Genomic DNA, 113,149 nt, shown 5'->3' with positions numbered 1-113,149 from the left:
CCTGGCCTTCGGCAGGATCCACTCACCGCTGGGCGGCGCGGACGCGGTCGACCACTGGCGCCTGGACCTGTCCGGGGTGGCCAAGGCCGACTGGGTGGGGCTGCCGTCCTTCCACGCGCCGGCCTTCGAGTGGTCGGCGATCCTGGTGGCCCTGCCGGTGGTCATCGCGCTGGTCGCGGAGAACGCCGGGCATGTGAAGGCCGTCGGGGAGATGACCGGCGACTCGCTGGACGACAAGCTGGGCACCGCCATCGCCGCCGACGGCGCCGCGTCGGTGCTGTCGACCGCCGTGGGCGGGCCGCCCAACACCACGTACTCGGAGAACATCGGCGTGATGGCGGCGACGCGGGTGTACTCGACGGCCGCGTACTGGGCCGCCGCGGGCTTCGCGCTGCTGTTCGGCCTGTGCCCCAAGTTCGGCGCGGTGGTCGCGGCCATCCCGGGCGGGGTGCTGGGCGGCATCACGGTGATCCTGTACGGGATGATCGGCCTGCTGGGCGCGCAGATCTGGATCAACGCCAAGGTCGACCTGCGCAATCCGCTCAACCTGGTGCCCGCCGCGGCGGGCATCATCATCGGTGTCGGCGGGGTGAGCCTGAAGATCACCGACAACTTCGAGCTGGGCGGCATCGCCCTGGGCACGATCGTGGTCATCACCGGCTACCACGTGCTGCGGGCCTTCGCGCCGGCGCACCTCAAGGAGCAGGAGCCGCTGCTGGACTCCGGCACCAGCTCCTACGAGGGCACCAGCTCCTACGAGGGCGGCGACGACGGTCAGCCGGTCGCCAAGTCGTAGGCGTAGTCGGCGGAGAACTCCCCCGCCGCGCCGGAGCAGCCGTCCGACTCGCCGGGCAGCTTGATCCAGAGGTAGGCGTCGATCCGGGCGTCCCCGGTCCGGGTGGTGGGCGTGCGGCCCAGGGCGCGGCCCGCCGGGTCGCACCACGCGCCGGGCGCGGGGGCGCCGTTGCCGTTGCGGCTGGTGTCGATGACGGCGCCCAGGTGGGAGGGGCCGCCGAGCGCGCCGAGCACCCGCCGGGCGTAGGCGGCCTCGTCGCCGGTGGCGTGGAAGTTGGACACGTTGGTGAAGATGCCGTCGCTGCTGCCGGCGGCGTCCGCCTCGCGCAGGGCGCCGGCCATCTTGGTGGCCGAGTGCCAGCCGGAGTGCCCGGCGTCGAAGTAGACCTTGGCGCGCGGGTTGGCCGCCCGGAGGGCCTTGCCGGCCCGGGCGAGCGAGGCGTACCGGGCGGACCGCTCACCGGAGGAGAGGCAGTCGGCGAGCGCGATGGAGTCGGGCTCCAGGACGACGATGACCGGCCCGCTGCCGAGGCCCTCGGCGAAGTTCCGTATCCATCCGTCGTAGGCGGCCAGGTCGGGGGCTCCGCCCTGCGAGGCGCCGCCGCAGTCCCGGTCGGGTATGGCGTACGGCACGAGGACGGGCACCCGGCCCGCGGCGGCTGCCCCGGAGGTCACCGCGCGGACCCGGCCGGTGATGGCGCCCGGGTCGTACGCGGCGAACCAGACGGCGGCCGGCTGGTCGGCGATCCGGGAGGAGATGACGTCCCGGCGGGGGTCGCCCGGGTTGTCCCGCACCCAGTCGAGGACCTGGGACTGCGGGTGGCGGTAGAGGTCGGCGGACACGGTCCTGGCCACCGGCGCGGCCTTCTTCGCGCGCGTGGGCGACGGTTTCGGCGCGGGCGGGGCGGACGTCCGGGCCGGGGTGCGGGAGGCCGTCGGCGACGGTGACGGGGTAGGCGAGGCCGGGGCGGACGCCGTGGGCGTGGGCCGGGCGGGCAGCGGGACGTGCAGCGCGCTGCCGCTGACCTCGGGCGCCGGCCGCGCCGTTTCGTTCTCGTCGCCGCCCGTCGCGGCGAGCAGCCCGCTGACCGTGCCGGCGGCGACGACCGCCGCCGCGGTGAGCGCCATGGCGTGGCGGCCGGCCGCCCGCCGCCGTTCGCGGCGCTCCGCGCGCCGCGTTCTCCGGTCCGGTTCGGCGCGCCTCGGTGCGCGCGGCTCTGACACCGTTCGTTCCCCTCCCCCGGTGGTCGCCCGGGCGGATCGTTCCCCCGTTTCGGGGAAGCCCGGCGCGATGACACCACCGAGAGCCTACCTACTGGGACGCTGCCCCCATGGCGCAGATCGAACAGTTCCCGGCGGCACCGGCGGAGGTCGGCCCGGTCGTGGAGCGGATGCGCGCGCTGCGCGCGTCGTGGCCGGAGGCGGACGGCGTGGCCGTCTTCAACCGGGTCTACCTGACGGTCACGGAGGACATCGAGCGGCGGGTGGCGGCCGGTGAGTTCACCCGGGCCGCCGCCACGCTGGACGTCCGCTTCGCGGAGCGCTATCTCGCGGCCGTCGACGCGGCCGCCGCGGGCGGGCGTCCGCCGGCGTGCTGGCGGCCGCTGTTCCAGTACCGGGGCCATCCCGGCGTACGTCCGCTGCAGTTCGCGCTGGCCGGTGTCAATGCGCACATCGGGCACGACCTGGCGCTGGCCGTGGTGGACACCTGTCGGAGCCTGGGCTGCGAACCGGCGGACCTGGAGGGGGAGTTCGAGCGGGTGGGCGATGTCCTCGTCCTGCTGGAGGAGCGCGTCCGCGAAGAGCTGATGCCGGGGCCCGACCTGCTGGAGGTGGGCGACCCGCTGACGCATCTGCTGGGGTGCTGGAGCCTGGAGCGGGCCCGGGACGGGGCGTGGCTGGCGGCCCGTTCGCTGTGGCGGCTGCGCCGCCTGGAGCACGGCCTGGGCCTGCTCCCGGAGCCGGCCGAGGAGTTCACCGAACGCCTCGACCGGTCCGTGGGGCTGGTGGGCCGGATGATGCTGACCCCGCTGGGGGCTCAGTCCTCCGGGAGCTCCACCGGGGCGATCTCGTCGTAGACGTCGCCGGGGCCGGGGTTGGTGGCGTCGGTGGCCCCGCCGAAGTGGTGCATCACGCCCCACACGGCGTTGAGCGCGGTCTGCACGGCGCCCTCGGCCCAGCCGGCGGTCCAGGAGATGTCGTCGCCCGCGAGGAAGATGCCCCGCTTGTCCTCGGGCAGCCGGTCCTGCATGAAGTGGGTGAACAGCCGCCGCTGGTAGCGGTAGTGGCCGGGCAGGTTGGCCTTGAACGCGCCCATGAAGTAGGGCTCGTTCTCCCAGGACACGGTCACCGGGTTGCCGATGATGTGCTTGCGGATGTCGACCTTCGGGTAGATCTCGCCGAGCGACTTGAGCATGACCTCCATGCGCTCGTTGGCGGACAGCGGGAGCCACTTCAGGCTGTCGTCGCACCAGGTGTACGAGAGGCAGATCACGGCCGGCTTGTCGGGGCCGTCGTCCAGCAGGTAGGTGCCGCGGGTCATCCGGTCGGTGAGGGTCATCGACATGACGTCCCGGCCGGTGTCCTCGTCCTTGTCGAGCCAGAACGGCCGGTCGACGGGCACGAACAGCTTGGAGCTCTCCATGTAGTGGGTGCGCTCCATCGCCGTCCAGTGGTCGATGGGGAAGAGCGAGTCGTCGCAGGCGATCTTGGAGAGCAGCATCCAGGACTGGGCGGTGAAGATCGCGGCCTGGTAGGTGCGGATGTCGCCGTGGGCGTCGGTGACGGTGATGCGGTTGCCGGCGGTGCGGTGCAGGCGCGTGACGGCGGGCTTGGGGTCGCCCTCGTGCAGCGACTTCAGCGAGGTGCCGAGCGGCCAGTGGACGATCTTCTCGGGCTCGCGCTCCCAGAGGCGCAGCGGGAGCTGCTGGGAGCCGCCGACGATGCCGCGGTGGTGGTCGTCGGCCTCGGTGTAGACGACGCGGAGGATCTCCAGGATGGAGTTGGGGAAGTCGGTGTCCCAGCCGCCGGTGCCGAAGCCGACCTGGCCGAAGATCTCGCGGTGGCGGAAGGACTTGAAGGCGGAGGAGTCGCAGAGGAAGCCGTAGAAGGTCTGGTTGTCGAGCTTCTCCACGAGCTGCGCCCAGATCTCGCGGATGCGCGGGACGTCGCGCTCGCGCATGGCGCGGTTCATGTCGGTGAAGTCCGCGCCCTCCTCCAGGCAGTCGGCCCAGGCCTTGGCCACGTCGCGGTAGACCTGCGGGAGGTCGGCGATGGTCTCGGCGTAGTGCGACTCGCCCTTGAGGTCGACGACGGTCGAGGGGGTGGACTCGGCGAGCGGGTTGGGGAAGGGCCGGGTGTGGAGGCCGACGAGGTCGATGTAGTGCTGGAGCGCGGTCGAGGAGGGCGGGAAGCGCATGGCGCCCATCTCGGCGGTCAGGCCCTCGGTGCCGGTGCCCTCGAAGCCGACGGTGCGCAGCCGGCCGCCGATCTGGTCGGCCTCGTAGACGACGGGCTTGAGGCCCATCTTCATCAGCTCGTACGCGGCCACGATGCCGGAGAGCCCGCCGCCGATGACGGCGACCTCGGTGCCGTGCTCGGTCGCCGGTATCTGGCCGAGGCCGGCCGGGTGGGCGAGGTAGTCGTCGTACGCGTACGGGAAGTCCGGACCGAACATGGTGATCGGCGGCTGCGCGTCGGTGTGCTGGACGGCGGTGGGCACCGTGGACGTCATGGGGTACGGACTCCTTGCGGGGGTGGAGAGAGGGGCGAGCGGGGGGCTCAGATCAGGGAGGTGTACAGGCCGGGGCGGCGGTCACCGAGGTAGGGGTTGGCCTCGCGCGAGGCGGTGAGGAACTCGGGGTCGACGTCGCCGGTGACCAGTTCCTCGCCGCGTCCGGCCCGGGCGCGGGCGGTGCCGTCGGGGCCGGCGAGCGCGGACAGGCCGACGAACTCGAAGTCGCCCTCGGGGCCGGTGCGGTTGGCGTACGCCACGTACATCTGGTTCTCGAAGGCGCGGACCGGGACGACCGACTCGGCGACGATCTCGGCCGGGTGCATCAGGGCGGTGGGCACCAGCAGGAGGTCGGTGCCGGCCAGCGCGTGGGCCCGGACGTTCTCGGGGAACTCCACGTCGTAGCAGATGATCAGGCCGATGCGCAGCCCGTCCAGCTCGGTCTGGACGACGGTCCGGTCGCCGGGGGTGAAGGCGCCGGCCTCGAAGCCGCCGTAGAGGTGGGTCTTGCGGTAGTTCAGCAGCCGGGTGCCGTCGGGCCCGATGAGCCGGGCCGCGTTGTACACCGCCGTGCCGTCGCGCTCGGGGTAGCCGTAGGCGACGGCCAGCCCGTGGCGTACGGCGATGGCGGCGACGGCCTCGGCGGACTCCCCGTCGGCGGGCTCGGCCAGCCGGGCGAGGTCGTCGCCGATGGCGTACCCGGTCAGGAACAGCTCGGGGGCGACCAGCAGGCGGGCGCCGGTCGCGGCGGCCCGGGCGGCGGCCTCGTCGAGGACCTTGAGGTTGGCGGCGACGTCACCGGGCTGTCCGGAGCTCTGGAGCAGGGCGGTGCGCAGCGGCGGCATGGGCAGACCTCGGTCGGGTGCGTGACGGGGAGGGGAAGGCGTCAGGAAGACGTTCAAAACGGTACGGTCCGGTGTTCTTCTCGGACAAGGCGTGACCGTTGCGGACCGCTGAGCGATCTGTTGCGTCGATGTGCCGTTGGGCGGTGATTCATTGCGGCGCGACGGGGCGCCGGGGCCATGGGCGCGCGGTTCCGGCCACGGGGGCGTACGGCGGCGGCCCGCACGCGCGGGGCGGGCGGGCCGGACGGGTCAGGCGGGCGAGCCGGAGGAGAAGCGCCGCAGCAGGGGCGAGAGCACCAGGACGGACTTGGTGCGCTCCACGAACGGCTCGCCCGCGATCCGCTCCAGGACGCGCTCGAAGTGGCGCATGTCGGAAGCGAAGACCTGGACGATCGCGTCCGCGTCACCGGTGACGGTGGACGCGGCCGCGACCTCCGGGTACCGCTCGAGACCGCGCTGGATGGTCTCGGGCGAGGTGTTGCCCCGTGCGTAGATCTCGATGAAACCCTCGGTCTCCCAGCCGAGCGCCGCCGGGTCCACCCGGACGGTGAATCCGGTGATGGCCCCGTCGGCCCGCAGCCGGTCCACGCGCCGCTTGACGGCGGGCGCGGACAGGCCGACGAGCGAGCCGATGTCGGCGTAGGAACGGCGGGCGTCCTCGGCGAGGGCGTGGACGATGCGTTCGTCGAGATCGTTCAGTCGCACGGGGGGTGGATCACTTCTCTGCTGTGGCCAATCGGGAGCGGCGCATGCCGTACACGAAGTAGACCACGAGACCCACGGCCATCCAGATTCCGAAGTACGCCCAGGTGATCATGTCGAGGCTGTACATGCTGTAGCCGCAGAACAGGAAGCCGAGCACCGGGAAGAGCGGGCCGAACGGGACCTTGAAGCTGCGGTCCAGGCCGGGCTTGGTGTAGCGGAGCACCACGACCGCGATGTTGACCAGGGCGAAGGCGAACAGGGTGCCGATGCTGGTGGCGTTGACCAGCTCGCCGAGCGGGACGGCGGCGGCGAGGACGCCGCAGAACAGCGAGACGATGATGGTGTTGACGCGCGGCGTGCCGGTCTTGGGGTTGACCTTGCCGAAGACCTTGGGCACCAGGCCGTCGCGGGACATCGCGAACAGGATGCGGGTCTGGCCGTAGAGCACGGTGAGGACGACGCTGGCGATGGAGATGACCGCGCCGGCGGCGAGCAGGGTGCCCCAGAAGCTCTGGCCGGTGACGTCGTGCATGATCGCGGCGAGGGACGCCTCGGAGCCCTCGAACTTCTTCCAGTCCCAGGCGCCGACGGCGACCGCCGCGACCAGGACGTACAGCGCGGTGACGATGACCAGCGAGAGCATGATCGCCCGCGGCAGGTCGCGCTTGGGGTTCTTGGCCTCCTCGCCCGCGGTGGAGGCGGCGTCGAAGCCGATGTAGGAGAAGAACAGGATGGCTCCGGCCGCGCCGATGCTGCTGACGCCGAGCGGCATGAAGTCGGAGTAGTTGCCGGACGAGAAGCCCATGAAGCCGATGGCGCAGAACAGCACCAGCGCGGCGATCTTGACGATCACCATGATCGTGTTGGCGCGGGCCGACTCCTTGGCCCCGCCGAGCAGGAAGACCATGGCGAGCATCACGACGATCAGCGCGGGCAGGTTGAAGATCCCGCCGTCACCGGGCGGCGCGGAGAGCGCGGTGGGCAGGGTCACCCCGAGGGTGCCGTCGAGCAGCTCGTTGAGGTAGTCGCCCCAGCCGACCGCCACGGCGGCCACCGACACGCCGTACTCCAGGAGGAGGCACCAGCCGCAGACCCAGGCGACGAGTTCGCCCATCGTTGCGTAAGCGTACGAATACGAAGAGCCCGCGACGGGGATGGTGCCGGCCAGCTCGGCGTAGGACAGGGCCGAGAAGAGCGCCGTGAGTCCCGCGAAGACGAAGGCGACCGTGACCGCCGGGCCGGCGAGCGGAACGGCCTCGCCGAGGACGACGAAGATGCCGGTGCCCAGAGTGGCACCGATGCTGATCATGGTCAGCTGCCACATGGAGAGCGAGCGGCGGAGGGAACCGCCCTCACCCTGCCCACCCTCCGCGACCAGCAGGTCCACCGGCTTGCGCCGGGTGAGGGCGGAGAGGCCGAACGCCTTGGGCGTGGGCTTCTCGGTGGCGGGAGGGGCTGTGCCTTGGTCCAGCACTGCGGGGGCTCCTTCATCGCTGCGGGTCGAAACGGAGGGCGACCCGCGGCGGTCACGGGCATGTCGATACAGCCCGTGGGAAGGGAGACCGCCGAGCGGGCGGTCACCGCCACTCCTGGTACGGGGCACGAGCCTAAGGGGCGCGCTTCGCGCTCGTAACGAGGGGTTGTTGCGCATCCGCGAATGATCATTGCGCGGTTGGGGCACAGACGGGGAAACATTGCGCCCCGCCGCACGAATCGACACATTGGGGGTCGGGAGCACGCGTTCCGGCCGGACGAGGAGACCCGTATGACCTGGCAGGATCCGGTGCCCTTCCTGCGCGGCACGGCGTGGCTGGACGAGCACGGCCGGCCGGTGCGCGCCGAACCGGCGGGCATGGGCCGGCTGCCGTGGGAGACGGCGCAGCGGGCCCTCCTGCCGATCGGGGTGCGGCTGGAGTTCACGGTGTCACCGGGCACGCGCGCGGTACGGCTCCGCTACCGGGCGGCCGTGCCGGACAGGACGCAGGCACTGCGGGAGCTGGCGCACTGCTTCGCGCTGTGGCAGGGCGACCGGTGCCTCACCGAGGTGGTCGCCGACCCGGCCGAGGAGACGGAGGTCACCGTGCCGCTCCCGCCGGACGGGGACCCCGGCCCGTACACGGTCCATCCGCCCGAGAGCCAGGCGCCCGAGATCCTCGGGGTGCGCGGGGTGGGCGGCACCCTCGCCCCCGCTCCCCCGGCGCCCCGCTGGCTGGTGCACGGCGACTCGATCACCGAGGGCTGGTGGTCCACCCGTCCCGCCCACGCCTGGCCGTCCGTCGCCGGGCGGGCGCTCGGGCTGGACACGGTCAACCTCGGCTATGCGGGCTCGGCGCGCGGCGACCTGCCGATCGCCCAGCAACTGGCGGCGCTCCCCGCCGACCTGCTCACCCTCGCCTTCGGCACCAACTGCTGGTCCGGCGTCCCGCACTCCGCGCCGCTGCTGTACGAGACGACCCGGGCGTTCGTCACCCTGGTGCGGCGCGGGCACCCGGACACCCCGCTGCTACTGCTCTCGCCGCTGTACCGGCCGGAGGCCGAGACCACCGCGAACGCCCTGGGCGCGACGCTCGCCGCGCTGCGCGGCGCCATGGAGGAGGCCGTACGCGACCTGGTCGCGGCCGGCGACGAGCGGCTGGTGCTGCTGCCGGGCCGCGACCTGGTCGGGCCCGGGCACCTCGCGGACGGGCTGCACCCGGACGACACGGGGCACGCGCGGATCGCGGCGGCCGTCGCGGCGGCGGTACGGGAGGCGGCGCCGCTGCTTCTCGGGGCGCCCTCCGGCCGGTGACGGTCCGGAGGGTGCCCGGGCAGCGGTGACGGCCCCGGGCGCCCTCCAGCCGGGTCACCGGCCCGGGCAGCGGTCACCGGCCCGGGCACCCCGCACCGGGAACCGCAGGGGCATGAGCCGGCGAAGGCGGGGTAGGGGCGCCTTCGGCCGGTGAGGACGACGCACCGGCCGCCGAGCCCGGCGACCCGGGCTCCCGTACGTCTCGTCGTGCCCGTCCTGAAGGAGGTCTGTCGTGCTGATGGCGCACCCGTCGATGCTGCGCACCCTGGTGGCCCGGTATGAGGAACTGGCCGCACTCGGTGCGGACTCGGTGGACCCGAAGGTCGTGCGTCAACGGGAGGACACCGCCTACACCCTGTGTGTGTCCACCGGCACACGTGATGTGCGCGACGCCCTGCGCGTGGCCCGGCAGGCCGTGGCGGCGGCCGGGGACCCGGCGGCGGCCCCGGCCGCGGCGGTGAGCGGACCGGTGCCGGCCCCGGCGAAGGCGGCGGCGCGCTGAGCGGACGGCGAGGGCGGCGGCCGGTGTGCTCCGGCCGCCGCCCTCGGCGTGCGCCCGTGCCGGGGGCGTACGCCCCGGCACGGTGGGAGCGGTGGGAAAGGCATACGATCCCACCGCCGTTGACCATGCGAGACAGGCCGGGCGGCCGGATCGCCGGCGTCTCCGGCACCGTGCCGCGGAGACCCGCCCGTGCCGTCTCCGATTGCGAGAGGTGCTTGTGAACACCAGCGAGTCGACCGTGCGCGACCGGCTGTGCGAGGCCCTGCGGGAGCGCGAGGAGGAGATCGCGGACCAGTGGGTCCGGCTCCAGCTGGAACAGGCCGTGCTCAGCACCGACATGAGCGAGCACGAGGTGCGCGAGGAGGCGGACCTGCTCATCTCCGCCCTGGCCGCGGGCCTGGCGAGCGACGTGCCGGTGGAGCGGCTGGTGACGTCCCGCAACGAGCTGCGCCAGACGGTCATAGAGCTGTCCCTGCGCCGCGCGCGGGCCGGTGCCACCCCGACCGCCACCTCGCTGGCCGTGCTGTCGCTGAAGGAGGCGCTGCTCTCGGCCGTGCAGCACACCACCCGGGACTCGGCGGAGCTGTTCTCCGCCGCCATCCTGGTCAACCGGCTGCTGGACGCGGCCGGCGCGCTCTCCTTCGAGACGTACGTCGAGGGCCGCGAGGAGATCATCCAGCGCCAGAGCCGCCAGCTGCTGGAGCTCTCCACGCCCGTGGTCCGGCTGTGGCGCCACGTCCTGGCCGTCCCGCTGATCGGAACGCTGGACACCGCCCGTACCCAGGTGGTGATGGAGAGCCTGCTCCAGGCGATCCAGGACAACGAGGCGCAGGTCGCCATCATCGACATCACCGGGGTGCCCGCCGTGGACACCGCCGTCGCCCAGCACCTGATGCACACGGTCAACGCGGTACGGCTGATGGGCGCCGACTGCGTGATCAGCGGCATCCGGCCGCCCATCGCCCAGACCATCGCGCAGCTCGGCATCGACCTGTCGACGATCCTCACCCGCGCGACCCTCGCCGACGCGCTGGCCGCCGCCGTCCGGCTCACCGACCAGCCCGGGCTGGGGCGGGCGGACGGCTCGTCCGGGCCGGTGAGCGCGTGACGGCCCCGCGCCTCACCGGGGTGCCGATCCTCCGGCTCGGCGACGTGCTGATCACCGGGCTGCTGAACGAGCTGGACGACCAGTCGGCGGTGGCGTTCATGGACGAACTCACCGAGCGGATCACCGGCGACGGCGCCCGGGGCGTGCTCATCGACATCTCCCGGCTGGAGATCATCGACTCCTTCGTCGCCCGTACGCTGATGGAGCTGACCACCATGTCCCGGCTCCTCGGCGCCCGGGTGATCGTCGCCGGGATGCGGCCCGCGGTCGCCATCACCCTGGTCGAACTGGGCCTGAGGCTCACCGGGGTGGAGACCGCGCTCAACGCGGAGCAGGGCCTGACCGCGCTCGGCTGGCACCGCATGACCCAACCCCCGGGGGGAGGCCCGACGTGACGCTCCGAGGTGAAGGGGTGGCGACGGCCGGCGCGGAACTGATCGCCCAGCGCTCCCCGGCGTCCGGTCCGCCGCTCGCCGCCGCCCGGTCCGGCAGGTCCGGCGGCGCGTCCGCGGAGCCGGAGCCCGCCGACGGTGAACGAGGCGGCGGGTCACGGTTCAACGTGGCGTCCGAGGAAGATCTGCTGACGGTACGTCATGCCGTGCGGGCCGCCACCGTGGAGGCCGGGTTCGGTCTGGTCGACCAGACCAGGATCGTCACGGCCGCCAGCGAGCTGGCCCGCAACGCGTATGTGCACGGCGGAGGCGGGGTGCTGGAGATCGAGACACTGACCCGGTCCGGGCGCCGGGGCCTGCGGCTGACCGTGCGGGACCAGGGGCCCGGCATCGCCGACCTGGACCAGGCGCTCACCGACGGGTTCACCACCGGCGGCGGGCTCGGCCACGGCCTGGGCGGCGCCCAGCGGCTGATGCACGACTTCGAGGTCCGCTCCACCCCCGGCGAGGGCACCGCCGTGGTCGTCACACGCTGGAACGACCGCTGATGGACACACCATCCAGGCCGTCCGCACCGCCCGCTCCGGCCGCACCCTCGACGGTGACCGCGCACGTGCCGGTGGACCACTACAGCGCCGTCCAGCGCGCGGCGACCACCGCGCGCCGGGCGGCCCTGGACCAGGGGCTCACCGGGGCCCTGCCCGACCGGGCGGCCGTCCTCGCGAGCGAGCTGGCGGGCAACGTCGCCCGGCACGCGGTCGGCGGCGCCCTGTACATCCAGGCGCTGCCGCTGCGCACCGGTGTGGAGATCCTCGCCGTCGACCGGGGCCCGGGCATGGCCGACCTGGAGCGGTGCCTGACCGACGGGTACACCACCGGCGGCACGCTGGGCTCCGGCCTCGGCGCGGTGCGCCGGATCGCGGACGAGTTCGCGGTCCGTACGAGGAGGGGCACCGGCACCGTCGTCTCCGCCCGCCTGGGCGAGCCGGGCGCGGGCCCCGCCCCGGGAGCGCCCGGCGTGGGCGCCGTACGGGTGCCGGCCGACGGCGAGAGCGCGTGCGGCGACTCCTGGGGGCTCGACGTCCGCGGGGGCGTCCGCACCGCCCTGGTGGTGGACGGGCTCGGGCACGGCGCGCCCGCCGCCGAGGCCGCCGAGCTGGCCGTGCGGGTCTTCCACCGCGACCCGGGCCTCCCGCTGCCCGGCCTGCTGCACGCCATGAACCGGGCGCTGCGGCGCAGCCGGGGCGCGGCCGTCGGGCTGCTGCGCCTGTCGGAGGGCGGCGTCGAGCACTGCTCGGTCGGCAATGTGCGCGCCCTGCTGCTGGACCGCGACGGGGCCCGGCAGCGCTTCGGCGGGCAGCCCGGGGTGGTCGGCTGGAACATGCCCGAGCCCCGTGTCCAGCGCGTCCCCGCCGCGCCCGGTACCGTCGCCGTACTGCACAGCGACGGCGTCGACGCGTCCTGGACCGGCACCCCCACCCCGTTTCTGACCATGCTGCCGGCGCCGCTGCTTGCCGCCGCCCTGGTCCACACCCACCGGCGCAGCCGGGACGACGCGACCGTCCTCGCCCTGGGCCCGCCCCGGAGAGAAGCATGAAACCGCAGATCACCACCCTGCACTCGCTCGCGGGTCTGCGCAGCGCCCTGCGCCGCGTCGCCCACCGGGCCGGCCTGCCCGTCGAGCTGCGCTACCGGCTCGCCCTGTCGGCGACGCGGGTGGCGGGCGCCGAACTGGCGGCCGGCCGGCCCGTCCTCCTGGAGACCGTGCCGCCGGCGCGCAACGGCGGGCCCGCGCCCGAGGACCGGCCCGCCGTGGACGGCCCCGCCACGGACGGCCCCGCCATGGACAGCCCTGAGGGGGACGCGGAGGGCCGGCTGGTGGTCCGGCTGCACCTGCCGCACGCGCCGCGCCGGCCGTCGCTGGACGGGCTCCCGCTGCCGGCGGAGCGGCTGCCGGGCACGGCCGCCGTGTGGCGGGTGCCCGCGCCCTCCGCGCCGGAGCCGTGCAGGGACGATCCTCCCGGCCTGGTGGAGCTGCTGGAAGAGGAGCTGAGCGCGGCGGTCGACCGGGCGGACGCGCTGGCCGAGGACCACCAGCGGCTCAAGCACGAGCTGGCCGAGACCAACAGCGGCGTCCTGGCCCTCTACGTACAGCTGGAGGAGCGCGACGAGCAGCTGCGGCAGGCCCACGGCCGGATACTGCGCCAGCTGGAGGACGCGCTGCGCCCGCCGCCGGTGCGGGTGCCCGGCCTGGAGATGGCCGTCCACTACGAGCCGGCGGAGAAGCACGCCCCGACGGGCGGCGACCTCTACGACTGGTTCGTGCTGCCCGACGGGACCGTGCACATCACGGTGGTGGACGCCCTCGGGCACGGCCTGACCAGTACGCGCAGCGCGCTGAACGTCACCCACGCCGTGCGCACGCTGGCCCTGGAGGGCCATCCGCTGGAGTCCATCGTGGCCCGGACGGACGAGGTGCTGGCGACGTTCGACCACGAGCTGATGGCCACGGTGCAGCTCGCCCGGCTCGACCCGAGGAGCGGGGAGCTGGTGCTGGCGAACGGCAGCCACCCGCCGGCCCTGCTCGTACGGGAGGCGGGCGACGCGTCCCTGCTGGAGGTGCGCGGCCGGGGCATCGGTTTCCCGCTGCCGGGCAGCGAGCGGCTGCTGCGCGACCGGCTCGGCCCGGGCGACCTGCTGGTCCTGTACACGGACGGGCTGACCGAGAGCCGCCGGGACCCCCGCGAGGGCGAGCAGCGGCTGGCGACGGCCGCCCGGCGCCACCGGCACCGGCCGATAGAGGAGATCCCGGCCGCGATCGCCGACGACATGCACACGGTGATCCTGCACCCGGACGACACCGTCGCCCTGACCGTGCGCCGGGTGGAGGGCTGAACCTCGCCGGGCCCGTGAGTAAGGCCGGGTCTCGGGGTATGCGAGCGGTGATGGACGAAGGAGCCGCTCGTGGTAGTCAAGATTTCGCCGTACACCGACTGCGCCTCGGCCCGTGAGACGGCCGCGCGGTTCGTGACCGAGCACTGCCCGTGGGCAGATCTGGACGCGGTGCAGCTGGTCGTCACCGAGCTGACGACCAATGCCCTGCGCCACACCGGGGGCTGGTGGCGGCTGCGGATGCGCGCGGACCGCGACGAGCTGTGCGTGGAGCTGGACGACTCCAGCCCCGACCTCCCCCGGGCCCGTACCCCGGACTTCAGCGGGGGTGGCGGCTTCGGCTGGCCCATGGTGCTGCGCCTCGCGGGCCGGGTGGAGGTCCGCCCGACCCCGGCGGGCAAGACGGTGCGGGCGACCTGGACCCACCTGCCGGAAGCGGCCTGAGCACCGGGCCCGCCGTCCCCCGGCGGGCCGGGCGATGGCGGGCCCTAGGACGGACGACGAGGCCGGTGCGGGGGCGGGAACCCCGGCACCGGCCTCATACATGCCTGGTCTGACAAGGCAGAAAAGTGGGCGGTCAGTCGACCGCCAGCAGTCCTTCCCTGAGCCGGGCGGTGATCCGGGACAGCAGCCGTGAGACGTGCATCTGGGAGACGCCCAGCTCGGCGCCGATCTCCGACTGGGTCATCTCGTCCACGTACCGCATCTTCAGGATGCGCCGGTCGCGCTCGTCGAACTGCTCGATGAGCGGCTTGAGTGCCTGGATGTTCTCCACCAGGTCCAGCTCGCGGTCGGGGGCGCCGAGCCGGTCACCGAGGGTCTCGGAGGAGTTGTCGGCGCTGTCGTCGAGCGGCAGGTCGATGGAGCCGGCGGTGTAGCCGTTGGCGGCGACGAGCCCTTCGAGGATCTCGTCCTCCTCCATCCCGAGGTGCTCGGCCAGTTCGGCCGGGGTCGGGGAGCGGTCGAAGCGCTGGAACAGCTCGTCGGTGGCGCGGGCGATGTCGATGCGCAGCTCCTGGAGGCGCCGCGGGACGTGCACGGACCAGCTGGTGTCCCGGAAGAACCGCTTGATCTCACCGATGACGCACGGCATGGCGAAGGTGGTGAACTCGACCTCGCGGCTGAGGTCGAAGCGGTCGATCGCCTTGATCAGCCCGATGGTGCCGACCTGGATGATGTCTTCCATCTGGTCGGCCCGGTTGCGGAAGCGGGTCGCCGCGTACTTCACCAGGGAGAGGTTGAGCTCGATCAGCGTGTTGCGGACGTACTGGTACTCCGCGGTGCCTTCCTCCAGGACGGCGAGGCGGTCGAAGAACTGCTTCGAGAGCTCCTTCGCGTCCTTCGGAGCCACCTCACCGGGGTTGCGGACCTCCGGCAGCTCGTTCGCGGTCTGCGGGGTCGTACCGGCCGAGATCGTGGTCGCCATGGACACTGCACCCTCCCTGTCGTCTCCGTGCGTTCGCACAGCGCGTGTACCCGCCCCAAACGCACCCACGCGTAGGAATTCGGCCCCTCGCGAAAAAAGCGGAGTGGCCGCCTCTACGGGGTAGAAGAGACGGCCACTTCCGTCCGCCGGTACGGCGGTTGACGATGCGTCAGCTCCAGCTGGCGTGCAGCGGCTTGCCCTCGGCGTAGCCGGCGGCGCTCTGGACGCCGACGATGGCCTTCTCGGCGAACTCCTCCAGGGAGCCCGCGCCCGCGTAGGTGCAGGACGAGCGGACGCCCGCGATGATCGAGTCGATCAGGTCCTCGACGCCGGGGCGGGCGGGGTCGAGGAACATCCGCGAGTGCGAGATGCCCTCCTCGAAGATCGCCTTGCGGGCCCGGTCGTACGCGGACTCCTCGCTGGTGCGGTTGCGCACGGCGCGCTTGGACGCCATGCCGAACGACTCCTTGTAGAGGCGGCCGTTGGCGTCCTGCTGGAGGTCGCCCGGGGACTCGTAGGTGCCGGCGAACCAGGAGCCGATCATCACGTTGGACGCGCCGGCGGCGAGCGCCATGGCGACGTCGCGCGGGTGGCGGACCCCGCCGTCGGCCCAGACGTGCTTGCCGTACTTCTTCGCCTCGGCGGCGCACTCCAGGACCGCGGAGAACTGCGGGCGGCCCACACCGGTCATCATGCGGGTGGTGCACATGGCGCCGGGGCCCACACCGACCTTGATGATGTCCGCGCCGGCCTCGATCAGGTCGCGTACGCCCTCGGCGGCGACGATGTTGCCGGCGACGATCGGGACCTGCGGGTCCAGGCCGCGGACGGCCTTGACCGCGGCGATCATCGACTCCTGGTGGCCGTGCGCGGTGTCCACGACGAGCGTGTCGACGCCCGCGTCGAGCAGGAGCTTGGCCTTGCCGGCGACGTCGCCGTTGATGCCGACGGCCGCGGCGATGCGGAGCTTGCCGTTCGCGTCGACGGCCGGGGTGTAGAGGGTCGCGCGCAGGGCGCCCTTACGGGTGAGGATGCCGGCGAGGCGGCCGTCCTTGTCCACGGCGGGGGCGTAGCGGCGGTTGTGGTGGTCGAGGGTGTTGAACGCCTCGCGCGGGTCGATGTCCGCGTCCAGCAGGAGCAGCTCGTCCTTGGACATGACCTCGGAGAGCTGGGTGAAGCGGTCGACCCCGGTGAGGTCCTCGTCGGTGACGACACCGATCGGGCGCTGGTCGGCGTCGACGACGACACCCGCGTTGTGGGCGCGCTTGGGCAGCAGCGACAGCGCGTCGGCGACCGTCTGGTGGGGGTCGAGGACGATCGGGGTGTCCAGGACGTGGTGACGGCTCTTCACCCAGGAGATGACGTCGGTGACGACCTCGATCGGGATGTCCTGGGGGATGACGACCAGGCCGCCGCGGCGGGCGACGGTCTCGGCCATGCGGCGGCCGGCGATCGCCGTCATGTTGGCGACGACCAGCGGGACGGTGGTTCCGGTGCCGTCGGGGGAGGACAGGTCGACGCCCTGGCGGGAGCCCACGGCCGAGCGGCTAGGCACCATGAATACGTCGTCGTACGTGAGGTCGTACGGCGGCTTCAGGTCATTGAGGAAACGCACGTGCTGAACATCCCAGTCGTTCGGAGTTGGCCCCCGGTCATGTCAGCCGGGGGAAAACGCACGTACTTCATTGTCCCATGACGGCGCGGGCGCACGCCCCGGGCGGAACCCACAGGCCCTGAAGGGGGCACCTGTGGGTTCCTCCAAACCGCCCCCGCGGGGTGCGGGGCCTACTCGTCCGGGTCGGTGCGGTCCAGCGCCGGGCGGGGGCCCGGGGTGAACTCGCTCAGCAGGTAGTCCGCGGCCATGGTGTCGGTGACCAGGCTGGTGACCAGCCCGGACCGCAGCACCGCGCCGATGGCCGCCGCCTTGCGCCGGCCGCCCGCGATGGCCACGACCTCCGGGATGCGCCGCAGCCGGTCGGCCTCGACCGTGATGCACCGCTCCCCCAGGTCGCGCCCGACCCGGCGGCCCGAGGAGTCGAAGAGGTGGGCGGACATCTCGGCCGCCACGCCCAGCGAGGCGTAGTGCGCCCGCTCCTCGTCGGTCAGCATGTCGTGGACGGTGGAGATGCCGGGCTCCCAGGAGCCGATGGACACGGCCGCGACGGTGACCTTGTCGAAGTACTCGAAGGCCCGGGCGATCCCGGTCTGGCTGCGCAGCGCCGCCGCCGTGGCGGGGTCGGGCAGCAGCATCGGGGCGTAGATGGGGTGCGCCTCGCCGCCGGAGACCTGGGCGGCGCGCCGGACCGCCTCCACCGAGCCGCGCTCGGCGGTGCCGGCGTCGTACACCCCGGTGAGCTGGACGACGGTGCAGGGCGGCAGCCGGTCGAGCGCGGCGGCCATGTGGATGGTGGAGCGGCCCCAGGCCAGGCCCAGGACGTCGCCCTCGGCGACCAGCTCGCCCAGCAGGTCGGCGGCGACCTCGCCCAGGTTCTCCGGGTCCGGGGAGGCGTCCTCGCCCTCGGGCGGGGACTCGACGACGACCGCGTGCCGCAGGCCGTAGCGGGCGCGCAGCGCGTCGGAGCGCTCGGCGTCCAGCTCGGCCGGTACGCGGATCTCGATGCGCACGAGGTCGCGTTCCAGGGCGGTCTCCAGGACCCGGGCCACCTTGAAGCGGCTGACGCCGAACTCCTCGGCGATCTGGATCTTGGACTTGCCCTCCAGATAGAAACGGCGGGCCATGGCCGCCGCCTGCACGAGCTCCGCGGGTCCCATCCGCAGGGCTGGCCGTCCCGCCGACATAGCAGACACCGCGCTCTCCTCACTGCTGTTCAACTCCGGATCGCCATCCTTGCAGATCCGGCGGTCCGTGATCGGTCCTGTTGGGCTGCGTTCATCTGCCCGTGGTGCACCCGTGGCTCAGTGGCCGCACGCCCAGGCCGCCGAGGCCGTCGCGGCGGTGGCCTGCTCGCGCAGCGCCCGCACCGCGGCGGCCGGGTCCTCGGCCCCGTACACCGCGGAACCGGCGACGAAGACGTCGGCGCCCGCCTCGGCGCAGCGCTCGATGGTGGAGGCCGAGACGCCCCCGTCGACCTGGAGCCAGAGCTGGAGGCCGTGCTTGGAGATCAGCTCCCGGGTGCGGCGGATCTTGGGCAGCATGATGTCCAGGAACGCCTGGCCGCCGAAGCCGGGCTCCACGGTCATGATCAGCAGCATGTCGAGTTCGGGGAGCAGGTCCTCGAACGGCTCGATGGGGGTGGCGGGCTTCAGCGCCATCGACGCCCGCGCCCCCTTGGCCCTGATCTCCCGCGCCAGCCGTACGGGGGCGGCGGCGGCCTCCACGTGGAAGGTCACCGACCCGGCGCCCGCCTCCACGAACTGCGGGGCCCAGCGGTCCGGGTCCTCGATCATCAGGTGGCAGTCCAGCGGGGTGTCCGTCGCCCGGCTCAGCGACTCCACGACGGGCACGCCCAGGGTGAGGTTGGGCACGAAGTGGTTGTCCATGACATCGACGTGGAGCCAGTCGGCGCCTTCGACGGCCTTCGCCTCCTCGGCGAGGCGGGCGAAGTCGGCGGACAGAATGCTGGGGTTGATCTGGGCCATGTGCCAAGCCTGCCATGCCTGACGGCGTTTCTTTCACCCGATGGCCCGGTGACCTTGGCGGGACGCGGCACACTTACCGCAATCCCGGCGTATCAGCGGGTACGGCCGGGCCCGGCGGGCTCAGCCGGTCCGCCGCAGCAGCGCCAGGTACATGGCGTCCGTGCCGTGCAGGTGCGGCCACAGCTGTACGTCGGGGCCGTCGCCGAGCGCGGGGACGCCGGGCATCAGGGGCCGGGCGTCGATCAGCTCGGCCCCGCCGTGCCGCTTGAGGACGTCGTCGACGACCACGCGGGTCTCGGCGAGGTGCGGGGAGCAGGTCGCGTAGCCGACCACGCCGCCGACCCGGACGGCCTTCAACGCCTCGGTGAGCAGGGCGCGTTGAAGCGGGCCGAAGCTCTCCAGGTCCTCCGGGCGGCGGCGCCAGCGGGCCTCGGGGCGGCGGCGCAGGGCGCCCAGGCCGGAGCAGGGCACGTCGACCAGGGCGCGGTCGAAGGAGCCGGGGAGCCAGGGCGGGCGGGTGCCGTCGGCGGTGATCACCTGGTACGGGCCGGGGTTGCCGGCCAGGGCCCGCTCGACCAGCCGGGCGCGGTGCGGCTGCTTCTCGGAGGCGATCAGCGCGGCGCCGCGGCCGGCGGCCAGCGCGCCGAGCAGCGCCGCCTTGCCGCCGGGGCCGGCGCAGCCGTCGAGCCAGCGCCGGTCGGGTCCGTCCAGCGGGGCGTTGGCCAGGGCGGCGGCCACGAGCTGGCTGCCCTCGTCCTGGACGCCGGCCCGCCCCTCGCGCACGGCGTCGACGGCTCCGGGCTCGCCGCCCTCGGCCAGCCGTACCGCGTAGGGGGACCAGCGGCCGGGCAGGGCCGCCTCCTCCCCCACCGCGGCGAGCAGCTCGGCCGGGGTGGACCGGCCGGGGCGGGCGACCAGGGTGACCTCGGGCCGCTCGTTGTCGGCCTCCAGCAGGTCCTCGATCCCGGCGCGCCCGCCGCCCAGGGCGTCCCACAGCGCGGAGACGATCCAGCGCGGGTGGGAGTGGACGACGGCCAGGTGGTCCTCGGCGTCCTCGTCGTACGGCGGGGCCACCTCGGCCAGCCAGGCGTCGAGGTCCTGCCGCGCGATCTTGCGCAGGACGGCGTTGACGAACTTGGCGCGCCCGTCGCCGAGCACCACCCGCGCCAGCTCCACGCTCGCCGAGACGGCCGCGTGCGAGGGGATGCGGGTCCCGAGCAGCTGATGCGCCCCGAGCGCCAGCACGTCCAGCACCGGCGGGTCCACCTCGCGCAGCGGCCGGTCGATGCAGGCGGCGATGATCGCGTCGTACGTCCCCTGGCGGCGCAGGGTCCCGTACACCAGCTCGGTGGCGAGCGCGGCGTCCCGGCCGTCGAACCCCTCCTTCTCGCGCGCCTTCTTCAGCAGCGGCGGCAGGACGAGGTTGGCGTACGCGTCACGCTCGTCGACCGCGCGCAGCGCCTCGAACGCCAGGATCCGCACCGGGTCCTTCTTGGGGCGGCGGTACGGCTTGGGGGGACGGCGACGGGACTGCTCGCTCAAAAGGTGCTCCGCGTTTCGTGTGGCTCGATCCCTCCCAGCCTACGTCGGCCCGGGGCCGGCGATCGCACCCACGGCGCAAACCGCTGGCCAGGAGCTGCGTCGTCGCGCCAGTACCGCAGAACCGTCTCCTGCACGACTTCGATCCGTTCCGCTGCGATCAGACAGCAGACGGGCTCCAGCCCGCCCGCGTCCGTCTCGAAGGCGACGAGAACAGGCGGTTCCTCACCGATCTGACGGGTGACTCTCGCGAGCTCCTCGCTCGTTGGCGCGCGGAACACCGGATCAAGGAACTTCGCCGGGCAGCTGACGAGGGTCGGATCTCCGAAGACGAGCTCCAAGCCGTGAAGGAAGGTGAGGTCGTACGACGCCGCCAGCCGGAGCTCCGCGGCATCCCAGGCGACGACGTCCCAGTCCCACCAGGACCCCTCAGGGAGTCGCACCGCCTCATGCTGGCGTTCCGCGTCCACCCTCGGCCCCCTCATCCGTTCGAACCAATCGACAGGCTACACACGGACGCAGGGCAACGAACGTGACTTCTTACGCGCCTGAGGTGACTACGTCGGCCCGGGGCCGGTCTTCTCGCCCGGTGCGATGCGTACGCCGCGTGCCCAGTCGGCGCCGCGCATCGGCTTCTTGCCCTGCGGCTGGACCCAGAGCAGCTCCACGGCGTGGGAGCCGGTGCCGACGTACACGTTGTTCTTGGCGGCCGACAGCTCGCCGGGCGCCAGGTCGGTGCGGTCGGGGACGGGGGCGGCCTGCACGATCTTGAGGCGTTCGCCGCGGAAGACGGTCCAGGCGCCGGGGGCGGGGGTGCAGCCGCGGACGACGCGGTCGACGCGCAGGGCGGGGGCCGTCCAGTCGAGGTGCGCGTCCTCGACGGTGATCTTCGGGGCGTGGGTGACGCCCTCGGCGGGCTGGGGGACGGCCTTGAGGGTGCCGTCCTCGATGCCGTCCATCGTCGCGGCGAGGAGGCCCGCCCCGGCGAAGGCGAGCCGGGTGAGGAGGTCGCCGCTGGTGTCGGTGGGCCGCACGTCCTCGGTGACGACGCCGTAGACGGGGCCGGAGTCGAGGCCCTCCTCGATCTGGAAGGTCGAGGCGCCGGTCACCTCGTCGCCGGCCATCAGGGCGTGCTGGACGGGGGCGGCTCCGCGCCAGGCGGGCAGCAGCGAGAAGTGGAGGTTCACCCAGCCGTGCGCGGGCACGTCGAGGGCCACCCGGGGCAGCAGGGCGCCGTAGGCGACGACCGGGCAGCAGTCGGGGGCGATCTCGCGCAGCCGCGCCAGGAAGTCCTCGTCCCTGGGCCTGGCCGGCTTGAGGACCTCGATGCCGGCCTCCTCGGCGCGCTGGGCGACCGGGCTGGCGACGAGCCGGCGGCCGCGTCCGGCGGGGGCGTCGGGCCGGGTGACGACGGCGGCCACCTCGTGCCGGTCCGAGGCGATCAGGGCGTCCAGGGCGGGTACGGCGACCTCGGGGGTGCCGGCGAAGACGAGCTTCATCAGTGGCTGACTGCCTGTCTGTTCGGTGGCGTCGGTGGGCAGCACACCAGTTTAGGCGCCGGCGTGCGGGGGCGTGCGCCGCGTCGCGCGCCCTGGGCATATGCGGATACGCCCCGTCAGCGTGACCCCGACCACGGGTGGCGCGTTGGTCAAGGCAGATTGACCACATCGGGCCGCCGCCACGGAGCGGCCCACCCCTGTCAACGCCGGTTCGAGAGGCTTGTACATGGCCGACCACGCAACCCACGACGCCCAGGCCCGGGCGAGCCTGCACCTGCTGGTGCGGGACATCGAGCGGGTACGCCGGCAGGTGGACGCACTGCGCACGCTCACCGCCCAGCTCGGCAATGTGTACCGCCCGCGGCGATCCGGCCCGTCCACGGGCTTCGTCGTCTACGGCAGGGCGCCGGCCCCCACCGTCCGGCTCGCGCAGGAGCTGCGGGACAGCGTCGAGACCCTGGTGACCGCGGCGGTGGACTTCGACCGTTCGCTGGGCTTCTCGTGGGACGCGGTGGGCTCCGCGCTCGGCGTCACCAAGCAGGCCGTGCACCGCCGGTACGGCTCGCGCCGGCCGGCCGCGCCCCCGGCGGCGCCGGCCGAGGCGGACCCCTCCGCCGAGCCGGGCCCCGCGCGGACGGTGCCGTCGGTCCCGGCGGCCCGATCGATGCCACCCCAGCCCACCTCCGGCTCCCAGACCCTCCGCGAGGAGGTCCGCCCGAGCGCCTTCCCCGGCCCCCGCAACGGCTGACCTCCACCCGGCCGCCCGGTCCCCCTCCCCCCGGGGCCGGGCGGCCGTCGTCGTACCCCGGGGCCCAGCGGACCGCGGTCAGCCGATGTCCGGCGGGTCCACCCGGATGCGCACCGGATCGGTGCCGCCCCGGGCCAGGCGGGCGGCCTGCGCGGACTTGAGCGCGGCGGCCAGCGCCGCCCCGCTGCCGGGCGGCACCCGCAGCAGCGCCCGCTCCCAGGTCTCGCCCGGCGGGGGGTCGCCCGGGCGGCGCGGGGCGCCCGGCGGCGGGGGCGGCAGCGGCACCGGGCCGAGCACCTCCGCCTCGGCGGGCAGCTCGGTGGCGGCCAGGAACGCCGCCACCGCCTCGGCCCGCCCGGTCACCGAGGCCATCCGGGACACCGGGGGGAAGCCCAGCTCCGCGCGCTCGGCCAGCTCCCGCTGGGCGTGGCCGACCGGGTCCCACCGCACCAGTGCCTGCACCGGCCGCAGGGTCGGCTCGGCGACGATCACGACGGTGCCGCCCTCGTCCTGGCCGCGCACCAGCGAGGCGGCGTCCATCCAGCGGCGCAGCGCCTCCTCGCCGGCCCGGAGGTCGGCCCGCCCCAGCATGGCCCAGCCGTCCAGGAGGAGCGCCGCCGCGTAGCCGCCCTCGGCGACCGGTTCGGCGCCCGGGGTGCTCACCACGAGCGCGGGGCGGCCCGGCACGCTGTCGAGGACGTGGTCCCGCCCCGAGGTCCGGACCGGCACGGCCGGGAAGGCCCGGCCCAGCTCCTCCGCGGTGCGGCGGGCGCCCACCACCTGGGCGCGGAGCCGGGCGAAGCCGCACGCGGGGCACGTCCACTCCGGCGCGTCCCGGCCGCACCAGCCGCACCGCAGCTCCCGCTGGTGCGGGGCCTCCAGCGGGCCGGCGCAGTGCCGGCACCGGGCGGGGGTGCGGCACAGCTCGCAGGCGAGCCGGGGGACGTATCCGCGCCTGGGCACCTGGACCAGGACGGGCCCGGTCTTCAGCCCCTCGCGCGCGGCCTGCCAGGCGAGCGAGGGCAGCCGGGCGGCCCGGGCGGCCTCGTCGCGGGCCAGCTCGCCGTCGCCGACGGTCCGGACGAGGGGCGCGGCGGCCCGGACCCGGTCGCGGGGGGCGGCGAGGGGGCGGGCCCAGCCGGTCTCGACGAGCTGGGCGGCCTCGACCGTGCAGCTCGTCCCGCCCAGCAGGAAGCCGCACTTGTCGTGGGCGGCGCGCAGCAGCAGCACCTCGCGCGCGTGGGGCAGCGGCGCGTGCTGCTCGCTGTGGCTGGAGTCCCCGTCGTCCCAGATGGCGACGAGGCCGAGGTCCCGGACGGGGGCGAACATCGCCGCGCGGGTGCCGACGACCGCGCGGACGGAGCCGCGCCGGACGGCGAGCCACTGGGCGTACCGCTTCTCGGGGCCCGCGTCGGCGGTGAGCACCGCGTGCCGGCCCTCGCCCAGCGCCTCGGTGAGGGCCGCGTCCAGCCGGCCGGCGGCCCGCCCGTCGGGCACCACGACGAGGGCGCCGCGCCCGGAGGCGAGGGTGGCGGCGACCGCGGTGGCCAGCTCCCGCGCCCAGTGCGGGCCGGGCAGCGCGTTCCACACGGCGCGGGGCGAGGCGCCGCCCGCGAGTGCGGCGAGGAACTCCTCCCCGCGTGCGTACCGGCTCCAGGTGCCGGGCGGGGGCGCGGCGGGGGGCGGCAGCGGCGCGGGCGAGGGCCGTTTCTCGGCGCGGGCGCTGCGCGGGGGGACGGCGAGCTGGAGGACGTCGGCGAGGCTCCCGGCGTACCGGTCGGCGACGGCGCGGGCCAGTCCGAGCAGCTCGGCGTCGAGCACCGGCTCGGGCGAGACCACACCGGCGAGGGCGGCCAGCGGGCCGGAGTAGTCCGACTCGGCCCGCCGCTCGACGAGGAACCCGTCGATGAGCCGCCCGCCCTCGCGCCGCCCGTCCCTGACCTGGTGGGCACCCGCCCCGAACCGCACCCGGACCCGCACCCCGGGCCGGGCGTCGGCGTCCAGCTCCTCGGGCACGGCGTAGTCGAAGAACTGGTCGAGGTGGAGCACGCCCTTGTTCACCACGACCCGCGCGACGGGCAGCTCCTTCGCCAGGGCGGCCCCCCGCCAGGTGCGCGGCTTCGCCTTCGGCACCTTGGCCCGGCGCACGGTCTCCCGGATGAGCGCGAGCTGCTCGGGCGGCTCGGCCCCCCGGCCCCCGCCTTCCCGCTTCGCGTCGTCGCTGCTCACAGCCTCATTCCTACCAGAGCCCACTGACAGCGCCGGTGGGCGGCGGGACGGCCCTCACGGGTACCGGCCCGTGCCGGGGGCGCCCGCTGAAACGCCGGAGTCCGGCACCCCGCCTGGGGGTGCCGGACTCCGGCGGTACGCGGTGGGGGCTACAGCCCGGCCGCCCTGCGGAGGGCGTCGACGCGGTCGGTGCGCTCCCAGGTGAAGTCGGGCAGCTCCCGGCCGAAGTGGCCGTAGGCGGCGGTCTGGCCGTAGATCGGGCGCAGCAGGTCGAGGTCGCGGATGATGGCGGCCGGGCGGAGGTCGAAGACCTCGCCGATCGCGTTCTCGATCTTCTCCGTGTCGATCTTGGCGGTGCCGAAGGTCTCGACGAACAGGCCGACCGGCTCGGCCTTGCCGATGGCGTAGGCGACCTGGACCTCGCAGCGCGAGGCGAGGCCGGCGGCGACGACGTTCTTGGCGACCCAGCGCATGGCGTAGGCGGCCGAGCGGTCGACCTTGGACGGGTCCTTGCCGGAGAAGGCGCCGCCGCCGTGGCGGGCCATGCCGCCGTAGGTGTCGATGATGATCTTGCGGCCGGTCAGGCCCGCGTCGCCCATCGGGCCGCCGATCTCGAAGCGGCCGGTCGGGTTGACCAGGAGGCGGTAGCCCTCGGTGTCCAGCTTGATGCCGTCGTCCAGGAGCTGCTTGAGCACGTGCTCGACGACGAACTCGCGGATGTCGGGCGCGAGCAGCGACTCCAGGTCGATGTCGGAGGCGTGCTGCGAGGAGACGACGACGGTGTCGAGGCGGACGGCCTTGTCGCCGTCGTACTCGATGGTGACCTGCGTCTTGCCGTCGGGGCGCAGGTAGGGGATCGTGCCGTTCTTGCGGACCTCGGTCAGGCGCTTGGACAGCCGGTGGGCGAGGTGGATGGGCAGCGGCATCAGCTCGGGCGTCTCGTCCGAGGCGTACCCGAACATCAGGCCCTGGTCGCCCGCGCCCTGCTTGTCGAGCTCGTCCTCGTCGCCCTCGACGCGCTTCTCGTACGCCGTGTCGACGCCCTGCGCGATGTCGGGCGACTGGGCGCCGATCGAGACCGAGACGCCGCAGGACGCGCCGTCGAAGCCCTTCTTGGAGGAGTCGTAACCGATCTCCAGGATCTTGTTGCGCACCAGCGTGGGGATGTCGGCGTACGCCTTGGTCGTCACCTCTCCGGCCACGTGCACCAGGCCGGTGGTGATCAACGTCTCCACGGCGACACGGGAGGTGGGGTCCTCCCGCAGCAGCGCATCGAGAATGGTGTCGCTGATCTGGTCAGCGATCTTGTCGGGGTGACCTTCGGTCACGGACTCCGAGGTGAACAGACGACGGGACACAACGCTCCCTGGGTTTGCAGCGGCTGCTGGCTGATCATTTGCGGACCGGCAGGGGGCTGCGCCCCGCGTCGTTCCGAGGACAGTTTATCGGGCGCTCTTGTCCACCGGACCAGGTGTCTCGCACGGTGGAAGCCGGAATGGCCACTTCCGCCATGCTCGTGGCGACAAGATCACCCTTGACCGCGAGCCGGAGCGCCGGTTTTGCCATGCATTGCTCGGACTTATCCCCCAACAGGGGGAAATCCGAAATTCATCCTGAGCCGTCCGAGTCGCCGCCGCCCAGCCGGGGGGCGACGAGGTCCCAGACGGTGTCCGCGAGGTCCTCCTTGGGCCCGTACGGCACGGGGGTCTCCCCGCCGTCCGCGGCCAGGATCACGGCCTCGCTCTCCGCCGAGCCGAAGGTCTTGCGCTCCCCCACCTCGTTCACCACGAGCAGGTCGCAGCCCTTGCGGCGGAGCTTGTCGCGGCCGTGGGCGAGGACGTCGTCGGTCTCGGCGGCGAAGCCGACGACGACCTGGCCCGGACGGGCCCGCTCCGCCGAGATCTCGGCGAGGACGTCCGGGTTGCGGACCAGCGCGACGGGCGCCGGCTCCTCGCCGTCCTTCTTCTTGATCTTGCCTTCGGCGTACGCGGCGGGGCGGAAGTCCGCGACGGCCGCGGCCATCACCACGGCGTCCGCGTCGGCCGCCGCCTTCAGCACCGCCTCGCGCAGCTGGACCGCGGTGCCCACATGGACCACGTCGACACCCGCCGGGTCCGGCAGGCCGGTGTTGGCCTCGACCAGCGTCACCCGGGCGCCCCGGGCGGCGGCGGTCACCGCCAGGGCGTACCCCTGCCTGCCGGAGGAGCGGTTGCCCAGGTAGCGCACCGGGTCCAGCGGCTCCCGCGTCCCTCCGGCGCTGACCACCACGTGCCGGCCGGCGAGGTCGGCCGGGGCGGCGGCGCCCCGGGCGAGCACCCGGCGGCAGAGCGCGAAGATCGCGTCCGGGTCGGGCAGCCGGCCCTTGCCGGTGTCCGCGCCGGTGAGGCGGCCCACGGCCGGCTCGATCACCACGGCGCCGCGCCGCCGCAGGGTGGCGACGTTCTCCTGGGTGGCGGGGTGCTCCCACATCTCGGTGTGCATGGCGGGCGCGAAGACCACCGGGCACCGGGCGGTGAGGAGCGTGTTGGTGAGCAGGTCGTCGGCGAGGCCGTGCGCGGCCTTGGCGAGCATGTCGGCGGTGGCCGGGGCGACGACCACCAGGTCGGCGCCCTGCCCGATGCGGACGTGCGGGACTTCGTGGACGTCGGACCAGACCCCGGTCGCGACCGGGTTGCCGGACAGGGCGGACCAGGTGGCGGCGCCGACGAAGTGCAGCGCCGCGTCGGTCGGGACGACCCGTACGTCATGGCCGGACTCGGTGAGCCGCCGCAGCAGCTCGCACGCCTTGTAGGCGGCGATGCCCCCGCTGACCCCGAGGACGACCTTCGGCTTGTCCACTCAACGCCTCCCGGCTCCGTTGTCCGTACGCCTCGCACCTGCCGTACGGCTCCATGACACACCACAGGCCCGGTGGAGTGTCCACCGGGCCTGCCGTGACGTGCTGTGGGGCACCTACTGGGCCGGGCCCTCGATGGCCTCGGAGGTCAGCAGACCCGCGTTGATCTCGCGCAGGGCGATCGAGAGCGGCTTCTCGTGGACGTGGGTGTCCACCAGCGGACCGACGTACTCCAGCAGGCCCTCACCGAGCTGCGAGTAGTACGCGTTGATCTGACGCGCACGCTTGGCCGCGTAGATCACGAGGCTGTACTTCGAGTCAGTGGCCTCGAGCAGCTCGTCGATCGGCGGGTTGATGATGCCCTCGGGCGCGGTGATGGAAGAGGACACGCTCTACCTTCCGAAAAACTTCTGGAAAATGGGACAAAGATCAAACAACTTGCATCAAGGCTAGCAGCTCACGGGCCACGTCCTCGACGGAGGTGTTGACGAGGGTGGTGTCGAACTCGGACTCCGCCGCGAGCTCGACCTTGGCCGCCTCCAGCCGCCGCTCGATGACCTCGGGCGGCTCGGTGCCCCGGCCGGTGAGCCGGCGGACCAGCTCGTCCCAGCTGGGCGGGGCCAGGAAGACCAGCTGCGCCTCCGGCATCGACTCACGGACCAGCCGCGCGCCCTGGAGGTCGATCTCCAGCAGCACCGGCTCGCCCGCCTCCAGCCGCTCCAGCACGGCCCGGCGCGGCGTGCCGTAGCGGTTGCCGGCGAACTCGGCCCACTCCAGCAGCTCGCCGTTGGCGACCAGCTTGTCGAACTCGTCGTCGCCGACGAAGTAGTACTGCACACCGTCCCGCTCGCCGGGTCGCGGCTTGCGGGTGGTGGCGGAGACCGAGAGCCAGACCTCGGGGTGGACCTTGCGCATATGAGCGACGACCGTGCTCTTGCCGACCCCGGAGGGGCCGGAGAGCACGGTCAGTCGCGGACGTACGTCCGGGGGCTCGGGGGCGGTCCCCCGGGATGTTGCAGCCATGGGGCGATTATTCCAGGTTCACCGCGGTGCCCCGGACGTCAGGCCCCGGTGCTGCCGAACTCGCGCTCCAGGGACGCGATCTGGTTGGAGCCGAGACCCCGCACACGGCGGCTCTCGGAGATGCCGAGCCGCTCCATGATCTGCTTGGCGCGGACCTTGCCCACGCCCGGCAGGGACTCCAGGAGGGCGGAGACCTTCATCTTGCCGATGACCTCGTTCTCCTGGCCCTGCTTGATGACCTCCTGGAGCGAGGCGCCGGAGTGCTTGAGTCGATTCTTGACCTCGGCCCGCTCCCGGCGAGCCGCGGCGGCCTTTTCGAGCGCGGCTGCGCGCTGTTCAGGGGTAAGGGGCGGAAGAGCCACGCCTACGTCACCTCGGATGTCGAACTGTCGGATACGGACCGGTGAGGAACCTAGTCGGCCCACACCAGGGGAGCAACGAGCAACGCAGTGCACGTTGGCTCTGCGACGGAGACTAGCGGCCACGGCCGCCAGAGTCAGCGAGAACGAAGGAAAAGTCCTGGTCAGCATCGATCTACCCAGACATTCGGGAAATATCGTCCCGGTTCTGGGCCGGTTCCCGCCCGGTTGCCGCTCCGTTCTCGCCCCCACGTCAGTCCCTTCCCCCTCCGCGGCGGTCCACCGGCCCCCCGCCGGCGGCTCCGACGTGAGGCACATCACTCGCGTACGGGTCAGGCGCCGGCCGCCGCCCGCACCTCGTCCGCGTACCGCTCCGCCGCCGCGCGCAGCGCCGTGGCGTCCGGGCCGGCGCTGAGCACGGCCCGGCTGACGTTGGGCACGACGTTGCGCACGGCCGCGCCGAAGACCGCCGGGAGGTCGGCCGGGGTCGCGCCCTGCGCGCCGATGCCGGGCGCGAGCAGCGGGCCGTTGATGTCCAGGTCGTACGAGGAGAGGTCGCCGAGCGTGGCGCCGACGACCGCGCCGAAGGAGCCCAGGGGCTCCTGGCCGGCGTTCTCGGCGGCGAGGCGGGCGAGCATGGTGGCGCCGACCGTACGGCCGGCCGGGTCCTCGGTGCGTACCGCGTGCTGGACCTCGGCGCCCTCCGGGTTGGAGGTGAGGGCGAGGACGAACAGCCCGGTGCCGCTCTCGCGCGCCAGGTCGACGGCCGGCTTCAGGGAGCCGTAGCCGAGGTAGGGCGAGACGGTGAGGGCGTCGGAGAACAGGGGCGCGCCCGGGCGCAGGTACGTCTCGGCGTAGGCGGCCATCGTGGAGCCGATGTCGCCGCGCTTGGCGTCCATGACGACCAGGCCGCCGGCCTCCCGCAGATCGGCGACGGCCCGCTCCAGGACGGCGGTGCCGCGCGAGCCGAACCGCTCGAAGAAGGCGCTCTGCGGCTTGAAGACGGCCACCTGCCCGGCGAGGGCCTCGACGACGGTGCGGGTGAAGCGCTCCAGGCCGGCCACGTCGTCGTCCAGGCCCCAGGCGGACAGCAGGGCGGCGTGCGGGTCGATGCCGACGCACAGCGGGCCGCGGGTGTCCATGGCGTGGCGCAGCCGGGCGCCGAAGGGGGCGAGGGGGCTCATGCGGCGGCCTTTCGTCGGGTGGCGGCGCCGGTGGCCTCGGCGAGGGTGGCGTAGGGGGAGGCGTTCAGCCGGGCGGCGAGGCCCTTGTGGATGGCGCGGGCGTAGAAGGGGCCCTCGTAGACGAAGGCGCTGTAGCCCTGGACGAGGGTGGCGCCGGCGAGGATGCGCTGCCAGGCGTCCTCGGCGTTCTCGATGCCGCCCACGCCGACCAGGGTGATGCGGTCGCCCACGCGCGCGTAGAGGCGGCTCAGCACCTCCAGCGAGCGCTCCTTGAGCGGGGCGCCGGACAGGCCGCCGGTCTCGGCGGTGAGGCGGGCCGGGGACCGCAGGCCGTCGCGGGCGATGGTGGTGTTGGTGGCGATGATGCCGTCGAGGCCGAGTTCGACGGCCAGGTCGGCGACCGCGTCGACGTCCTCGTCGGCCAGGTCGGGCGCGATCTTGACGAGGAGGGGCACCCGGCGGGCGGTGACCGTGCGGTCGGCGGCCTCGCGGACGGCGGTGAGCAGCGGGCGCAGCGACTCGGTGGCCTGGAGGTTGCGCAGGCCCGGGGTGTTGGGCGACGAGACGTTGACGACCAGGTAGTCGGCGTGGGGGGCGAGGCGCTCGGTGGACTTCACGTAGTCGGCGGCGGCCTCGGCCTCCGGGACGACCTTGGTCTTGCCGATGTTGACGCCGACGACGGTCCGGAAGACCGGCACGCGCGCGTGGAGGCGGGCGGCGACGGCGGCGGAGCCGTCGTTGTTGAAGCCCATGCGGTTGATCAGGGCCCGGTCGGCGACGAGCCGGAAGAGGCGCTTCTTGGGGTTGCCGGGCTGCGGCTCGCCGGTGACGGTGCCGATCTCGACGTGGTCGAAGCCGAGCATCGCCATGCCGTCGATGGCGACCGCGTTCTTGTCGAACCCGGCGGCCAGGCCGAAGGGGCCGTGCATGCGCAGGCCGAACGCCTCGGTGCGCAGTTCCTTGTGGCGGGGGGCGAGGGCGGCGGCGAGGAAGGTGCGGAGCACGGGCACGCGGGCGGCCAGCCGGATCCAGCGGAACGCCAGGTGGTGGGCGCGCTCCGGGTCCATGCGGGTGAAGAACAGCCGGAAGAAGAGCTTGTACATGGTGTGGTGGTGTCCTCATGAGGAGGGGGACACCGTCTGGACGGTGTCCCCCTCGTGGCTGCTAGTCGCGGGCCGCGGTCAGGTACTGGGCGTGTTCCTGGAGGGAGCGGACGCCCACCCCGCCGTGGTTGAGGGCGTCGATGCCCTGGACGGCGGCGGCGAGGGCCTGCACCGTCGTGAGGCACGGGACGCCGCGGGCCACGGCCGCGGTGCGGATCTCGTAGCCGTCGAGCCGGCCGCCGGTGCCGTACGGCGTGTTGACGATGAGGTCGACCTCGCCGTCGTGGATGAGCCGGACGATGGTCTTCTCGCCGCCGGGGCCCTCGCCCTCGGACTGCTTGCGCACCACGGTGGCGTGGATGCCGTTGCGCTTGAGGACCTCGGCGGTGCCGGAGGTGGCCATCAGCTCGAAGCCGTGGGCGACCAGCTCACGGGCCGGGAAGATCATCGAGCGCTTGTCCCGGTTGGCGACCGAGATGAAGGCGCGGCCCTTGGTGGGCAGCGGGCCGTAGGCGCCGGCCTGCGACTTGGCGTACGCGGTGCCGAAGACCGCGTCGATGCCCATGACCTCGCCGGTGGAGCGCATCTCGGGGCCGAGGACGGTGTCGACGCCGCGGCCGTGCACGTCGCGGAAGCGCGACCACGGCATGACGGCCTCCTTGACGGAGATCGGCGCGTCCAGCGGCAGGCTGCCGCCGTCGCCGTTCCGGGGCAGCAGGCCCTCTTCGCGCAGCTCGGCGATGGTGGCGCCGAGCGAGATGCGGGCGGCGGCCTTGGCGAGCGGTACGGCGGTCGCCTTGGAGGTGAAGGGCACCGTGCGCGAGGCGCGCGGGTTGGCCTCCAGGACGTAGAGGATGTCGCCGGCCATGGCGAACTGGATGTTGATCAGGCCGCGGACGCCGACGCCCTTGGCGATGGCCTCGGTGGAGACGCGCAGCCGCTTGATGTCGAAGCCGCCGAGGGTGATCGGGGGCAGGGCGCAGGCCGAGTCGCCGGAGTGGATGCCGGCCTCCTCGATGTGCTCCATGACGCCGCCGAGGTACAGCTCGTGGCCGTCGTAGAGGGCGTCGACGTCGATCTCGATGGCGTCGTCGAGGAACCGGTCGACCAGCACCGGGCGGGTCGGGGAGATCTCGGTGGACTCGGCGATGTACGCCTCCAGGCGGGCCTCGTCGTAGACGATCTCCATGCCCCGGCCGCCGAGCACGTACGACGGGCGTACGAGGACGGGGTAGCCGATCTCGTCGGCGATGGCCTTGGCCCCGGCGAAGGTGGTGGCGGTGCCGTGCTTGGGGGCGGGCAGCCCGGCGTCGGCGAGGACCTGGCCGAAGGCGCCGCGGTCCTCGGCGGCGTGGATGGCCTCCGGGGAGGTGCCGACGACGGGGACGCCGTTGTCCTTGAGCGCCTGGGCGAGGCCCAGCGGGGTCTGGCCGCCGAGCTGGACGACGACGCCCGCGAGGGGGCCGGCGAGGGACTCGGCGTGGACGATCTCCAGCACGTCCTCGAGCGTCAGCGGCTCGAAGTACAGGCGGTCGGAGGTGTCGTAGTCGGTGGAGACGGTCTCGGGGTTGCAGTTGACCATCACGGTCTCGTAGCCGGCCTCGCCGAGGGCGAAGGAGGCGTGGACGCAGGAGTAGTCGAACTCGATGCCCTGGCCGATGCGGTTGGGGCCGGAGCCCAGGATGATCACCGCGGGCTTCTCGCGCGGGGCGACCTCGGTCTCCTCGTCGTACGAGGAGTAGAAGTACGGCGTCCTGGCGGCGAACTCGGCGGCGCAGGTGTCGACGGTCTTGTAGACGGGGCGTACGCCGAGGGCGTGCCGGACCTCGCGGACGACGTCCTCGCGCAGGCCGCGGATGCCGGCGATCTGGGCGTCGGAGAAGCCGTGGCGCTTGGCCTCGGCGAGCAGCTCCGGCTCCAGCTTCTCGGCGGCGGCCAGCTCGTCGGCGATCTCCTTGATCAGGAAGAGCTGGTCGACGAACCAGGGGTCGATCTTCGTGGCGTCGAAGACCTCCTGGGGGGTGGCGCCGGCGCGGATGGCCCGCATGACGGTGTTGATGCGGCCGTCGGTGGGGCGCACCGCCTCGCGCAGCAGCTCGGCCTTGTCGCCGGGGTCGCCGGTGAAGGCGAACTGGCTGTCCTTCTTCTCCAGCGAGCGGAGCGCCTTCTGGAGCGCCTCGGTGAAGTTGCGGCCGATGGCCATGGCCTCGCCGACCGACTTCATGGTGGTGGTCAGCGTGGAGTCGGCGGACGGGAACTTCTCGAAGGCGAAGCGCGGGGCCTTGACGACGACGTAGTCGAGGGTCGGCTCGAAGGAGGCCGGGGTCTTCTCGGTGATGTCGTTGGGGATCTCGTCGAGGGTGTAGCCGACGGCGAGACGGGCCGCGATCTTCGCGATCGGGAAGCCGGTGGCCTTGGAGGCGAGGGCGGAGGAGCGGGAGACGCGCGGGTTCATCTCGATGACGATGACCCGGCCGTCCTCGGGGTTGACGGCGAACTGGATGTTGCAGCCGCCGGTGTCGACGCCGACCTCGCGGATGATCGCGATGCCGATGTCCCGGAGGATCTGGTACTCGCGGTCGGTGAGGGTCATCGCCGGGGCGACGGTGATGGAGTCGCCGGTGTGGACGCCCATGGGGTCGAAGTTCTCGATGGAGCAGACGACCACGACGTTGTCGTTCTTGTCGCGCATCAGCTCCAGCTCGTACTCCTTCCAGCCGAGGATGGACTCCTCCAGGAGGACCTCGGTGGTGGGAGAGAGCGTGAGGCCCTGGCCGGCGATGCGGCGCAGCTCCTCCTCGTCGTGGGCGAAGCCGGAGCCGGCGCCGCCCATGGTGAAGGAGGGGCGGACGACGACGGGGTAGCCGCCGAGCGTCTCGACGCCGTTGAGGACGTCGTCCATGGAGTGGCAGATCACCGAGCGGGCGGACTCGCCGTGGCCGATCTTGGCGCGGACGGCCTCGACGACGCCCTTGAACAGGTCGCGGTCCTCGCCCTTGTGGATGGCCTCCACATTGGCGCCGATGAGCTCGACGCCGTACTTCTCCAGCACACCCTGCTCGTGCATGGAGATGGCGGTGTTGAGCGCGGTCTGGCCGCCGAGGGTGGGCAGGAGCGCGTCGGGGCGCTCCTTGGCGATGATCTTCTCGACGAACTCGGGGGTGATCGGCTCGACGTAGGTGGCGTCGGCGATCTCCGGGTCGGTCATGATCGTCGCGGGGTTGGAGTTCACCAGGACGACCCGCAGGCCCTCGGCCTTGAGGACACGGCACGCCTGGGTGCCGGAGTAGTCGAACTCGGCGGCCTGGCCGATGACGATCGGGCCGGAGCCGATGACCAGGACGGACTGGATATCGGTGCGCTTAGGCACGCTCGGCCTCCATCAGGGCGGTGTTCATCAAAGACGTGAAGCGGTCGAAGAGGTAGGCGGCGTCGTGCGGGCCGGCCGCCGCCTCGGGGTGGTACTGGACGCTGAAGGCCGGCTGGTCGAGCAGCCGGAGGCCCTCCACCACGTTGTCGTTGAGGCAGACGTGGGAGACCTCGGCGCGGCCGTAGGGCGTGTCGGACACCTTGTCGAGCGGGGCGTCGACGGCGAAGCCGTGGTTGTGCGCGGTGACCTCGACCTTGCCGGTCGTACGGTCCTGCACGGGCTGGTTGATGCCGCGGTGGCCGTACTTCAGCTTGTACGTGCCGAAGCCGAGCGCGCGGCCCAGGATCTGGTTGCCGAAGCAGATGCCGAACAGCGGGGTCCTGCGGGCGAGCACGCCCCGCATCACGGAGACCGCGTGGTCGGCGGTGGCGGGGTCGCCGGGGCCGTTGGAGAAGAACACCCCGTCCGGGGCGACGGCGTAGACGTCCTCGACGGTGGCGGTGGCGGGCAGCACGTGCACCTCGATGCCGCGCTCGGCCATCCGGTGGGGGGTCATGCCCTTGATGCCGAGGTCGATGGCGGCGACGGTGTACTTCTTCTCGCCGATCGCGGGGACGACGTACGCCTCGGTGGTGGCGACCTCGGCGGCGAGGTCGGCGCCCTTCATCTGCGGGGCGGCCTGAACCTTGGCGACCAGCGCCTCGTCGCGTACGCCCGTCCAGGCGTCGCCGGAGAAGATGCCGACGCGCATGGCGCCGCGCTCGCGCAGGTGGCGGGTGAGGGCGCGGGTGTCGATGCCGCTGATGCCGACGACACCCTGGGCGGCCAGCTCCTCGTCGAGGGTGCGGCGGGAGCGCCAGCTCGACGTGACGCGGGCGGGGTCGCGGACCACGTAGCCGGAGACCCAGATCTTGCCGGACTCGGGGTCCTCGTCGTTGACGCCGGTGTTGCCGACGTGCGGCGCGGTCATCACGACGACCTGGCGGTGGTACGACGGGTCGGTCAGGGTCTCCTGGTAGCCGGTCATGCCGGTGGAGAAGACGGCCTCGCCGAAGGTCTCCCCCACGGCCCCGTAGGCGCGGCCGCGGAAGATGCGGCCGTCCTCCAGGACGAGTACGGCGGGAACCCTGGTTCCCCGGGTGGAGGTGGTCATCGTGCGGTGCCTTCCGTCGTAGTGATCATGGAGTTCAGGGTGTCGGCCCAGGTGGTGTGCTCCGCCGCCCGGTCGGAGCGGAAGCCCGAGTCGATCAGCGCGTCGCCGTGGGCCCAGGTGACGATCAGCAGGCCGCCCTCGGCGAGGACCTTGCCCGCGATGCCCTTGTCGAGCCGGGCTCCGCGCAGCCGGCCGGCCGGCACGAAGAAGTCGGCCGCGCCGGGGCGTACGACCACGAGGCCCCGCTCGGTGAGCGTCAGCTCCACACGGCTGCGGGTACCCAGCCCGTGGGCGACGATCCGGTCGAGCCACTGCCCGGCGGTGGTGGAGCCGTGGTAGCGGCCGGTCAGGGTCAGCCGGGCCGCGCCGGGCTCGTCCGGCGCGGTGGGGAGCGGCGGCAGGTCCGACTGGAGGCTGCCGCGCCACTTCCACCCCTGGCGCATCAGCCAGTAGACGAGGGCCACGAAGAGGAGCAGTCCGGCGACCCAGCCGAGCCGGGCGGCCCAGTCGGTCACCTCCGCCGACTTCTGCTCGGCCGCGAGTTCGATCGAAAAGGTCACGCCAGCTTCCCGTCCATGAGCGTCGCCCGGCCCCGCAGGAACGTGTGGGTGACGCGCCCCGGCAGCTCGCGGCCCTCGTAGGGCGTGTTGCGGCTGCGGGAGGCGAAGCCCGCGGGGTCCACGGCTCCACGGTATGCCGGATCGACCAGCGTGAGGTTGGCGGGCTCACCTGCCGAGACGGGGCGGCCGTGGCCGGTGGCGCGGCCGATGCGGGCGGGCGCGAAGGACATCCGGTCGGCGACGCCGGCCCAGTCGAGCAGCCCGGTCTCGACCATGGTGTGCTGGACGACCGAGAGGGCGGTCTCCAGGCCGACCATGCCCATGGCGGCCGCGGCCCACTCGCAGTCCTTGTCCTCGTGCGGGTGCGGGGCGTGGTCGGTGGCGACGATGTCGATGGTGCCGTCGGCCAGGGCCTCGCGCAGCGCCATCACGTCGCGCTCGGTGCGCAGCGGCGGGTTGACCTTGTAGACCGGGTTGTACGAGCGGACCATCTCGTCGGTCAGCAGGAGGTGGTGCGGGGTGACCTCGGCGGTGACGTCGATGCCCCGCGACTTGGCCCAGCGGACGATCTCGACGGACCCGGCGGTCGACAGGTGGCAGATGTGGACGCGGGAGCCGACGTGCTCGGCGAGCAGGACGTCGCGGGCGATGATCGACTCCTCGGCGACGGCCGGCCAGCCGCCCAGGCCCAGCTCGGCGGAGACGACGCCCTCGTTCATCTGCGCGCCCTCGGTGAGCCGGGGCTCCTGGGCGTGCTGGGCCACGACGCCGCCGAACGCCTTCACGTACTCCAGCGCGCGGCGCATGATCACGGCGTCGTCGACGCACTTGCCGTCGTCGGAGAAGACGGTGACGGCGGCGGCCGACTCGTGCATGGCGCCCAGCTCGGCGAGCTTCCGGCCCTCCAGGCCGACGGTGACGGCGCCGATGGGCTGGACGTCGCAGTAGCCGTGCTCCCGGCCGAGCCGGTAGACCTGCTCGACGACGCCGGCGGTGTCGGCGACCGGGAAGGTGTTGGCCATGGCGAAGACGGAGGTGTAGCCACCGCTCGCGGCGGCGCGGGTGCCGGTGAGGACGGTCTCGGAGTCCTCGCGGCCGGGCTCGCGCAGGTGGGTGTGCAGGTCGACCAGGCCGGGGAGCAGAATCCTTCCCTCGGCCTCGACGACGGTGGCGTCGCCGGCCTCGAGGCCGGCGCCGACGGCGGCGACGGTCTCGCCGTCGATCAGGACGTCCTGGACCTCGCCGCCCAGCACCTTCGCACCACGGATCAGGGTCTTGCTCATCGGTTCGGGTTCTCCTCGGTACGGGTGGGGGCGACGGCCGGCTCGGCGCCGCCGAGCAGCAGGTACAGGACGGCCATCCGGATCGAGACCCCGTTGGCGACCTGTTCGACGACGGTGCAGCGGGGCGAGTCGGCGACCTCGGCGGTGATCTCCATGCCGCGCACCATGGGGCCGGGGTGCATCACCACGGCGTGCCCGGGCATCCGCGCCATGCGGTCGCCGTCGAGGCCGTAGCGGCGGGAGTACTCGCGCTCGGTGGGGAAGAAGGCGGCGTTCATCCGCTCGCGCTGGACGCGGAGCATCATCACCGCGTCGGACTTCGGCAGGACGCGGTCGAGGTCGTACGACACCTCGCAGGGCCAGCTCTCGACGCCGACCGGCACCAGCGTGGGCGGGGCGACCAGGGTGACCTCGGCGCCCAGGGTGTGCAGCAGGTCGACGTTGGAGCGGGCGACCCGGCTGTGCAGGACGTCGCCGACGACGGTGATGCGCCGGCCGGCCAGGTCCTGGCCGAGCCCCTCGTCCCGGCCGATCAGCCGGCGGCGCATGGTGAAGGCGTCCAGCAGCGCCTGCGTGGGGTGCTGGTGGGTGCCGTCGCCGGCGTTGATGACGGCGGCGTCGATCCAGCCGGAGGTGGCCAGGCGGTAGGGGGCGCCGGAGGCGCCGTGCCGGATGACGACCGCGTCGACGCCCATGGCCTCCAGGGTCTGCGCGGTGTCCTTGAGGGACTCGCCCTTGGAGACCGAGGAGCCCTTGGCGGTGAAGTTGATGACGTCGGCGGAGAGGCGCTTCTCGGCGGCCTCGAAGGAGATGCGGGTGCGCGTCGAGTCCTCGAAGAAGAGGTTGACGACGGTACGGCCGCGCAGGGTGGGCAGCTTCTTGATCGGCCGGTCGGCGACCCGGGACATCTCCTCGGCGGTGTCGAGGATCAGGACGGCGTCGTCGCGGGTGAGGTCGGCGGCCGAGATGAGGTGACGCATCATCGGGGGGAGTTTCTCCGTCGTGGTGGAGGTGGAGATCCGGGAGAGTGACCTGTTCTCGGACAGGCCCGGCGGGCGTGCGGGCGCGCGGCGGGGCACTCCGTACGAAGGGGTCGTACGGGAGGTGCTAGCGCTCGCCCGCCGGGGCGGTGGGGGCGGTCTCCCGCACACCGAGCAGCACGGTGTCGCGACCGTCCTCCTCGGCGAGCTGGACCTTGACCGTCTCCCGCAGCGACGTGGGCAGGTTCTTGCCGACGTAGTCGGCGCGGATCGGGAGCTCGCGGTGGCCGCGGTCGACGAGGACCGCGAGCTGGACGGCGCGCGGGCGGCCGATGTCGCCGAGGGCGTCGAGGGCGGCGCGGATGGTGCGGCCGGAGAACAGCACGTCGTCGACGAGGACGACCAGACGGCCGTCGATGCCGTCGCCGGGGATCTCGGTGCGGGCCAGCGCGCGGGCGGGCCGCATCCGCAGGTCGTCGCGGTACATGGTGATGTCGAGCGAGCCGACCGGGACCGTGCGGCCGGTGATCTGCTCCAGCTTCTCGGCCAGGCGCCGCGCGAGGAAGACCCCCCGCGTGGGGATGCCGAGGAGGACCACGTCGTCGGCGCCCTTGGCGCGCTCGACGATCTCGTGGGCGATCCGGGTCAGAACCCGGGCGATGTCGGGGCCCTCGAGGACGGGGCGCGCGACACCGGACTGCTGAGTGGCGTCCATACGAAACGGACCTCCTTCTCCGCCTCACGGGACGGACCTTAAAGGACGTCGGAATTGCGCCACCCACGGTACCAGCACCGGGCGGGGGCCCCTCCCCCGGCCCGGCGGGACCGTCGGTACGGACCATTCGGCTTGACGCACCCAAGTAACGCTGCGTAACCTCACAGTGAGTTACCAGCCTTCGTCCCGGGAGCTATATGTCCAGCGAATACGCAAAACAGCTCGGGGCCAAGCTCCGTGCCATCCGCACCCAGCAGGGCCTCTCCCTCCACGGTGTGGAGGAGAAGTCCCAGGGCCGCTGGAAGGCCGTGGTGGTCGGTTCGTACGAGCGCGGTGACCGTGCCGTGACCGTGCAGCGCCTCGCCGAGCTGGCCGACTTCTACGGGGTCCCGGTCCAGGAGCTGCTGCCGGGCACCACGCCGGGCGGGGCCGCCGAGCCGCCGCCGAAGCTCGTCCTGGACCTGGAGCGCCTCGCGCACGTCCCCGCGGAGAAGGCGGGCCCCCTCCAGCGGTACGCGGCGACGATCCAGTCCCAGCGCGGCGACTACAACGGCAAGGTGCTGTCGATCCGCCAGGACGACCTGCGCACCCTGGCCGTGATCTACGACCAGTCGCCCTCGGTCCTCACCGAGCAGCTGATCAGCTGGGGCGTGCTGGACGCCGACGCGCGCCGTGCGGTCGCCCACGAGGACGCCTGACCCCACCGGCCCCACCTTCAGCAGAAACGTTGCCGCCGGGTGCGGACGGAGCCTTTCCGGCCCCGCCGCACCCGGCGGCTCTCTCATGCCGCACCCGCACCGGACCTCGCGCCGTACGCCGAAGGGCCCGCCGCGCACGGAGCGCGGGCGGGCCCTTCGGAAGGCGCGGACCGGGGCCGGTCCTCAGTCCCGGCGGAGCTTGGGCTTGAGGTCCTTGAACCGGGCCAGCAGGCCGTTGACGAACTGCGGGGAGTCGTCGGTGGAGAACTCCTTGGCGAGCTGCACCGCCTCGTCGATCACCACCGCGTCCGGGGTGCCGTCCACCCACACCAGCTCGTAGGCGCCGAGGCGCAGGATGTTCCGGTCGACGACCGGCATCCGGTCGAGCGCCCAGCCCTCCGCGTAGGTGGCGATGAGCTCGTCGATCCGGCCGGCGTACGGCGCGTACCCCTCGACGAGCTCCATCGTGTACTCGCCGACCGGCGGCTGCCGCTCGTCGGACCGGGCGTGCCGGACCCAGTCCGCGAGGACCTCCTGCACGGACACACCGCGCTGGTCGGCCTCGAAGAGGATCTGGAAGGCACGCTTGCGGGCCTTGTTCCGGGCAGCCACGGTTAGCTGTTCACCCGGCCGAGGTAGCCGCTGTCACGGGTGTCGACCTTGATCTTCTCACCGGTGGTGATGAAGAGCGGGACCTGGATCTGGTGGCCGGTCTCCAGGATGGCGGGCTTGGTGCCACCGGTGGAGCGGTCGCCCTGGACGCCCGGCTCGGTCTCCTGGACGGTCAGCTCGACGGCGGCGGGCAGCTCGACGTAGAGCACCGCGCCCTCGTGCGTGGCGACGGTGGCGGTGAAGCCCTCGATCAGGAAGTTGGCGGCGTCGCCGACGGCCTTGCGGTCGACGTGCAGCTGGTCGTACGTCTGCATGTCCATGAAGACGAAGTACTCGCCGTCCATGTACGAGAACTGCATGTCGCGGCGGTCGACGGTGGCCGTCTCGACCTTCACACCGGCGTTGAACGTCTTGTCGACGATCTTGCCGGAGAGCACGTTCTTGAGCTTGGTGCGCACGAAGGCCGGGCCCTTGCCGGGCTTGACGTGCTGGAACTCGACGACGGACCAGAGCTGGTCGTTGTCGAGCTTGAGCACCATGCCGTTCTTGAGGTCGTTCGTGGAAGCCACGGTTGCGGAATCTCCTGGACTGACGCTGGTGGACGACCGAGGCGTGGTGCGTCACGCGCTACAGCGCGAGCAGCTCCTTGGTCGTGATGGTGAGTAGCTCGGGTCCGCCGTCCGCCTCCTGGCGTACGACGAGCGTGTCATCGATCCGGACACCGCCCCGGCCCGGGAGGTGGACCCCCGGTTCGACGGTGACCGGCACACAAGCGTCCAGTTTACCCATGGCGCCGGGTGCCAACTGCGGGTCCTCCTCGATTTCCAGCCCCACCCCGTGCCCGAGGACCGGCTCCAGGCACTCGCCGTACCCGGCCGCGTCGAGGATCTGGCGGGCGGCGCGGTCCACGTCGCCGTACGCGGTGCCGGGGGCCAGCGACTCGCGGGCGGCCCGCTGAGCGGCGAAGACGAGGTCGTACAGCTCGATCTGCCAGTCGGCGGGCGAGGTGCCGATCACGAACGTACGGCCGATCTCGCACCGGTAGCCGCGGTAGTTCGCGCCCAGGCAGACGGAGAGGAAATCGCCCTCCTCGACCCGGCGGTCGGAGGGCCGGTGGCCGCCGCGCCCGGCGTTGGGGCCGGTGGCGACCGAGGTGGCGAAGGCCGGGCCGTCGGCGCCGTGGTCGACCAGGCGGCGCTCCAGCTCCAGCGCGAGGTGGCGTTCGGTGCGGCCCACCAGGATCGACTCCAGGAGTTCGCCGAGGGCCTGGTCGGTGATCTCCGCGGCGATCCTGAGGCAGGTGATCTCGTCCTCGTCCTTGACGATCCGCTCCTGCTCGATGGCGCCGCCGAGGTCGGCCAGGCGCAGTCCGGACGCGGCCGACGCCATCGCCCGGTGCCGCGCCACGCTCAGATGGTGCTCCTCCACGGCCAGCACGTCCGCCCCGGCCCCGCCGGCGAGCCCCACCGCCGCGACCACCGGGTCTCCCCCGCCGACCGGGAGCACGGAGAGCCGCAGCCCCTCGTCGAGGCGCCCCTCCACGGGGTCGCCGGAGGGTGTGCGGGGGCACAGCAGGACGTCGTCGCCGGCGCCCAGCAGCAGGACGGCGCCCGGGGGCGCGCCGCCCGCGAGGTAGCGGACATTGGCGGGGCGGGAGACCAGGGCAGCCGCGGAGCCCGACGCCGCGCACCGGTCGCGCAGCCGCTCCCGGCGGACAGCGAACACCTCTGACATGCCCCGAGCCTACGAGCGCCCGGCCGCCTCGGCAGGTCGGGCGGGCCGACCGGGGGCGCCGTGGTGGTCGGACGGGGAAATCGGGGTATCCGGCGCACCGGACGCACATCGCCCCCCACCGGAGGAGACGACCATGACCCGTAGCCGCACCGCCGCCCCGACCGACACCGACGTGGTCGAGCTGATCCTGCGCGACCACCGCCGGATGGAGGACCTGTTCCGGACGATGCGCAATGCCGAGGCCGACCGGGCCGGGGCGCTGAAGGAGTTCGCCGCGCTGCTGGTGGCGCACGCGACGGCGGAGGAGCGCGAGGTGTACCCGGCGCTGCGGCGCTACAAGAACGTGGACGACGAGGACGTCGAGCACGGGGTGCACGAGCACCACGAGGGGAACGAGGCGCTGCTGGCCCTGCTGGAGGTGGCCGACACCGGGTCCGACGAGTGGGACGAGAAGCTGGAGGACCTGGTCACCGCCGTGAACCACCACGCGGACGAGGAGGAGCGGACGCTGCTCAACGACGCCCGGGAGAACGTCGCCCCCGAGCGGCGGGCGGAGCTGGGCGAGGCGTTCGCCGCGGCCCGGGAGGAGCAGCTGGAGGCCGGCTGCGGCAGCGTGGCGCATGTACGCCACCTGGTGGAGTCGGCCTCCGACTGAGGCCAGGGGCGGCGCGGCCCGTACGGGAGTCGGCCTCCGGCCGAGGCCCGGGGCGGCGCGGCCCGTACGGCCCGGCGGGGGCGGTACGGGTCAGAAGGCGGGCGGGCTGGCGATGGCGCGGGCCAGGACGTCGTCCAGGACGCGGGCGGTGGTCTCCACGTCGTACTTGGAGTTGTCGATGATCGGCAGCCCCGACCCGTACCAGCCGGCCATCCGGCCGTGGATGCCGGCGACCTCCTCGTCGGAGAGGCGCCGGTTCCCGGTGCGCTCCGCGTTGCGCTCCAGGACGATCTCCAGGCCGGGCAGCAGGACCACCGGGAGCAGCCCGGGGCCGACGTGCCGCTTCCAGCCGCCGAGGCCGACGACCGGGCGGTCGGGGAAGACGGCGTCGTCGAGGATGCAGGAGATGCCGTTGGCGAGGAAGTTCCGCGCGGCGAAGCCGCAGGTGCGGCGGGCCAGCCGGTACTGCGCCTCGGACTGGTCGTTCCAGCCGTCCTGGGGGTCGGCGAAGCCGGCGCAGACCCATTCGCGGACGTCGTCGAGGCTGATGTGGGCGGTGGGCACCCGGCGGTTGGCCGCCCAGTGGCGGGCGACGGTGGTCTTGCCCGCGCCTGCCGGGCCGATGAGCAGGACGGCGAGGGTGGCGGTGCCGGTGCCCGCGCCGTGCTCGGCGGGCGGGGGCGGGGCGGGGGCGGCGACCGGGGCGCCGGGCGGGAGGTGGACGTGTCCGGTGGCGTCCTGCGGCGGTACGGGCGAGGCCCAGCCGGGGCCGCCCGGCGCGGCGGGGGCCGGGGCGGGCGCGGGGGGCTGTGCCGGTGCCGCCGGGGGCGGGGGGACCGGCGGGCCCTGGGGCGGCGGCGGGCCCGGCTGCTGGTGGGCGGCCGTCTGGTTGATCCACCCGGCGGCCGCGTGCCCCGGCTGGTGGGGCGGCGGCAGCGGAGCCCCCACTGCGTGCTGCATCCGGTGCCACTTTCGTCTCGTACGACTGACGCTGGTCGGGCGCCCGTTCGGGTCGTCCGTCACCGAACCGTACCCTCCCCGGCCGCTGTTGGGTGAAACGGCCGGGGAAGGCCCTCAGTGCCCGGTCAGCCCGAGAGTTCGTCGGCGAGCGCCCGCAGGGCGAGGCGGTAGGAGCCGATGCCGAATCCGGCGACGGTGCCGCTGGCGACCGCGGCGACCACCGAGGTGTGCCGGAACTCCTCGCGGGCGTACGGGTTGGAGATGTGCACCTCGATCAGCGGGGCGGTGCGCTGGGCGGCGGCGTCCCGCATCCCGTACGAGTAGTGCGTGAAGGCGCCGGGGTTGATGACGACGGGCAGCGAGCCGTCGGCCGCCTCGTGCAGCCAGCGGATCATCTCGCCCTCGTCGTTGGTCTCGCGCACCTCGACGTCGAAGCCCAGTTCGCCGCCGAGGGTCCGGCAGGCGTCGACCAGTCCGGCGTAGGAGGTCGCGCCGTACACGTCGGGCTCGCGGGAGCCGAGCCGGCCGAGGTTGGGGCCGTTGAGCACCAGCACCTTGCGCGTCACGCGGAGACCTCCCCGTAGGCGGCGACCAGCACCGCCGGGTCGGGGCCCTCCAGGACGGCCGGCTTGGCGAGCCCGTCGAGGACGATGAAGCGCAGCAGGTCGCCGCGGGACTTCTTGTCGACCCGCATGGTCTCCAGGAGCTTGGGCCACTGGTCGCCGCGGTAGGTCAGGGGCAGGCCGACGGACTCCAGGACGGCGCGGTGCCGGTCGGCGGTGGCGTCGTCCAGCCGTCCGGCGAGACGGCCCAGCTCGGCGGCGAAGACCATGCCCACGGAGACGGCGGCGCCGTGGCGCCACTTGTAGCGCTCGTTCTTCTCGATGGCGTGGGCCAGGGTGTGGCCGTAGTTGAGGATCTCGCGGAGTCCGGACTCCTTGAGGTCGGAGGAGACGACGTCCGCCTTGACCCGGATCGACCGCTCGATCAGCTCGGCGGTGTGCGGTCCGGCGGGCGTACGGGCCGCCTGCGGGTCCGCCTCGATCAGGTCCAGGATCACCGGGTCGGCGATGAAGCCGGCCTTGATGACCTCGGCCAGGCCGCTGACGTAGTCGTGGACGGCCAGCGAGTCGAGGGCGGCGAGGTCGCACAGCACGCCGGCCGGGGGGTGGAAGGCGCCGACGAGGTTCTTGCCCTCGGCGGTGTTGATGCCGGTCTTGCCGCCGACCGCCGCGTCGACCATGGCGAGGACCGTGGTCGGGACGGCGATCCAGCGCACTCCGCGCAGCCAGGTGGCCGCCACGAAGCCCGCGAGGTCGGTGGTGGCGCCGCCGCCCACTCCCACGATCACGTCGGTGCGGGTGAAGCCGGTCTGCCCGAGCGCCTTCCAGCAGTACGCGGCGACCTCGGCCGTCTTGGCCTCCTCGGCGTTCGGCACCTGGATGGCGACCGCCTCGTACCCCTGCGCGGCGAGGTCGGCGCGCAGCGCCTCGCCGGTCTCGGCGAGCGCCTCCGGGTGGATCACGGCGACGCGCTTGGCCCGGGTGCCGACCATGCCGGCGAGCTCGCCGAGGAGCTGCCTGCCGACCAGCACCTCGTACGGGTCGGTGCCGGCCGTGCCGCCGACCTGGATACGGGTCACTGCCTGGTCCGTCATACGTCCTTCAATTCCAGTGCGTCGAGGACCGCCTGGGCGACCTCTTCGGGGGTCCGGTCGTCGGTGGCGACGGCCACCCGGGCGACCTCGGTGTACAGGGGGCGCCGGGCCTCCATCAGCTCGCGCCACTGGCGGCGCGGGTTGACGGCGAGCAGCGGGCGGGCGGTGTTGAGGCCGACCCTGCGCACCGCTTCCTCGACGTCCATCGAGAGGTAGGCGACGGGCAGCCCGGTGAGCAGCTCCCGGGTGCCGGCGTCGAGGACGGCGCCGCCGCCGAGGGCGAGGACGCCGGTGTGCCCGGCGACGGCGTCCCGTACGGCGGCGCGTTCGAGGGCGCGGAAGTGCTCCTCGCCGTCCTCGACGAAGATGTCGGAGATCTCCCGGCCCTCGGCGGCCACGATGTCCGCGTCCGTGTCCCGGTAGGGCACGCCGAGCCGCTCGGCGAGCAGCGCGCCCACGGTGGACTTGCCGGAGCCCATCGGTCCGACGAGGACGACCAGCGGGCCGGTGCTCACCGGATGTGGAGGTTGTCGAGGTACGAGCGGACGTTGCGGCGGGTCTCGGCGACGCTGTCGCCGCCGAACTTCTCCGCGACCGCGTCCGCGAGGACGAGGGCGACCATGGCCTCGGCGACGATGCCGGCGGCGGGCACCGCGCAGACGTCGGACCGCTGGTGGTGGGCCGCGGCGGCCTCGCCGGTGACCACGTCGACGGTCTTCAGGGCCCGGGGCACGGTGGCGATGGGCTTCATCGCGGCGCGGACGCGCAGCAGCTCGCCGGTGGTCAGGCCGCCCTCGGTGCCGCCGGAGCGGCCGGAGGTGCGGCGGATGCCGTCGCCGGTGGCGACGATCTCGTCGTGGGCCTGGGAGCCGGGCACCCGGGCGAGGTCGAAGCCGTCGCCGACCTCGACGCCCTTGATGGCCTGGATGCCCATGAGCGCGGCGGCCAGGCGGGCGTCCAGCCGGCGGTCCCAGTGCACGTGGGAGCCGAGGCCGACCGGCACGTCGTAGGCGAGGACCTCGACCACGCCGCCGAGGGTGTCGCCGTCCTTGTGGGCCTGGTCGATCTCGGCGACCATCGCCTTGGAGGCGTCCGCGTCCAGGCAGCGCACCGGGTCGGCGTCCAGCTTCTCGACGTCGGCGGGGGTCGGGTACACGCCGTACGGGGCCTTGGCGGCGGCCAGCTCGACGACGTGCGACACGATCTCGATGCCGGCCGTCTCCTTGAGGTACGAGCGGGCGACGGCGCCGAGCGCCACACGGGCGGCGGTCTCGCGGGCGCTGGCGCGCTCCAGGACCGGGCGGGCCTCGTCGAAGCCGTACTTCTGCATGCCGGCGAGGTCCGCGTGGCCGGGGCGGGGGCGGGTCAGCGGGGCGTTGCGGGCCAGTGCGGCGAGCTCGTCCGGGTCGACCGGGTCGGCCGCCATGACCTTCTCCCACTTGGGCCACTCGGTGTTGCCGACCATCACGGCGACGGGCGAGCCCATGGTCAGGCCGTGGCGGACGCCGCCGAGGAAGGTGACCTCGTCGCGCTCGAACTTCATCCGCGCACCGCGCCCATAGCCGAGGCGCCGACGGGCCAGGTGGTCCGCCACCATCTCCGTGGTGATCGGGACACCGGCGGGAAGGCCCTCCAGCGTCGCCACCAGTGCGGGGCCGTGCGACTCCCCCGCGGTCAGCCAGCGCAACCTGCTCAACGGTGCTCCTCTGCTCGCGCCTCGACTGCGACGGCGCGACCGGGGTGCGCAGCCCTGGCCCGCCTCACCCCCGATCCTCCCATGTCCGGGCGGCCGCGCGATCGCCGGTCCAGCAAGCGGACGCCGCGTCCCACGGCGGGCCGGGGCGGGGCGCGGTCAGCGGGAGGCGAGTGCCGCCTCGCCCGCCGCGCGCATGGCGGCGAGGGGGGCGGGAGCGCGGCCCGTCATCCGCTCGACCTGGAGGACGGCCTGGTGGACGAGGAGGTCGAGCCCGCCGACCACGGCGCCGCCGCCCCGCCACCAGGAGGCCGCCAGGGCGGTGGGCCAGGGGTCGTACAGCACGTCGAAGAGGGTGCCGGGCCGCTCGGGCACGGCGGCGGCGAGCGCGTCGGTCGTCCCGGCGGGGGTGGTGGCGACGACGAGCGGGGCGCGCAGGCCCTCGGCCGCGTCCTCCCAGCGGGCGGTGCGCACCGGGACGCCGAGCCGTTCGCCCCAGCCGCGCATCTCGGCGGCGCGGGCCTCGCTGCGTACGTAGGCGGTGACCGGTCCGGTGCAGACGCGGGCCAGCGCGGCGAGCGCCGACGACGCGGTGGCGCCGGCGCCGAGCACGGCGGCGGACTCGACCTGCTCCACGCCCCGCTCCCGCAGCGCGGCGATCATGCCGGGGATGTCGGTGTTGTCGCCGGTGCGGCGGCCGTCCTCGCCGATGACGACGGTGTTGACGGCCTCGACGGAGGCCGCCGTGCCGGTGATCCCGTCGAGCAGCGGGATGACCGCCCGCTTGAGCGGCATGGTCAGCGACAGGCCGGCCCAGGAGGCGTCCAGCTCCTTCAGGAAGCCGGGGAGCCGCTCCTCGTCCACCTCGTGCCGCTCGTACGACCAGCCGGTGAGGCCCAGCTCGGCGTAGGCGGCGCGGTGCAGCACCGGGGAGAGGGAGTGGGCGATCGGCGACCCGAGGACGGCGGCCCTGCGGGCGCCGGGGGCGGGAACGTCACTCGCTGCCCTGGTTGTCATTGAACTTGTCCTTCAGCTTCAGGAACTCGTCGTGCGTCTTGGCGAATTCCGTCTTGTTCATCCCGTCGGTGGCGACGAAGTACATCCAGCCGTCCGACGTGGGTTTCAGGGCGGCTTCCAGGGCTTCCAGTCCGGGATTTCCGATCGGGCCGGGGGTCAGGCCCTTCTGGGTGTACGTGTTGTACGGGTCCTGGTTGCTGTTGATCTCGGATTCGCTGATGTCGATATTGCTCTGGCCCTTGAGGTAATTGAAGGCCGAGTCGAACTGGAGAAGCTGGTTGGTCTCCGTGTTCGTGGGCTTGAGGCGGTTGTAGACCACCTCGCCCATCTTGCGGAAGTCGTCGGGGGTCTTGCCCTCGGCGTTGACCAGGCTGGCCACGGTGAGGAGTTCCCAAGGACCCTTGAGGCCCAGGGACTTGGACTTCCCTTCGAGGTCGAGCTTGGTGTACTCGGCGTTGGCGCGGGCGACCATCTTCTTGAGGACGTCCTCGGGCTTGGCGCCCTTCGCCACCGGATAGCTCGCCGGGAAGAGGAAGCCTTCCAGCGGGTCCTTGACCCCGGGGTGGCCGGTGGCCCAGGCGGGCAGTCCGAGGTTTTTCACCTTGGCCCGGGCGACGCCTTCGGTGGTGCCCGGCTTCAGGGCGAGCCGTTTGTCGATCTGTTCGTAGACGTACACGTTCCGCTTGCCCTCGGGAATGGTGAGGGCATTGCGGTTCTTCGGGTCGAGCATGGCCTCGACCGCGCTGGCGGCGGACATGCCCTTCCGGAGCGTGTAGACGCCGTCCTGGATGCTCTTGCCGTCGGGGTTCTTCTCCTGGGCGGAGACGAAGGCGCCCTGGCTCTTGACCACGCCGCTCTCCACCAGGCGGGCGGCGATCTCGTAGCCGCCGGCGCCCTTGGGGATCTCCACCTGGACGGTCTCGGCGGTGCCGTCGCCGGTGTAGTCGGGCGCCTCGCCGAACCGGCCCTGCCAGAACTGGTAGCCGACGTACCCGACACCGCCGACGCCGCCCGCCATCACCAGGGCGACGACCAGGCAGGCCAGACCGTTGCGGCTCTTGCGCTTCTTGGGCGGCCTGCCGCCCCGGCGGCCCTGGCCCCCGCCGCGCCCCGGCCCGGCCGGGTCGTCGCCGTCGTCGTCCCCGTCACGGCCGCCGCGGCCGTCGCGGCCGTCACGGTCGTCGTCGCCGGGGGCGTCGGTGAAGAACGGGTGGTCCTCCTCCGGTTCCTGCTCCAGCGGCTCGTGGCGGGGCTCGGGCTCGGGGTGCCGCCGGTCCGGGGGCTGCGGGGGCGGGTACGCCTCGGGGGTGCCGTAGAGGTCGGGCGTCCGGGCGGCGTAGGGGTCCGCCGGGGCGTGCGCGCCGTAGGGCATCGCGGCCTGCTGGCCGGTGTCCCAGGTTCCGGTTCCGGTGTCGTACGGGCCGCCGGCGTACGTCTGGCCCCCGTGAACCTGGCCGGAATGCGTCTGGTCCGCGTAGCCCTGCCCGGGGTAGGTCCCGTGGTACTCCGGGGCGTCCTGGTACTGCTGCGCGCCCTGCGGCTGCTGCGCACCGTAGTACTGGTGGTCGGCGTGGCCCGGGTACTGCTGGTCGCCGTGACCGTGCTGGGCGTGCTGCCCGTGCTGCCCGTGCTGCTGGTACGGGTCCTGCGGCTGTCCGTACTGCGGCTGCTGGTAGGAGGCCTGCTGACCTTCCCACCCCTGGTTCCCGTGAGCCGGGTCCTCGGGGTGCCACGGTTCGGAGCCGGGGCTCCGGCCATACTCAGTCATCGATCCCCAAACAGCCGCGAGGCGTCCGGACGATCCGCCTCTACGTCACGCGGCGGCTGTTCGAACACCGCCGCGTAGCGGGGAACGTTACCGTATCGCGATCAGATGACCACTTCGACGCTCTCTCCGGGCGGATTACCCGATACCCGTTCGGACTCAAGAGCGTTCTGAAGGATGATCACAGCGGCTGCCTGATCGATGACAGACCGGCCTTTTTTGGACTTCACGCCCGAGGCGCGGAGCCCCTGACCGGCCGTCACTGTGGTCATCCTCTCGTCCACGAGGCGCACCGGGACGGGCGAGACGCCCCGGGCGAGCTCCTGGGCGAAGGCGCGGACCTTGACGGCGGCCGGGCCCTCGCCCCCGCTGAGGGAGCGAGGCAGCCCGACGACGACCTCGATCGGCTCGTACTCGTCGGCGATCTGCCGCAACCGCCGGTGGGCCGCCGGGACATCGCGTCCCGGAACGGTCTCCACCGGGGTGGCGAGGACCCCGTCGGGGTCGCACGAGGCGACCCCGATCCGGGCGTCCCCGACGTCGATCGCGAGGCGGCGGCCGCGTCTCATCAGACGGTGTCCGCGACGAGCCGCTCGACGGCGGCCATGGCGTCGCCCACGGCCTCGGCGTTCTGCCCGCCGCCCTGGGCGACGTCCGGCTTGCCGCCACCGCCGCCGCCGAGCGTCTTGGCGGCCGTACGGACCAGGTCGCCGGCCTTGAGGCCCCGCTCACGGGCGGCCTCGTTGGTGGCGATGACCGTCAGCGGGCGGCCGTTGGCCGTGGTGAACAGGGCGACCACGGCCGGGCGGTCGCCCGGGATGCGGCCGCGCACGTCCAGCACCAGCCTGCGCAGGTCGTCGGCGCCGGTGCCGTCCGGGACCTGCCCGGTCACCAGGGCCACACCGCGTACGTCCTGGGCGCCCTGGGCGAGACCGGCGGCGGCCTGGAGGACCTTCTCCGCGCGGAACTTCTCGATCTCCTTCTCGGCGTCCTTCAGCTTGGCGAGCATCCCGGAGATCTTCTCGGGAAGCTCCTCGGGACGGCCCTTGACCAGCTCCTGGAGCTGGGCGACGACCGTGTGCTCCCTGGCCAGGAAGTTGTACGCGTCGACGCCCACGAGGGCCTCGATGCGGCGCACACCGGAACCGATCGACGACTCGCCGAGCAGCTTGACCAGGCCGAGCTGGGCGGTGTTGTGGACGTGCGTACCGCCGCACAGCTCCTTGGAGAAGTCGCCGATGGTGACGACGCGGACCTTCTCGCCGTACTTCTCGCCGAACTCGGCGATGGCGCCCTGCCGCTTGGCCTCGTCGATCGGCATGACCTCGGCGTGCACGTCCAGCTCGCGGGAGAGCACCTCGTTGATCTTCTGCTCGACGTCGGTCATGACCGTCTGCGGCACGGCGGCCGGGGAGCCGAAGTCGAAGCGGAAGCGGCCGGGCTGGTTCTCCGAACCGGCCTGGGCGGCCGTCGGGCCGAGGGCGTCGCGCAGCGCCTGGTGGGTGAGGTGGGTGGCGCTGTGGGCGCGGGCGATGGCACGGCGGCGCCGGACGTCGATGGAGGCGTACGCCGTGGCGCCGACGGTCACCTCGCCGACCTGGACCGAGCCCTTGTGGACGGAGACGCCAGGGACGGGCTGCTGGACGTCGCGGACCTCGATGACCGCGCCGCTGTGCAGCTTGATCCGGCCGGTGTCGCCGATCTGGCCGCCGCCCTCGGCGTAGAACGGGGTGCGGTCCAGGACGACCTCGACCTCGTCGCCCTCGGTGGCGGCGGGCGAGGAGACGCCGTTGACCAGCATGCCGACGACGGTGGTCTCGCCCTCGGTGTTGGTGTAGCCGGTGAACTCGGTGCTGCCGGCGGCGTCCGCGATCTCGCGGTAGGCCGTCACATCGGCGTGGCCGGTCTTCTTGGCCAGGGCGTCGGCCTTGGCCCGGTCGCGCTGCTCCTGCATCAGGCGGCGGAAGCCGGTCTCGTCCACGGAGAGGCCCTGCTCGGCGGCCATCTCCAGGGTGAGGTCGATCGGGAAGCCCCAGGTGTCGTGGAGCAGGAACGCCTTGTCGCCGGAGAGGACGGTGCCGCCGGCGGCCTTGGTCTCGGTGACGGCGGTGTCGAGGATGTTGGTGCCGCCCTTGAGGGCCTTGAGGAAGGCGGCCTCCTCGGCGAGCGCCACGGTCTCGATGCGCTTGCGGTCGGTCTCCAGCTCCGGGTACTGCTCGCCCATGGTCCTGATGACCGTGTCGACCAGCTCGCCGACGACCGGTCCGGTGGCGCCGAGCAGGCGCATGTTGCGGACGGCGCGGCGCATGATGCGGCGCAGGACGTAGCCGCGGCCCTCGTTGCCGGGGGTGACACCGTCGCCGATGAGCATCACGGAGGTGCGCATGTGGTCGGCGACCACGCGGAGCGAGACGTCGCTCTCGCGGGCCTGGCCGTAGCGGACCCCGGTCAGCTCGGTGGCCTTGTCGATGACGACCTTGAGGGTGTCCGTCTCGTACATGTTCTGGACGCCCTGGAGGATCATCGCCAGGCGCTCCAGGCCGAGGCCCGTGTCGATGTTCTTGCTCGGCAGGTCGCCCAGGATCTCGAAGTCGTCCTTGCCGGTCCCCTGGCCCCGCTCGTACTGCATGAAGACCAGGTTCCAGATCTCCACGTAGCGCTCGTCGTTGACGGCCGGGCCGCCCTCGGCGCCGAACTCCGGGCCCCGGTCGTAGTTGATCTCGGAGCAGGGGCCGCAGGGGCCGGGGACGCCCATGGACCAGAAGTTGTCCTTCTTGCCCAGGCGCTGGATGCGCTCGGCGGGGACGCCCACGACGTCGCGCCAGATCTGCTCGGCCTCGTCGTCGTCCTGGTAGACGGTGATCCAGAGCTTCTCGGGCTCCAGGCCGTAACCGCCGTGCTCGACCGGGGTGGTGAGCAGCTCCCAGGCGAGCTTGATGGCGCCTTCCTTGAAGTAGTCGCCGAAGGAGAAGTTGCCGCACATCTGGAAGAAGGTGCCGTGCCGGGTGGTCTTGCCGACCTCCTCGATGTCCGGCGTGCGCACGCACTTCTGCACGCTGGAGGCGCGCGCGAACGGCGGCTTGACCTCGCCCAGGAAGTAGGGCTTGAAGGGGACCATGCCGGCGGGGACCAGGAGCAGAGTCGGGTCGTCCGCGATGAGCGACGCCGAAGGCACGACGGTGTGCCCGCGCTCCTCGAAGAAGCTCAGCCAGCGGCGGCGGATTTCAGCCGACTCCATCAGTGGTCCTCATTCCGGTTGTACGGGTGGTGGTGGGGGTGCGGGGGGCGCGCGCCGCTCCGGGGGCCCTCCAGCGGGGCGGCCCGGCGCGGCGGCGGCAGGGCCGGGTCGGTGTCACCGGGCGGGGGCGCCTCGATGCCCAGGGCCTCGCCCAGTTCGGCCTCGCGCTGGAGCATGCCGGCCCGGACGTCGAGCGCGAAGTCCTTGAGCCGGTGGCCGGTCTCGACCGCCTTGTCGGCGGCCTGGGCGGCGAGGCTCTGCGGGGTCAGCTGCTTGAGCTTGCGGTTGACCTTGGTGGTGGCCCACACGCCGGCGGCGGCGCCGGCGGAGAACCAGAAAGCTCGGCGGAACATCCTGTGCGTCAGCCCTTCCGCTTCCGGCCCCTGGCGCCCGGCACCGTACGGCCGACGACGACCGTACGCCGGGGCTCCTCGGCCGGGCGTTCGTTCTTGTTCCGGCCCATCGCGCGGCGGACGCCGTAGCCGAACGCCGCGACCTTGACGAGCGGCCCCCCGAAGGTGGACGCGACCGTCGAGGAGAGCGCGGAGGCGTTGGACGTGACCTCCTGGACGTCCGACGCGATGGCGTCCACCCGGTCCAGCTGGGTCTGCGCCGAGCGTACGGTCGCGGAGGCGTCGGCGAGCAGCGGAACCGCCTGCTCGGTCACCTCGGCCATGAGCCGGGTGGTCGCCCTGAGCGTCTGGGCAAGCCTCACCAGCACCACGGCCAGGAAGGAGACCAGGATCGCCCAGAAGACCGCCACCAGGATCCCGGCAACCTCTCCACCGGTCACTGCGCACCGCTCTCTGCTCGTCGGTCGTCGGTCGTCGCACGCCGTCCGCGCTGGGGGCCGGACGGCTTGGGAAGTCGTCCTCCGAGCCTATCGCGCCGACGCTCGCTCCCCGTACCGCATTAGGCGCTCACACGCGGCCCTCCGGCGGTCGGATTGTACGGACCGCATCCCTCTGGGTACCCTCCGTGTTCCATGGCGTCCCAGGCTTCCCAGCGACGGAGCGATCTGCCGGCGGAACTCGACCGGTTCGTCGGGCGCGAGGACGAACTCGGGCAACTGGAGCGGCTGCTCGCCGAGTTCCGGCTGGTCACGGTGGTCGGCGCGGGCGGGGTGGGCAAGTCCCGGCTGGCGCTGCGGGCCGCCGCCGGTGCGGAGAAACGCTACTGCGACGGTGTCCGGCTGGTGGAGCTGGCGCCGCTGCGCGACCCGGGGCTGCTGGAGCAGTCCCTGCTGGACGCGCTCGGCCTCACCGACCACACCCGCCGGGCGCCGCGCGAGGTGCTGGCCGAGCACCTGGCGGAGCGGCGGCTGCTGCTGGTCCTGGACGGCTTCGAGCACCTGGTGGAGGAGTGCGCCGGTCTGGCGCGGGAGCTGCTGCTCCGCTCCCCCGGGCTGGCCGTGCTGGCCGCCGGGCGCCGCCCGCTGCGGCTCGCGGGCGAGGCGCTGCTGCCGCTCGCCCCGCTGCCGGACGGCGACGCCGCGGAGCTGTTCGCCGCGCGGGCGGCGGCCACCGCGCCGGGCCGCCCCGCCGGGCCGCCGGACGCGGTGCGCCGGCTGTGCCGCCGCCTCGACGGCATCCCGCTGGCGCTGGAGCTGGCGGCGGGCCGGCTGCCGGTGCTCACCGTGGAGCAGATGCTGGACCGGCTGGACGACCGCTTCCGGCTGCTGGCCGGCGGGGTGCGCGGCGCCCTCCCCCGGCACCGCACGCTGCGGACCGCGATCGGCTGGAGCCATGAGCTGTGCACCCCGGCGGAGCGGCTGCTGTGGGCCCGGCTGTCGGTCTTCGCCGGCCCCTTCGACCTGGAGGCGGTCGAGTACGTGTGCGGCGGGCCGGAGCTGCCGCCCGCCGGGGTGGTGGACGTCCTCGGGGAGCTGCTGGCGCAGTCGGTGGTGGTGCGCGAGGAGTCGCCGGCGGGCCCGCGCTACCGGATGCTCGACACGGTCCGGGCGTACGGGGCGGAGTGGCTGACCGCGCTGGGCGACGCGGAGCGGATGCGGCGGCGGCACCGCGACTGGTACATGGGGCTGGCCACCTGGTGCGAGCTGGAGTGGTTCAGCGCCCGCCAGGCGGAGGTGGCGGCCTGCGCGGACAGCGCGCTGCCGAATCTGCGGGCGGCGCTGGAGCTGTGCCTGGAGTCCCCGGACGAGGCGCATGTGGCGCAGCACCTGGCGGCGACGCTCTGGTTCGCCTGGGTGGGGTGCGGGCGGCTGGCCGAGGGGCGGCACTGGCTGGACCGGGCGCTGGCCGGGGACCCGGGGCCGGGGCACGACGACGCCCGGCTGCGGGCGCTGTGGACGCTGGGGTACGTGGCCGTCCTCCAGGGCGACTACCCGGCGGCGGTGGCCGCGCTGTGCGAGTGCGGGGAGGGCGCGGCCCGTACCGGGAACGCGCTGGCGGCGGCGTACACCACCCACCGCATGGGCTGCCTGGCGCTGCTGACCGACGACATGGAGCGGGCGCGGACGCTGCTGTCCCGGGCGCTGGCCGCGTACCGGCGGCTGGGCGAGCTGAACAGCCAGGTGCTGATGGGCCAGGTGGAGCTGGCGATGGCGCTGGTCTTCCTGGGCGAGCTGGAGACGGCGGTGGCGCTGTGCCGGGAGGTGCGGGAGGTCTGCGAGGAGCGGGGCGAGCGGTGGACCCGGGCGTACGCGCTGTACGTCCTCGCCTATGCGGCCTGGACGCGCGGGGAGTTCGCGGAGGCGCGGGCGCTGCTGGCCGAGTGCATCACCATCGACCACGCGTTCAACGATCTGGTCGGGCTGGTGCTGGCCATCGAGCTGATGGCGCTGGTGACGGCCGGGGAGGGTGATCCGGCGGAGGCGGCGGTGCTCCAGGGGGCCGCGGCGCCGATCTGGGCGTCGGTGGGTCCGCCGCTGTTCGGCTCGGAGTACTTCGGCGCGCCCCGGGAGCTGTGCGAGCGGCGGGCGGGCGAGGCGCTGGGCGAGGAGGCGTTCCGGGCCCGGGTGGCGGAGGGCGGCACGCTGCCGCTGGAGGCGGCGGTGGTGCGGGCGCTGTCCGGGCGGCCGCCGCTGGACGGGGTGCCGGCGCCGCGGCGGCGCGGGGCGCGGGCGGGCAGGCCGCGGCGCGGCTGAGGCGCGGGGCGGGCGGACACGCGTGAGCCCGCCGCTCCCCGGAGGGAACGGCGGGCTCGGAAGACGCGTGAGCGGCTACGCCTGGATCAGCGGGCGTAGTACTCGACGACCAGCTGCTCGTCGCAGATGACCGGGATCTCCTTGCGGTTCGGCTCGCGGTCGAGACGGAACGCCAGGGCCTTCAGGTTGACCTGGAGGTAGCGGGGGGTCTCACCGTCGGGGGCGAAGCCACCCTCGCGCGCGACCTGGAACAGGCTCTTGGCGCGGCTGCGCTCGCGGACCATCACGACGTCGTCGGGACGGACGCGGAACGACGGCTTGTCGACCTTGCCACCGTTGACCTCGATGTGGCCGTGGACGACCATCTGGCGGGCCTGGTAGATGGTGCGGGCGATGCCCGAACGCAGGACCAGGGCGTCGAGGCGGCGCTCGAGCTCGACGACCAGCGCCTCACCCGTCTTGCCCTCGGCCTTCTTGGCGCGGTCGTAGGCGCGGGCCATCTGGCGCTCGCTGATGTCGTACTGCGCGCGCAGACGCTGCTTCTCGAGCAGACGGACCTTGTAGTCCGAGTTCTGCTTGCGGCCACGGCCGTGCTCGCCCGGCGGGTAGGGGCGGGCCTCGAAGTACTTGACGGCCTTCGGCGTCAGCGCGATACCGAGCGCACGGGACTTCTTGACCTTGGGACGCGACTGGTTAGGCACGTTCTCCAGACCTCCGATATAGGTTAGGTTAGGCTTACCTTAATCAAGGAGATCGCATGTCGAGCCCTGGGAACACCACGCGCATCACAGACAGCAGCACAAAGAGCGATGCTCCTGCCTCGCAGAGCATCGATGTGACGGAGGTCCGATCAGCTCATGGTCAGCCGCGTCCCAGCGGGCTTGAAATCGCGCGGATGCCGTCAGCAGCCGAGCGCACACGAACTCTCGTACAGAGTACATGCTCCGCGAGGCTGGTCGTCCCGGGGGCCGCAGCGGCCGGGGAGCACGAGCTGATGCCCGAGGCGCGCACCGTGGGGACGGACGGCGAGGTCTTCCTGCTGTACCCGGCGGCGTCCCCGGCGGTCCGGGCCGCGACCCACGCGCAGGACGACGAACTGCCGGCCGTGCTGGAGCTGACCGACGTCGCGCCCGTGGCCGTCCCGCACCGCATCCGGGGCCGGGCGTGGATCTCCGGGTGGCTCACCCGGGCCCCGGGCGTCGCCGCGCCCGGCCACATGATGCTCCGGCTGGAGGTCGGCGACATCTATGTGGACGACCTGTGGGGCGACGCCTCGGTGAGCCCCGAGGACTTCGCCGCGGCCCGGCCCGACCCCCTCACGGCGTACGAGACGGAGCTGCTCCAGCACCTCGCCGCCGCGCACGACGGCCATGTCCAGGGGCTGAGCCACCTGCTCGGGCCGCGGGCCGGCGCCCGGCGCGTGGTGCCGCTCGCCCTGGACCGGTTCGGGCTGCGGGTGCGCTGCCGGGACGAGCGGGGGTCCTCCTTCGACGCGCGCTTCGACTTCCCCGCCCCGGTGGCGGACGTCCACGGGCTGCGGCGGGCGATGCGGGCGCTGTTCGACGCGGCCGAGCGCTGAGCCGGACAGCACCGGCGCCGGAGTCGGCTGCGGTTCCGGCTCAGGGCGACTCCTCGCCGCGCAGCCGCTCGCGGACCTTCTCGACCACGTCCGCGTACCGCGCCTCCGCCCCGTAGCGCGTGGGCTCGTAGTACCGCCGGCCGTGGATCTCGTCGGGGGCGTACTGCTGGGCCGCGATACCGCCCGGCACGTCGTGCGGGTACACATACCCCTGCGCGTGCCCGAGCTTGGCCGCGCCCTTGTAGTGGCCGTCGCGCAGATGGGGCGGCACGGCACCCGCCAGGCCGTTGCGGACGTCGGCGCGGGCCGCGGTGATCGCGGTGGTGGCGGCGTTGGACTTGGGGGCCAGGGCCAGCGCGATGGTGGCGTGGCTGAGCGTGAGGGCCGCCTCCGGGAAGCCGATCATGGCCACGGCCTGGGCCGCCGCGACGGCGAGGGGCAGCGCCGTGGGGTCCGCCAGGCCGATGTCCTCGCTGGCGGAGATCATCAGGCGTCGGGCGATGAAGCGGGGGTCCTCACCGGCCTCGATCATGCGGGCCAGATAGTGCAGGGCGGCGTCCACGTCGGAGCCGCGGATGGACTTGATCAGCGCACTGGCGACGTCGTAGTGCTGGTCGCCGTCCCGGTCGTACGTCACGGCCGCCCGGTCGACGGTCTCCTCCAGGGTGGCGAGGGTGATCTCCTCCTCGCTCTTGGCGAGGGCCGCGCCCGCCGCGGCCTCCAGGGCGGTCAGCGCCCGGCGCGCGTCGCCGCCGGCGATCCTCAGCAGGTGTCCCCGCGCGTCCTCGGCCAGCGTCACCGCCCCGCCCAGGCCGCGCTCGTCGGTGAGCGCCCGGTCCAGCAGGCCGCGGACGTCGTCGTCGGTCAGCGGTTCGAGGGTGAGCAGCAGCGAGCGGGAGAGCAGCGGGGAGATCACCGAGAAGTACGGGTTCTCGGTGGTGGCGGCGATGAGGGTGACCCAGCGGTTCTCCACGGCGGGGAGCAGCGAGTCCTGCTGGGCCTTGGAGAAGCGGTGGATCTCGTCGAGGAAGAGGACCGTCTCCTTGCCGAAGCCGCCCGCCGCGCGGCGGGCGCCGTCGATGACCGCGCGGACCTCCTTGACGCCCGCGGTGATCGCGGACAGCTCCACGAACCGCTTGTTGGTCGCCTTGGACACCACGTACGCCAGGGTGGTCTTGCCGGTGCCCGGCGGGCCCCAGAGGATCACGGACGAGGCGCCCGCGGGCCCGCCGGCCCCCTCGCCGACCAGGCGGCGCAGCGGGGAACCGGGCTTGAGCAGGTGCTGCTGGCCGACGACTTCGTCCAGGGTGCGCGGGCGCATCCGGACCGCCAGGGGGCTGCTGGAGGGGTCCTTCTCCTGGCGGTCTTCGGCGGCTGCGGTAAAGAGGTCGGGCTCCACGTCATGAACCCTATGCCAGCCCACTGACAGCCGGTCCCGGTGGCGTCAGCCCGTCCAGAAGTCCCACCAGCGGGTCAGGATCAGCATGCCGATGATCCCGATGTGCAGCACCGGGAGCACCCAGGTGAACTCGTCCAGGAAGCCGCGCACCGCGCGCGGGGCGGGCAGCAGGCCGTGGCGGACGTTGTGGGCGGTGACGTACCAGAACATGACGATCGTGGCCGCCCAGGCCAGGCAGCACCACAGGCACAGCGCGTTGATCTCGTACAGCGACTGGTACATCAGCCACATGCAGAAGCCCACCCCGAACAGGGTGCCGGCGTTCAGGCCGAGCCAGAACCAGCGGCGGTGGCGGGCACCGGACAGCAGGCCCGCGCCGATGGCGACGACCATGCCGTACGTCACCAGGCCCAGCATCGGGTTGGGGAAGCCGAACACCGACGCCTGCTCGCTCTTCATGATGCTGCCGCAGGAGACCACCGGGTTCAGGCTGCACCCCGGCGTGAAGTTCGGGTCCTCCAGCAGCTTGAACTTGTCCAGCGTGATCACCCACGCGGCGAGCACCCCCGCCGCACCCGTGACCATCAGCATCCAGGCGAACGCCCGGCCGGCGCCGACCGCCGCGGGGCCGGAGGTGGAGGTGTCGGGGGTGGCTGCTCTCGTCATGGGTGCCCATTGTGCCGCATCGCCCGGGGCGGACGCCGTTCGCCGGGGACAAGGAACACCCCGGCCGGAGCCGGGGTGTTCCCTGGGTCGCGGGGGCGTCAGGCCAGGCGCGCGGAGAGCTTCTCCACGATGCCGTCGAGCGCCACGGGCTCCTGCTCGCCGGACTCCATGTCCTTGAGCTGGGCCACCCCCTCGGCGAGGTCCCGCTCGCCGAGGACCAGGGCGTACCGGGCGCCGCTGCGGTTGGCGGCCTTCATCGCGGCCTTGAGGCCCCTGCCGCCGTACGCGAAGTCGGTGGCGACCCCCGCCTTGCGCAGCCCGGTGACCACACCGAACAGCCGGCGCCGTGCCTCCTCGCCGATCGGGACGGCGAAGACGCTGGTGGTGGCGGGCAGGTCGAGGGTGACGCCCTCGGCCTCCAGGGCCAGGACCGTGCGGTCCACGCCGAGCGCCCAGCCCACCGAGGGCAGCGCGGGGCCGCCGATCATCTCGGACAGGCCGTCGTACCGGCCGCCGCCGCCGACCGCGGACTGCGAGCCGAGGCCGTCGTGGACGAACTCGAAGGTGGTGCGGGTGTAGTAGTCCAGGCCGCGCACCAGCTTCTCGTCGTCCTCGAAGACCACCCCGGCCGCCGTCAGCAGCTCGCGCACCTCGGCGTGGTACGCCGTGCAGGCGTCGCACAGGTAGTCGCGCAGCAGGGGCGCGCCCACCAGCTGCTTCTGGACGTCGGCCCGCTTGTCGTCGAGGACCCGCAGCGGGTTGATCTCGATCCGGCGGCGGGTGTCCTCGTCCAGGTCCAGCTCGCGCAGGAAGCCCTGCAGCGCCTCGCGGTAGACGGGGCGGCACTCCTTGTCGCCCAGCGAGTTGAGCAGGATGCGGAAGTTCCGCAGGCCCAGCGAGCGGTACGCCTGGTCGGCGAGGATGATCAGCTCGGCGTCCAGCGCGGGGTCCTCGGCGCCGATCGCCTCGGCGCCCACCTGGGAGAAGTGGCGGTAGCGGCCCTTCTGCGGGCGCTCGTAGCGGTAGTACGAGCCGGAGTACCAGAGCTTGACGGGGAGGTTGCCCTGCTTGTGCAGGTTGGCCTCCAGGGCCGCGCGCAGCACGGACGCGGTGCCCTCGGGGCGCAGGGCGAGCCGGTCGCCGCCCTTGGTCTCGAAGGCGTACATCTCCTTGGTGACGATGTCGGTGGACTCGCCGACACCGCGGGCGAACAGCTCGACGTTCTCGAAGCCGGGGGTCTCGACATAGCCGTAGCCGGAGTTCCGCAGGGGCGCGGAGATCGCCTCGCGGACGGCGAGGTACGTCGCGGAGTCGGGCGGCAGCAGGTCGTAGGTGCCCTTGGGGGCCTGGAAGGTACTCACGGGGCTTCTCTCGTCACATTCCTCGTCGGGGAGCGGGCGACGCTCCCTGGCCGGCCGCCACCTCGCGCAGGTACGGGTTGGTGGCGCGCTCGCGGCCGATGGTCGTCTGGGGACCGTGGCCGGACAGCACCACGGTCGAGTCGTCGAGCGGCAGGCACACACGCGCCAGCGAGTCGAGCATCTCGGCCATGTCACCGCCCGGCAGGTCGGTGCGTCCGATGGAGCCGGCGAACAGCAGGTCGCCCGAGAAGAAGACGGGCGGAACGTCCGCCGCCTCGGGCATCCCGAAGGTCACCGACCCCTTGGTATGGCCGGGCGCGTGCGACACGGTCAGCTCCAGGCCCGCGAGGCTCAGCCGCGCGCCGTCGGTCAGCTCGTGGACGTCGTCCGGCTCCCCGACGGTCAGCTCGCCCATCAGCTGCGTGCCGATGGAGCGGCCGAGGGCCTTCTCCGGGTCGCTCATCATGTACCGGTCGGAGGGGTGGATCCACGCGGGTACGTCATGGGCGCCGCAGACCGGGACGACGGAGGCGACGTGGTCGATGTGTCCGTGGGTGAGGACGACGGCCACGGGCTTGAGCCGGTGCTTCCTGAGCGTCTCCTCGACACCCTGGGCGGCCTGGTGGCCCGGGTCGATGATCACGCACTCCTCGCCCGCGGCGGGGGCGACCAGGTAGCAGTTGGTCCCCCAGGCCCCGGCGGGGAAGCCGGCAATGAGCACGATGCGTCCTTGAGGTGTCGTCCGGCACGGTCGTCCGGTGGAGGAATGCAGCAGATCAGAGCCTACCGGCGCTGCTCATTCCACAGCCAACCCGTATACGGTACGGGCACACTCGGCCTGCACAGGAACAGACGACCGACAAGGAGAAGACCCAGTGGTCACCAGCGATCAGCGGCGGCGGCAGCTCGCCCGGGAGAAGTTCGAGCGCCAGCAGAAGCGCCGTGCCGAGGCCCGGCGCAAGGCGAAGCGGCGCACCGCGATCGTGGTGGCCGCGATCGCGGTGGCGCTGGTCGCGGGCGCCGGGGCGTACACGAACTTCCGTACCGAGTCCGCCGCGGACAGCGGGAAGAAGCCCATCGAGTTCCCCTCGCCGGGCGCGAGCGAGAGCGCCGCCCCGGAGCCGGGGATGGCGATCGACGCCAAGGCGAAGTACACGATGGCGCTGACCACGAACCACGGCGCTGTGTCGATCGCCATGGACGCGGCGAAGACGCCGCGCACGGTGAACTCCTTCAAGCACCTGGCCGACAAGAAGTACTTCGACAACACGAAGTGCCACCGGCTGACGACGCAGGGCATCTTCGTCCTCCAGTGCGGCGACCCCAAGGGCGACGGGTCGGGCGGCCCGGGCTACACCATCCCGGACGAGAACCTCGGCGCGCTGGGCAAGCCGGGTGCGGACGGCACGGTGACCTTCAAGGCGGGCACGGTGGCGATGGCCAACACCATGCAGCCCGACACCGGCGGCAGCCAGTTCTTCCTGGTGTACAAGGACACCAAGCTGCCCCCGCAGTTCACGCCCTTCGGGACGATGGACGCGGCCGGGCTGAAGGTGGTCCAGGAGATCGCGAAGGGCGGCGTCGCGGGCGGTGCCGGGGACGGGGCGCCCAAGAAGGCCGTCACCGTGCGGAAGGCGACCGTCGGCACGGCGTGAACCGCCGAATTCGGTCGCGCTGAGTGCGGACAGCCGGGCGGCCGGTCGCCTAGATTGGCGTTGTGCAGCGCGGCCTGGAGCGCCGTGCTGTGGAGGGCGGGCGAGGCCCGTCGGAGAACTGTGGACGATGCCCGGGGGCGACGCCCTCGCCGGCATCATGTGGAGGAGGCGCTGTGAGCAGCGACCCGTGGGGCCGCGTCGACGAGACGGGCACCGTGTACGTGCGTACAGCCGACGGCGAGCAGGTCGTCGGATCGTGGCAGGCCGGCACTCCCGAGGAGGCACTGGCCTACTTCGAGCGCAAGTACGAGGGCTTGGTTGTGGAGATCGGCCTCCTCGAGAAGCGGGTGAAGACCACCGACCTGTCGGCCAAGGACGCGATGGCCGCGATCGACCACATCCGCCACCAGGTGGACGAGCACCACGCCGTGGGCGATCTCGACGCGCTCCGCAAGCGGCTCGACACCCTGGTCGGGACGGTCGAGGCGCGCCGCGAGGAGCGCAAGGCGCGCAAGGCCAAGCAGACCGACGAGGCGCGGCACGCCAAGGAGGCGCTGGTCGCCGAGGCGGAGGAGCTGGCGCAGAGCGAGCAGTGGCGGGCCGCGGGTGAGCGGCTGCGGGCGCTGGTGGACACCTGGAAGGGCCTGCCCCGGCTCGACCGGAAGTCCGACGACGAGCTGTGGCACCGCTTCTCGCACGCCCGGTCGGCGTTCTCGAAGCGGCGCAAGGCCCACTTCGCGTCGCTGGACGCGCAGCGCGAGGAGGCCCGCAAGACCAAGGAGCGCCTGGTCGCGGAGGCCGAGTCGCTGTCCGGCTCGACCGACTGGGGGGTCACGGCCGCCCGGTACCGGGAGCTGATGGCGGACTGGAAGGCGGCGGGCCGGGCCCAGCGTGAGCACGAGGACGACCTGTGGAACCGCTTCCGCGGCGCCCAGGACGTGTTCTTCGCGGCCCGCAGCGAGGTCTTCGCGGAGCGGGACGCCGAGCAGGCGGAGAACCTGAAGCTGAAGGAGGAGCTGGCCGGCGAGGCGGAGAAGCTGCTGCCGGTCACGGACCTGAAGGCGGCCCGGGCGGCGTTCCGGTCGATCAACGAGCGGTGGGAGGCGATCGGCCATGTGCCGCGCGACGCCCGCCCCAAGGTCGAGGGCCGGATGCACACCGTCGAGCGGGCGATCCAGGAGGCCGAGGAGGCCGAGTGGCGCCGGACGAACCCGGAGGCACGCGCGCGTGCGGCGGGTCTGACGGGCCAGCTCCAGGACGCGGTCGACAAGCTGCGCAAGCAGATCGACACGGCCCGGGCGGCGGGCAACGACGCCAAGGCGGACAAGCTCACCCGTGAGCTGGAGGGCCGGCAGGCGCTGCTGGACCAGGCGCTGAAGGGCCTGGAGGAGTTCGGCGGCTGATCCCCGCCAGGCACATGAGGAAGGGGCCTCCCCCCGGGGAGGCCCCTTCCTCATGTCGCGCTACGGCCGGCGGGCCGAGGTCACGCGGTACACGTCGTAGACGCCCTCCACGCCCCGGACCGCCTTCAGGACGTGCCCCAGGTGCTTGGGGTCGCCCATCTCGAAGGTGAAGCGGGAGGTGGCCACCCGGTCGCGGGAGGTCTGGACGGCGGCGCTCAGGATGTTGACGTGCTGGTCGGACAGGACACGGGTGACGTCCGACAGCAGCCGGGAGCGGTCCAGGGCCTCGACCTGGATGGCGACCAGGAAGACCGAGGACTGCGTGGGCGCCCACTCGACGTCGAGGATGCGCTCGGGCTGCTGCGAGAGCGAGTCCACGTTGACGCAGTCGGCGCGGTGAACCGATACGCCGCTGCCGCGGGTGACGAAGCCGATGATCGGGTCGCCGGGCACCGGGGTGCAGCAGCGGGCGAGCTTGACCCACACGTCCTCGACGCCCTTGACGACCACACCCGGGTCGGCCTTGGCGCGCCGCTTGCCACGCCCGCGGGACGGCGGGGCGGACTCGGCGATGTCCTCACTGGCGGCCTCCTCGCCGCCGAGGGCCTGCACCAGCTTCTGTACGACGCCCTGGGCGGCGACATGGCCCTCGCCGATCGCGGCGTACAGCGACGAGATGTCGGGGTAGCGCATCTCGTGCGCCAGGGTGACCAGCGAGTCGCCGGTGAGGATGCGCTGGATCGGCAGGTTCTGCTTGCGCATGGCCCGCGCGATGGCGTCCTTGCCCTGCTCGATCGCCTCGTCGCGGCGCTCCTTGGAGAACCAGGCGCGGATCTTGTTGCGGGCCCGGGGCGACTTGACGAAGCCCAGCCAGTCGCGGGAGGGGCCGGCGCCGGCCGCCTTGGAGGTGAAGACCTCCACCAGGTCGCCGTTGTCGAGGGTCGACTCGAGCGGGACGAGCCGCCCGTTGACCCGGGCCCCGATGGTGCGGTGGCCGACCTCGGTGTGGACGGCGTAGGCGAAGTCCACCGGGGTGGCCCCGGCCGGCAGCGCTATGACGTCACCCTTCGGGGTGAAGACGAAGACCTCGTTGCGGGACAGGTCGAAGCGGAGCGACTCCAGGAACTCGCTGGGGTCCTCGGTCTCCTTCTGCCAGTCCAGCAGCTGGCGCAGCCACGCCATGTCGTTGATGTGGTCGTCCTTGCCGGCCTTCTTCGGTACGTCGGTGCGCACCTTGGAGGCGCCGGCGACGGCCTCCTGCTTGTACTTCCAGTGGGCGGCGATGCCGTACTCGGCGCGGCGGTGCATGTCGAACGTCCGGATCTGGAGCTCGACGGGCTTGCCGTTGGGGCCGATGACCGTCGTGTGCAGCGACTGGTACATGTTGAACTTCGGCATCGCGATGTAGTCCTTGAACCGGCCGGGGACCGGGTTCCATCGCGCGTGGACGGTGCCGAGGGCGGCGTAGCAGTCGCGGACCGTGTCGACCAGGACGCGGATGCCGACCAGGTCGTAGATCTCCGCGAAGTCCCGGCCGCGGACGATCATCTTCTGGTAGACGCTGTAGTAGTGCTTGGGCCGGCCGGTGACGGTGGCCTTGATGCGGGCGGCGCGCAGGTCGGCCTGGACCTCGTCGGTCACTATGGCGAGGTACTCGTCCCGCTTGGGGGCGCGCTCGGCGACGAGGCGGACGATCTCGTCGTACATCTTGGGGTAGAGGATCGCGAAGGCGAGGTCCTCCAGCTCCCACTTGATGGTGTTCATGCCCAGGCGGTGGGCGAGCGGGGCGTAGATCTCCAGCGTCTCGCGGGCCTTCTTCTCCTGCTTCTCCCGCTTGAGGTAGCGCATGGTGCGCATGTTGTGCAGGCGGTCGGCGAGCTTGATGACCAGGACGCGCGGGTCCTTGGCCATGGCGACGACCATCTTGCGGACGGTCTCGGCCTGCGCGGCCTCGCCGAACTTGACCTTGTCCAGCTTGGTGACGCCGTCGACGAGGAGGGCGACCTGGTCGCCGAAGTCCTTGCGGAGCTGCTCCAGGCCGTACTCGGTGTCCTCGACGGTGTCGTGGAGGAGGCCCGCCATCAGGGTCGCGGGGTCCATGCCCAGCTCGGCGAGGATGGTGGTGACGGCGAGCGGGTGCGTGATGTACGGGTCGCCGCTCTTGCGCTTCTGGCCGCGGTGCCAGCGCTCGGCGACCTGGTAGGCGCGCTCGATCTGGCGGAGCGTCGCGGTCTCGATCTTGGGGTCGTTGCCGCGGACTATGCGCAGCAGGGGCTCCAGGACCGGGTTGTACGGGGACGAGCGCTGGACGCCCAGCCGGGCGAGGCGGGCGCGCACCCGGTTGGAGGAGCCGCCGGATCGGGCGGCGGCGGGCGGGGTGGGCTTGGGTGCCGAGACGGGCGCCGGGCCGCTCGCCCGCTGGACCGCGGCCGGGCCGGTGTCGGTGGTCCGGTTCACCGCGGCCCGGTCGGCGGGCGTGGCTGGGGGCGCCGCGGCCTTGTCGGCCTGCTGGTCGGGCTTCGCGGCGGAGAGTGGCTGGGCCTCGTCTGGCAAGAGCGCTCCTCGTGCGGGTCCGGGTCCCCCGGTCAGGCCCGGAATCCCATGGTACTGACCCGGGGCGGGCGGTACTCCCCCGGACGGCGGCGGCCCGTGCGGGCGGCCGGACACAGAGACGGGCACCCGGTCCTCCCGGGTGCCCGTCCCTCGGCTCTGTACGCAGGTCAGAGCGTGATCAGCGCCTCCAGCGGGGCGCCGTCCAGCGCGGTCTCCAGGCGGGCCCGCCCGCCGAGGAAGCCCAGCTCCATGAGGACGGCGACGCCCGCGACGTCCGCCCCGGCCCGCCGGATCAGCTCCAGCGCGGCCCCGGCGGTGCCGCCGGTGGCGAGGACGTCGTCGATGACCATGACGCGGTCGCCGGGGAGCAGGTCCTCGGCGTGCACCTCGATCTCGGCGGTGCCGTACTCCAGCTCGTACGCCTGGCTCAGCGTCGCGCCGGGGAGCTTGCCCGCCTTGCGGACCGGGACGAGGCCCAGCCCGGCGGCGACGGCGACCGGTGCGGCGAGGATGAAGCCGCGCGCCTCCAGCCCGACGATCTTGGTCGCGCCGTGCCGTGCGCACAGCTCGGCCAGCTCCCGGGTGAGGGCGCCGAACGCCTCCGGGTCCGCCAGCAGCGGGGTGATGTCCTTGAACGTCACTCCGGCGATGGGGTGGTCGGGGACGTCCCGGATGCGGCTGAGCAGCAGGTCCCGTGTGGTGACGGTCATCGGCGCTTGCCCCGCCCCCGGCTGGGCTGGCGCCGCTGGCCGACCACCGCGCCGGCGGGCGCGGCGTCCTGCGGCTCGGTGGCGAGGCTCTCGGGGGTCCCGGCCGCCTCCGCCGCCTCGGCCTCCTGCGCCTCGGTGGGCTCGCCCTTCTGGGCGGCCTGGGCGCGCTTGGCGAGGACGCGCTTCTTCAGCGCCTTCATCCGCGGGTCGCGTTCCTTGAGGTCGGCGACGAGCGGGGTGGCGATGAAGATCGACGAGTAGGCACCGGCCGCGAGACCCACGAACAGCGACAGCGAGATGTCGTTGAGCATGCCCGCGCCCAGGAAGCCGCCGCCGATGAAGAGCAGGCCGGCGACCGGCAGCAGCGCCACGACCGTGGTGTTGATGGAGCGGACCAGGGTGCTGTTGAGGCTGCGGTTGGCGATCTCGCTGTAGGTCCAGCGGGTCTGCTTGGTGATGTCCTTCGACGCCTCCTTCAGACCGTCGAAGACGACGACGGTGTCGTAGAGGGAGTAGCCGAGGATGGTCAGCAGACCGATCACGGTGCCCGGGGTGACCTCGAAGCCCACCAGGGCGTAGATGCCCACGGTGATGGTGAGGTCGTGGATGAGGGCGATCAGCGCGGCGACGGCCATGCGCCACTCGAAGGCGATGGCCAGGTAGACCACGACGAGGATCATGAAGACGCCGAGGCCGGTCCACGCCTTGTTGGCGATCTGCTCGCCCCAGCTGGGGCCGACCAGCTCACGGTCGATCTGGTCGGCGGGGACCCCGAGGTCCTTGCCGAGCTCGTCGGCCACCTTGTCGGCCTGCGCGGTGTTCAGCTCGCTGACCTGGATGCGCAAGGTGTCGTTGCCGAGCTTCTGGACGATCGCGGGGTGGCCGGAGGCCTCCTCCGCGTACTCCTGGGCCTGGGTCACGGACACGCTCGTCTTCGGGGTGCTGAAGACGGCGCCGCCCTTGAACTCGATGCCCATGTTGAGGCCCTGCACGGCGAGCCCGACGATCGCGGTGATCGTGATGAGGATCGAGACGCCGTACCAGATCATCCGCTTGCCGACGAAGTCGTAGCCGACCTCGCCGCGGTACAGCCGGGCGCCGATGGTTCCGAGACGCGACACCTCACGCCTCCTTCGGGGTGGTGGGGGCGGACGTGCGGCGGGAGCGGCGCAGCGGGGGCTTGGCGCCGAGCCGCTTCGGGTCGAGTCCGGACCACGGGTGGCCGCCGGCGAAGAACTTGGTGCGCGCGAGGAGCGTCATCAGGGGCTTGGTGAAGAGGAACACGACCACGACGTCGAGCAGCGTGGTCAGGCCCAGGGTGAACGCGAAGCCCTGCACCTTGCCGACGGTGACGATGAACAGCACGGCGGCGGCGAGGAACGACACGAAGTCGGACACCAGGATGGTGCGCCGGGCCCGCGGCCAGGCCCGCTCGACGGCCGGGCGGAGCGTACGGCCCTCGCGGATCTCGTCGCGGATGCGTTCGAAGTACACGATGAACGAGTCGGCGGTGATGCCGATGGCCACGATGGCGCCGCAGACGGCCGGCAGGTTGAGCGCGAAGCCGATGGCCGGGCCGAGGAGCGACATCAGGGTGTACGTGAGGATCGCCGAGGCCAGCAGGGACAGCAGGGCGACGAGCGACAGGCCCCGGTAGTACACCAGCAGGTAGATCACCACGAGCGCGAGGCCGATGGCGCCCGCAATGAGGCCGGCCTTGAGCTGCTCGCCGCCGAGCGCGGCGGAGACGGTGGTGACGCTCTGCTCCTCGAAGGTCAGCGGCAGCGCGCCGTAGCTGAGGATGTTGCCGAGGTCCTGGGCGGACTGCTGGTCGAAGCTTCCGGAGATCTCGGCGTTGGCGCTGAGCGTGGTGCGCACCGAGGGGGCCGAGACGACCTCGCCGTCGAGGACGATGGCGAACTGGTTCATCGGCGGCTGCTGCTGGGAGAGCCGGCTGGTGATCTTCTGGAACTTCTTGGAGCCCTTGTCGGTGAACTCCATCTGGACGATCCACTGACCGGTCTGCTGGTTGATGGCGGCCTGGGCGTCGTCGACGTCCTTGCCGTCCACCTCGGCCGGGCCGAGGATGTACTTCTCCCACTGGCCGATGGCGTTCTGGCCGCAGCCGATGGTGGTGTCGGTGGCCTTCGCGCCCTCACCGGCGGCGGCGCGGGCCTTGCGGTCCGTGCAGTTCAGCGCGGCGAACTGGGCCTGGAGCTTCTCCGCGGCGGCCGCGTCGGCGGGCGGGGTGGGCTCGGGGCTCGCCGGCGGCTTCGGGGAGCCGGAGGCGGAGCCGCTGGGCGCGGGCGTGGGGGCCTTGAGCGCGTCGGTGACGGCGCGGCCCTGGGTGGTGGCGCTGGGGGTCGGCTTCGCGGACGGGGCGGTGACCTCGTCCTTGTCGCCGCCCTTGCCCGAGGGGGAGGCGCTGGGCTTGGGGCTGGTGGAGGGCTCCGGCTTCACCGGGCCGCCGGGGGCGACGGTGATCACGGGGCGGAAGTACAGCTGGGCGGTGGTGCCCACCTGCTCCCGGGCCTGCTCGGAGTTCGTCCCCTTGGGGATGTTGACGATGATGTTCTCGCGGCCCTGGGTCTGGACCTCGGACTCCGAGACGCCCAAGCCGTTGACACGGCGCTCGATGATGCCGACCGCGGTGTTCATGTTGGTCTCGTTGACCGCGCTCTCCTTGCCGGGCTCCGCCTCGGCCTTGAGCGTGATCGTCGTACCGCCGGCGAGGTCGATGCCCAGGCGCGGGGTGGTGTGCCCGGACCAGAACATCCCGCCGGTGAGCGCGGCCATGGCGATCAGGATCAGGACCAGGGCACGCCCCGGCTTGCCCTGCCCCCCCGACGCCGGGCCTCGGCCCTTCTTGGGTGCTGCCACCTTCTCGTTTCTCCCTGTCCAACCGCCGCTACGCCGGGTATGCGTCGGGGCGGCCACGAAGTGGTGTTGGGGATTCCCCCGCGTGTGTCGGCACGGAACGGACCGCGTACGCCGGTGGGCGACGCGGTCCGCCTGTACGCCTTACTTCGCGTCGGTCTCGCCGTCGGTCCGGTCGTCGGCCTTGGCGTCCTTGGCCTCCGGAGCGGCCGGCGGCGTGGTCCCGCCCTCGGTCGCGTCCTTCTTGCCCAGGTCGATCCGGGTGTCGTCGGCGGCCTCGGTCGCGGTGAGCGACGAGGCGTCGTCCGGCACGACGGGGGTGTCGGTCTTCAGGTCACCGTCGCCGTGGACGATGCGGTTGTACTCCTCGTCGTCCAGGACGGCACCGACGGCGTTCTTGGCGTAGACGGCGTGGACCCCTGGAGCGACCTCCAGGAGGACCGTGTCGTCGCCGACCTCCTTGACGGTGGCGTACATCCCCCCGATCGTCCGTACGCCGGTTCCGGGCTGCATCTGGTTGCGCATGGCCACCGCCTGCGCCTGCTTCTTCTTCGCAGAGCGAGTCATCAGGAACATGGCCCCGATGAGGACGATGAACGGCAGGAGGGTCACGATACTCACGGGACGACAAATCCTTCGCACGGTCGCGGGCAACCGCGGCCTGATCTTCGGGGGTGGGTACGCCGGCCTGTACGGTCGGCATCGGCGGAGTCTAGGCGAGTCCGCATCACTGGAACAACGCCCAGCATGGCACCGCGGTTCCTGGCCCGGCGACTCTCCTCGCCGTCACGCCCCGAACAGCCCCTGTTGTCCGCTTCCCGGTCCTCCTGCCTGCGGCGGTACGAGACCGAGGTGCGCCCAGGCGGCGGGGGTGGCGACGCGCCCGCGGGGCGTGCGGGCCAGCAGGCCCTCCCGTACGAGGAAGGGCTCGGCCACCTCCTCGACGGTCTCCCGCTCCTCCCCCACCGCGACGGCCAGGGTGGACAGGCCGACCGGTCCGCCGCCGAACAGCTTGAGCAGGGCTTCCAGCACCGCCCGGTCGAGCCGGTCGAGGCCGCGCTCGTCCACCTCGTACACCTTGAGGGCGGTGGCGGCGATCTCGCGGGTGATCAGGCCGTCCGCCTTGACCTGGGCGTAGTCCCGGACGCGGCGCAGCAGGCGGTTGGCGATACGGGGCGTGCCGCGGGAGCGGCCGGCGATCTCGGCGGCGCCGTCGGTGTCGATTTCGACGTCGAGGAGCTGGGCCGAACGGTGGATGACGCGCTCCAGCTCGGCCGGGGCGTAGAACTCCATGTGGGCGGTGAAGCCGAACCGGTCGCGCAGCGGGGGCGGCAGGAGGCCGGCCCGGGTGGTGGCGCCGACGAGGGTGAAGGGCGGCAGCTCCAGGGGGATGGCGGTGGCGCCGGGCCCCTTGCCGACGATGACGTCGACCCGGAAGTCCTCCATCGCCATGTAGAGCATCTCCTCGGCGGGCCGGGACATCCGGTGGATCTCGTCGAGGAAGAGGACCTCGCCCTCCTGGAGGGAGGAGAGGATCGCGGCGAGGTCGCCGGCGTGCTGGATGGCGGGGCCGGAGGTGATGCGGATGGGGGCGGCCATCTCCGCCGCGATGATCATGGAGAGGGTGGTCTTGCCGAGGCCGGGCGCGCCGGACAGCAGGACGTGGTCGGCGGTGGCGCCCCGGGCGAGGGCGGCCTTGAGCACCAGGTCCAGCTGCTCGCGGACCCGCTCCTGGCCCACGAACTCGTCCAGCGACTTGGGGCGCAGGGCCGCCTCGACCGCCTGGTCCTCCCCGTCGGCGGACGCGCCGACGAGCCGGTCGGCGGCGGGGGTGGGGTCGTCGTCGTACCGGTTCACTGCGCGTTGCCTCGGGGGGTCGGGGCGGCCGGGCCGCTCGGGCGGGGGGTCATCGGGCGCGGTTCAGGGTCTGGAGGGCGGCCTTGAGGAGGCGGCCGACCTGCGGCTCGCCGGTCTCGGCCTCCGCCTGCGGGGTGACGGCGGCGACCGCCTCGTCCGCCTCGCGGGTGGCGTACCCCAGGCCGATCAGCGCGGCGTGCAGCTGGTCGCGCCAGGACGCGGTGACCGCGGAGAGGGCGGCGGGCGCGGTGCCGAGGGGCTCGCCGAGCCGGTCCTTCAGCTCCAGCAGCAGCTTCTGGGCGCCCTTCTTGCCGATGCCCGGCACGGCGGTGAGCGCCTTCTCGTCGCCGGTGGCCACCGCGCGGCGCAGGGCGTCGGGCGTGTGCACCGCGAGCATGGCCTGCGCGAGGCGCGGGCCGACACCGCTGGCGGTCTGGAGCAGCTCGAAGACCTGCCGCTCGTCGTCGTCGGCGAAGCCGTACAGCGTGAGGGAGTCCTCGCGCACCACCAGCGAGGTGGCGAGCCGGGCCTCCTGACCGACCCTCAGGGCGGAGAGGGTGTTGGGCGCGCACTGGACGGCCATGCCGACGCCGCCCACCTCGATCACGGCCGTGGTCGGGGCGAGTGCGGCGACCGGGCCGGAGACGAAGGCGATCATGCGGGGTGGCCTTTCCGTGCGTGGTGGGCGGCGACCGCCTGCTGGAGGCGGTTGGTGGCGGGGGCGCGCCAGATGTGGCAGATGGCGAGGGCCAGGGCGTCGGCGGCGTCGGCGGGCTTGGGCGGCGCGTCGAGCCGGAGCAGCCGGGTGACCATGGCTCCGACCTGGGCCTTGTCAGCGCGGCCGCTGCCGGTGACGGCGGCCTTCACCTCGCTGGGCGTGTGCAGGGCGACGGGGATGCCCCGGCGGGAGGCGCAGAGCATGGCGACGGCGCTGGCCTGGGCGGTGCCCATGACCGTACGGACATTGTGCTGGCTGAACACCCGCTCCACCGCGACCAGTTCGGGCCGGTGCTCGTCCAGCCACTCCTCGATGCCGCGCTCCACGGCGACGAGGCGGTGGCCGGTGTCGGCGTCCGCGGGGGTGCGGACGACTCCGACGCCGAGCATGGTCAGCGGGCGGCCCGCGACGCCTTCGACCACGCCGACACCGCACCGGGTCAGGCCGGGGTCCACCCCCAGAACGCGCACGCCCGCCTCCCTCTTTGCGGCTAAACCGCCGCCGCTCTCGCGGAGGTGGCTGATCGCCGTCGTGGTTCCTCAATGCATGGTTGCCGTCCACAGGCTAACCGGCCCCTCTGACAACAACGGCGGGCCGGCCGGGGGTGTGTTCCCCCGGCCGGCCCGCCGGACGCGTGGCTCAGGCGTCGACCTTGGCCATGACCTCGTCGGAGACGTCGAAGTTGGCGAAGACGTTCTGCACGTCGTCGCTGTCCTCCAGCGCGTCGATCAGCTTGAAGATCTTGCGCGCGCCCTCCTCGTCCAGCTGGACCTGCATGGTCGGGACGAAGTTGGCGTCGGCCGAGTCGTAGTCGATCCCGGCCTCCTGGAGCGCGGTGCGGACCGCGACCAGGTCGGTGGCCTCGCTGAGCACCTCGAAGCTCTCGCCGAGGTCGTTGACCTCCTCGGCGCCCGCGTCGAGGACCGCGCCGAGCACGTCGTCCTCGGTCAGCTCGCCCTTGGGGACGATCACGACGCCCTTGCGGTTGAAGAGGTACGACACCGAGCCCGGGTCGGCCATCGAGCCGCCGTTGCGGGTCATGGCGACCCGGACGTCCGAGGCGGCGCGGTTGCGGTTGTCGGTGAGGCACTCGATGAGCACCGCGACACCGTTCGGCCCGTAACCCTCGTACATGATCGTCTCGTAGTCCACGCCGCCGGCCTCGAGGCCGCCGCCGCGCTTGACCGCGGAGTCGATGTTCTTGTTCGGGACGGAGCTCTTCTTCGCCTTCTGGATGGCGTCGAACAGCGTGGGGTTGCCGTCGGGGTCGGCGCCGCCGGTGCGCGCGGCGACCTCGATGTTCTTGATCAGCTTCGCGAAGAGCTTGCCGCGCTTGGCGTCGATCACGGCCTTCTTGTGCTTCGTCGTAGCCCATTTAGAGTGGCCGGACATCTGCCTGTCTCCTTCGCGTAACCCTTTTCTGCACTAACCCCGGAGATCCTACCGGGACGGGGTCAGCCCGCCGCGCGCACCATGTCGACGAACAGGGCGTGCATCCGGTGGTCGCCGGTCAGCTCGGGGTGGAACGACGTGGCGAGCGCGTTGCCCTGGCGTACGGCGACGATGTGGCCGCCGTGCTCGGCGATCACCTCGGCACGGGCGCCGACCGACTCGACCCAGGGGGCGCGGATGAAGACGCCCTCGACAGGGCCGCCCTCGACGCCCGCGACCTCGACGGCGGCCTCGAAGGACTCGTTCTGCCGCCCGAAGGCGTTACGGCGGACGATCATGTCGATGCCGCCGAACGTCTCCTGGCCCGAGCGCGGGTCGAGGATCTTGTCGGCGAGCATGATCAGGCCGGCGCAGGTGCCGTAGACGGGCATCCCGGCGGCGATGCGCTCGCGCAGCGGCTCCATGAGGCCGAACAGTTCGGCCAGCTTGGAGATGGTGGTGGACTCCCCGCCGGGGAGCACCAGTCCGTCGACCTCGGCGAGTTCCTCGGGCCGCCGGACCGGCCTGGCCACGGCGTCCGCCGCGGCCAGGGCGATCAGGTGCTCGCGGACGTCGCCCTGGAGGGCGAGGACGCCGATGAGCGGAGCGGTCATCACCAGCCCCGGTTCGCGTAGCGCTCGGCCTCGGGGAGGGTGTCGCAGTTGATGCCGACCATGGCCTCGCCCAGGTTGCGGGAGGCGTCGGCGATGATCTTCGGGTCGTCGTAGAAGGTGGTGGCCTTCACGATGGCGGCGGCGCGCTTGGCCGGGTCGCCGGACTTGAAGATGCCGGAGCCGACGAAGACGCCCTCGGCGCCGAGCTGGCGCATCAGCGCGGCGTCGGCCGGGGTGGCCACACCGCCGGCGGAGAACAGCACGACCGGCAGCTTGCCCAGCTCGCTGACCTCCTTGACCAGCTCGTAGGGGGCGCGCAGCTCCTTGGCGGCGGCGTACAGCTCGTTGTTGTCGAAGCCGCGCAGCTTGGCGATCTCGTTCTTGATCTGGCGCAGGTGGCGGACGGCCTCGACGACGTTGCCGGTGCCGGCCTCGCCCTTGGAGCGGATCATGGCCGCGCCCTCGGCGATGCGGCGGAGGGCCTCGCCCAGGTTGGTGGCACCGCAGACGAAGGGGGTGGTGAAGGCCCACTTGTCGGAGTGGTTGATCTCGTCGGCCGGGGTGAGGACCTCGGACTCGTCGATGTAGTCCACGCCGAGGGACTGCAGCACCTGGGCCTCGACGAAGTGGCCGATGCGGGACTTGGCCATGACCGGGATGGAGACCGCGTCGATGATCTCCTCGATCATGTTCGGGTCGGACATCCGGGCCACTCCGCCGTCCTTGCGGATGTCGGCCGGGACCCGCTCCAGGGCCATGACGGCGACGGCGCCGGCGTCCTCGGCGATCTTGGCCTGCTCGGCGTTGACCACGTCCATGATCACGCCGCCCTTGAGCTGCTCGGCCATGCCGCGCTTCACGCGGGCGGTGCCGGTCTCGGGGGACTGCGGGGTGGTGGTGCTGGACACGGATGGACCTCACTCGGGAAACGGGGCGGTTTCAACTACACCGAGGATCCGGGGCCACCCAGTCCACATCAAGGGCCAATGGTGAGCCGGTGGCTCGTTTTCCGGGGCTCAGGCGCTGCCCGGCCGGTCCGCCAGCGCCACCGGCGGCTCGTCGTCCATCTCGAAGGCCAGGGGGAACGGGGCGTGCCCGGCCAGCCGGAGCCAGCGCACCTTGCGGTGCCGGCGCAGCGCCCGCGCCGCGCGGACGGCGTCGTTGTGGAAGCGGCGGGCCATCGGCACCCGCCGTACCGCCGCGGCCAGCTCCCCCGCCGCCTCGTCGCCGCCCGGGGCCTCCCGGACCGCCTCCATCTGCTCGGGCTCCCCGAACACCGCCCGCAGCGCCTGGCTCAGCTCGCTCTCGGCGACCTCCCGCTGCTCCTCCTCGGCCTGCCGGGCGGCGTGCGCGGCCTCGTACAGCACGATCGACGCGGCCGGGTCGAGCACGCCCGAGGTGGCCAGCTCCTGGGCGACCGACGCCCGCCGCAGGAGCTGGGCGTCCAAGGCGGCGCGGGCGGCGTCGATCCGGGCGTGCAGCCGGTCGAGCCGTCCGGCGGTCCAGCTCAGGTACAGGCCGATCGCGACCAGGGCGACGACGATCCAGATGAAGGTTTCGATCACGGGCGCAAAGGCTACCCGCGCGCCGCCGCGTCCCCTTCCCACACCGACCGGTCGTGCGCGAACAGCACGCGCCGCGGCGCGAACGCGGCGAGCCGCTCCAGCCACTCCGGTACGGGAATCCCGCCGTGCCCCGCGCGGCGGGCCATCTCGTCCGAGGCGTACGACGACGCGAAGTCGTACGCCTGCCCGGCCAGCACCACGGCGCCGTCCGGTCCCGACAGCACCAGCGACTGGTGTCCCTCGGTGTGCCCGGGCGTGGGGACGATCCGGACGCCGGGCCGGACGCCCGCTCCGGCGAGCGCCTCGGCCAGCCCCTTCCGTACGGGCCGGTAGCGCGCGTCCGCCTCCGGGTCGCCCTCCCCCAGCCCGGTGTCGAACAGCAGCAGCCCCCGCTCGTGCCGTACCAGGTACGCGAGCACGGGCTCCACGCGCGCGTGGGGGGTGCCCGCCTCCTCGGCGGACCGCACGAAGTGGCCCAGGTCCAGTCGGTCGATGCGCATGGGCGCCATGCTGCCGTCCGGGATGCGCGCGTGACAGGGGGCCACCGGGGCCGGACGGCGGCCGGGGCCCCGCCTCAGTCGCGGGCCAGGCCCCAGCGGGCGCGCAGGCCGCCGATCCGCTCGTCGGTGGCGACCGAGGCCGCGCCGTCGGTGACCGTCTCGTACACGGCGAGGATGTCCGCGCCGACGGTGGACCAGTCGAAGCGGCGGACATGGGCGCTGCCCCGGCGGCGCAGCTCCTCGCGCCGCTCCGGGTCGCCCAGCAGCCGGATCGCCGTCTTCGCCAGGGCGTCGGCGTCCTCGTTGGCGAACAGCTCGCCCGCGGCGCCCTGGTCCAGCACCTGGGCGAACGCGTCCAGGTCGCTGGCCAGCACCGGGGCGCCGGCCGACATGGCCTCGACCAGGATGATGCCGAAGCTCTCCCCGCCGGTGTTGGGCGCGACGTACACGTCCACACTGCGCAGCAGCCGCGCCTTGTCCTCGTCGCTGACCATCCCGAGGAACTCCACGCGCTCGCGCATCGCGGCCGGGAGGGAGGCCACCGCCTCCTCCTCGTCGCCCCGGCCCGCGACCAGCAGCCGGGTGTCCGGGCAGGCGGCCAGGATCTTCGGGAACGCCTTCATCAGCACCGGCAGGCCCTTGCGCGGTTCGTCGATCCGGCCGATGAAGCCGAGGGTGCCGCCCTGCCACTCCGCCTTGGGCTCGGCATCGGCGAAGAACCCGACGTCCACGCCGTTGGGGATGACGACCGCGTCGCCGCCGAGGTGCTCGACCAGGGTCCGGCGCGCGTACTCGCTCACCGCGATCCGGGCGCTGATCTTCTCCAGCGCGGGCTGGAGGATCGGGTACGCGGCGATCATCGCCCGGGAGCGCGGGTTCGAGGTGTGGAAGGTGGCCACGATCGGGCCCTGGGCCGCCCAGCAGGACAGCAGGCCCAGCGAGGGCGAGGCCGGCTCATGGATGTGGATCACGTCGAACGTGCCGTCGTGCAGCCAGCGCCGCACCCGCGCCGCCGACAGGAAGCCGAAGTTCAGCCGGGCCACGGAGCCGTTGTACGGGACGGGGACCGCGCGGCCCGCCGAGACGACGTACGGCGGCAGCGGGGTCTCGTCGTCGGCGGGGGCCAGCACCGACACCTCGTGGCCCAGCCGGATCAGGTGCTCGGCGAGGTCGCGGATGTGGAACTGGACGCCTCCGGGGACGTCCCAGGAGTACGGGCAGACGATGCCGATCCTCACGCGCCGGGGCCCTTCGCCGGGTCCAGGTCGGCGAGCCACAGCCGCTGGAGCATGTGCCAGTCCTCCGGGTGGTCGGCGATGCCGGTGGCGAAGGCGTCGGCCAGCGCCTGCGTCATGGCGGACGTCCTCTCCGCGCGCGTGCCGGTCGCGGGCACGTCGACGGGCGGGTGCACCCGCCCGCGCATGGTCGACGTCTCGTCGTACCAGAGGGTCACCGGCAGCAGCAGGGCGCCGGTCTGCTGGGCGAGCATCGCCGGGCCGGCGGGCATCCGGGCGGTCTCGCCGAAGAACGTCACCTCGACGCCCGACGCGGACAGGTCCCGGTCCGCGACCAGGCAGACGAGCCCGCCCGCCCGCAGCCGCCGGGCCAGCGTCCCGAACGCGGACCCGCCGGTGTGCGGCAGGACCTCCATGCCCAGCGACTCCCGGTAGGCCACGAACCGGTCGTACAACGACTCGGGCTTCAGCCGCTCGGCGACCGTGGTGAACGGCACGCCCAGGGAGCGGGTGACCCACACGCCGGCGAGGTCCCAGTTGGCGAGGTGCGGAAGGGCCAGGACGACGCCCTTGCCCGCGGCCAGGCCGTCCGTGAGGTGGTGCACGTCCTTGGGGTCGAAGGACTCGCCGACCCGCTCGGCGCTCCACGCCGGGAGGCGGAACGACTCCATCCAGTAGCGCATGTACGAGCGCATCCCGGCCCGCGAGAGCTGGGCCAGCCGCTCCGGGGAGGCGTCCGGCACCACGCGCGCGAGGTTGGCCTCCAGGCGCAGCACGCCCTTGCCGCGCCGCTTCCAGGCGGTGTCGGCGATCCGCCGGCCGAGCCCGGCGGCGACCGGCTCGGGGAGCTTCTTCACAGCGCCCCAGCCGAGCCCGTACAGCGTGTCGGTCAGCCGCTCGCCCAGCGCGCTCATGTCGCCTCACTCCCCCTCGTACCAGAAGCACCGGAAGCCCCAGGAGTCCCGGAGGCACCAGAAGCCCCAGAGGCCCCAGGAGTCCCAGACGCCCCACCAGCCCCGGAAACCCCACCGGCCCCAGGAACCCCACCGGCCCCGTCCGCCTCCGCGGCCTCGCGGCGTACCGTCACCACCCGCTGTCCCAGCGTCACCGCGCTGCCCACGGCGACCAGCCACAGGGCGATCGGCAGCAGCACCTGGATGCCCGGCACGCCGAAGCCGTGCAGTCCCGCGAGGCCCGCCGCCACCAGGGACACCACGAGCCGCTCGGCCCGCTCCACCAGTCCGTTGACCGCGACCGGCAGGCCGATCGACTCGCCGCGCGCCTTGGTGTACGACACGACCTGGCCGCTGGCCAGGCAGAAGATGGCCACGGCGCACAGCACATTGTCGTCGCCCCCGCCCGCGTACCACAGGGCGAAGCCGCCGAAGATCGCGCCGTCGGCGACCCGGTCGAGGGTCGAGTCCAGGAAGGCACCCCAGCGGCTGGAGATCCCGGCCTGGCGGGCCATGTTCCCGTCCACCAGGTCGGAGAAGACGAACAGGGTGATGACGATCGTGCCCCAGAAGAACTCCCCCCGGGGGAAGAAGACCAGGGCACCCGCCACCACGCCGGCCGTCCCGATCAGCGTCACGGCGTCGGGGCTCACCCCGCGGCGGAGCAGAAACGCGGCGAACGGTGTGAGAACACGCGTGAAGAACGCACGCGCGTACTTGTTCAGCATGGCCTTCCCGAGGGGTCGGTGGGCCGCGCGGCCCCTACGGCCACCGGCTGGCCCATCGTAGCCACGCGGGGGCACCCGCCACTCCCGGGCACCCTGCTCCCGTCGCGGTGTCGGACGTATGGACGCAACCTGGCCTGAGTGGAAAGCTCGAAAGACGACCGCGGGCACCGCCGGAGCTGCTGCCCAAGGAAGCTCCCCCGCGCCCGCGCCCCCCACCTCCGCCGTGCACCCCGTGCACTCGCGATCAGGAGGAAGACTCATGGGCGACAAGGCGAACGCACACCCCGGGGCCGCCGGCAGGGCGGTAACGGCCGACCAGCCCGCGTCGGTACGGAACGTGGTGCTGGTCGGCCACAGCGGATCCGGCAAGACGACCCTGGTCGAGGCCCTCGCGCTGACCGCCGGAGCGGTCAACCGGGCGGGCCGGGTCGAGGAGGGCGGCACGGTCTCCGACTACGACGAGATCGAGCACCGCCAGCAACGTTCCGTACAGCTCTCGCTCGTCCCGCTGGAGTGGGACGGCTGCAAGATCAACCTGCTGGACACCCCCGGGTACGCCGACTTCGTGGGCGAGCTGAGGGCCGGGCTGCGCGCGGCGGACGCCGCGCTCTTCGTCGTCTCGGCGGCACAGGAGGCCGACGCCGTCGCCGGCTCCTGCCGGGCGGTCTGGGAGGAGTGCGCGGCGGTCGGCATGCCCCGGGCCATCGTGGTCACCCACCTCGACACCGCGCGCGTGGACTACGACGAGCTGACCCGGGTCCTGGCCGGCATCTTCGGCGGCGACGACCCCGACGCCATCCTGCCCCTCTACGTCCCCGTCCTGGGCCCGCAGGCGCCCGACGGCCACGCCCCCGCGACCGGGCTCACCGGGCTGCTGACGCAGAAGGTCTTCGACTACTCCTCCGGCGAGCGGCGCGAGAACCCGCCCGAGGACGCCCAGCTCCCCCTGATCGCCGCGGCCCGCGCCCGCCTCATCGAGGGGATCATCGCCGAGAGCGAGGACGAGTCCCTGATGGACCGCTACCTCGGCGGCGAGGAGATCGACCTCAAGACGCTGATCGACGACCTGGAGACGGCCGTCGCGCGCGGCACCTTCCACCCGGTCCTGGCCGCCGCGCCCGCCGCGCCCGGCGGCAAGCAGGGCCTGGGCACCGTGGAGCTGCTGGACCTGATCACCCGCGGCTTCCCCACCCCGCTGGAGCGCGTGGCGCCGGCGGTCACCACTCCCGGGGGCGACCCGCGCCCGGCGCTGGCCTGCGACCCGGACGGGCCGCTGGCCGCCGAGGTGGTCAAGACGTCCTCCGACCCGTACGTGGGCCGGATCTCGCTGGTACGGGTCTTCTCGGGCACCCTGCGCCCCGACCAGACGGTGCACGTCTCCGGGCACGGGCTCGCCGACCGGGGCCACGACGACCACGATGTCGACGAGCGGGTCGGCGCCCTGTCCGCGCCGTTCGGCAAGCAGCAGCGGCAGCTGAGCCACGCGATCGCCGGCGACCTGGCCTGTGTCGGCAAGCTGTCCCGCGCCGAGACCGGCGACACGCTCTCCGCCAAGGACGACCCGCTGCTGATGGAGCCGTGGACGATGCCCGACCCGCTGCTCCCGCTCGCCATCCAGGCGCACAGCAAGGCCGACGAGGACAAGCTGTCGCAGGGCCTCGCCCGGCTCGTCGCCGAGGACCCCACGATGCGGCTGGAGCAGAACCAGGACACCCACCAGGTGGTGCTGTGGTGCCTGGGCGAGGCGCACAAGGACGTCGCGCTGGAGCGGCTGCGCGAGCGGTACGGGGTCCAGGTCGACGTGGTGCCCCACAGGGTGTCGCTGCGCGAGACCTTCGCCGGGCGGGCCGCCGGGCGGGGCCGGCACGTCAAGCAGTCGGGCGGGCACGGCCAGTACGCGATCTGCGAGATCGAGGTGGAGCCGCTGCCGCCCGGCTCGGGCATCGAGTTCGTCGACAAGGTCGTCGGCGGGGCGGTGCCGCGCCAGTTCATCCCGTCCGTGGAGAAGGGCGTACGCGCCCAGGCGGCCAGGGGCGTGGCCGCCGGGCACCCGCTGGTGGACGTGCGCGTCACGCTCCTGGACGGCAAGGCGCACTCGGTGGACTCCTCGGACGCCGCGTTCCAGACGGCCGGCGCCCTGGCCCTGCGCGAGGCCGCGGCGGACGCCCGGATCAACCTCCTGGAACCGGTCGCCGAGCTCCAGGTGCTCGTCCCCGACCAGTACGTCGGGCCGGTGATGAGCGACCTGTCCGGGCGGCGCGGACGCGTCGTCGGCACCGAACAGGCGGGGCAGGGCCGCACGTTGGTGCGCGCCGACGTGCCGGAGATCGAGATCGGCCGGTACGCCGTGGACCTGCGCTCCCTGACCCACGGCACGGGCCGGTTCGACCGCTCGTACGCCCGCCACGAGGCCATGCCGCCGCAGGTCGCCGAGAAGGTCCGCGAACGGGCCGCCGGCTGACCGCCGTTGACCGGCCGCCCGCCCGATTCCCCTCGGGGCGGGCGGCTTTCGGCCGTCCGCCGACACGCGGCCGGCGGCCTCGGTAGGCTGTGGTGCCCAGTCCGGCACGTGTGCGGGGCCGAGGGGTTGGGAACAGACCGCAGTGCGGACTCACGCGGCGATGGGGGCGGACGAAGTGACCATGGACAGTTTCGGCCTCGGTGCTCAGGTACCGCTCCAGGGCTCGGCCGGGCAGACGGTGGCCACCCATGCGCTGGCCTCCGCCGCGTACCGGGAGAACGTCCCGGTGGACGAGATCCTCAAGGCCGACAACGAATGGCACAAGTCCACCGTCACCAAGGGCAAGTTCTCGCTGTTCACGCCCAACCTGGGCGAGGCGTTCTCCCGGGCCGTGACCGCCCGGATGCTGGGCGGCGCCCGCAAGCCGCTCATCCAGTCCTTCGGCACCGATCCCCAGCCGGTCGTCGAGCACTGCCTGGCCGCCACCAACATTCGCAAGGGCCGCGACCGGAAGCTGACGCTGATCACCCTGCTCTTCGGTGTGCTGTTCCTGCCGGGGATGCTGGTGTGGCTGACCGTGTTCCAGCTGCGCCGCACCCTGGCCGGCGCCTCCGGGAAGCGCTCCGGCGCGCTGGGGTCGCTGCTGCTGGTCGGTGTGGGGATCCTGGCCCTGCTGTTCCTCTTCAAGCTGCCCTTCACCGGCCTCCCCGCGCTGTACCTGCGCGCGATGTTCGTCGCCCCGGTGATCGGCTGGTTCCTCGCCAAGCGGATCTGCGAGTCGACCGCCAAGGACCTGCGCGCCCGCTGGGAGTCGCTGCTCAGCGGCGGGGGCGGCGTGGGGCCCAAGATCCCCGAGGCCGTGCCGCACGACCCCAATGAGACGGCCGCCGAGGAGCTGCGCCTGCAGCTGGAGAAGCTCACCGCCGAGCAGCGCTCCAATGTCGTCTTCTACGCCGGGCCCAAGGGCATCCTCGGCATGGGCACCCGCTGGGGCAGCTGGCACCTCGCCGAGGAGCTGGTGCCGCAGGAGGGCAAGGAGATCCACGCCTTCCGGACCTGGGACGTGATCCGCCCGATCCACGACGAGCTGAAGATGCTGGAGCGCGGCACCCTCAAGACCGGTTTCCCCACCCCGTCCGTCAACCACTGGATCGTCACCCCGGTCGGCGAGGGGGCGGCCGAGGTCGCCCGGCCGGAGGGCGAGGACATCGTCGCGTACCAGGTGAAGCCGCACGAGATACAGCGGGTGTGCAACGAGAACCAGTTCGGCAAGGGGAACCGCCACTACCTGGGCGTGCAGTTCGTCCTGTGGGACGGGCAGCTCGTGCTGACCATGATGGTGACCGTGACGGCGCTGCTGCACACGCTGCGCATCGAGGTCACCGGGCACGCGCTGGGCCCGGTGCACGGGCTGTTCACCACGAAGCCGGAGCCCAAGAAGAAGGTCGTCTCCAAGACCGTGCGGTTCTGGGAGACCAGGGAGATCCTGCTGCCGCTGATCGACAACGACGAGGTGGTACGGCTCGCGGTGCGCGCCCCGCTGACCTGGTTCCCGCCGGTGCTGGACTTCCTCGGCGGCAAGCTGGTGCTGCCCGAGCCCTTCGGGCTGCGGCACGCCTGGGCGTCCCAGCCGTGGCGCCACCGCTTCATGGCGGACGACGCGATCCGGGCGGCGACGCCGGTGATGCGGGCGGTGCACACGGCGACGATCAAGATGCTCGACGAGCACGGGGTGGACACCGAGCGGTTCACCAACCGGTCGATGATCCTGAGCGGTTTCGTCCAGGACCCGTCGCCGCGGAAGGCCGACTCGTACGACGCGTGAGGGGCGCCGCCCCGCGCGTCAGGCGGTGGGCCACGCCTCGGCGAGCATCCGGCGGGTGTCGCCGAGGAGCTGCGGCAGGACCTTGGTGTGGCCGACGACCGGCATGAAGTTGGTGTCGCCGCCCCAGCGCGGCACCACGTGCTGGTGGAGGTGGGCGGCGATGCCGGCGCCGGCGGTGGCGCCCTGGTTCATGCCGATGTTGAACCCGTGCGCCCCGGAGGCGGTGCGCAGCGCGGTCATGGCCTGCTTGGTGAGCAGCGCCAGCTCGGCGGTCTCGGCGTCGTCCAGCTCGGTGTAGTCGGCGACGTGCCGGAAGGGGACGACCATCAGGTGCCCGCCGTTGTACGGGTAGAGGTTGAGCACCGCGTACACGCTCTGGCCGCGGGCGACGATCAGGCCGTCCTCGTCGGACTTGGCCGGGATGGCGCAGAACGGGCAGCCGTCGCCGGCGCCGGGTCCGGTGGGCTTGTTCTCCCCCTGGATGTACGCCATCCGGTGGGGCGTCCACAGGCGCTGGAACGCGTCGGGCGTCCCGACTCCGATCTGCTGCTCCGGCTCAGTCGTCATGCGGGCCAGCATATTCGCTGCCGGTGACACCGAACCGCCGAGGGGCGGCCCCGGTGACCGGGACCGCCCCTCGTACGGGACGCGTCAGACCTGGACGCGGCGCTCCACCACGTCGGCGAGCTTGGCCAGGGCCTCCTCGCGGGGGATGCCGTTCTCCTGGGAGCCGTCGCGGTACCGGAAGGACACCGTCCCGCCGTTCATGTCGTCGTCGCCGACGATGACCATGAACGGGGTCTTGGCCTTCTGGTGGGTGCGGATCTTCTTCTGCATCCGGTCCGATGAGGCGTCCACCTCGACCCGCAGGCCCTTGCGCCGGGCCTCGGCGGCGAAGTCCTGGAGGTACTCGACGTGGGCGTCGCCGACCGGGATGCCGACCGCCTGGACCGGGGCCAGCCAGGGCGGCATGGCGCCCGCGTAGTGCTCCAGGAGCACGGCGAAGAAGCGCTCGATGGAGCCGAACAGGGCGCGGTGGATCATCACCGGGCGCTGCTTGGAGCCGTCGGCCCCGGTGTACTCCAGGTCGAAGCGCTCCGGCAGGTTGAAGTCGAGCTGGACGGTCGACATCTGCCAGGTCCGGCCGATGGCGTCCTTGGCCTGCACCGAGATCTTCGGGCCGTAGAAGGCCGCGCCGCCGGGGTCGGCGACCAGCTCCAGGCCCTGCTTCTCGGCCACCGCCCGCAGGGTCTCGGTGGCCTCCTCCCACACCTCGTCCGAGCCGACGAACTTCTCCGGGTCCTTGGTGGACAGCTCCAGGTAGAAGTCGTTGAGGCCGTAGTCGCGCAGGAGGTTGAGCACGAAGGTGAGGGTGCGGTCCAGCTCCTCCGCCATCTGCTCCTTGGTGCAGTAGATGTGCGCGTCGTCCTGGGTGAAGCCCCGGGCGCGGGTCAGGCCGTGCACGACGCCGGACTTCTCGTACCGGTACACCGTCCCGAACTCGAAGAGGCGCAGCGGCAGCTCACGGTAGGACCGGCCCCGCGCGTCGAAGATCAGGTTGTGCATGGGGCAGTTCATGGGCTTGAGGTAGTAGTCCACGCCCTCGTCGAGCTGCATGGGCGGGTACATGCCGTCGGCGTACCAGTCGAGGTGCCCGGAGGTCTCGAACAGCTTCCCCTTGGTGGCGTGCGGGGTGTAGACGAACTCGTACCCCTCCTCCTCGTGCCGGCGGCGCGAGTAGTCCTCCATGACCCGGCGGATGATGCCGCCCTTGGGGTGGAAGACGGCGAGGCCGGAGCCGATCTGCTCGGGGATGGAGAACAGGTCCAGCTCGGCGCCGAGCTTGCGGTGGTCGCGCTTCTCGGCCTCGGCGAGGAAGTCCAGGTGGGCCTTGAGCTCGTCCTTGGACGGCCAGGCGGTGCCGTAGATGCGCTGGAGCATCGGGTTCTTCTCGCTGCCGCGCCAGTAGGCCGCCGCGTTCCGCATGAGCTTGAAGGCGGGGATGTTCCGGGTGGTGGGCAGGTGCGGGCCCCGGCAGAGGTCCTTCCAGCACAGCTCGCCGGTCTTGGCGTCGAGGTTGTCGTAGATGGTCAGCTCGCCGCCGCCCACCTCGACGTCCGCGCCGTCGTCGCTGGACGCGGAGCCCTTGAGGCCGATGAGCTCCAGCTTGTACGGCTCGCCGGCCAGCTCCTCGCGGGCGGCGTCGTCGCCGACCACGCGGCGGGAGAAGCGCTGGCCGCGCTTCTGGATCTCCTGCATCTTCTTCTCGATGGCCTTGAGGTCATCGGGGGTGAAGGGGCGGTCGACGTCGAAGTCGTAGTAGAAGCCGTCCTTGACCGGCGGGCCGATGCCCAGCTTCGCCTCGGGGAACAGCTCCTGCACGGCCTGGGCCATGACGTGCGCGGTGGAGTGCCGCAGGATGTTCAGGCCGTCCTCGGAGGAGATCTCGACCGGCTCGACGGTCTCGCCGTCCGCGATCTCGTACGCGAGGTCCTTCAGCTCGCCCGCCACCCGGGCGGCCACGACGGTGCGCTCACCGGCGAAGAGGTCGGCGGCCGTAGTGCCCGGCGTCACCACGCGCTCTTCCCGCTCGGAATCGCGTTGGATGATCACACGGACGTCTGACACCGGTCTCTCCTGACTGATGGGGGAACCCGTAACCGTTGCTCGGGCACTGCGATGGTACCGAGCCGCCCGGCCCGCCCGCGAAACGGTTTCCCCCGCTCCGGTGCTCAGTCCCCCGGCCCGGCCGCCTCCCCGAAGAAGCCGGGGTTCTCGTGGAGGGACTTCATCAGCCGGTCCCGTTCCGCCTCGTCCACCTGCACGGGTACGACCCCGGAGGCGTCGGTCAGCCGGCGGAAGCCGCCCCGGCTCTCCAGCCGGCCCGCCACCCTGATGGGCAGCCCCACCAGGTGGGCGGCGCCCGCCGTGCGGTACGACTCCTCGTCCAGCGCCACCCGTACGTGGGGCACCTCCGCTCCGGCCAGCACCCGCAGCCGCACGGTGCCCGCCCCGCGCGGGCCCGACCGGCGCATCCGCACCACGGTCCCGGTGATCCGCACCGGCACCGACGGCTCGTCCTGGAGGTAGCGGGCGCCCGCCTCCCGCAGCGCGGGCAGGTCGCCCGGCGAGAACTCCACCGGCTCGGGCCGGGCCGCGCACCCCTCTGGGACGCCCGCGGCGGGCGCCCACGCCAGGGCGATCCGGGCCCCTTCCGCACCGCGCACGAGAGAGACGAGCGCCTCGGTCAGCTCCCGGCTCACCCCCGCCTCGACGGCGGCCGCGAACGCCTCAGGCCGCCCGGTGGCCCGCTGGTAGTCGACGGCCTCGCGGGCGGCGAACAGCGCGTGGTAGAGCCGGACGGTGACCGCCCGGCCGGGCTCGGCCGGGACGAACGCGGTGAGCCCCCGCCCGCTCTGCGCGGTGCCGACCAGGACGCCCTCCAGCGCCGCCTGGGCCTGCCTGCGGTGCCGGGCGCCGTGGTAGCCGGCACGGCCCCGCACGGCGAGGGCGCCCGCCAGCAGGACCTGCCGGGCGGCGGAGCGCAGCCGTTCCTGCGCGGCCCAGGTGGCGGCCCCGGACGGGCCGGGCGGGACGTCCCGCCACCAGCGGACCTCGTCGCTGGGCACGGTCAGCCCGACGAGGACCTCCCGCGCGGACGGCGCGGCGCAGCGGGCCAGCGCGGTGAGGGCCTCCCCGACCAGGTCCTCGCAGTCGGGGAAGGCGCGGCTCTCGGGGACCAGGAGGCTGGTGGGCCCGGCGCCCGGGCCGGGCGGGGTCCAGCGCCCGTAGCGCCCGGCGACCCCGCCGCGCCGCCGCCAGCCGTGCCGGTCCAGCAGGGCGCCGAGGACCCGGGGGTCGACGTGGGAGGGGTCGGGCGCGGCGGGCGCGCCGGGGCCGAGGGGGTCGGGCGGGGTCACGGGGTGCGGCCGCATGGGCTCGTCGACTGGCCGGTGCATCAGGGTCTTCCTCCCGCCCCGACCCGGGTCATGATCTCGCAGAGCGCCCGGTCGTCGAATATCCGGTTGGTGGGGATGCGCACGGTGGTGCGGCGCCGGCCGGTGACCGGATGGCCCGCGAGGTTGGTCCAGTAGCAGCAGTGGCGCAGGTCGAGCCGGTCGTGGCCGGCGCGCAGCCATTCGTCCCGGGTCCGGGGGACGATCATCACGACCAGGATCTTGTGCACGGCGACGGGGGTGCGGGCCAGCTTCGCCAGGTGGTCGTTGTCGAGGACGAAGGAGAACGCGGGCCCCGGCGGGCGCGGCGCGATCTGGTACGTGCACTTGAGCTGCACCTTGATGGTGACCTCGTCGTCGACGGTGTGCCCGGGGGCGCTGTGGCTGACGTGCCAGTCGATGCCGTTGTCCGGAAAGGGCTGGGAGAGCGAGCAGCCGGCCGCGGCGGCGACCGCGTGGAGGTAGCCCACCTGGAGGGTCTCCATACAGGCGGTGGTGGCGAGCGCGCCCCGCCGCGGTGCGGCCTGCTGGGGCATCAGCCCACCGGGTTCGGGCTGTGTGAGCGCCATGGCTCCCCATGCCTTCCGGACCGGCGACGGGGCGTCAGCTCGACGTCCCCACACCTGTGTTGTCACCACCCTGCGTACGGTGCAAACAGGGCGGGTATCACCGTTCCGGGCAGGGGATCACGCCATCTGCCGGGCACGCGCGAGGAGTTCGGACCATGACGCTCTGGTACGAGGGGCCCCTGGCCGCATTCGACACGGAGACCACGGGAGTTGACGTCGAGGAGGACCGCATCGTGTCGGCCGCCGTCGTCGTCCAGGACGCGCCGGGCGGGCGGGTCAGGTCCACCCGCTGGCTGGTGAATCCGGGCATACCGGTGCCCGCCGCCGCGACGGACGTCCACGGCCTGACGGACGATCACCTGCGGCGCAACGGCCGCTGGCCGTCGCCCGTGATGGAGGAGATAGCCCGGCAGCTTGCCGAGCACTGCGCGGCGGGGCGCCCGCTGGTGGTGATGAACGCGCCGTTCGACCTGACCCTCCTGGACCGGGAGCTGCGCCGGCACCGCGCCTCGTCGCTGTCGCGCTACCTCCAGAACGCCCCGCTGTGCGTGCTGGATCCGCGGGTGCTGGACAAGCACCTCGACCGGTACCGCAAGGGCCGGCGCACGCTGACCGACCTGTGCGCGCAGTACGAGGTGCCGCTGGACGGCGCGCACGACGCGGCGGCGGACGCGATGGCGGCGCTGGAGGTGGTCCGCGCGGTGGGGCGGCGGTTCGCGGCCCGGCTGGAACGGCTGTCCCCGGCGGAGCTGCACGCGCTGCAGGCGGTGTGGCACGCGGCCCAGGCGCGGGGCCTGCAGGCGTGGTTCGCACGCAACGGCTCGGAGGAGGCGGTGGACCCGGCGTGGCCGCTGCGCCCGGAGCTGCGGGCGGCGGCGTAGCACGACGGGAGAGGGCGGCGCGGGGACGGAAAAGGGCGCGGGGACGGGAAAAGGCGAAGGCCGGTCCGTCGATGACGGACCGGCCTTTCCCCGGTGGGCGATACTGGGTTCGAACCAGTGACCTCTTCGGTGTGAACGAAGCGCTCTCCCACTGAGCTAATCGCCCGGGAACGGACTGAACCATACAGGTGCGGTCCCGGTTCCTTCAAACCGTATCCAGGTACGCGACCAGTCCCCGGCGCCCGGCGCGCATCATCCAGGCGTGGTTGGCGGTGAACAGGGGCCGGCCGGGCAGGGCGAGGCGCCGCAGCAGGGGCCGCCGCACGACGACCTGCTGGTCGTAGCGGGCGCGGGTGCGGCCCTGGGCGGGCGAGGTCAGCGTCCAGCGGGCCCACCCCTCGATGTCGCCGCCGAGCGCGGACTCCAGCACGCCCGCCCCGGGGTCGCGGGGGACCTCGGTCACGGTGACGGTGAGGTCGAGCGGGAGGAAGGAGCGGATGCGGGCGGTGCCGCTGTGCGCGTCGAGCCGGGTGGCCTCGCGGACTTGCGGCCACCAGGAGGGGTACTGGTCCGGCCGCCCGAGGACCGCCCGGACGATGCCGGGCGGGGCGGGCAGGTCCCAGACGCTGCGGAAGCGGAAACGGTAGGGGTCCATGCTCCGAGTCTGCGCGCCCGGCGCGTACTCATGTGCGACTGAGTACCGGCGCTCATGTCGCGGAATGTGGGCCGGGCCACACTCCGCATCATGAACAAGGTGCCGCCACCGGCCGAGGAGCTGGTGATCCTCGATCGCGAACTCGCCCGACTCGACGCGCGCCGCGCGCACTTGCTGGCCCGCAGGGCGTGGCTGGTGAGTGTGGCGTACGCGCCCGCCGCCGCGCCGCGCCCGGCCGGGGCCCCGGCCGCGGAGACCACGCCGCGCGGCGCGCAGAACGTGCTGCTGACGCTGGGCGGGGTGCTGCTGGGCGTGGCCGCGGTCGCCTTCACCCTGGTGAGCTGGGGGCGGATGGGCATCGCGGGCCGTTCGGCGGTGCTCGCCGTGGTGACGGCCGCGGTGCTGGCCGCGCCGGTGCTCCTGCTGCGCCGGCGGCTGGCCTCGACGGCGGAGGCGGTCGCGGCGGTGGGGCTGCTGCTGACGGTGCTGGACGCGTACGCCGTGTACCGGGTGGCCGCGCCGGGCGCGGACGCGGCGGCGTACGCGGCGGTCGCCTCGGCGGTCCTGGCGGCGCTGTGGGCGGGGTACGGCGCCGTGGCCGGCGGGCTGCGGGTGCCGCTGCCGGCCGCGGTGGTGGCCGCCCAACTGCCGCTGCCGCTGGGGGCGGTGGCGGCGGGCGCGGATGCGCTCGGGGTCTGCTGGGCGCTGCTGGCGACGGCCGCGCTCGACGTGGCGCTGGCCCCGGCGGCCCGCCCCGGGACCGGCGTGGGGCTCGCGGCCCGGGTGTCGGCGTGGGTGACGGGCGGCTGGGCGGTGGCCGTCGCGGTCGGGTTCTCCGTGGTGGAGGGCGGAGCCGGGGCGGCCGTGCTGCTGCTGGTGGCGGCGGGGGTCGCGCTGTACGGAGCGTGGCGCGCGCCGGCCGGCGGCCACCAAGCGGGGGCGGTCGCCGGGGCGGTGGTGACCGGGCTGGCGGCGGTGGCCGGTGGCGGCGGGCTGCTGCGCGAGGCGGTGCCGGGGGCGTGGGCGGTGCCCGCGTATGTGCTCGCCGCTGTGGCGGTGGGGGCTCCGGCGGTACGCGGCGGGGTGCCGCGTGCGGTGCGGTGGGGCCTCGCGGGGGCGTCGGCGGGAGTGCAGGCCCTGGCGGTGGTGTGGGCGCTGGCCCCGGTGGTGGGGGCGCTGGTAGGCATTCGCCCGGGTGTGCCGTGGGCGGCGGTGGCGGTGACCGTGACGGTGGCCGCGGTGCTGGCGGCGCTGCCGTTCCCCGCCGCCCGCGGCGGGGCGCTCGGCCTGGCGTGGGTGACGGCGGCGGCCCTGCCGGAGGCGCTGTCCCTGCCGTACGGGGCGACGGCGGTGGCCCACCTGGTGCTGACGGCCGCGTTCCTGGCGCTGCTGGTGCGCCCCGCGGCGGTGGCGGTCCGGCTGCCCGCCCCGGAGGCGGCGCGGGAGGTGCTCGGGCAGGTCGCCCTGGGCGGGGCGCTGGCGGGCGCGGTGCTGGCGGCCGGGGACGCGTGGCGCACGGACGTCGCGGCGGTCGCCGTGTCCGGGGTGCTGGTGGCGCTGTTCGCGGGCGCGGCGGTCCTCGGGGCGGGCCTCGGCCGGACCGTGGCGGCGTGTGCCGCGGTGGTGGCCGCGACCGGGCTGGCCGGTGGCGTGGCGGCGGTGCTGGACCTGTCCCCGCACACGACCGGTCTGGCGCTGCTGGTGGTGCCGGCGGCCACGGCGGCGGCCGGGGCGGGGCTGCGGCGCCACCCGGTGGCCCTCCCGGTGGAGCTGACGGGTGCGGCGGCCGGGGCCCTGGCGCTCTGGTGCGCGTCCGCCCGCCCCGGGACGGCGGCGCTGGTGCTCGCCCTCGGCGGGGTCGTGGCGGCGGCCACGGCGGTACGCCCGGAGCGGCGCCCGGCCGCCGGGTACGCGGCCACCGCCCTGTTCGTGGCGGCGGCCTGGGTGCGGCTGGCCGCCTCGGGGGTGGCCGCCCCGGAGGCGTACACGCTGCCGGTGACGGTGCCCGCGCTGGTGGTGGGCGCGGTGCGCCGGCGCCGCGACCCGGGGGCGTCGTCGTGGACGGCGTACGGCCCGGGGCTGGGCGCCACGCTGGTACCGAGCCTGTGGGCGGCGTGGGGCGACGCGGGGTGGACCCGGCCGCTGCTGCTGGGGCTCGCGGCCCTGGCCGTCACACTGGCGGGCGCCCGGCTGCGGCTGCGGGCTCCGCTGCTGCTGGGCGGCGCGGTGCTGGCCCTGGTGGCGCTGCACGAGCTGGCGCCGTACGTGGCCCAGGCGGTCGGGGCGCTGCCCCGCTGGCTGCCGCCGGCGCTGGCCGGGCTGCTGCTGCTGGCGCTGGGCGCGACGTACGAGCAGCGGCTGCGGGACGCCCGGCGGCTGCGCGAGACCCTGGGGCGGATGCGCTGAGCACGCCGAAGGCCCCGGAGACGGTGTCTCCGGGGCCTTCGGTCCGGGTGGTGGGCGATACTGGGTTCGAACCAGTGACCTCTTCGGTGTGAACGAAGCGCTCTCCCACTGAGCTAATCGCCCGGGCGCACGGCAAACATTACCGCATGTCAGGGCGTGCCCCGACCACCCGGTGCGGCTCGCGCCGCTCCCCCGCCGGGGTCACTGCCGGTCGAGGTCCCACGGCAGGGTCATGCCGTACTTCCACAGGTAGATGCCGGCCAGCGCCGCCATGATCACCAGGCCGGTGGTGGTGAGGATGATGTTGCGCCGCCGCACCTTGGGGTCGAGTGCGCGCTGTGCCGCCTCGGTCACCTTCCGCTTGGTCCAGCGCAGCACCAGCTGGGCCCAGACGAACTCGGTCGCCCAGATCGCCATGCCACCGAAGATCACCACCCAGCCCGGTCCCGGCAGGACCAGCATCGCGGCGCCCGCGGCCACCACCGCGAGGCCGACGACGAAGACGCCGACCTGCCAGCTCAGGTGGAGCGTCCTGCGTGCCTTGATGAAGTCGGGCGCCCGGGAACCGAGCACCGGTTCGGCGGCGGCCCCTTCCGTCACGTCCCCCGTTGCGGGTGGGGTGGCCGCCGGTCCGGCGACCTTCTCCCGCTCGTCACTCTCCGCGTTCATGGGCCCAACCTACCCGACGCGACACCGGCACTGGAATGGCCGCATAACGGCCGCTTGAACACCGCCATACGGGGGACCTGAAGGGCCACAAAACAGACAGAGGGGTTTACAACGGCACCGTAGGTGGCATGTCGATTTCGCCGACGTGCGAATCCCCGAGCGCACACTGAGCGAAAGGCCCTGGCGCTTATGAACACCACGGTCAGCTGCGAGCTGCACCTGCGCCTCGTTGTATCCAGCGAGTCCTCACTGCCTGTACCGGCGGGCCTGCGGTATGACACGGCCGATCCCTACGCCGTGCACGCCACCTTCCACACCGGAGCCGAGGAGACGGTCGAGTGGGTCTTCGCCCGCGATCTTCTCGCCGAAGGGCTCCACCGCCCCACAGGCACCGGCGACGTCAGAGTCTGGCCGTCCCGCAGCCACGGTCAGGGCGTCGTCTGCATCGCGCTGAGCTCCCCGGAGGGCGAAGCCCTGCTCGAGGCCCCGGCGCGGGCCCTGGAGTCGTTCCTGAAGCGGACCGACGCCGCGGTGCCGCCCGGCACCGAGCACCGTCACTTCGACCTCGACACGGAGCTCTCGCACATCCTGGCCGAGAGCTAGGGCCAGACCGAGAGCCGCACGGCGCCGTCCGACTCGGGGCGACGGCGCCGCGCGAACAGCGCGTACGGCCGTGAGCGGCCGGACACGGCGAAGCACCGGCGCCGTCCCGCGGAACCCACCGCGGCGACGGCGCCGCTGCGTTTTCCGGCCGTCCGCAGGGCCCCCGCAGGGCCCCCCGAGGCACACGGCCGGGGCGGCGGGAGGACGAGCGGCTAGAGTCGGCGCACATCCGGCGGGCGCCCGCCCGCGACAGGCCAGGGAGCGAATCGTGCTGATCCCCCACGACACCCGGATCGCGCTCGACACCGTCGTCGATCTGCTGAACACCGCGCCCGAGGGCGGCGGCGGCGACGGGCTCGCGGACGTCGCGGCGCTGTACGCCTTCGTACGGGACCACGACGTCAGCGGCGTCGGTGACCTCGGCGAGCGGGATCTGCGGGCCGTACGCGAGGTGCGAAACCGATTCACCGAGGTCTTCTCGGCGACCGACGCGCGGACGGCGGCCGAGCTGATCAACCAGCTGGTGGCCGCCGCGGGAACCACCCCGCAGCTCACCGACCACGACGGCTACGACTGGCATGTGCACTACTTCGCGCCGGGCGCCTCGGTGGCCGACCACCTGGCCGCGGACTGCGGGATGGCGCTGGCCTTCATCGTGGTCGCGGGCGAGCAGGACCGGCTGCGCCACTGCGAGGCACCGGACTGCGGACGGGCCTTCGTCGACCTGTCGCGCAACCGCTCCCGCCGTTACTGCGACAGCCGCACCTGCGGCAACCGTCTGCACGTCGCGGCGTACCGGGCCCGCCGCAAGGAGGCGGCGACCGGCTGAGCCGGCACCGGCGCGCCCGTCCCGCTCACAGGACGAACAGGTCGTGCACGGCGCCCATCAGCAGCAGGCAGCCGATCACGGCCAGGAAGATCATCAACGGGGGCTGGGAGATCGCGAACAGGCATCCGCGGCGCTCCTCGGCGGTCGTGCGGTGGACGTGGGCATCGTTGGCGGCGGGGGAGGACTCCCGCGAGGTCTCGAGCATCTCGGCCCGATGATGACGCAGCCGGAGATCGCGTCAACCCCGAACCCGGGGGAACGGCAGGGGAGTTCACCCCTTCCCGTGGGTTTCGGGCCGTTTCCCCGCGCGGCGGACCGCCGCCGTGCTTGGCCCCGCGCGCCGCTCGCTCAGATGCCGTGCTTCTTGAGGATCGCCTCGATGTCGCTGAAGTCGTCGGCCGGCTGCCCGGCGCCGCCGGCGGCCCTCCCCGGCTTCGCCGCGGGGCGCTGCCCGGCCCCCAGCGACGGCGCGGACGCGCCCGGCTCCACGACGTCGCCACCCTTGCGGCCCTTGCGGCGGCCGGTGCCCTCCCGGGTGCCGCCGCCCCGCCGCCGCTCGACCGCCCGTGTGGTCATGAACAGCGCCCAGGACACCCCCAGCACCCCGAAGCCGGCCCACGCCACCGGGCTGAAGGCCGTCTCGGCCAGCCACTCCACGGCGCCCGTCATCACCAGCCCCAGCGGGACCAGCGCGTAGGCGGCGATCCTGGCGGCGGCCAGGAACCTCCTGCGGTACGCGGTGATCGCCGCGATGCCCAGCCCCGCGGCGGACACGGCGGAGCAGATCGTCTCGGCAAGCATCCGGTCCTCCAGCGGGCTCGGGGCGATACGTCCCTTCCATCCTGCACCGCGCGGCCCCGCCGGGGCCATGGATCTCCGGGACATCTCCGGGGCCGCCTCCTCCCCAGGTCCCGGTTGGGGCGCCCGCCGCCGGGCTGGAAGACTGGGCCCATGACTGACCCCACCCCCTCGCGCACCGACCTGCCCGTCGTCCTGGACGTCTGGTGCGACCTCCAGTGCCCCGACTGCCACGCCGCCCTGGCGGACGTGCACGCGCTGCGGGAGCGGTACGGCGACCGCCTGGAGGTGCGGCTGCGGCACTTCCCGCTGGAGAAGAACAAGCACGCGTACGCCGCTGCCCAGGCCGCCGAGGAGGCCGCCGCGCAGGGCGTGGACTGGCCGTACGCCGAGGCGCTGCTGGCCAGGACGGCGGAGCTGGGCACGCGGGGCGAGAGCGTCCTGCTCGACACCGCCCGCGAACTGGGCCTGGACGCCGAGGAGTTCGACACCGCCCTGATCGACGGCCGGCACCTGCTGATCGTGGACGCCGACCAGGCGGAGGGCAAGGCCATCGGCGTCACCGGCACCCCGACGTACGTGATCGGCGGCGAGCGCCTCGACGGCGGCAAGAGCCAGGAAGGACTGCGCGAGCGCATCGAGGAGATCGCCGACCGCCTGCAGGCCGACCCGGGCGGCCTCCTCTGACGCCCCTCACAGCAGCGGCTTGAAGCTGTGCACGCAGGTCGTCCGGTAACCGAGCGACTCGTAGAGCCGGACGGCGGCGGTGTTGTCGTCGAACACGTGCAGCCCGATCCGCCGCTCCCCCGCCTCCAGGGCGATCCGCTCGGCGAACAGCATCAGGACCCGCCCGTACCCCCGGCCGCGCTGGTCCTCGGCGACCTTGATGTCGTACACGTACGCGGCCCGCTCGCCGGTGGGCAGCTCCGTCCGGCCGGTCCACAGGTGCCCGGCGACCGCGCCGTCCCGTACGGCGACGTGGAACGCGGCGCCCTCGGTGGCGAGCCCGTCGGGCAGATGGGCGCGGTGGCTCGCCTCGGCCCTGGCGAGGGCCTGCTCCTCCGGCACGCCCCGGGCGGCCCAGGACCGGGCGTACGTCCGGGTGGCCCCGCTCTCCCACTGCCGGTACTCGGCCTCGGTCATGGGCCGGACGTCCAGGTCCGCGGGCGGTGCGGGCGGCGGGTCCGCCGGCTCCTTGACCATGGTGCGGCTGCGGTCGGTGTAGCCGAGGGCGGCCGCCAGGCGGCGGGCGGCCACCGCTTCGGCGGGGACGGAGACGGTGACCTGGTCGCAGCCCCAGCCGCGCAGCACCTCCTCGGCGGCGAGCGCGGCGACCGTGCCCCGGCCGCGCCGCCGGTCCGGCTCGTCGATGCGCAGCGACCGGATCACCCCGGTCGCGCCCGGGCCGCGCCCGGGGAGGGTGCCGAGCTGGACGACACCCACGCGGCGGCTGTTCACACAGACGTCGTAGCCGCGCGAGCGTGCGCCGTCGGGGGTCTGGTGGAGCGGCCCGGACGGCCGCAGGGTGGTGGTCATCGCCCCTGTTCTACCCACCCGGCGGCCGTCGCCTCACATCTGGGCGGCGCGCTCCGCGAAGATCCGCATGGCCTTGGCGGTGACCGGGCCGGGGGCGCCGGGCAGCTCGCGCCCGTCCACCCGGTGCACGGCCTGGACGTCGCGGAGGGTGGAGGTCAGGAAGATCTCGTCGGCCCGCTCCAGGACGTCCAGCGGCAGGTCGGTCTCGTGGGCGCCCGTCCACTCCACGGTCAGGGCGCGGGTGATGCCGGCCAGGCAGCCGGAGGCCAGGGGCGGGGTGTGCAGCTGTCCGTCGAGGACGACGAAGACGTTGGACCCGGTGCCCTCGCACAGCCGCCCGGCCGTGTTGCCGAAGAGGGCCTCGCTGGCGTCCTGTTCGTGCGCCCGGGCGAGGGCGACGACGTTCTCCGCGTACGAGGTGGACTTCAGGCCCGCCAGGGCGCCGCGCTCGTTGCGGGTCCAGGGGACGGTGACCACGGCGGTGGTGTCGGGGCGGCGGGAGGTCTCCCCCAGGGCCACGACCAGGGTCGGTCCGGCGTCGCCCCGGTCGGAGCCGAGGGGCGAGAGCCCTCCGGTGTACGTGATGCGGAGGCGGCCCAGCGGCATCGGGTTGGCGTCCAGCACGGCGGCGCAGGCCCGGCGGACCTCGTCGAGGTCGGGTGCGGGCAGGCCGAGGCCCCGGGCGGAGCGGGTGAGGCGGTCGAGGTGGGGCTCCAGCGCGAAGGGCCGGCCGTCCACCGCCTTGATCGTCTCGAAGATGCCGTCGCCCACGGTCAGGCCGTGATCCAGGACGGAGACCCTGGCGGTCTCCGCGTCGTGCAGCCCGCCGTTGACCCACAGCTTCTTCATGTCGTGATGGTCCTTCCGCTCGCCTCGTACGCCCCCGACGCTACAGCGAGCAGCCGGGACGCCTTCAGTTCGGTCTCGGCCCACTCGCGCTCGGGGTCGGAGCCCCAGGTGATGCCCGCGCCGGTGCCGAAGCGCAGGACGCCGCCGCCCTCGGCGCGGTCGATCCAGAACGTCCGTATGCCGACGGCCAGGGCGGCGGTGCGGCGGTCGGCGTCGACCCATCCGACGCCGCCGCAGTAGGGCCCCCGGGGCGCGGTCTCCAGCGCGTCGATGATCCGCAGCGCGCTGGACTTCGGCGCGCCGGTGACCGATCCGGGCGGGAAGGTGGCGGCGAGGAGGCCGGCCCAGCCCGCTCCCCCGGCCAGTTCGCCGCGCACGGTGGAGACGAGGTGGACCAGTCCGGGGTGCGGCTCGACGGCGCACAGCTCGGGGACGGTGACGGACCCGGTGGCGCAGACCCGGCCGAGGTCGTTGCGGACGAGGTCGACGATCATCACGTTCTCGGCGCGGTCCTTCTCCAGCAGGTCCTGTGCGGTCCTGCCGGTGCCCTTGATGGGGCCGGACTCCACGGTGGAGCCGTCGCGCCGCAGGTACAGCTCGGGCGAGGCGGTGGCGATCTCCACGCCGTGGGCGGGCAGACGAATCGTTCCGGCGAAGGGGGCCGGGTTGCCCCGGGCCAGCAGCGCGGTGAGCGCGTCCACGTCGGCGGCCGGGTCGGGCAGCGGCGCGGAGAGCACCCGGCACAGGTTCGCCTGGTAGACCTCCCCGGCCGCGATGTGCTCCCGGATCCTGCGTACGCCCGCCGTGTACGCCTCGCGGTCGAGCGACGACGTCCAGTCGCCGGCGGCGGGTCCTCGCCAGGCGCCGGGCACGGGCGCGGGCACCGGCGAGGGACGCACGTCCCCGAAGCGTGCGCAGGTCAGGCCGCCTTCGAAGTCCGCGCAGACGGCCCAGAAGCCCGTCGAGTCCAGGGCCTCGGGGTCGCTGGTGACGTCCCGCAGGTCGGTTGCGAGGAGGCCGCCGAAGCGGGCCAGAGGAGCGTGGTCGTGCACGGGTGCGAGTCTATGGCGGGAGCGCACCGGACGGCGCGGAGCGGGGTCAAGGCAGCACGCTGGGCAAACGCGTTTTTGTGCTGGCCCGGGAATCCGCTAGAGTTCAACACGTCGCCGGGACGCGGAAGCGGGCCGGAAACGACAAGCGGACGTGGCTCAGTTGGTAGAGCATCACCTTGCCAAGGTGAGGGTCGCGAGTTCGAATCTCGTCGTCCGCTCGACGTGGGGGATCTTCCCGAACCCCCTGCACTCCTGGTGGAGTGGCCGAGAGGCGAGGCAACGGCCTGCAAAGCCGTCTACACGGGTTCAAATCCCGTCTCCACCTCCAAGGACGATTAGCTCAGCGGGAGAGCGCTTCCCTGACACGGAAGAGGTCACTGGTTCAATCCCAGTATCGTCCACTGGATCTTCGGATCCCCCGCGCGATTAGCTCAGCGGGAGAGCGCTTCCCTGACACGGAAGAGGTCACTGGTTCAATCCCAGTATCGCGCACGCAGTGCTCACGATCTTCGGATCGTGGCCCCGAGGACGATTAGCTCAGCGGGAGAGCGCTTCCCTGACACGGAAGAGGTCACTGGTTCAATCCCAGTATCGTCCACACCACCGAAGCCCCGGCCGCCTCACGCGGCCGGGGCTCCGTCGTTGTCCCAGAAGCCCGGGGGGCCCCGGGAGCCTCCCGGAGCCCCCGGGGCTTCAGGAGGAGAAGAGCATCCGCCCGAAGCCGCGGTGGTGACCGTGATGGCCGTGCCCCCCGTGGTGCGGGGCGCCCCACGCCGGGGCGTGCGGGGCGGGCGCGGCCGGGTAGCCGCCCGGGGCCGGCGGGGCGGGCGGAGCCTGCTGCACCCACTGGGACTCCAGACGGGTCAGGGACTCCAGCTCGCCGTAGTCGAGGAAGATCCCCCGGCAGCCGCTGCACTGCTCGATCTGGACGCCATTGCGGTTGTAGGTGTGCATGGGCGCATGGCACTTGGGACACTGCATGCTCGGCTCAACTCCTCGCCATTCGGGTGGTGTCCTCACCCTACGACGGGTCCGGCACGCCCAACTGGCCCGGGAGTGTCGCAATTCGGGCACAAGCGTCGACGACCCGGCGTTCCGAGTCGTCCAACTCCCGCCGGGCGGCGGCGCTCTTGGCGACCGCCAGCGCGGCCGTCTGCACGGTCAGGGCCCGTGCGGGCACATCGAGCCGGGGCCATGGGTCCCCCTCGGCCGGTACGGCCGTCCCGCCCGCCGCCCGGTAGGCGCCGAGGAACCGCTCCCACGCCTCCGGCGCCAGCAGCCCGGCCGCGTACCAGGCGGCGGGCCGGGCCAGGTCCCAGGCCGGGTCGCCGGTGCCGAGGTCGTCCACGTCGATCAGCAGCCACGGCCCGGTGCCGGCGGGGTGGCGGACGAGCTGGCCCAGGTGGAAGTCGCCGTGGCAGAGCGCGGCACCCGGGTCCGGGCCCTCGCCCCGCGCCCAGGCCGGCAGGCCCGCCCAGGCGGCCAGCACCGGGCGGGCCGCGGGGTGCCGCCCGGCCGCCGCCCGCAGGCGCGTCACCGCCCGCGCCGCCTTGGCCGGGCCGCGCATGGGCGGCAGCGGCGCGGGCAGCCCGGCGGGCGGTACGCGGTGGAGGCGGGCGAGCAGGGCCGCGGCGTCCTCCCAGGGGGCGGCGTCCGGTGCGTCCGGGTCGACGGGGCTGCCGTGGGGCCAGACGCTCACCGGGCGGCCGGCCAGCGCGGGCGGGGCCGCGGGCAGCGGGAGCGGCGGCAGCAGGATGCCGGCGAGCTCCGGGTGGGCGGCGACGGCGAGGCGGACGCGGTGCGGGGCGGTCTCGGTGTCCGGGGCGTGCGCCTTGGCGACGGCCACGCCGTGGCGGACCACCGTGCCGTCGGGCCGGTCCGCGAGGACCCCTCCGCCGGTCCCGGCCACCCCGGCACCGCAGGCCCGGCAGGCCCCGCCGGGCGCGAAGAGGTGCGCGGCGCCCACGGCGACCGCGTCGAGCGCCGCGAGGAGCGGCTCGGTCTGCTGCTGCACGCCCCGACCCTACGCGGGCACCCGCGAACGTCACCCCCTGGCCGGGGCCGCGCGTGAAAAAGCGGTGGCCGGCAGCTCCCCAGCTGCCGGCCACCGCTGCCGTCCGCCGCACCCCCGTCCCCACGGGGCTATGGGCCGGATGTCCCCGGCCCGGGCCGCTCTCCCGGGCCCGGGGCGCCGCTCAGCGCCCCAGCATCACGCCCACGGACGACGCCTGAGTGACCACCGCGTCCCAGCCGCCGAAGGCGACCACCAACAGGGCGGCCAGCGGGAGCACCATGGCGGTCGCCACCAGCGGGTGGCGGCGGCCGGCCGGGCGGGTGCCGAACGAGGCGTACGCCTTCTGTCCCCGCGTGCGGATCATCGTCCGCGTTGCCGTGTCCGCCATGGCCCTCTCCCGTCATGTCCAGCAGCGGCGGGCGTCCAACCTCGGGGGACGAGTGCTGTGCCCGCCGCTTGACTTCCACAGTAGGGAACGGGCGGGCCCGGGACGTCATGCCCGCGTACCCTTTCGCGGGCCTCCCGGAGGATGAGCCGCCACCGGCCGTCGTACTCCCCTGGGTGGAGACGCTCCGCCGGGCGTCGGGGGCCTCCCGGAGGGGACGCCGGGGCGGGTGACGTCACTCACGTCCCTCCCGGCGCGGCGCCGCGGCGTTCCTCACGGGATGTCAACACCCGTGAGGTGCGCGGTTCTTGGCCGCGCGGGCGGGCGGGAGGGCCCGATCGGCACTGACAATCGATCGGCCCCCGAGGGCGCGGCCTATGAGCGCGCCGGGGCGCGGGTACGTAAGCTGTGCCACGTCAAACGGACACCGGTGCAGCGGGGTGGGGCCTCCCCACCATAGGTAGGGGACGGACATGGCGATGATGCGGCTCCGGCGCGAGGACCCGCGTGTCGTCGGCTCCTTCCGCCTCCACCGGCGGCTCGGCGCGGGCGGCATGGGGGTCGTGTACCTCGGGTCCGACCGGCGCGGGCAGCGGGTGGCGCTGAAGGTGATCCGGCCCGACCTCGCCGAGGACCAGGAGTTCCGGTCGCGCTTCGCGCGCGAGGTGTCGGCCGCGCGGCGGATCCGCGGCGGGTGCACGGCCCGGCTGGTGGCGGCCGATCTGGAGGCCGACCGGCCCTGGTTCGCCACGCAGTACGTGCCCGGCCCCTCGCTGCACGACAAGGTCGCCGAGGAGGGCCCCCTGGTGGCCGCCGACGTGGCGGCCATCGGCGCGGCGCTCTCGGAGGGGCTGGTGGCGGTCCACGAGGCCGGGGTGGTGCACCGGGACCTGAAGCCGTCGAACATCCTGCTCTCCCCCAAGGGCCCGCGCATCATCGACTTCGGCATCGCCTGGGCGACCGGCGCCTCCACGCTCACCCATGTGGGCACGGCGGTCGGCTCGCCCGGCTTCCTCGCGCCCGAGCAGGTGCGGGGCGCGGCGGTGACCCCGGCGACGGACGTGTTCGCGCTCGGGGCGACGCTGGCGTACGCCGCGATGGCGGACTCGCCCTTCGGGCACGGCAGTTCCGAGGTGATGCTGTACCGCGTGGTGCACGAGGAGCCGCACCTGGCGGGCGTGCCGGACGCGCTGGCGCCGCTGGTGCGGGCCTGTCTGGCGAAGGACCCGGAGGAACGTCCCAGCACGCTGCAACTGTCCATGCGGCTGAAGGAGATCGCCGCCCGGGAGGCGCAGGGCCTGTCGGAGGTCCGCCCGCCCGCCCCGCGCCCGGCCGGACGGCCCGTCGACGACCGCCCCACCGGCCGCCTGACCGAGCGTTACACGGAGCGGAGCACCCAGGGCCGCGGCCCCCGCACACCGGCGCCGGGCGCGCGGGGCGCCGCGCAGGCCCCGCGGGCCTCCTCGCCGCGCAACCCCTCCCGCACGGGCGGCGGCCGTACGGCGTCGAGGCCGGGCACCCGGACGGGCACCGGCACCGGGCGCCGCCCGGCGAACCCCCGGCTGCTGCGGCAGCGGATCTTCGTGTTCGTAGTGGTGACGCTGATCGTCCTGCTGGGCATCGCGGGCGCGCAGGGCCTCACGGGCTGATCCGGCTCTCCGGGCGGGCCCTTGGCTCAGCTCTCCGGGCGGACCCCTGGCTCAGCTCTCCGGGCGGCCCGTGGCGACCGCGTAGAAGGCGACCGCCGCCGCCGCGCCCACGTTGAGCGAGTCGACGCCGTGCGCCATGGGGATGCGCACCCGGGTGTCGGCCGCCGCGAGTGCCCTGGCAGTGAGGCCGTCGCCCTCCGCGCCCAGCATCAGGGCGACCCGGTCGAGGCGGTGCGGGGCCGCCTCGTCGATGCTGACGGCCCGCTCGTCGGGCGTGAGGGCGAGGACCCGGAAGCCCGCCTCCCGTACCGTGTCCAGGCCCCGGGGCCAGGCGTCGAGACGCGCGTACGGGACGGAGAAGACGGCGCCCATCGACACCTTCACCGACCGGCGGTAGAGCGGGTCGGCGCAGTCCGGGGAGAGCAGCACGGCGTCCATGCCGAGCGCGGCGGCGCTGCGGAAGATGGCGCCGATGTTGGTGTGGTCGTTGACGCCCTCCATCACGGCCACCCGGCGTGCGGTGCTGAGGAGTTCGCCCGCCGGGGGCAGCGGCTTGCGCGCCATCGACGCGAGGGCGCCGCGGTGCACGTGGTAGCCGGTGACGCGCTCGGCCAGCTCCGGCGTGACGACGTACACGGGCGCCGGGGCCTCGTCGATGACGTCCCGCATGGTGTCGACCCACTTGGCCGACAGCAGCATCGAGCGCATCCCGTACCCGGCCTGGGCGGCCCGGCGGATGACCTTCTCGCCCTCGGCGATGAACAGGCCCTCGGCCGGCTCGCGCCTGCGCCGCAGCTCCACGTCGGTCAGGCCGGTGTAGTCGCGCAGGCGCGGGTCGTCGGGGTCGTCGATGGTGAGGAGATCGGCCACGGGTTTGCTGCCTTGTCCGGTGCGGGTGAACGGGGTCGCTCACGGGGTGGGCTGGTGGGGGCCCTCGGTCTAGTGGGGTCCGTCGGTCTAGTGGGGTCCGTCGGCCCGGTGGGGTCCGGCGGTCTTGTCGGGGCCGGCGGTCTTATGGGGGGCGCCGGTCTGGTCGGGGCCGTCCGTCTTCCGGGGGCCCTCGGTGACGACCGCTCCGACGACGATGACCGCGGGCGGCCGGACGTCCTGCGTCCGTACGCGCTCCGCCACCGTCGCCAGCGTCGCGTCCACCCGGCGCTGGGCGGCGGTCGTGCCCTCCTGGATCAGGGCGAGCGGGGTGTCCGGGGCCTTGCCGTGCGCCATCAGCACCTCGGCGATCGCGCCGATCTTGTCGACGCCCATCAGGACGACGAGGGTGCCGGTCAGCCGGGCCAGCGCGGGCCAGTCGACGAGCGAGCGCGGGTCCTCGGGGGCGACGTGACCGCTGACCACGGTGAACTCATGGGCCACCCCGCGGTGGGTGACCGGGATCCCGGCCGCGCCGGGCACGCTGATGGAGCTGGAGATGCCCGGCACGACCGTGCAGGCGATACCCGCCTCGGCCAGCGCCTGCGCCTCCTCCATGCCCCGGCCGAAGACGAACGGGTCACCGCCCTTGAGGCGGACCACGGACTTCCCGGCCTTCGCGTGCTCGATCAGCGCGTTGTTGATGGCCTCCTGGGCCATGAAGCGGCCGTAGGGGATCTTCGCCGCGTCGATGACCTCGACGTACGGCGGCAGCTCGTCCAGCAGGTCGCGGGGGCCGAGGCGGTCCGCGATGACCACGTCCGCCTCCGCCAGCAGCCGGCGCCCGCGCACCGTGATCAGGTCGGGGTCGCCGGGGCCGCCGCCGACCAGGGCGACGAACGGGGTGCGGGAGCGGCGGTGGCGGGCGGCGAGCGAACCGTCGCGCAGCCCCTCCACGACGGCGTCCCGCACGGCCGCCGACCGGCGCGGGTCCTGGCCGGTCAGCACGGCGACCGTGACGCCCTCGCTGCGGCCGGTCGCCGGGGTCCAGGCGGTGGCGGCCCGGGCGTCGTCGGACCGCACGCACCAGGTGCGGGTGCGCTCCGCCTCGGCGGACGCGCGGGCTGCGGCCTCCGGGTCGGAGACGGCGACCAGGGCGTACCAGGCGTCGGCCAGGTCACCCTCCTCGTACCGCCGCCGGACCCAGGTGATCTCGCCGGCCTCGGCCATCGCCTCGACGGACGGGGTCGCGGCCGGGGAGACCAGGGTGATGTCGGCGCCGGCCGCGATGAGGGCGGGGAGGCGGCGCTGGGCGACCTGGCCGCCGCCGATCACGACGACGCGGCGCCCGGACAGGCGCAGACCGACGGGGTAGGCGGGGTGCTCGGCGTTCTCGGCCATGGCGGTGCGGCTCCTCGGCGGGGCGGTGGTGCGGTGTGCGGAGCCGCTGCGACGCTGGAGCGACTGGTGGGACGGTACGCACGGAGGCGGGGGCGCTGCCGACCACGATACGGTGCGCCGCCGCGCGGGCGCCGGGGCGGCGGTGGGCTCCGGCCCCGGTGGGAGGGGGTGCGGGGCCGTTCGTACGGCTCCGAAGAGGTGCGACGGCCCGGGTGGGCGAGGCGCGGGGGGCCGGTGCCCGGCGGTGGGCTCCGGCCCCGGTGGGGAGCGCGGCGCGGGGGGTTCGGTGGGCGGGGCGCGGGGGCCCGGCCCCCGCGCCCCGGGCCTACTTCTCGGTGACGCCCGCCGAGTCGAAGGTCGCCACCTCGTGCATCGCGCGCGCCGCGCTCTGGATCACCGGCAGGGCGAGCAGCGCCCCGGTGCCCTCGCCCAGGCGGAGGTCCAGGTCCACCAGGGGGCGCAGGCCCAGCTTGTTGAGCGCCGCCACATGGCCCGGCTCGGCGCTGCGGTGGCCCGCGATGCAGGCCGCCAGCGCCTCGGGGGCGATGGCCCGGGCGATCAGGGCGGCGGCCCCGGCGCTCACGCCGTCCAGGACGAGCGGGGTGCGCAGCGACGCGCCACCCAGGATGAGGCCGACGAGCGCCGCGTGCTCCAGGCCGCCGACGGCCGCGAGGACGCCGATCGGGTCGGCCGGGTCCGGGTGGTGGAGGTCCAGGGCGCGCCGGACGACGTCCACCTTGCGGGCGTGCATCTCGTCGTTGATGCCGGTGCCCCGGCCGGTGACCTCCGCCGGGTCGGCGTCGGTGTAGACGGCGATCAGCGCGGCGGACGAGGTGGTGTTGGCGATGCCCATCTCACCGGTGAGCAGTGCCTTGTTGCCGGCCGCGACCAGGTCGCGGGCGGTCTCGATGCCCACCTCGATCGCCGCGAGCACCTCGTCGCGGCCGAGGGCCGGTCCGGTGGTGAAGTCGGCGGTGCCCGGGCGGACCTTGCGCGGCAGCAGGCCGGGGGTGGCCGGGAGGTCGCCGGCGACCCCGACGTCGATGACGCAGACCTCGGCGCCCACCTGGTTGGCGAACGCGTTGCAGACGGCGCCGCCGCCCAGGAAGTTGGCCACCATCTGGGCCGTGACCTCCTGCGGCCAGGCGGTGACGCCCTGGGCGTGCACCCCGTGGTCGCCGGCGAAGATCGCGACGGCCGCGGGCTCCGGGATGGGCGGCGGGCACATCCGGGACAGCCCGGACAGCTGGGCGGAGATGATCTCCAGCATGCCGAGCGCGCCGGCCGGCTTGGTCATCCGCTTCTGCCGCTCCCACGCCTCGCCGAGCGCCTTGGCGTCCAGCGGGCGGATGTTGGCGACGGTCTCCTGGAGCAGGTCGTGCGGCTCCTCGCCGGGCAGGGCGCGGCGGCCGTACGTCTCCTCGTGGACGACCCAGGACAGCGGGCGGCGCCGGGACCAGCCCGCCTGCATCAGCTCCGGCTCCTCGGGGAACTCGTCGACGTACCCCACGCAGAGGTACGCGACCACTTCGAGGTGCTCGGGCAGGCCGAGGGCGCGGACCATCTCGCGCTCGTCGAAGAAGCTGACCCAGCCGACGCCGAGGCCCTCGGCGCGGGCGGCGAGCCACAGGTTCTCGACGGCGAGCGCGGAGGAGTACGGCGCCATCTGCGGCTGGGTGTGCAGGCCCAGCGTGTGGCGTCCGCCCCGGGTGGGGTCGGCGGTGACGACGATGTTGACCGGGGTGTCGAGGATGGCCTCGATGCGCAGTTCCTTGAACTGCTTGGCCCGGCCCTTGGGCAGCGACTTGGCGTACGCGTCGCGCTGGCGCTGGGCCAGCTCGTGCATCGTCCGGCGCGTCTCGGCGGAGCGGATGACGACGAAGTCCCACGGCTGCGCGTGCCCGACGGACGGCGCGGTGTGCGCCGCTTCCAGGACGCGGAGGAGCACCTCGTGCGGGATCGGGTCGCTGCGGAAGCCGTTGCGGATGTCGCGGCGCTCGCGCATGACGCGCAGCACGGCCTCGCGCTCGACGTCGTCGTAGCCGGGCGCGGGCGCGGCGGGGGTGGCGGGGGCCGCGGGCTCCTCGCCGGGTGCCGGCGCCTCGGGGGCGCTCGTGTCCCCGGCGGGGACGGCGTCGGGAGCGGCGTCGGGGGCGTGCGGGGCGGGGGCCTCGGTGCCTTCGGGTTCCGGTGCGGCGTCGGCGGCCGGGGGCTGCTCGGGGGCGGCGTCGGCCCCGGGGGCGGGTTCGGGTGCGGCGTCGGCTTCGGGGGCGGGTTCGGGTGCGGCTTCCGTCGGCTCCGGCGCCTCGGGCCGCTCCTCGGGTACGCGTACGGGCTCGGCCGGTACGAGCTCCGGGGCGGGTTCGGGCTGTACGGGGTCCGGCTCGGGCTCCGGCTGTACGGGTTCCGGCGCGGCGGCCTCCGCGACCGGCGCCTCGGGGGCGACGGGCTCGGCGACCGGCTCCGGCTCGGGCTGCTCGGAGGGCTCGGGCTGCTCGGGCAGCGGCTCGGCGGCGGCCTCGACCGGCTGCGGGGCCAGGTCGGGGGCGGCCGAGGGGGCGCCTCCGTCACGCGGGGCGGGGACGGTCACGACGGCGACGTCCGGCTCGGGCTCGGGCGCGGCGGCGACCGGCTCCGGGGCGGTCGGCTCCGGGGCGGGCTCGGGCGCGGCCGGGGGCGGCGTCGGGGCGAGGTGCGGCGCGGTCGGGACAGTGCCCTCGACCGGGACGAACTGCCCGGACGGCGCGGCGACCGGCTCCGGAACGACCGTTTCTGCTGGGGCGGGGAAAGGCGTCTGGGACGGCTGTGGCTGCGGGGACCACGGCTCGGCGCTCTGCGGCGGAAGCTCCCCGAACTGCGGTGCGGGCAGCGCGGACGCGGGGTCCTCGCGGGGTACGTCCAGGTACTCCAGGCCGCCCGAGGTGGCGGGGCCGGGGGTCATCGGCCCGGGCGTCGCGGGGCCCCGGTCGGCGAGCGACCGCACGACGCCGCCCGAGGTGTCCGGGACCGGCGGGCCCATGTGCAGCGGACGCCGCGCGGGCGCGGGCGCCGGGACGGGCTCCGGTACAGCGGCCGGGGCAGGGGCGGGCTCAGGCTCGGGCTCGGGCTCCGCGACAGGGGCAGCGGCCGGGGCCGGGGCCGGGGCCGGGGCGGGCGCGGGCGCGGCGGCGGGCTCCGGGGCCGGAACCGGCTCCCCGGCCTCCACCGGCGCCGCGGGCGCGGGCTCCGGCAGCGAGGGCTCGGGCATCCGTACGCCGGTCAGGTCGACCGAACCGGAGTCCCGGCCACCGGCCTCGTGCGCGCCCGCCTCGTGCGGCGCGGGCTCGTGGGCGGCGGGCTCGTACAGGGGCGCGGCCTGCACGGGCGCGACCTGCTCCGGCGCGACCTGCTCCGGGAGGGGCTGCTCCTGCGCGGCCGGCTGGTGGGCGACGGACGGGTCGTACGCGGCGGGCGGCTCCGGGGCGACGGGCGGCACGGGCTCGTACCCCGGCGCGAGGTGCTCGGGGGCGGCGTGCACAGGAGCGGCGTACGCGGGCGCGGCGTGCTCGGGGGCGGCCGGGGCGGCCACCGGCTCGTACAGGTGCTGCTGGGCCTGCTGCTCGGCGATGATCGCGGCGCCCACCGGGTCCACCGGGGCGGGGGCCGCCGGGGGCACCGCCAGGGGCGCGGGCGCCGGGGCGGCACCGGGGAGCGGCTCGCCCCAGGCTCCCTGCGAGCCGGGCATCAGCAGGAGGTCGTCGTCCTCGGGGGCGCTCTCGGAGGGGTCCAGGAAGATGTAGGTGCCCGGAGCGGGGATGCCCGGCTGCTCCACCATGCCTGCGTTCTCCGGCTGTCCCTCGCCCGGGACCTGGCCGGTGTCAGTCATGCGTACCCCTCGCCCATCGGTTGTGCTCCTTCAGACCGTCGCCCGTCTACAAGAACGAGCATGCGCGCCGCGCGGCACGAACGGCACGCGGACCTCACGTATTCTCGCGGCCTTCTGCCGCCGTGGCAGCGTGATCCGCCACCGTCGGCTGTGGACTGCGCCACGTCGCGCAACCCCCCGGTTGACGCCGTACCACAGCCGGGGTCCAAAGGGGTCCCCTTTTCCGGACATTGGCGAACCAAACGTCGGGGTCCCGGCCGTGTGACAACGATCGGCCAGCCTACCTGGCGTCCCGTAGTGACATGGTCACGGGGAGGCCGCGGGCCGGTGGCCGGACAGCAGGAAGACGACCGTGCGGTCGCGTTCCGTCCAGGCCCCGGGGTCGAGGTCGACGGACTGGAGGAGCGCGCACTCGACGGCGTACCCCCCGTCCGCCAGGGCGGCGCCGACGGCCTCCGCCTCGTCCCGGGTGGTGGCGTGCGCGACGATCCGCTCGGGGCGGCGGTCCGCGCAGGCGGTGACCACGGCCGCTCCCCCGCCGCCCACCCGGACGACGTCGGGCTCGGGCAGCCGCTCCAGGACGTGCGGGGCGCGTCCGGCGACGGTCTGGAGCTGGACGCCGTAGTGGCGCGCGGCGGCCTCGGTGCGGGCGCAGGCGGCGGGGTCCTCGTCGACCGCGATGACGGCCGCGCCGAAGCGGGCGGCCTCCACGGCGAGCGCCCCGGCTCCGCAGCCGATGTCCCAGACCAGGTCGCCGGTGCGCGGCCCGAGGCGGGCGAGCTGGGCGGCGCGCAGGCCCGCGGACTCGCCGGTGCGCAGGCCGTCCCCGTACGCGTGCGGGGGCAGGGCCCAGCCGCGTACGGCTCCGGGGTCGCGGCCGAGCAGCCAGCCGCCGCCCTGGGTGGCGGCGGCCCCGCCGATGACGATGACGACGTTGGGGTCGCGCCAGGTGTGGTCGGCGGCTTTGTCGGAGGTGAGGACGGTGACCTGCTCGCGCTCGGTGCCCAGTTCCTCGCAGATCACGAAGGTGCGGTGGACGCCGTCGAGGAGGAGGGCCAGTTCGGCGGGGCCGGCGCCCGGGGAGGTGAGGACGGCGACCTTGGGGTGGGCGCGGCAGACGTTGACGGCCCGGCGCAGCGTACGGCTGTGGGCGACGACGACCTGGGCGTCGTCCCACGGCATGCCGGCCCGGGCGAAGGCGGCGGCGACGGAGGAGACGGCGGGCACCACCTCGACCTCCAGGCCGTGCTGGGGTGCGCGCAGGGTGCGGACGACGCCGAAGAAGCCCGGGTCGCCGTCGGCGAGGACGACGGCGGTGCCGCGGTGGCCGGCGATGCGGCGGGCGGCGAGGTCGACGCTGCCGAGGCGGATGCGCTCGGCGGCGGGCGGGACCTCCGGGAGGGCCAGGTGGTGACCGGCCCCGGCCACCAGGGTGGCGGCCGAGAGGGCGGACCTGGCGGCGGCGGTGAGGGGCGAGCCGTCCCAGCCGATCACCGTGACCCGGTCGGCCATCTTGGTCTGTCTCCTGGGGTGTTGTGGAGGAAGGGTGGAGTGCTGGTGAGCGTACCGGGTGTCAGTTCCAGCCGGGGAACGAGGAGCGGCCGGCGCCGCCGGGAGCGCCCCGGAGACCGTCGGCGCCACCGAGGCCCCCGGGGCCTTCGAGGTCCTCGGGGAGCAGGCTCCAGACGATCAGGTCGGTGCGGATGTCGGTCCAGCCGCCGTCCTCGGTCCGGCTGCGCGCGATCCAGGCGTTGCGCAGGACGCCCTCGCTGATGCAGCCGATCTTCTGGGCGACCTGCTGGGAGGCGGTGTTGTCGGCGGCGGTGCGCAACTCCAGGCGCTCGAACCGGCGGTCCTGGAAGAGCCACTGGGCGACGGCGAGGACGGACTCGGTGGCGTAGCCCTCGCCGCGGGCCCAGGGCGCGGTGATGTAGGCGGCTTCGGTGGCGCGGGTGCGCCAGTCGGTGTTGCGGAGGTGGACGGTGCCGACGAGGCGCTGGGTGAGGAACTCGGTGACGGCGAGGACGACTCCGCGCCCTTCGGTGCGTTCCGCGGGAGCGATTCTGCGCACCCAGTCCTCGGCGTGGGCCGTGGTGTACGGGTGGGGGGCGGAGGTCCAGGCGACGACCGTCTCGTCGTTCATCATCTCGGTGTGGGCGGGGATGTCCGCGTCCTCGTAGGGGCGCAGCACCAACCGTTCCGTGCTGATGGAGATGTCCGGAAAGGTGGTAGTCATGCGCAGCTCCATGCCGAAGACCGTCCGTTGAGGCCGTGAACGCACAGCATGCAGCATGCAGCCGGTTGTGCGCATGGCCGGGTCGGTACGGATTCGTCGATACGGACACGTCGACTCGCCGGCTCGTCGGCGTACACGCGGGCCGGTACGGCGGAGACCCCGCGCACCGTACGGGGTGCGCGGGGCCTGGTACCGGAGGGCGGCGTTACTTGGCCGCGCCGAAGGCGGGGACGATGGAGCCGTCCTTGTAGGTGTCCTCGATGTACTTCTTCACCTCGGGCGAGTTGAGGAGCGTGGCGAGCTTCTGCACGCGCGCGTCCTTCTCGTTGCCCTCCTTGACGGCGAGGAAGTTGGCGTACGGGTTGCCCTCGGCCTTCTCCAGCGCCAGGGCGTCCTTGGTGGGGCTGAGCTTGGCCTCGATGGCGTAGTTGCCGTTGATGACGGCGGCGTCGACGTCGTTCAGGGCGCGGGGCACGGTGGCGGCCTCCAGCTCCTTGAACTCCAGGCCCTTCTTGTCGGTGATGTCGGACAGCTTGCCGCCCGCGCCGACACCAGCCTTGAGGGTGATGAGGCCGTTGTCGGCGAGCAGCTTGAGGGCCCGGCCGCCGTTGGTGGTGTCGTTCGGGACGGCGACGGTCTGGCCGGCCTTGAGGTCCTTGATGTCCTTCAGCTTCTTGGAGTAGAGGCCGAGGGGCTCCAGGTGGACGTTGACCACCGGGACGATGGTGGTCTTGTTCTTCTTGTTGAAGTCGTCCAGGTACGGCTTGTGCTGGAAGTAGTTGGCGTCGACCTGGCCCTGCTGGGTGGCGGTGTTCGGCAGGACGTAGTCCGTGAACTCCTTGACCTCCAGCTTGAGGCCGGCCTTCTCGGCCAGGTTGTCCTTGACGTAGTTGAGGATGTCGGCGTGCGGCGTCGGGGACGCGGCGACGACGAGCGGCTTGGACGCGTCGGCCTTGCCGGAGCCGCCCTTGGAGGACGCCGGGTCGGAGGCCGTGCCGCAGGCGGTGAGGCCGAGGGCGAGGGCGGTCACGGCGGCGAAGGCGCCGGTGAGCCGGACATTGTTGCGGACGGTGCCGGTGTTGCGGGCGGCGCCGGTGTGGCGAAGGTTCTTACGCACGAAAAGTGCCTCTTTCTGGTGGTGCGGACTACGCCCGGACAAGGAGTGCGGGCTGTTCTGGGGGGTTTCAGGAGGCGGTGCGGCCCCGGCGGGCGAGCAGGCGTACCGCGAGGTCGCCGAGGAGCTGGACGACCGTGACGATCACGATCAGCAGCACCACCGTGATGAGCATGAAGTTGGTCTCGAACCGCTGGTAGCCGTAGGTGATCACCTTGGAGCC

Annotated in this window: 107 protein-coding genes and 7 tRNA genes (2 of these 114 cut by a window edge); 30 read left to right on the top strand and 84 right to left on the bottom strand. The window is 73.4% G+C overall.

Translation table 11 applies throughout. The features are described from left to right. A protein-coding gene (locus ACF08D_RS27495) for a uracil-xanthine permease family protein (protein ID WP_392226239.1) crosses the window boundary here: on the top strand, positions 1–796 show its 3' portion. Its footprint begins 623 nt before the window's first position; only the last 796 of its 1,419 coding nucleotides appear in the window; its start codon lies off the left edge, out of view; the stop codon is at positions 794–796. Here ACF08D_RS27495 and ACF08D_RS27490 read toward each other — a convergent pair. Next, entirely contained in the window at positions 775–1,923 is a 1,149-nt protein-coding gene (locus ACF08D_RS27490; RefSeq protein ID WP_392226376.1) for a glycoside hydrolase family 6 protein, read from the bottom strand. The two genes, ACF08D_RS27495 and ACF08D_RS27490, sit on opposite strands and share 22 nt — an antisense overlap. 203 nt (positions 1,924–2,126) lie before the next feature. Between ACF08D_RS27490 and ACF08D_RS27485 the strand changes: the two genes are divergently transcribed. After that, a complete protein-coding gene (locus ACF08D_RS27485) occupies positions 2,127–2,873 on the top strand; it encodes a DUF5995 family protein (protein WP_392226237.1) in 747 nt (248 codons plus the stop codon). On the opposite strand, the gene ACF08D_RS27480 is transcribed toward ACF08D_RS27485, so the two are convergent. From ACF08D_RS27480 to ACF08D_RS27465, 4 genes are all read right to left on the bottom strand, one after another. After that, on the bottom strand, positions 2,834–4,528 hold the full coding sequence (locus ACF08D_RS27480) for a flavin monoamine oxidase family protein (RefSeq protein ID WP_392226235.1): 1,695 nt from the start codon (positions 4,526–4,528) through the stop codon (positions 2,834–2,836). The genes ACF08D_RS27485 and ACF08D_RS27480 overlap by 40 nt on opposite strands. A 47-nt stretch (positions 4,529–4,575) precedes the next feature. Beyond that, positions 4,576–5,373: a carbon-nitrogen hydrolase family protein gene (locus ACF08D_RS27475; RefSeq protein WP_392226233.1), complete on the bottom strand. Its 798-nt coding sequence runs from the start codon at positions 5,371–5,373 to the stop codon at positions 4,576–4,578. A gap of 249 nt (positions 5,374–5,622) precedes the next feature. Next, complete coding sequence (locus tag ACF08D_RS27470; RefSeq protein ID WP_156695396.1) at positions 5,623–6,078, bottom strand: Lrp/AsnC family transcriptional regulator; 456 nt, start codon at positions 6,076–6,078, stop codon at positions 5,623–5,625. A gap of 10 nt (positions 6,079–6,088) precedes the next feature. After that, positions 6,089–7,552 (bottom strand): amino acid permease, encoded by a 1,464-nt coding sequence (locus tag ACF08D_RS27465; protein WP_392226231.1) that lies wholly within the window; start codon positions 7,550–7,552, stop codon positions 6,089–6,091. A gap of 291 nt (positions 7,553–7,843) precedes the next feature. Here ACF08D_RS27465 and ACF08D_RS27460 point away from each other — a divergent pair, with 291 nt between their 5' ends. The 8 genes from ACF08D_RS27460 to ACF08D_RS27425 all read left to right on the top strand — a co-directional run bounded on the left by ACF08D_RS27460 (position 7,844) and on the right by ACF08D_RS27425 (position 14,204). Continuing rightward, the gene (locus ACF08D_RS27460; RefSeq protein ID WP_392226229.1) at positions 7,844–8,866 is read left to right on the top strand and encodes a GDSL-type esterase/lipase family protein; all 1,023 of its coding nucleotides are present in this window, start codon (positions 7,844–7,846) and stop codon (positions 8,864–8,866) included. 238 nt (positions 8,867–9,104) lie between these two features. Then, on the top strand, positions 9,105–9,368 hold the full coding sequence (locus ACF08D_RS27455) for a DUF5133 domain-containing protein (RefSeq protein WP_392226374.1): 264 nt from the start codon (positions 9,105–9,107) through the stop codon (positions 9,366–9,368). Positions 9,369–9,585: 217 nt separating this feature from the next. Further along, the gene (locus ACF08D_RS27450) at positions 9,586–10,476 is read left to right on the top strand and encodes an STAS domain-containing protein (RefSeq protein WP_392226227.1); all 891 of its coding nucleotides are present in this window, start codon (positions 9,586–9,588) and stop codon (positions 10,474–10,476) included. Beyond that, on the top strand, positions 10,473–10,871 hold the full coding sequence (locus ACF08D_RS27445; protein ID WP_392226225.1) for an STAS domain-containing protein: 399 nt from the start codon (positions 10,473–10,475) through the stop codon (positions 10,869–10,871). The genes ACF08D_RS27450 and ACF08D_RS27445 overlap by 4 nt, the downstream gene beginning before the upstream one ends. Beyond that, entirely contained in the window at positions 10,868–11,416 is a 549-nt protein-coding gene (locus tag ACF08D_RS27440) for an ATP-binding protein (protein WP_392226223.1), read from the top strand. Before ACF08D_RS27445 ends, ACF08D_RS27440 begins: the two co-directional genes overlap by 4 nt. Before the next feature lie 53 nt (positions 11,417–11,469). Beyond that, on the top strand, positions 11,470–12,465 hold the full coding sequence (locus ACF08D_RS27435; protein ID WP_392226221.1) for a SpoIIE family protein phosphatase: 996 nt from the start codon (positions 11,470–11,472) through the stop codon (positions 12,463–12,465). Continuing rightward, positions 12,462–13,763, top strand: a complete 1,302-nt coding sequence (locus ACF08D_RS27430; protein ID WP_392226219.1) for a PP2C family protein-serine/threonine phosphatase — start codon at positions 12,462–12,464, stop codon at positions 13,761–13,763. The genes ACF08D_RS27435 and ACF08D_RS27430 overlap by 4 nt, the downstream gene beginning before the upstream one ends. A gap of 69 nt (positions 13,764–13,832) precedes the next feature. Next, the gene (locus tag ACF08D_RS27425; RefSeq protein ID WP_392226217.1) at positions 13,833–14,204 is read left to right on the top strand and encodes an ATP-binding protein; all 372 of its coding nucleotides are present in this window, start codon (positions 13,833–13,835) and stop codon (positions 14,202–14,204) included. A 133-nt stretch (positions 14,205–14,337) separates the two neighbouring features. Here the strand turns inward: ACF08D_RS27425 and ACF08D_RS27420 are convergent, their stop codons facing one another. The 7 genes from ACF08D_RS27420 to fmt form a co-directional block, all read right to left on the bottom strand. Next, positions 14,338–15,186 (bottom strand): RNA polymerase sigma factor SigF, encoded by an 849-nt coding sequence (locus ACF08D_RS27420; protein WP_392226215.1) that lies wholly within the window; start codon positions 15,184–15,186, stop codon positions 14,338–14,340. A gap of 169 nt (positions 15,187–15,355) precedes the next feature. Next, on the bottom strand, positions 15,356–16,801 hold the full coding sequence (locus ACF08D_RS27415) for a GuaB1 family IMP dehydrogenase-related protein (protein WP_392226213.1): 1,446 nt from the start codon (positions 16,799–16,801) through the stop codon (positions 15,356–15,358). 170 nt (positions 16,802–16,971) lie between these two features. Beyond that, on the bottom strand, positions 16,972–18,018 hold the full coding sequence (locus ACF08D_RS27410; RefSeq protein WP_392226211.1) for a sugar-binding transcriptional regulator: 1,047 nt from the start codon (positions 18,016–18,018) through the stop codon (positions 16,972–16,974). An 84-nt stretch (positions 18,019–18,102) separates the two neighbouring features. Further along, positions 18,103–18,786: a ribulose-phosphate 3-epimerase gene (gene rpe, locus ACF08D_RS27405; RefSeq protein ID WP_392226209.1), complete on the bottom strand. Its 684-nt coding sequence runs from the start codon at positions 18,784–18,786 to the stop codon at positions 18,103–18,105. A 120-nt stretch (positions 18,787–18,906) separates the two neighbouring features. Next, the gene (locus ACF08D_RS27400) at positions 18,907–20,328 is read right to left on the bottom strand and encodes an RsmB/NOP family class I SAM-dependent RNA methyltransferase (RefSeq protein ID WP_392226207.1); all 1,422 of its coding nucleotides are present in this window, start codon (positions 20,326–20,328) and stop codon (positions 18,907–18,909) included. Beyond that, a complete protein-coding gene (locus tag ACF08D_RS27395) occupies positions 20,325–20,795 on the bottom strand; it encodes a hypothetical protein (RefSeq protein ID WP_392226205.1) in 471 nt (156 codons plus the stop codon). Before ACF08D_RS27395 ends, ACF08D_RS27400 begins: the two co-directional genes overlap by 4 nt. 87 nt (positions 20,796–20,882) lie before the next feature. Then, positions 20,883–21,824 carry a methionyl-tRNA formyltransferase gene (gene fmt, locus ACF08D_RS27390; RefSeq protein ID WP_392226372.1) on the bottom strand — a complete coding sequence of 314 codons (942 nt, stop codon included), beginning with the start codon at positions 21,822–21,824 and terminating at the stop codon, positions 20,883–20,885. A gap of 226 nt (positions 21,825–22,050) precedes the next feature. Here fmt and ACF08D_RS27385 point away from each other — a divergent pair, with 226 nt between their 5' ends. Continuing rightward, a complete protein-coding gene (locus ACF08D_RS27385) occupies positions 22,051–22,572 on the top strand; it encodes a hypothetical protein (protein ID WP_392226203.1) in 522 nt (173 codons plus the stop codon). A 78-nt stretch (positions 22,573–22,650) separates the two neighbouring features. On the opposite strand, the gene ACF08D_RS27380 is transcribed toward ACF08D_RS27385, so the two are convergent. From ACF08D_RS27380 to pyrR, 14 genes are all read right to left on the bottom strand, one after another. Beyond that, positions 22,651–24,801 (bottom strand): primosomal protein N', encoded by a 2,151-nt coding sequence (locus ACF08D_RS27380; RefSeq protein WP_392226201.1) that lies wholly within the window; start codon positions 24,799–24,801, stop codon positions 22,651–22,653. Positions 24,802–24,950: 149 nt separating this feature from the next. Further along, on the bottom strand, positions 24,951–26,159 hold the full coding sequence (gene metK / locus ACF08D_RS27375; RefSeq protein ID WP_392226200.1) for a methionine adenosyltransferase: 1,209 nt from the start codon (positions 26,157–26,159) through the stop codon (positions 24,951–24,953). 250 nt (positions 26,160–26,409) lie between these two features. After that, positions 26,410–27,639 (bottom strand): bifunctional phosphopantothenoylcysteine decarboxylase/phosphopantothenate--cysteine ligase CoaBC, encoded by a 1,230-nt coding sequence (gene coaBC, locus ACF08D_RS27370; RefSeq protein ID WP_392226198.1) that lies wholly within the window; start codon positions 27,637–27,639, stop codon positions 26,410–26,412. 114 nt (positions 27,640–27,753) lie between these two features. Continuing rightward, positions 27,754–28,026, bottom strand: coding sequence for a DNA-directed RNA polymerase subunit omega (gene rpoZ, locus ACF08D_RS27365; RefSeq protein ID WP_005319902.1), 273 nt, complete (start codon positions 28,024–28,026; stop codon positions 27,754–27,756). Positions 28,027–28,066: 40 nt separating this feature from the next. Continuing rightward, entirely contained in the window at positions 28,067–28,660 is a 594-nt protein-coding gene (gene gmk / locus ACF08D_RS27360; RefSeq protein WP_392226196.1) for a guanylate kinase, read from the bottom strand. Between the two features lie 38 nt (positions 28,661–28,698). Then, complete coding sequence (locus tag ACF08D_RS27355; RefSeq protein ID WP_064068014.1) at positions 28,699–29,022, bottom strand: integration host factor; 324 nt, start codon at positions 29,020–29,022, stop codon at positions 28,699–28,701. 329 nt (positions 29,023–29,351) lie between these two features. Next, positions 29,352–30,203: an orotidine-5'-phosphate decarboxylase gene (pyrF, locus tag ACF08D_RS27350; RefSeq protein WP_392226194.1), complete on the bottom strand. Its 852-nt coding sequence runs from the start codon at positions 30,201–30,203 to the stop codon at positions 29,352–29,354. After that, a complete protein-coding gene (locus ACF08D_RS27345) occupies positions 30,200–31,306 on the bottom strand; it encodes a quinone-dependent dihydroorotate dehydrogenase (protein WP_392226192.1) in 1,107 nt (368 codons plus the stop codon). The genes pyrF and ACF08D_RS27345 overlap by 4 nt, the downstream gene beginning before the upstream one ends. 61 nt (positions 31,307–31,367) lie before the next feature. Beyond that, positions 31,368–34,676 carry a carbamoyl-phosphate synthase large subunit gene (gene carB / locus ACF08D_RS27340; protein ID WP_392226190.1) on the bottom strand — a complete coding sequence of 1,103 codons (3,309 nt, stop codon included), beginning with the start codon at positions 34,674–34,676 and terminating at the stop codon, positions 31,368–31,370. Further along, positions 34,669–35,829, bottom strand: a complete 1,161-nt coding sequence (carA, locus tag ACF08D_RS27335) for a glutamine-hydrolyzing carbamoyl-phosphate synthase small subunit (RefSeq protein ID WP_392226188.1) — start codon at positions 35,827–35,829, stop codon at positions 34,669–34,671. Before carA ends, carB begins: the two co-directional genes overlap by 8 nt. Then, a complete protein-coding gene (locus ACF08D_RS27330; RefSeq protein ID WP_392226186.1) occupies positions 35,826–36,389 on the bottom strand; it encodes a hypothetical protein in 564 nt (187 codons plus the stop codon). The genes carA and ACF08D_RS27330 overlap by 4 nt, the downstream gene beginning before the upstream one ends. Continuing rightward, on the bottom strand, positions 36,386–37,672 hold the full coding sequence (locus ACF08D_RS27325; RefSeq protein ID WP_392226185.1) for a dihydroorotase: 1,287 nt from the start codon (positions 37,670–37,672) through the stop codon (positions 36,386–36,388). The genes ACF08D_RS27330 and ACF08D_RS27325 overlap by 4 nt, the downstream gene beginning before the upstream one ends. Beyond that, entirely contained in the window at positions 37,669–38,655 is a 987-nt protein-coding gene (locus ACF08D_RS27320; protein ID WP_392226183.1) for an aspartate carbamoyltransferase catalytic subunit, read from the bottom strand. The genes ACF08D_RS27325 and ACF08D_RS27320 overlap by 4 nt, the downstream gene beginning before the upstream one ends. 124 nt (positions 38,656–38,779) lie before the next feature. Further along, entirely contained in the window at positions 38,780–39,367 is a 588-nt protein-coding gene (gene pyrR, locus ACF08D_RS27315) for a bifunctional pyr operon transcriptional regulator/uracil phosphoribosyltransferase PyrR (protein WP_392226181.1), read from the bottom strand. A 197-nt stretch (positions 39,368–39,564) separates the two neighbouring features. Between pyrR and bldD the strand changes: the two genes are divergently transcribed. After that, complete coding sequence (gene bldD / locus ACF08D_RS27310) at positions 39,565–40,065, top strand: transcriptional regulator BldD (RefSeq protein ID WP_028431622.1); 501 nt, start codon at positions 39,565–39,567, stop codon at positions 40,063–40,065. A gap of 183 nt (positions 40,066–40,248) precedes the next feature. Here the strand turns inward: bldD and nusB are convergent, their stop codons facing one another. The 3 genes from nusB to ACF08D_RS27295 are packed head-to-tail and all read right to left on the bottom strand — an operon-like array spanning position 40,249 to position 42,411. After that, complete coding sequence (gene nusB / locus ACF08D_RS27305; RefSeq protein WP_392226178.1) at positions 40,249–40,677, bottom strand: transcription antitermination factor NusB; 429 nt, start codon at positions 40,675–40,677, stop codon at positions 40,249–40,251. A 2-nt stretch (positions 40,678–40,679) separates the two neighbouring features. After that, positions 40,680–41,246, bottom strand: coding sequence for an elongation factor P (gene efp / locus ACF08D_RS27300; RefSeq protein WP_392226177.1), 567 nt, complete (start codon positions 41,244–41,246; stop codon positions 40,680–40,682). Between the two features lie 58 nt (positions 41,247–41,304). Further along, positions 41,305–42,411 carry an aminopeptidase P family protein gene (locus ACF08D_RS27295; protein ID WP_392226175.1) on the bottom strand — a complete coding sequence of 369 codons (1,107 nt, stop codon included), beginning with the start codon at positions 42,409–42,411 and terminating at the stop codon, positions 41,305–41,307. 133 nt (positions 42,412–42,544) lie between these two features. Between ACF08D_RS27295 and ACF08D_RS27290 the strand changes: the two genes are divergently transcribed. Continuing rightward, the gene (locus ACF08D_RS27290; protein WP_392226174.1) at positions 42,545–43,066 is read left to right on the top strand and encodes a hemerythrin domain-containing protein; all 522 of its coding nucleotides are present in this window, start codon (positions 42,545–42,547) and stop codon (positions 43,064–43,066) included. Between the two features lie 90 nt (positions 43,067–43,156). Here the strand turns inward: ACF08D_RS27290 and ACF08D_RS27285 are convergent, their stop codons facing one another. The 11 genes from ACF08D_RS27285 to ACF08D_RS27235 all read right to left on the bottom strand — a co-directional run bounded on the left by ACF08D_RS27285 (position 43,157) and on the right by ACF08D_RS27235 (position 54,189). After that, positions 43,157–44,026 carry a Pro-rich N-terminal domain-containing protein gene (locus ACF08D_RS27285; protein ID WP_392226172.1) on the bottom strand — a complete coding sequence of 290 codons (870 nt, stop codon included), beginning with the start codon at positions 44,024–44,026 and terminating at the stop codon, positions 43,157–43,159. A 125-nt stretch (positions 44,027–44,151) separates the two neighbouring features. Then, positions 44,152–44,592, bottom strand: coding sequence for a type II 3-dehydroquinate dehydratase (aroQ, locus tag ACF08D_RS27280; protein WP_392226170.1), 441 nt, complete (start codon positions 44,590–44,592; stop codon positions 44,152–44,154). Further along, positions 44,589–45,683 carry a 3-dehydroquinate synthase gene (aroB, locus tag ACF08D_RS27275; RefSeq protein WP_392226168.1) on the bottom strand — a complete coding sequence of 365 codons (1,095 nt, stop codon included), beginning with the start codon at positions 45,681–45,683 and terminating at the stop codon, positions 44,589–44,591. The genes aroQ and aroB overlap by 4 nt, the downstream gene beginning before the upstream one ends. Further along, positions 45,680–46,198, bottom strand: coding sequence for a shikimate kinase (locus ACF08D_RS27270; protein WP_392226166.1), 519 nt, complete (start codon positions 46,196–46,198; stop codon positions 45,680–45,682). The genes aroB and ACF08D_RS27270 overlap by 4 nt, the downstream gene beginning before the upstream one ends. Further along, positions 46,195–47,379 (bottom strand): chorismate synthase, encoded by a 1,185-nt coding sequence (gene aroC / locus ACF08D_RS27265; RefSeq protein WP_392226164.1) that lies wholly within the window; start codon positions 47,377–47,379, stop codon positions 46,195–46,197. The genes ACF08D_RS27270 and aroC overlap by 4 nt, the downstream gene beginning before the upstream one ends. Before the next feature lie 156 nt (positions 47,380–47,535). Next, positions 47,536–48,393: a shikimate dehydrogenase gene (locus ACF08D_RS27260; RefSeq protein ID WP_392226162.1), complete on the bottom strand. Its 858-nt coding sequence runs from the start codon at positions 48,391–48,393 to the stop codon at positions 47,536–47,538. Next, positions 48,371–50,161, bottom strand: a complete 1,791-nt coding sequence (gene mltG / locus ACF08D_RS27255; RefSeq protein WP_392226160.1) for an endolytic transglycosylase MltG — start codon at positions 50,159–50,161, stop codon at positions 48,371–48,373. The genes ACF08D_RS27260 and mltG overlap by 23 nt, the downstream gene beginning before the upstream one ends. A gap of 101 nt (positions 50,162–50,262) precedes the next feature. Beyond that, positions 50,263–50,727, bottom strand: a complete 465-nt coding sequence (gene ruvX / locus ACF08D_RS27250) for a Holliday junction resolvase RuvX (protein ID WP_392226158.1) — start codon at positions 50,725–50,727, stop codon at positions 50,263–50,265. Further along, positions 50,727–53,396: an alanine--tRNA ligase gene (gene alaS, locus ACF08D_RS27245; protein WP_392226157.1), complete on the bottom strand. Its 2,670-nt coding sequence runs from the start codon at positions 53,394–53,396 to the stop codon at positions 50,727–50,729. The genes ruvX and alaS overlap by 1 nt, the downstream gene beginning before the upstream one ends. Beyond that, positions 53,396–53,749: a hypothetical protein gene (locus ACF08D_RS27240; protein ID WP_392226155.1), complete on the bottom strand. Its 354-nt coding sequence runs from the start codon at positions 53,747–53,749 to the stop codon at positions 53,396–53,398. Before ACF08D_RS27240 ends, alaS begins: the two co-directional genes overlap by 1 nt. A gap of 8 nt (positions 53,750–53,757) precedes the next feature. Continuing rightward, complete coding sequence (locus ACF08D_RS27235) at positions 53,758–54,189, bottom strand: DUF948 domain-containing protein (RefSeq protein WP_392226153.1); 432 nt, start codon at positions 54,187–54,189, stop codon at positions 53,758–53,760. A 192-nt stretch (positions 54,190–54,381) separates the two neighbouring features. Between ACF08D_RS27235 and ACF08D_RS27230 the strand changes: the two genes are divergently transcribed. Further along, a complete protein-coding gene (locus ACF08D_RS27230) occupies positions 54,382–56,502 on the top strand; it encodes an ATP-binding protein (protein ID WP_392226151.1) in 2,121 nt (706 codons plus the stop codon). Between the two features lie 86 nt (positions 56,503–56,588). On the opposite strand, the gene rpsD is transcribed toward ACF08D_RS27230, so the two are convergent. After that, positions 56,589–57,203 carry a 30S ribosomal protein S4 gene (rpsD, locus tag ACF08D_RS27225; protein ID WP_156695355.1) on the bottom strand — a complete coding sequence of 205 codons (615 nt, stop codon included), beginning with the start codon at positions 57,201–57,203 and terminating at the stop codon, positions 56,589–56,591. Positions 57,204–57,397: 194 nt separating this feature from the next. Between rpsD and ACF08D_RS27220 the strand changes: the two genes are divergently transcribed. Continuing rightward, the gene (locus tag ACF08D_RS27220) at positions 57,398–58,081 is read left to right on the top strand and encodes a DUF2470 domain-containing protein (RefSeq protein ID WP_392226148.1); all 684 of its coding nucleotides are present in this window, start codon (positions 57,398–57,400) and stop codon (positions 58,079–58,081) included. Between the two features lie 40 nt (positions 58,082–58,121). Here the strand turns inward: ACF08D_RS27220 and ACF08D_RS27215 are convergent, their stop codons facing one another. The 4 genes from ACF08D_RS27215 to ACF08D_RS27200 form a co-directional block, all read right to left on the bottom strand. Next, positions 58,122–59,480, bottom strand: coding sequence for a replication-associated recombination protein A (locus ACF08D_RS27215; protein ID WP_392226146.1), 1,359 nt, complete (start codon positions 59,478–59,480; stop codon positions 58,122–58,124). Between the two features lie 45 nt (positions 59,481–59,525). Then, positions 59,526–60,146: a vitamin K epoxide reductase family protein gene (locus ACF08D_RS27210; protein ID WP_392226145.1), complete on the bottom strand. Its 621-nt coding sequence runs from the start codon at positions 60,144–60,146 to the stop codon at positions 59,526–59,528. Positions 60,147–60,244: 98 nt separating this feature from the next. Next, positions 60,245–61,507, bottom strand: coding sequence for a histidine--tRNA ligase (gene hisS, locus ACF08D_RS27205; RefSeq protein ID WP_392226143.1), 1,263 nt, complete (start codon positions 61,505–61,507; stop codon positions 60,245–60,247). Positions 61,508–61,520: 13 nt separating this feature from the next. After that, positions 61,521–62,228 (bottom strand): MBL fold metallo-hydrolase, encoded by a 708-nt coding sequence (locus ACF08D_RS27200; RefSeq protein ID WP_392226141.1) that lies wholly within the window; start codon positions 62,226–62,228, stop codon positions 61,521–61,523. A gap of 154 nt (positions 62,229–62,382) precedes the next feature. Here ACF08D_RS27200 and ACF08D_RS27195 point away from each other — a divergent pair, with 154 nt between their 5' ends. Together ACF08D_RS27195 and ACF08D_RS27190 are read left to right on the top strand one after the other, a co-directional pair. Further along, complete coding sequence (locus ACF08D_RS27195) at positions 62,383–63,162, top strand: peptidylprolyl isomerase (RefSeq protein ID WP_392226139.1); 780 nt, start codon at positions 62,383–62,385, stop codon at positions 63,160–63,162. A 173-nt stretch (positions 63,163–63,335) separates the two neighbouring features. Then, positions 63,336–64,565: a DUF349 domain-containing protein gene (locus ACF08D_RS27190; protein ID WP_392226137.1), complete on the top strand. Its 1,230-nt coding sequence runs from the start codon at positions 63,336–63,338 to the stop codon at positions 64,563–64,565. A 60-nt stretch (positions 64,566–64,625) separates the two neighbouring features. On the opposite strand, the gene ACF08D_RS27185 is transcribed toward ACF08D_RS27190, so the two are convergent. The 16 genes from ACF08D_RS27185 to pgsA form a co-directional block, all read right to left on the bottom strand. After that, positions 64,626–67,118, bottom strand: coding sequence for a RelA/SpoT family protein (locus ACF08D_RS27185; protein ID WP_392226135.1), 2,493 nt, complete (start codon positions 67,116–67,118; stop codon positions 64,626–64,628). Between the two features lie 167 nt (positions 67,119–67,285). Further along, positions 67,286–67,828: an adenine phosphoribosyltransferase gene (locus ACF08D_RS27180; protein WP_392226133.1), complete on the bottom strand. Its 543-nt coding sequence runs from the start codon at positions 67,826–67,828 to the stop codon at positions 67,286–67,288. Then, complete coding sequence (gene secF / locus ACF08D_RS27175; protein WP_392226131.1) at positions 67,825–68,949, bottom strand: protein translocase subunit SecF; 1,125 nt, start codon at positions 68,947–68,949, stop codon at positions 67,825–67,827. Before secF ends, ACF08D_RS27180 begins: the two co-directional genes overlap by 4 nt. Position 68,950: 1 nt before the next feature. After that, positions 68,951–70,708, bottom strand: a complete 1,758-nt coding sequence (gene secD, locus ACF08D_RS27170; RefSeq protein ID WP_392226129.1) for a protein translocase subunit SecD — start codon at positions 70,706–70,708, stop codon at positions 68,951–68,953. Between the two features lie 141 nt (positions 70,709–70,849). Continuing rightward, the gene (yajC, locus tag ACF08D_RS27165) at positions 70,850–71,326 is read right to left on the bottom strand and encodes a preprotein translocase subunit YajC (protein WP_392226127.1); all 477 of its coding nucleotides are present in this window, start codon (positions 71,324–71,326) and stop codon (positions 70,850–70,852) included. A 165-nt stretch (positions 71,327–71,491) separates the two neighbouring features. After that, positions 71,492–72,562, bottom strand: a complete 1,071-nt coding sequence (gene ruvB, locus ACF08D_RS27160; protein WP_392226125.1) for a Holliday junction branch migration DNA helicase RuvB — start codon at positions 72,560–72,562, stop codon at positions 71,492–71,494. A gap of 49 nt (positions 72,563–72,611) precedes the next feature. Then, positions 72,612–73,220 carry a Holliday junction branch migration protein RuvA gene (gene ruvA / locus ACF08D_RS27155; protein ID WP_392226123.1) on the bottom strand — a complete coding sequence of 203 codons (609 nt, stop codon included), beginning with the start codon at positions 73,218–73,220 and terminating at the stop codon, positions 72,612–72,614. Next, a complete protein-coding gene (gene ruvC / locus ACF08D_RS27150) occupies positions 73,217–73,750 on the bottom strand; it encodes a crossover junction endodeoxyribonuclease RuvC (RefSeq protein ID WP_392226121.1) in 534 nt (177 codons plus the stop codon). Before ruvC ends, ruvA begins: the two co-directional genes overlap by 4 nt. A gap of 169 nt (positions 73,751–73,919) precedes the next feature. Beyond that, positions 73,920–74,672, bottom strand: a complete 753-nt coding sequence (locus tag ACF08D_RS27145; protein WP_392226119.1) for a YebC/PmpR family DNA-binding transcriptional regulator — start codon at positions 74,670–74,672, stop codon at positions 73,920–73,922. Between the two features lie 62 nt (positions 74,673–74,734). Continuing rightward, positions 74,735–75,325, bottom strand: coding sequence for a pyridoxal 5'-phosphate synthase glutaminase subunit PdxT (pdxT, locus tag ACF08D_RS27140; RefSeq protein WP_392226117.1), 591 nt, complete (start codon positions 75,323–75,325; stop codon positions 74,735–74,737). Beyond that, entirely contained in the window at positions 75,325–76,233 is a 909-nt protein-coding gene (gene pdxS, locus ACF08D_RS27135; RefSeq protein WP_392226115.1) for a pyridoxal 5'-phosphate synthase lyase subunit PdxS, read from the bottom strand. Before pdxS ends, pdxT begins: the two co-directional genes overlap by 1 nt. Before the next feature lie 108 nt (positions 76,234–76,341). Then, positions 76,342–76,890 (bottom strand): hypothetical protein, encoded by a 549-nt coding sequence (locus ACF08D_RS27130; RefSeq protein ID WP_392226113.1) that lies wholly within the window; start codon positions 76,888–76,890, stop codon positions 76,342–76,344. A gap of 11 nt (positions 76,891–76,901) precedes the next feature. Continuing rightward, positions 76,902–77,390: a hypothetical protein gene (locus ACF08D_RS27125; protein ID WP_392226111.1), complete on the bottom strand. Its 489-nt coding sequence runs from the start codon at positions 77,388–77,390 to the stop codon at positions 76,902–76,904. A 74-nt stretch (positions 77,391–77,464) separates the two neighbouring features. Beyond that, on the bottom strand, positions 77,465–78,628 hold the full coding sequence (locus ACF08D_RS27120) for a glycosyltransferase family 4 protein (protein WP_392226109.1): 1,164 nt from the start codon (positions 78,626–78,628) through the stop codon (positions 77,465–77,467). Next, positions 78,625–79,539, bottom strand: a complete 915-nt coding sequence (locus ACF08D_RS27115; protein ID WP_392226107.1) for a phosphatidylinositol mannoside acyltransferase — start codon at positions 79,537–79,539, stop codon at positions 78,625–78,627. Before ACF08D_RS27115 ends, ACF08D_RS27120 begins: the two co-directional genes overlap by 4 nt. Next, on the bottom strand, positions 79,536–80,306 hold the full coding sequence (gene pgsA, locus ACF08D_RS27110; protein WP_392226105.1) for a phosphatidylinositol phosphate synthase: 771 nt from the start codon (positions 80,304–80,306) through the stop codon (positions 79,536–79,538). The genes ACF08D_RS27115 and pgsA overlap by 4 nt, the downstream gene beginning before the upstream one ends. 259 nt (positions 80,307–80,565) lie before the next feature. On the opposite strand from pgsA, the gene ACF08D_RS27105 reads away from it, so the two are divergent. After that, positions 80,566–82,767: an elongation factor G-like protein EF-G2 gene (locus tag ACF08D_RS27105; protein WP_392226103.1), complete on the top strand. Its 2,202-nt coding sequence runs from the start codon at positions 80,566–80,568 to the stop codon at positions 82,765–82,767. A gap of 181 nt (positions 82,768–82,948) precedes the next feature. Continuing rightward, on the top strand, positions 82,949–84,592 hold the full coding sequence (locus ACF08D_RS27100) for a hypothetical protein (RefSeq protein ID WP_392226101.1): 1,644 nt from the start codon (positions 82,949–82,951) through the stop codon (positions 84,590–84,592). An 18-nt stretch (positions 84,593–84,610) separates the two neighbouring features. Here the strand turns inward: ACF08D_RS27100 and ACF08D_RS27095 are convergent, their stop codons facing one another. From ACF08D_RS27095 to ACF08D_RS27080, 4 genes are all read right to left on the bottom strand, one after another. Continuing rightward, on the bottom strand, positions 84,611–85,171 hold the full coding sequence (locus ACF08D_RS27095; RefSeq protein WP_392226099.1) for an HIT family protein: 561 nt from the start codon (positions 85,169–85,171) through the stop codon (positions 84,611–84,613). 72 nt (positions 85,172–85,243) lie between these two features. Further along, a complete protein-coding gene (gene thrS, locus ACF08D_RS27090) occupies positions 85,244–87,220 on the bottom strand; it encodes a threonine--tRNA ligase (protein WP_392226097.1) in 1,977 nt (658 codons plus the stop codon). 104 nt (positions 87,221–87,324) lie between these two features. Further along, positions 87,325–88,551, bottom strand: a complete 1,227-nt coding sequence (locus tag ACF08D_RS27085) for a hypothetical protein (protein ID WP_392226095.1) — start codon at positions 88,549–88,551, stop codon at positions 87,325–87,327. Further along, positions 88,551–89,117 (bottom strand): DUF4365 domain-containing protein, encoded by a 567-nt coding sequence (locus tag ACF08D_RS27080; RefSeq protein WP_392226093.1) that lies wholly within the window; start codon positions 89,115–89,117, stop codon positions 88,551–88,553. The genes ACF08D_RS27085 and ACF08D_RS27080 overlap by 1 nt, the downstream gene beginning before the upstream one ends. 155 nt (positions 89,118–89,272) lie before the next feature. Between ACF08D_RS27080 and ACF08D_RS27075 the strand changes: the two genes are divergently transcribed. Further along, positions 89,273–89,998: a 3'-5' exonuclease gene (locus ACF08D_RS27075; protein WP_392226091.1), complete on the top strand. Its 726-nt coding sequence runs from the start codon at positions 89,273–89,275 to the stop codon at positions 89,996–89,998. Between the two features lie 94 nt (positions 89,999–90,092). On the opposite strand, the gene ACF08D_RS27070 is transcribed toward ACF08D_RS27075, so the two are convergent. Both ACF08D_RS27070 and ACF08D_RS27065 read right to left on the bottom strand, forming a co-directional pair. After that, positions 90,093–90,164, bottom strand: a tRNA-Val gene (locus ACF08D_RS27070). A 39-nt stretch (positions 90,165–90,203) separates the two neighbouring features. Next, the gene (locus ACF08D_RS27065) at positions 90,204–90,653 is read right to left on the bottom strand and encodes an SRPBCC family protein (protein WP_392226090.1); all 450 of its coding nucleotides are present in this window, start codon (positions 90,651–90,653) and stop codon (positions 90,204–90,206) included. 90 nt (positions 90,654–90,743) lie between these two features. On the opposite strand from ACF08D_RS27065, the gene ACF08D_RS27060 reads away from it, so the two are divergent. Next, positions 90,744–93,059: an SCO7613 C-terminal domain-containing membrane protein gene (locus ACF08D_RS27060; protein ID WP_392226088.1), complete on the top strand. Its 2,316-nt coding sequence runs from the start codon at positions 90,744–90,746 to the stop codon at positions 93,057–93,059. Positions 93,060–93,107: 48 nt separating this feature from the next. Here the strand turns inward: ACF08D_RS27060 and ACF08D_RS27055 are convergent. Together ACF08D_RS27055 and ACF08D_RS27050 are read right to left on the bottom strand one after the other, a co-directional pair. Beyond that, positions 93,108–93,182, bottom strand: a tRNA-Val gene (locus ACF08D_RS27055). Between the two features lie 78 nt (positions 93,183–93,260). Next, complete coding sequence (locus ACF08D_RS27050; RefSeq protein ID WP_392226086.1) at positions 93,261–93,728, bottom strand: TIGR02611 family protein; 468 nt, start codon at positions 93,726–93,728, stop codon at positions 93,261–93,263. A gap of 189 nt (positions 93,729–93,917) precedes the next feature. Here ACF08D_RS27050 and ACF08D_RS27045 point away from each other — a divergent pair, with 189 nt between their 5' ends. After that, entirely contained in the window at positions 93,918–94,331 is a 414-nt protein-coding gene (locus ACF08D_RS27045) for an SsgA family sporulation/cell division regulator (protein WP_003959770.1), read from the top strand. 268 nt (positions 94,332–94,599) lie between these two features. Further along, positions 94,600–95,160: a CGNR zinc finger domain-containing protein gene (locus ACF08D_RS27040; protein ID WP_392226084.1), complete on the top strand. Its 561-nt coding sequence runs from the start codon at positions 94,600–94,602 to the stop codon at positions 95,158–95,160. A gap of 25 nt (positions 95,161–95,185) precedes the next feature. On the opposite strand, the gene ACF08D_RS27035 is transcribed toward ACF08D_RS27040, so the two are convergent. Together ACF08D_RS27035 and ACF08D_RS27030 are read right to left on the bottom strand one after the other, a co-directional pair. After that, positions 95,186–95,365, bottom strand: coding sequence for a hypothetical protein (locus ACF08D_RS27035; RefSeq protein ID WP_392226082.1), 180 nt, complete (start codon positions 95,363–95,365; stop codon positions 95,186–95,188). Positions 95,366–95,508: 143 nt separating this feature from the next. Next, a complete protein-coding gene (locus tag ACF08D_RS27030; RefSeq protein WP_392226080.1) occupies positions 95,509–95,961 on the bottom strand; it encodes a hypothetical protein in 453 nt (150 codons plus the stop codon). A gap of 150 nt (positions 95,962–96,111) precedes the next feature. On the opposite strand from ACF08D_RS27030, the gene ACF08D_RS27025 reads away from it, so the two are divergent. Continuing rightward, positions 96,112–96,645, top strand: coding sequence for a DsbA family protein (locus tag ACF08D_RS27025; RefSeq protein ID WP_392226078.1), 534 nt, complete (start codon positions 96,112–96,114; stop codon positions 96,643–96,645). A 6-nt stretch (positions 96,646–96,651) separates the two neighbouring features. Here the strand turns inward: ACF08D_RS27025 and ACF08D_RS27020 are convergent, their stop codons facing one another. Genes ACF08D_RS27020 through ACF08D_RS27010 form a run of 3 tightly spaced genes read right to left on the bottom strand, consistent with a single transcriptional unit; the run spans position 96,652 to position 99,395 of the window. Next, a complete protein-coding gene (locus ACF08D_RS27020; RefSeq protein ID WP_392226076.1) occupies positions 96,652–97,494 on the bottom strand; it encodes a GNAT family N-acetyltransferase in 843 nt (280 codons plus the stop codon). A gap of 33 nt (positions 97,495–97,527) precedes the next feature. Beyond that, positions 97,528–98,343, bottom strand: coding sequence for an aminotransferase class IV (locus tag ACF08D_RS27015; RefSeq protein ID WP_392226074.1), 816 nt, complete (start codon positions 98,341–98,343; stop codon positions 97,528–97,530). Further along, on the bottom strand, positions 98,340–99,395 hold the full coding sequence (locus ACF08D_RS27010; protein ID WP_392226072.1) for a chorismate-binding protein: 1,056 nt from the start codon (positions 99,393–99,395) through the stop codon (positions 98,340–98,342). Before ACF08D_RS27010 ends, ACF08D_RS27015 begins: the two co-directional genes overlap by 4 nt. A 145-nt stretch (positions 99,396–99,540) precedes the next feature. On the opposite strand from ACF08D_RS27010, the gene ACF08D_RS27005 reads away from it, so the two are divergent. The 5 genes from ACF08D_RS27005 to ACF08D_RS26985 all read left to right on the top strand — a co-directional run bounded on the left by ACF08D_RS27005 (position 99,541) and on the right by ACF08D_RS26985 (position 99,993). Then, positions 99,541–99,613, top strand: a tRNA-Gly gene (locus tag ACF08D_RS27005). Positions 99,614–99,649: 36 nt separating this feature from the next. Then, a tRNA-Cys gene (locus ACF08D_RS27000) sits at positions 99,650–99,723 on the top strand. A 1-nt stretch (position 99,724) separates the two neighbouring features. Further along, positions 99,725–99,796: transfer RNA gene (locus ACF08D_RS26995), tRNA-Val, on the top strand. A 19-nt stretch (positions 99,797–99,815) separates the two neighbouring features. After that, a tRNA-Val gene (locus ACF08D_RS26990) sits at positions 99,816–99,887 on the top strand. Positions 99,888–99,921: 34 nt separating this feature from the next. After that, a tRNA-Val gene (locus ACF08D_RS26985) sits at positions 99,922–99,993 on the top strand. A gap of 95 nt (positions 99,994–100,088) precedes the next feature. Here ACF08D_RS26985 and ACF08D_RS26980 read toward each other — a convergent pair. The 3 genes from ACF08D_RS26980 to ACF08D_RS26970 form a co-directional block, all read right to left on the bottom strand. After that, positions 100,089–100,376 (bottom strand): zf-TFIIB domain-containing protein, encoded by a 288-nt coding sequence (locus ACF08D_RS26980; protein WP_392226070.1) that lies wholly within the window; start codon positions 100,374–100,376, stop codon positions 100,089–100,091. A 40-nt stretch (positions 100,377–100,416) separates the two neighbouring features. Continuing rightward, positions 100,417–101,409, bottom strand: coding sequence for a phosphotransferase family protein (locus ACF08D_RS26975; protein ID WP_392226068.1), 993 nt, complete (start codon positions 101,407–101,409; stop codon positions 100,417–100,419). Between the two features lie 181 nt (positions 101,410–101,590). Continuing rightward, on the bottom strand, positions 101,591–101,797 hold the full coding sequence (locus ACF08D_RS26970) for a hypothetical protein (RefSeq protein ID WP_392226066.1): 207 nt from the start codon (positions 101,795–101,797) through the stop codon (positions 101,591–101,593). A gap of 470 nt (positions 101,798–102,267) precedes the next feature. On the opposite strand from ACF08D_RS26970, the gene ACF08D_RS26965 reads away from it, so the two are divergent. Next, positions 102,268–103,443 (top strand): serine/threonine-protein kinase, encoded by a 1,176-nt coding sequence (locus tag ACF08D_RS26965; RefSeq protein WP_392226064.1) that lies wholly within the window; start codon positions 102,268–102,270, stop codon positions 103,441–103,443. A gap of 51 nt (positions 103,444–103,494) precedes the next feature. On the opposite strand, the gene ACF08D_RS26960 is transcribed toward ACF08D_RS26965, so the two are convergent. The 7 genes from ACF08D_RS26960 to ACF08D_RS26930 all read right to left on the bottom strand — a co-directional run. Further along, positions 103,495–104,313 (bottom strand): TrmH family RNA methyltransferase, encoded by an 819-nt coding sequence (locus ACF08D_RS26960; RefSeq protein ID WP_392226062.1) that lies wholly within the window; start codon positions 104,311–104,313, stop codon positions 103,495–103,497. Between the two features lie 87 nt (positions 104,314–104,400). Next, positions 104,401–105,711, bottom strand: coding sequence for a uroporphyrinogen-III C-methyltransferase (gene cobA, locus ACF08D_RS26955; RefSeq protein WP_392226060.1), 1,311 nt, complete (start codon positions 105,709–105,711; stop codon positions 104,401–104,403). 325 nt (positions 105,712–106,036) lie between these two features. Beyond that, entirely contained in the window at positions 106,037–109,576 is a 3,540-nt protein-coding gene (gene cobT / locus ACF08D_RS26950; RefSeq protein WP_392226059.1) for a nicotinate-nucleotide--dimethylbenzimidazole phosphoribosyltransferase, read from the bottom strand. A 306-nt stretch (positions 109,577–109,882) separates the two neighbouring features. After that, positions 109,883–111,088 (bottom strand): precorrin-6y C5,15-methyltransferase (decarboxylating) subunit CbiE, encoded by a 1,206-nt coding sequence (gene cbiE / locus ACF08D_RS26945; protein ID WP_392226057.1) that lies wholly within the window; start codon positions 111,086–111,088, stop codon positions 109,883–109,885. 61 nt (positions 111,089–111,149) lie between these two features. Then, a complete protein-coding gene (locus ACF08D_RS26940; protein ID WP_392226056.1) occupies positions 111,150–111,812 on the bottom strand; it encodes a GNAT family N-acetyltransferase in 663 nt (220 codons plus the stop codon). A gap of 205 nt (positions 111,813–112,017) precedes the next feature. Then, on the bottom strand, positions 112,018–112,842 hold the full coding sequence (locus ACF08D_RS26935) for a MetQ/NlpA family ABC transporter substrate-binding protein (protein WP_392226370.1): 825 nt from the start codon (positions 112,840–112,842) through the stop codon (positions 112,018–112,020). A gap of 154 nt (positions 112,843–112,996) precedes the next feature. Further along, positions 112,997–113,149 carry the 3' end of a methionine ABC transporter permease gene (locus tag ACF08D_RS26930; protein ID WP_392226054.1) on the bottom strand. Its footprint extends 519 nt past the window's final position, so only the last 153 of its 672 coding nucleotides appear in the window; its start codon lies beyond the right edge, outside the window; its stop codon occupies positions 112,997–112,999.

This window comes from Streptomyces sp. NPDC015131 (genome assembly GCF_043079975.1).
In the GTDB taxonomy this organism is placed as follows: Bacteria; Actinomycetota; Actinomycetes; order Streptomycetales; family Streptomycetaceae; genus Streptomyces.
Note: the sequence above shows the minus strand (reverse complement) of the source record. Positions and strands in the feature narration are given on the sequence as shown.

Coding starts and splice junctions, on each gene's coding strand:
- ACF08D_RS27490 (WP_392226376.1), bottom strand. CDS start 1,923: ATGGCGCTCACCGCGGCGGCGGTCGTCGCCGCCGGCACGGTCAGCGGG.
- ACF08D_RS27485 (WP_392226237.1), top strand. CDS start 2,127: ATGGCGCAGATCGAACAGTTCCCGGCGGCACCGGCGGAGGTCGGCCCG.
- ACF08D_RS27480 (WP_392226235.1), bottom strand. CDS start 4,528: ATGACGTCCACGGTGCCCACCGCCGTCCAGCACACCGACGCGCAGCCG.
- ACF08D_RS27475 (WP_392226233.1), bottom strand. CDS start 5,373: ATGCCGCCGCTGCGCACCGCCCTGCTCCAGAGCTCCGGACAGCCCGGT.
- ACF08D_RS27460 (WP_392226229.1), top strand. CDS start 7,844: ATGACCTGGCAGGATCCGGTGCCCTTCCTGCGCGGCACGGCGTGGCTG.
- ACF08D_RS27455 (WP_392226374.1), top strand. CDS start 9,105: ATGGCGCACCCGTCGATGCTGCGCACCCTGGTGGCCCGGTATGAGGAA.
- ACF08D_RS27430 (WP_392226219.1), top strand. CDS start 12,462: ATGAAACCGCAGATCACCACCCTGCACTCGCTCGCGGGTCTGCGCAGC.
- ACF08D_RS27420 (WP_392226215.1), bottom strand. CDS start 15,186: ATGGCGACCACGATCTCGGCCGGTACGACCCCGCAGACCGCGAACGAG.
- rpe (WP_392226209.1), bottom strand. CDS start 18,786: ATGGCCCAGATCAACCCCAGCATTCTGTCCGCCGACTTCGCCCGCCTC.
- fmt (WP_392226372.1), bottom strand. CDS start 21,824: ATGAAGCTCGTCTTCGCCGGCACCCCCGAGGTCGCCGTACCCGCCCTG.
- ACF08D_RS27385 (WP_392226203.1), top strand. CDS start 22,051: ATGGCCGACCACGCAACCCACGACGCCCAGGCCCGGGCGAGCCTGCAC.
- gmk (WP_392226196.1), bottom strand. CDS start 28,660: ATGGCTGCAACATCCCGGGGGACCGCCCCCGAGCCCCCGGACGTACGT.
- pyrF (WP_392226194.1), bottom strand. CDS start 30,203: ATGAGCCCCCTCGCCCCCTTCGGCGCCCGGCTGCGCCACGCCATGGAC.
- ACF08D_RS27345 (WP_392226192.1), bottom strand. CDS start 31,306: ATGTACAAGCTCTTCTTCCGGCTGTTCTTCACCCGCATGGACCCGGAG.
- carA (WP_392226188.1), bottom strand. CDS start 35,829: ATGACCACCTCCACCCGGGGAACCAGGGTTCCCGCCGTACTCGTCCTG.
- ACF08D_RS27325 (WP_392226185.1), bottom strand. CDS start 37,672: ATGAGCAAGACCCTGATCCGTGGTGCGAAGGTGCTGGGCGGCGAGGTC.
- ACF08D_RS27320 (WP_392226183.1), bottom strand. CDS start 38,655: ATGATGCGTCACCTCATCTCGGCCGCCGACCTCACCCGCGACGACGCC.
- pyrR (WP_392226181.1), bottom strand. CDS start 39,367: ATGGACGCCACTCAGCAGTCCGGTGTCGCGCGCCCCGTCCTCGAGGGC.
- bldD (WP_028431622.1), top strand. CDS start 39,565: ATGTCCAGCGAATACGCAAAACAGCTCGGGGCCAAGCTCCGTGCCATC.
- ACF08D_RS27295 (WP_392226175.1), bottom strand. CDS start 42,411: ATGTCAGAGGTGTTCGCTGTCCGCCGGGAGCGGCTGCGCGACCGGTGC.
- ACF08D_RS27290 (WP_392226174.1), top strand. CDS start 42,545: ATGACCCGTAGCCGCACCGCCGCCCCGACCGACACCGACGTGGTCGAG.
- ACF08D_RS27285 (WP_392226172.1), bottom strand. CDS start 44,026: ATGCAGCACGCAGTGGGGGCTCCGCTGCCGCCGCCCCACCAGCCGGGG.
- aroB (WP_392226168.1), bottom strand. CDS start 45,683: ATGACGGACCAGGCAGTGACCCGTATCCAGGTCGGCGGCACGGCCGGC.
- ACF08D_RS27260 (WP_392226162.1), bottom strand. CDS start 48,393: ATGACAACCAGGGCAGCGAGTGACGTTCCCGCCCCCGGCGCCCGCAGG.
- mltG (WP_392226160.1), bottom strand. CDS start 50,161: ATGACTGAGTATGGCCGGAGCCCCGGCTCCGAACCGTGGCACCCCGAG.
- ruvX (WP_392226158.1), bottom strand. CDS start 50,727: ATGAGACGCGGCCGCCGCCTCGCGATCGACGTCGGGGACGCCCGGATC.
- alaS (WP_392226157.1), bottom strand. CDS start 53,396: ATGGAGTCGGCTGAAATCCGCCGCCGCTGGCTGAGCTTCTTCGAGGAG.
- ACF08D_RS27240 (WP_392226155.1), bottom strand. CDS start 53,749: ATGTTCCGCCGAGCTTTCTGGTTCTCCGCCGGCGCCGCCGCCGGCGTG.
- ACF08D_RS27230 (WP_392226151.1), top strand. CDS start 54,382: ATGGCGTCCCAGGCTTCCCAGCGACGGAGCGATCTGCCGGCGGAACTC.
- ACF08D_RS27220 (WP_392226148.1), top strand. CDS start 57,398: ATGCCGTCAGCAGCCGAGCGCACACGAACTCTCGTACAGAGTACATGC.
- ACF08D_RS27210 (WP_392226145.1), bottom strand. CDS start 60,146: ATGACGAGAGCAGCCACCCCCGACACCTCCACCTCCGGCCCCGCGGCG.
- ACF08D_RS27180 (WP_392226133.1), bottom strand. CDS start 67,828: ATGACCGTCACCACACGGGACCTGCTGCTCAGCCGCATCCGGGACGTC.
- ruvA (WP_392226123.1), bottom strand. CDS start 73,220: ATGATCGCCTTCGTCTCCGGCCCGGTCGCCGCACTCGCCCCGACCACG.
- ACF08D_RS27145 (WP_392226119.1), bottom strand. CDS start 74,672: ATGTCCGGCCACTCTAAATGGGCTACGACGAAGCACAAGAAGGCCGTG.
- pdxT (WP_392226117.1), bottom strand. CDS start 75,325: ATGACCGCTCCGCTCATCGGCGTCCTCGCCCTCCAGGGCGACGTCCGC.
- ACF08D_RS27125 (WP_392226111.1), bottom strand. CDS start 77,390: ATGCGCATCGACCGACTGGACCTGGGCCACTTCGTGCGGTCCGCCGAG.
- ACF08D_RS27115 (WP_392226107.1), bottom strand. CDS start 79,539: ATGAGCGCGCTGGGCGAGCGGCTGACCGACACGCTGTACGGGCTCGGC.
- pgsA (WP_392226105.1), bottom strand. CDS start 80,306: ATGCTGAACAAGTACGCGCGTGCGTTCTTCACGCGTGTTCTCACACCG.
- ACF08D_RS27105 (WP_392226103.1), top strand. CDS start 80,566: ATGGGCGACAAGGCGAACGCACACCCCGGGGCCGCCGGCAGGGCGGTA.
- ACF08D_RS27100 (WP_392226101.1), top strand. CDS start 82,949: ATGGACAGTTTCGGCCTCGGTGCTCAGGTACCGCTCCAGGGCTCGGCC.
- ACF08D_RS27095 (WP_392226099.1), bottom strand. CDS start 85,171: ATGCTGGCCCGCATGACGACTGAGCCGGAGCAGCAGATCGGAGTCGGG.
- ACF08D_RS27085 (WP_392226095.1), bottom strand. CDS start 88,551: ATGCACCGGCCAGTCGACGAGCCCATGCGGCCGCACCCCGTGACCCCG.
- ACF08D_RS27080 (WP_392226093.1), bottom strand. CDS start 89,117: ATGGCGCTCACACAGCCCGAACCCGGTGGGCTGATGCCCCAGCAGGCC.
- ACF08D_RS27075 (WP_392226091.1), top strand. CDS start 89,273: ATGACGCTCTGGTACGAGGGGCCCCTGGCCGCATTCGACACGGAGACC.
- ACF08D_RS27065 (WP_392226090.1), bottom strand. CDS start 90,653: ATGGACCCCTACCGTTTCCGCTTCCGCAGCGTCTGGGACCTGCCCGCC.
- ACF08D_RS27060 (WP_392226088.1), top strand. CDS start 90,744: ATGAACAAGGTGCCGCCACCGGCCGAGGAGCTGGTGATCCTCGATCGC.
- ACF08D_RS27050 (WP_392226086.1), bottom strand. CDS start 93,728: ATGAACGCGGAGAGTGACGAGCGGGAGAAGGTCGCCGGACCGGCGGCC.
- ACF08D_RS27045 (WP_003959770.1), top strand. CDS start 93,918: ATGAACACCACGGTCAGCTGCGAGCTGCACCTGCGCCTCGTTGTATCC.
- ACF08D_RS27035 (WP_392226082.1), bottom strand. CDS start 95,365: ATGCTCGAGACCTCGCGGGAGTCCTCCCCCGCCGCCAACGATGCCCAC.
- ACF08D_RS27030 (WP_392226080.1), bottom strand. CDS start 95,961: ATGCTTGCCGAGACGATCTGCTCCGCCGTGTCCGCCGCGGGGCTGGGC.
- ACF08D_RS27025 (WP_392226078.1), top strand. CDS start 96,112: ATGACTGACCCCACCCCCTCGCGCACCGACCTGCCCGTCGTCCTGGAC.
- ACF08D_RS27020 (WP_392226076.1), bottom strand. CDS start 97,494: ATGACCACCACCCTGCGGCCGTCCGGGCCGCTCCACCAGACCCCCGAC.
- ACF08D_RS27015 (WP_392226074.1), bottom strand. CDS start 98,343: ATGAAGAAGCTGTGGGTCAACGGCGGGCTGCACGACGCGGAGACCGCC.
- ACF08D_RS26980 (WP_392226070.1), bottom strand. CDS start 100,376: ATGCAGTGTCCCAAGTGCCATGCGCCCATGCACACCTACAACCGCAAT.
- ACF08D_RS26970 (WP_392226066.1), bottom strand. CDS start 101,797: ATGGCGGACACGGCAACGCGGACGATGATCCGCACGCGGGGACAGAAG.
- ACF08D_RS26965 (WP_392226064.1), top strand. CDS start 102,268: ATGGCGATGATGCGGCTCCGGCGCGAGGACCCGCGTGTCGTCGGCTCC.
- cobA (WP_392226060.1), bottom strand. CDS start 105,711: ATGGCCGAGAACGCCGAGCACCCCGCCTACCCCGTCGGTCTGCGCCTG.
- cobT (WP_392226059.1), bottom strand. CDS start 109,576: ATGACTGACACCGGCCAGGTCCCGGGCGAGGGACAGCCGGAGAACGCA.
- cbiE (WP_392226057.1), bottom strand. CDS start 111,088: ATGGCCGACCGGGTCACGGTGATCGGCTGGGACGGCTCGCCCCTCACC.
- ACF08D_RS26940 (WP_392226056.1), bottom strand. CDS start 111,812: ATGACTACCACCTTTCCGGACATCTCCATCAGCACGGAACGGTTGGTG.